Origin of the sequence: Burkholderia sp. R-40, assembly GCF_049942845.1 — a bacterium.
Lineage (GTDB): Bacteria > Pseudomonadota > Gammaproteobacteria > Burkholderiales > Burkholderiaceae > Burkholderia > Burkholderia ambifaria.
On the sequence record NZ_CP187969.1, the window covers coordinates 802,123 to 917,465 of the forward strand.

94 protein-coding genes and 4 pseudogenes (2 of these 98 only partly in view) are annotated in these 115,343 nt (G+C 66.4%); 63 read left to right on the plus strand and 35 right to left on the minus strand.

The annotated features are described in order from the left end of the window. A protein-coding gene (uvrA, locus tag ACP26O_RS32375; RefSeq protein WP_175665798.1) for an excinuclease ABC subunit UvrA crosses the window boundary here: on the plus strand, positions 1–4,772 show its 3' portion. It extends 1,132 nt beyond the left edge of the window; only the last 4,772 of its 5,904 coding nucleotides appear in the window; its start codon lies off the left edge, out of view; its stop codon occupies positions 4,770–4,772. A gap of 80 nt (positions 4,773–4,852) precedes the next feature. Here uvrA and ACP26O_RS32380 read toward each other — a convergent pair whose 3' ends face one another. Continuing rightward, positions 4,853–5,794, minus strand: a complete 942-nt coding sequence (locus ACP26O_RS32380) for an amino acid ABC transporter substrate-binding protein (protein WP_175665797.1) — start codon at positions 5,792–5,794, stop codon at positions 4,853–4,855. 13 nt (positions 5,795–5,807) lie between these two features. Continuing rightward, on the minus strand, positions 5,808–7,115 hold the full coding sequence (locus ACP26O_RS32385; RefSeq protein WP_426356419.1) for a dicarboxylate/amino acid:cation symporter: 1,308 nt from the start codon (positions 7,113–7,115) through the stop codon (positions 5,808–5,810). A gap of 296 nt (positions 7,116–7,411) precedes the next feature. Here ACP26O_RS32385 and ACP26O_RS32390 point away from each other — a divergent pair, with 296 nt between their 5' ends. From ACP26O_RS32390 to ACP26O_RS32400, 3 genes and pseudogenes are all read left to right on the plus strand, one after another. Continuing rightward, positions 7,412–7,666, plus strand: coding sequence for a hypothetical protein (locus ACP26O_RS32390; protein WP_175665795.1), 255 nt, complete (start codon positions 7,412–7,414; stop codon positions 7,664–7,666). A gap of 216 nt (positions 7,667–7,882) precedes the next feature. Next, a pseudogene (locus tag ACP26O_RS32395) lies at positions 7,883–8,050 on the plus strand (electron transfer flavoprotein subunit alpha/FixB family protein); the annotation flags it as partial. Continuing rightward, positions 8,040–8,915 (plus strand): HpcH/HpaI aldolase/citrate lyase family protein, encoded by an 876-nt coding sequence (locus tag ACP26O_RS32400; RefSeq protein WP_175665794.1) that lies wholly within the window; start codon positions 8,040–8,042, stop codon positions 8,913–8,915. The pseudogene ACP26O_RS32395 and the gene ACP26O_RS32400, both read left to right, overlap by 11 nt. 64 nt (positions 8,916–8,979) lie before the next feature. On the opposite strand, the gene ACP26O_RS32405 is transcribed toward ACP26O_RS32400, so the two are convergent. Next, a complete protein-coding gene (locus tag ACP26O_RS32405) occupies positions 8,980–9,897 on the minus strand; it encodes a LysR family transcriptional regulator (RefSeq protein WP_175665793.1) in 918 nt (305 codons plus the stop codon). Positions 9,898–10,023: 126 nt separating this feature from the next. On the opposite strand from ACP26O_RS32405, the gene ACP26O_RS32410 reads away from it, so the two are divergent. Continuing rightward, positions 10,024–10,422 carry a RidA family protein gene (locus ACP26O_RS32410; RefSeq protein WP_166724516.1) on the plus strand — a complete coding sequence of 133 codons (399 nt, stop codon included), beginning with the start codon at positions 10,024–10,026 and terminating at the stop codon, positions 10,420–10,422. A gap of 59 nt (positions 10,423–10,481) precedes the next feature. Next, positions 10,482–11,429: a GlxA family transcriptional regulator gene (locus tag ACP26O_RS32415; RefSeq protein WP_175665792.1), complete on the plus strand. Its 948-nt coding sequence runs from the start codon at positions 10,482–10,484 to the stop codon at positions 11,427–11,429. Positions 11,430–11,495: 66 nt separating this feature from the next. On the opposite strand, the gene ACP26O_RS32420 is transcribed toward ACP26O_RS32415, so the two are convergent. From ACP26O_RS32420 to ACP26O_RS32430, 3 genes are all read right to left on the minus strand, one after another. After that, on the minus strand, positions 11,496–11,978 hold the full coding sequence (locus ACP26O_RS32420; RefSeq protein WP_175665791.1) for a YybH family protein: 483 nt from the start codon (positions 11,976–11,978) through the stop codon (positions 11,496–11,498). A gap of 121 nt (positions 11,979–12,099) precedes the next feature. Further along, complete coding sequence (locus tag ACP26O_RS32425) at positions 12,100–12,954, minus strand: DJ-1/PfpI family protein (protein ID WP_175665790.1); 855 nt, start codon at positions 12,952–12,954, stop codon at positions 12,100–12,102. Between the two features lie 102 nt (positions 12,955–13,056). Beyond that, positions 13,057–13,803 carry an SDR family oxidoreductase gene (locus tag ACP26O_RS32430; RefSeq protein WP_175665789.1) on the minus strand — a complete coding sequence of 249 codons (747 nt, stop codon included), beginning with the start codon at positions 13,801–13,803 and terminating at the stop codon, positions 13,057–13,059. Between the two features lie 391 nt (positions 13,804–14,194). On the opposite strand from ACP26O_RS32430, the gene ACP26O_RS32435 reads away from it, so the two are divergent. Further along, on the plus strand, positions 14,195–15,235 hold the full coding sequence (locus ACP26O_RS32435) for a lipase family protein (RefSeq protein ID WP_175665788.1): 1,041 nt from the start codon (positions 14,195–14,197) through the stop codon (positions 15,233–15,235). Positions 15,236–15,708: 473 nt separating this feature from the next. Continuing rightward, complete coding sequence (locus tag ACP26O_RS32440) at positions 15,709–16,764, plus strand: aldo/keto reductase (protein WP_175665787.1); 1,056 nt, start codon at positions 15,709–15,711, stop codon at positions 16,762–16,764. Between the two features lie 30 nt (positions 16,765–16,794). Here the strand turns inward: ACP26O_RS32440 and ACP26O_RS32445 are convergent, their stop codons facing one another. Further along, complete coding sequence (locus ACP26O_RS32445) at positions 16,795–16,920, minus strand: hypothetical protein (RefSeq protein WP_267478964.1); 126 nt, start codon at positions 16,918–16,920, stop codon at positions 16,795–16,797. On the opposite strand from ACP26O_RS32445, the gene ACP26O_RS32450 reads away from it, so the two are divergent. Next, the gene (locus tag ACP26O_RS32450) at positions 16,919–18,352 is read left to right on the plus strand and encodes a DEAD/DEAH box helicase (protein WP_175665786.1); all 1,434 of its coding nucleotides are present in this window, start codon (positions 16,919–16,921) and stop codon (positions 18,350–18,352) included. The genes ACP26O_RS32445 and ACP26O_RS32450 overlap by 2 nt on opposite strands. 250 nt (positions 18,353–18,602) lie before the next feature. Here the strand turns inward: ACP26O_RS32450 and ACP26O_RS32455 are convergent, their stop codons facing one another. Then, positions 18,603–20,699 carry a hypothetical protein gene (locus tag ACP26O_RS32455; protein WP_175665785.1) on the minus strand — a complete coding sequence of 699 codons (2,097 nt, stop codon included), beginning with the start codon at positions 20,697–20,699 and terminating at the stop codon, positions 18,603–18,605. Positions 20,700–21,329: 630 nt separating this feature from the next. On the opposite strand from ACP26O_RS32455, the gene ACP26O_RS32460 reads away from it, so the two are divergent. The 3 genes from ACP26O_RS32460 to ACP26O_RS32470 all read left to right on the plus strand — a co-directional run bounded on the left by ACP26O_RS32460 (position 21,330) and on the right by ACP26O_RS32470 (position 24,843). Then, positions 21,330–22,724 (plus strand): hypothetical protein, encoded by a 1,395-nt coding sequence (locus ACP26O_RS32460; RefSeq protein ID WP_175665784.1) that lies wholly within the window; start codon positions 21,330–21,332, stop codon positions 22,722–22,724. Positions 22,725–22,907: 183 nt separating this feature from the next. Further along, positions 22,908–23,978, plus strand: a complete 1,071-nt coding sequence (locus tag ACP26O_RS32465) for a S66 peptidase family protein (RefSeq protein ID WP_244099040.1) — start codon at positions 22,908–22,910, stop codon at positions 23,976–23,978. Positions 23,979–24,588: 610 nt separating this feature from the next. Then, positions 24,589–24,843, plus strand: a complete 255-nt coding sequence (locus ACP26O_RS32470; protein WP_175665783.1) for a hypothetical protein — start codon at positions 24,589–24,591, stop codon at positions 24,841–24,843. A gap of 245 nt (positions 24,844–25,088) precedes the next feature. Here the strand turns inward: ACP26O_RS32470 and ACP26O_RS32475 are convergent, their stop codons facing one another. The 6 genes from ACP26O_RS32475 to ACP26O_RS32500 form a co-directional block, all read right to left on the minus strand. Beyond that, complete coding sequence (locus tag ACP26O_RS32475; protein ID WP_175665782.1) at positions 25,089–25,352, minus strand: hypothetical protein; 264 nt, start codon at positions 25,350–25,352, stop codon at positions 25,089–25,091. Between the two features lie 260 nt (positions 25,353–25,612). Continuing rightward, a complete protein-coding gene (locus ACP26O_RS32480) occupies positions 25,613–26,545 on the minus strand; it encodes a hypothetical protein (RefSeq protein ID WP_175665781.1) in 933 nt (310 codons plus the stop codon). Positions 26,546–26,784: 239 nt separating this feature from the next. Beyond that, complete coding sequence (locus ACP26O_RS32485; protein WP_175665780.1) at positions 26,785–28,173, minus strand: MFS transporter; 1,389 nt, start codon at positions 28,171–28,173, stop codon at positions 26,785–26,787. Between the two features lie 100 nt (positions 28,174–28,273). Continuing rightward, on the minus strand, positions 28,274–29,452 hold the full coding sequence (locus ACP26O_RS32490) for a CaiB/BaiF CoA transferase family protein (RefSeq protein WP_175665779.1): 1,179 nt from the start codon (positions 29,450–29,452) through the stop codon (positions 28,274–28,276). Positions 29,453–29,466: 14 nt separating this feature from the next. Next, positions 29,467–30,624: an acyl-CoA dehydrogenase family protein gene (locus ACP26O_RS32495; protein ID WP_175665778.1), complete on the minus strand. Its 1,158-nt coding sequence runs from the start codon at positions 30,622–30,624 to the stop codon at positions 29,467–29,469. A 30-nt stretch (positions 30,625–30,654) separates the two neighbouring features. Further along, a complete protein-coding gene (locus ACP26O_RS32500; RefSeq protein WP_175665777.1) occupies positions 30,655–31,512 on the minus strand; it encodes an FAS1-like dehydratase domain-containing protein in 858 nt (285 codons plus the stop codon). Positions 31,513–31,651: 139 nt separating this feature from the next. Between ACP26O_RS32500 and ACP26O_RS32505 the strand changes: the two genes are divergently transcribed. The 15 genes from ACP26O_RS32505 to ACP26O_RS32575 all read left to right on the plus strand — a co-directional run bounded on the left by ACP26O_RS32505 (position 31,652) and on the right by ACP26O_RS32575 (position 50,560). Then, positions 31,652–32,602: a LysR substrate-binding domain-containing protein gene (locus ACP26O_RS32505; protein ID WP_175665776.1), complete on the plus strand. Its 951-nt coding sequence runs from the start codon at positions 31,652–31,654 to the stop codon at positions 32,600–32,602. 453 nt (positions 32,603–33,055) lie between these two features. After that, complete coding sequence (locus ACP26O_RS32510; RefSeq protein WP_175661647.1) at positions 33,056–34,018, plus strand: sigma-54 interaction domain-containing protein; 963 nt, start codon at positions 33,056–33,058, stop codon at positions 34,016–34,018. A 161-nt stretch (positions 34,019–34,179) separates the two neighbouring features. Continuing rightward, the gene (locus ACP26O_RS32515; protein ID WP_006753386.1) at positions 34,180–34,578 is read left to right on the plus strand and encodes a DUF3467 domain-containing protein; all 399 of its coding nucleotides are present in this window, start codon (positions 34,180–34,182) and stop codon (positions 34,576–34,578) included. A 9-nt stretch (positions 34,579–34,587) separates the two neighbouring features. Then, positions 34,588–38,364, plus strand: coding sequence for an N-acetylmuramoyl-L-alanine amidase (locus ACP26O_RS32520; protein WP_244099039.1), 3,777 nt, complete (start codon positions 34,588–34,590; stop codon positions 38,362–38,364). A gap of 18 nt (positions 38,365–38,382) precedes the next feature. Beyond that, entirely contained in the window at positions 38,383–39,513 is a 1,131-nt protein-coding gene (locus ACP26O_RS32525) for a hypothetical protein (RefSeq protein WP_175665775.1), read from the plus strand. Beyond that, the gene (locus ACP26O_RS32530; RefSeq protein WP_175665774.1) at positions 39,510–39,773 is read left to right on the plus strand and encodes a hypothetical protein; all 264 of its coding nucleotides are present in this window, start codon (positions 39,510–39,512) and stop codon (positions 39,771–39,773) included. Before ACP26O_RS32525 ends, ACP26O_RS32530 begins: the two co-directional genes overlap by 4 nt. Continuing rightward, complete coding sequence (locus tag ACP26O_RS32535; RefSeq protein ID WP_175665773.1) at positions 39,770–40,591, plus strand: hypothetical protein; 822 nt, start codon at positions 39,770–39,772, stop codon at positions 40,589–40,591. Before ACP26O_RS32530 ends, ACP26O_RS32535 begins: the two co-directional genes overlap by 4 nt. Further along, positions 40,588–42,060, plus strand: a complete 1,473-nt coding sequence (locus ACP26O_RS32540) for a S8 family peptidase (RefSeq protein ID WP_175665772.1) — start codon at positions 40,588–40,590, stop codon at positions 42,058–42,060. The genes ACP26O_RS32535 and ACP26O_RS32540 overlap by 4 nt, the downstream gene beginning before the upstream one ends. A 57-nt stretch (positions 42,061–42,117) precedes the next feature. Then, complete coding sequence (locus tag ACP26O_RS32545; RefSeq protein ID WP_175665771.1) at positions 42,118–43,911, plus strand: hypothetical protein; 1,794 nt, start codon at positions 42,118–42,120, stop codon at positions 43,909–43,911. Between the two features lie 50 nt (positions 43,912–43,961). Then, positions 43,962–45,014, plus strand: a complete 1,053-nt coding sequence (locus ACP26O_RS32550; RefSeq protein ID WP_006755477.1) for a hypothetical protein — start codon at positions 43,962–43,964, stop codon at positions 45,012–45,014. Positions 45,015–45,047: 33 nt separating this feature from the next. Then, a complete protein-coding gene (locus tag ACP26O_RS32555; RefSeq protein ID WP_244099038.1) occupies positions 45,048–46,430 on the plus strand; it encodes a hypothetical protein in 1,383 nt (460 codons plus the stop codon). A gap of 3 nt (positions 46,431–46,433) precedes the next feature. Continuing rightward, on the plus strand, positions 46,434–47,735 hold the full coding sequence (locus ACP26O_RS32560; protein ID WP_175661640.1) for a hypothetical protein: 1,302 nt from the start codon (positions 46,434–46,436) through the stop codon (positions 47,733–47,735). A 3-nt stretch (positions 47,736–47,738) separates the two neighbouring features. Next, a complete protein-coding gene (locus tag ACP26O_RS32565; RefSeq protein ID WP_175661639.1) occupies positions 47,739–48,734 on the plus strand; it encodes a hypothetical protein in 996 nt (331 codons plus the stop codon). A gap of 134 nt (positions 48,735–48,868) precedes the next feature. Beyond that, a complete protein-coding gene (locus tag ACP26O_RS32570) occupies positions 48,869–50,329 on the plus strand; it encodes a hypothetical protein (protein ID WP_175665770.1) in 1,461 nt (486 codons plus the stop codon). Between the two features lie 96 nt (positions 50,330–50,425). Then, the gene (locus ACP26O_RS32575) at positions 50,426–50,560 is read left to right on the plus strand and encodes a helix-turn-helix domain-containing protein (RefSeq protein WP_208446600.1); all 135 of its coding nucleotides are present in this window, start codon (positions 50,426–50,428) and stop codon (positions 50,558–50,560) included. Between the two features lie 67 nt (positions 50,561–50,627). On the opposite strand, the gene ACP26O_RS32580 is transcribed toward ACP26O_RS32575, so the two are convergent. Next, complete coding sequence (locus ACP26O_RS32580; protein WP_175665769.1) at positions 50,628–51,362, minus strand: ABC transporter substrate-binding protein; 735 nt, start codon at positions 51,360–51,362, stop codon at positions 50,628–50,630. A 103-nt stretch (positions 51,363–51,465) separates the two neighbouring features. Continuing rightward, positions 51,466–51,759: an antibiotic biosynthesis monooxygenase family protein gene (locus ACP26O_RS32585; RefSeq protein WP_006753336.1), complete on the minus strand. Its 294-nt coding sequence runs from the start codon at positions 51,757–51,759 to the stop codon at positions 51,466–51,468. Positions 51,760–51,921: 162 nt separating this feature from the next. Here ACP26O_RS32585 and ACP26O_RS32590 point away from each other — a divergent pair, with 162 nt between their 5' ends. The 3 genes from ACP26O_RS32590 to ACP26O_RS32600 all read left to right on the plus strand — a co-directional run bounded on the left by ACP26O_RS32590 (position 51,922) and on the right by ACP26O_RS32600 (position 55,914). Further along, positions 51,922–52,530 (plus strand): tetratricopeptide repeat protein, encoded by a 609-nt coding sequence (locus ACP26O_RS32590; RefSeq protein ID WP_244099037.1) that lies wholly within the window; start codon positions 51,922–51,924, stop codon positions 52,528–52,530. 105 nt (positions 52,531–52,635) lie between these two features. Beyond that, positions 52,636–54,045 carry an HD domain-containing phosphohydrolase gene (locus ACP26O_RS32595; RefSeq protein ID WP_175665768.1) on the plus strand — a complete coding sequence of 470 codons (1,410 nt, stop codon included), beginning with the start codon at positions 52,636–52,638 and terminating at the stop codon, positions 54,043–54,045. A 78-nt stretch (positions 54,046–54,123) separates the two neighbouring features. Then, positions 54,124–55,914: a histidine kinase gene (locus ACP26O_RS32600; protein ID WP_175665767.1), complete on the plus strand. Its 1,791-nt coding sequence runs from the start codon at positions 54,124–54,126 to the stop codon at positions 55,912–55,914. A gap of 24 nt (positions 55,915–55,938) precedes the next feature. Here the strand turns inward: ACP26O_RS32600 and ACP26O_RS32605 are convergent, their stop codons facing one another. Together ACP26O_RS32605 and ACP26O_RS32610 are read right to left on the minus strand one after the other, a co-directional pair. Further along, positions 55,939–57,015: an extracellular catalytic domain type 1 short-chain-length polyhydroxyalkanoate depolymerase gene (locus tag ACP26O_RS32605; RefSeq protein WP_175665766.1), complete on the minus strand. Its 1,077-nt coding sequence runs from the start codon at positions 57,013–57,015 to the stop codon at positions 55,939–55,941. Positions 57,016–57,365: 350 nt separating this feature from the next. Further along, positions 57,366–58,274 carry a LysR family transcriptional regulator gene (locus tag ACP26O_RS32610; RefSeq protein ID WP_175665765.1) on the minus strand — a complete coding sequence of 303 codons (909 nt, stop codon included), beginning with the start codon at positions 58,272–58,274 and terminating at the stop codon, positions 57,366–57,368. 282 nt (positions 58,275–58,556) lie between these two features. Between ACP26O_RS32610 and ACP26O_RS32615 the strand changes: the two genes are divergently transcribed. From ACP26O_RS32615 to ACP26O_RS32625, 3 genes are all read left to right on the plus strand, one after another. Then, the gene (locus tag ACP26O_RS32615; protein WP_175665764.1) at positions 58,557–59,498 is read left to right on the plus strand and encodes a hydroxymethylglutaryl-CoA lyase; all 942 of its coding nucleotides are present in this window, start codon (positions 58,557–58,559) and stop codon (positions 59,496–59,498) included. A gap of 7 nt (positions 59,499–59,505) precedes the next feature. Beyond that, positions 59,506–60,657 (plus strand): CaiB/BaiF CoA transferase family protein, encoded by a 1,152-nt coding sequence (locus tag ACP26O_RS32620; protein WP_175665763.1) that lies wholly within the window; start codon positions 59,506–59,508, stop codon positions 60,655–60,657. 159 nt (positions 60,658–60,816) lie between these two features. Then, positions 60,817–62,256 carry an MFS transporter gene (locus ACP26O_RS32625; RefSeq protein WP_175661628.1) on the plus strand — a complete coding sequence of 480 codons (1,440 nt, stop codon included), beginning with the start codon at positions 60,817–60,819 and terminating at the stop codon, positions 62,254–62,256. Between the two features lie 43 nt (positions 62,257–62,299). Here ACP26O_RS32625 and ACP26O_RS32630 read toward each other — a convergent pair whose 3' ends face one another. Genes ACP26O_RS32630 through ACP26O_RS32645 form a run of 4 tightly spaced genes read right to left on the minus strand, consistent with a single transcriptional unit; the run spans position 62,300 to position 66,380 of the window. Beyond that, positions 62,300–62,683 carry a GtrA family protein gene (locus ACP26O_RS32630; protein WP_175665762.1) on the minus strand — a complete coding sequence of 128 codons (384 nt, stop codon included), beginning with the start codon at positions 62,681–62,683 and terminating at the stop codon, positions 62,300–62,302. Between the two features lie 15 nt (positions 62,684–62,698). After that, positions 62,699–63,742, minus strand: coding sequence for a glycosyltransferase family 2 protein (locus tag ACP26O_RS32635; protein WP_012372329.1), 1,044 nt, complete (start codon positions 63,740–63,742; stop codon positions 62,699–62,701). Between the two features lie 23 nt (positions 63,743–63,765). After that, positions 63,766–65,145 (minus strand): glycosyltransferase family 87 protein, encoded by a 1,380-nt coding sequence (locus tag ACP26O_RS32640; protein ID WP_175665761.1) that lies wholly within the window; start codon positions 65,143–65,145, stop codon positions 63,766–63,768. Next, a complete protein-coding gene (locus ACP26O_RS32645) occupies positions 65,142–66,380 on the minus strand; it encodes a glycosyltransferase family 87 protein (protein ID WP_175665833.1) in 1,239 nt (412 codons plus the stop codon). The genes ACP26O_RS32640 and ACP26O_RS32645 overlap by 4 nt, the downstream gene beginning before the upstream one ends. A 1,033-nt stretch (positions 66,381–67,413) precedes the next feature. Here ACP26O_RS32645 and ACP26O_RS32650 point away from each other — a divergent pair. The 17 genes from ACP26O_RS32650 to ACP26O_RS32730 all read left to right on the plus strand — a co-directional run bounded on the left by ACP26O_RS32650 (position 67,414) and on the right by ACP26O_RS32730 (position 85,155). After that, positions 67,414–67,596, plus strand: a complete 183-nt coding sequence (locus tag ACP26O_RS32650) for a Flp family type IVb pilin (protein WP_175665760.1) — start codon at positions 67,414–67,416, stop codon at positions 67,594–67,596. Positions 67,597–67,763: 167 nt separating this feature from the next. Beyond that, positions 67,764–67,970 (plus strand): Flp family type IVb pilin, encoded by a 207-nt coding sequence (locus ACP26O_RS32655; RefSeq protein ID WP_175665759.1) that lies wholly within the window; start codon positions 67,764–67,766, stop codon positions 67,968–67,970. A gap of 34 nt (positions 67,971–68,004) precedes the next feature. Further along, complete coding sequence (locus tag ACP26O_RS32660; protein ID WP_175665832.1) at positions 68,005–68,544, plus strand: A24 family peptidase; 540 nt, start codon at positions 68,005–68,007, stop codon at positions 68,542–68,544. 32 nt (positions 68,545–68,576) lie between these two features. Next, positions 68,577–69,977: an ATP-binding protein gene (locus ACP26O_RS32665; protein WP_175665758.1), complete on the plus strand. Its 1,401-nt coding sequence runs from the start codon at positions 68,577–68,579 to the stop codon at positions 69,975–69,977. 35 nt (positions 69,978–70,012) lie between these two features. Continuing rightward, positions 70,013–70,858 (plus strand): Flp pilus assembly protein CpaB, encoded by an 846-nt coding sequence (gene cpaB / locus ACP26O_RS32670; RefSeq protein WP_175665757.1) that lies wholly within the window; start codon positions 70,013–70,015, stop codon positions 70,856–70,858. 113 nt (positions 70,859–70,971) lie between these two features. Then, entirely contained in the window at positions 70,972–72,942 is a 1,971-nt protein-coding gene (locus ACP26O_RS32675) for a type II and III secretion system protein family protein (protein ID WP_175665756.1), read from the plus strand. A 20-nt stretch (positions 72,943–72,962) separates the two neighbouring features. Next, the gene (locus tag ACP26O_RS32680) at positions 72,963–73,259 is read left to right on the plus strand and encodes a hypothetical protein (RefSeq protein ID WP_105788361.1); all 297 of its coding nucleotides are present in this window, start codon (positions 72,963–72,965) and stop codon (positions 73,257–73,259) included. Positions 73,260–73,284: 25 nt separating this feature from the next. Then, entirely contained in the window at positions 73,285–74,556 is a 1,272-nt protein-coding gene (locus ACP26O_RS32685) for a pilus assembly protein TadG-related protein (RefSeq protein WP_175665755.1), read from the plus strand. Positions 74,557–74,569: 13 nt separating this feature from the next. Beyond that, entirely contained in the window at positions 74,570–75,103 is a 534-nt protein-coding gene (locus tag ACP26O_RS32690) for a TadE/TadG family type IV pilus assembly protein (RefSeq protein WP_011661168.1), read from the plus strand. Next, complete coding sequence (locus ACP26O_RS32695) at positions 75,100–75,543, plus strand: TadE/TadG family type IV pilus assembly protein (RefSeq protein ID WP_175665754.1); 444 nt, start codon at positions 75,100–75,102, stop codon at positions 75,541–75,543. Before ACP26O_RS32690 ends, ACP26O_RS32695 begins: the two co-directional genes overlap by 4 nt. A 20-nt stretch (positions 75,544–75,563) precedes the next feature. After that, entirely contained in the window at positions 75,564–76,772 is a 1,209-nt protein-coding gene (locus tag ACP26O_RS32700) for an AAA family ATPase (RefSeq protein ID WP_426356420.1), read from the plus strand. A 19-nt stretch (positions 76,773–76,791) separates the two neighbouring features. Continuing rightward, positions 76,792–78,159 (plus strand): CpaF family protein, encoded by a 1,368-nt coding sequence (locus ACP26O_RS32705; RefSeq protein WP_426356421.1) that lies wholly within the window; start codon positions 76,792–76,794, stop codon positions 78,157–78,159. Between the two features lie 33 nt (positions 78,160–78,192). Next, on the plus strand, positions 78,193–79,170 hold the full coding sequence (locus ACP26O_RS32710) for a type II secretion system F family protein (protein WP_175665753.1): 978 nt from the start codon (positions 78,193–78,195) through the stop codon (positions 79,168–79,170). 38 nt (positions 79,171–79,208) lie between these two features. Further along, a complete protein-coding gene (locus tag ACP26O_RS32715; RefSeq protein WP_175665752.1) occupies positions 79,209–80,183 on the plus strand; it encodes a type II secretion system F family protein in 975 nt (324 codons plus the stop codon). 735 nt (positions 80,184–80,918) lie between these two features. Next, a complete protein-coding gene (locus ACP26O_RS32720) occupies positions 80,919–83,651 on the plus strand; it encodes a xanthine dehydrogenase family protein molybdopterin-binding subunit (protein WP_175665751.1) in 2,733 nt (910 codons plus the stop codon). Then, entirely contained in the window at positions 83,648–84,166 is a 519-nt protein-coding gene (locus ACP26O_RS32725; RefSeq protein ID WP_175665750.1) for a (2Fe-2S)-binding protein, read from the plus strand. Before ACP26O_RS32720 ends, ACP26O_RS32725 begins: the two co-directional genes overlap by 4 nt. Beyond that, complete coding sequence (locus tag ACP26O_RS32730; protein ID WP_175665749.1) at positions 84,163–85,155, plus strand: hypothetical protein; 993 nt, start codon at positions 84,163–84,165, stop codon at positions 85,153–85,155. The genes ACP26O_RS32725 and ACP26O_RS32730 overlap by 4 nt, the downstream gene beginning before the upstream one ends. 28 nt (positions 85,156–85,183) lie before the next feature. Here the strand turns inward: ACP26O_RS32730 and ACP26O_RS32735 are convergent, their stop codons facing one another. The 6 genes from ACP26O_RS32735 to ACP26O_RS32760 form a co-directional block, all read right to left on the minus strand. Further along, positions 85,184–86,446 carry a serine hydrolase domain-containing protein gene (locus tag ACP26O_RS32735; RefSeq protein ID WP_175665748.1) on the minus strand — a complete coding sequence of 421 codons (1,263 nt, stop codon included), beginning with the start codon at positions 86,444–86,446 and terminating at the stop codon, positions 85,184–85,186. Between the two features lie 139 nt (positions 86,447–86,585). After that, positions 86,586–87,545, minus strand: coding sequence for a SphA family protein (locus tag ACP26O_RS32740; RefSeq protein ID WP_175665747.1), 960 nt, complete (start codon positions 87,543–87,545; stop codon positions 86,586–86,588). A gap of 33 nt (positions 87,546–87,578) precedes the next feature. Further along, complete coding sequence (locus ACP26O_RS32745; protein ID WP_175665746.1) at positions 87,579–88,106, minus strand: flavin reductase family protein; 528 nt, start codon at positions 88,104–88,106, stop codon at positions 87,579–87,581. Between the two features lie 5 nt (positions 88,107–88,111). Next, positions 88,112–89,350, minus strand: a complete 1,239-nt coding sequence (locus ACP26O_RS32750; protein ID WP_175665745.1) for a styrene monooxygenase/indole monooxygenase family protein — start codon at positions 89,348–89,350, stop codon at positions 88,112–88,114. Between the two features lie 63 nt (positions 89,351–89,413). Beyond that, positions 89,414–90,202 (minus strand): SDR family oxidoreductase, encoded by a 789-nt coding sequence (locus ACP26O_RS32755; RefSeq protein WP_105788373.1) that lies wholly within the window; start codon positions 90,200–90,202, stop codon positions 89,414–89,416. A gap of 79 nt (positions 90,203–90,281) precedes the next feature. Further along, positions 90,282–91,511, minus strand: a complete 1,230-nt coding sequence (locus tag ACP26O_RS32760) for a dienelactone hydrolase family protein (protein WP_175665744.1) — start codon at positions 91,509–91,511, stop codon at positions 90,282–90,284. A 352-nt stretch (positions 91,512–91,863) separates the two neighbouring features. On the opposite strand from ACP26O_RS32760, the gene ACP26O_RS32765 reads away from it, so the two are divergent. Further along, on the plus strand, positions 91,864–92,889 hold the full coding sequence (locus ACP26O_RS32765) for an AraC family transcriptional regulator (protein ID WP_175665743.1): 1,026 nt from the start codon (positions 91,864–91,866) through the stop codon (positions 92,887–92,889). Positions 92,890–93,100: 211 nt separating this feature from the next. On the opposite strand, the gene ACP26O_RS32770 is transcribed toward ACP26O_RS32765, so the two are convergent. The 3 genes from ACP26O_RS32770 to ACP26O_RS32780 all read right to left on the minus strand — a co-directional run bounded on the left by ACP26O_RS32770 (position 93,101) and on the right by ACP26O_RS32780 (position 95,603). After that, positions 93,101–94,210, minus strand: a complete 1,110-nt coding sequence (locus ACP26O_RS32770; RefSeq protein WP_006753041.1) for an S-(hydroxymethyl)glutathione dehydrogenase/class III alcohol dehydrogenase — start codon at positions 94,208–94,210, stop codon at positions 93,101–93,103. 56 nt (positions 94,211–94,266) lie between these two features. After that, positions 94,267–94,542 carry a formaldehyde-responsive transcriptional repressor FrmR gene (frmR, locus tag ACP26O_RS32775; protein ID WP_006753040.1) on the minus strand — a complete coding sequence of 92 codons (276 nt, stop codon included), beginning with the start codon at positions 94,540–94,542 and terminating at the stop codon, positions 94,267–94,269. A 98-nt stretch (positions 94,543–94,640) separates the two neighbouring features. After that, positions 94,641–95,603 carry a LysR substrate-binding domain-containing protein gene (locus tag ACP26O_RS32780; protein ID WP_175665742.1) on the minus strand — a complete coding sequence of 321 codons (963 nt, stop codon included), beginning with the start codon at positions 95,601–95,603 and terminating at the stop codon, positions 94,641–94,643. 154 nt (positions 95,604–95,757) lie between these two features. Between ACP26O_RS32780 and ACP26O_RS32785 the strand changes: the two genes are divergently transcribed. From ACP26O_RS32785 to ACP26O_RS32805, 5 genes are all read left to right on the plus strand, one after another. Further along, a complete protein-coding gene (locus ACP26O_RS32785; protein ID WP_175665741.1) occupies positions 95,758–96,927 on the plus strand; it encodes a M20 aminoacylase family protein in 1,170 nt (389 codons plus the stop codon). 53 nt (positions 96,928–96,980) lie between these two features. Then, positions 96,981–97,775: an ABC transporter substrate-binding protein gene (locus ACP26O_RS32790; RefSeq protein WP_175665740.1), complete on the plus strand. Its 795-nt coding sequence runs from the start codon at positions 96,981–96,983 to the stop codon at positions 97,773–97,775. A gap of 55 nt (positions 97,776–97,830) precedes the next feature. Beyond that, on the plus strand, positions 97,831–99,015 hold the full coding sequence (locus ACP26O_RS32795) for a porin (protein ID WP_011661193.1): 1,185 nt from the start codon (positions 97,831–97,833) through the stop codon (positions 99,013–99,015). Between the two features lie 634 nt (positions 99,016–99,649). Continuing rightward, positions 99,650–99,907 carry a hypothetical protein gene (locus ACP26O_RS32800; protein WP_175665701.1) on the plus strand — a complete coding sequence of 86 codons (258 nt, stop codon included), beginning with the start codon at positions 99,650–99,652 and terminating at the stop codon, positions 99,905–99,907. Positions 99,908–99,992: 85 nt separating this feature from the next. Beyond that, a complete protein-coding gene (locus tag ACP26O_RS32805; protein ID WP_175665700.1) occupies positions 99,993–100,274 on the plus strand; it encodes a hypothetical protein in 282 nt (93 codons plus the stop codon). A gap of 889 nt (positions 100,275–101,163) precedes the next feature. On the opposite strand, the gene ACP26O_RS32810 is transcribed toward ACP26O_RS32805, so the two are convergent. Then, the gene (locus tag ACP26O_RS32810; RefSeq protein ID WP_175665739.1) at positions 101,164–102,177 is read right to left on the minus strand and encodes a LacI family DNA-binding transcriptional regulator; all 1,014 of its coding nucleotides are present in this window, start codon (positions 102,175–102,177) and stop codon (positions 101,164–101,166) included. Positions 102,178–102,411: 234 nt separating this feature from the next. Here ACP26O_RS32810 and ACP26O_RS32815 point away from each other — a divergent pair, with 234 nt between their 5' ends. The 6 genes and pseudogenes from ACP26O_RS32815 (at position 102,412) to ACP26O_RS32840 (ending at position 110,087) form a co-directional block, all read left to right on the plus strand. Then, positions 102,412–103,566 (plus strand): ABC transporter ATP-binding protein, encoded by a 1,155-nt coding sequence (locus ACP26O_RS32815; protein ID WP_426356422.1) that lies wholly within the window; start codon positions 102,412–102,414, stop codon positions 103,564–103,566. Positions 103,567–103,632: 66 nt separating this feature from the next. After that, a pseudogene (locus ACP26O_RS32820) lies at positions 103,633–104,889 on the plus strand (ABC transporter substrate-binding protein). 99 nt (positions 104,890–104,988) lie between these two features. Further along, a pseudogene (locus ACP26O_RS32825) lies at positions 104,989–105,923 on the plus strand (carbohydrate ABC transporter permease). 21 nt (positions 105,924–105,944) lie between these two features. Beyond that, positions 105,945–106,797 (plus strand): annotated as a pseudogene (locus tag ACP26O_RS32830) (carbohydrate ABC transporter permease). A gap of 37 nt (positions 106,798–106,834) precedes the next feature. Further along, positions 106,835–108,805, plus strand: a complete 1,971-nt coding sequence (locus ACP26O_RS32835) for a beta-galactosidase (RefSeq protein ID WP_175665736.1) — start codon at positions 106,835–106,837, stop codon at positions 108,803–108,805. Positions 108,806–108,809: 4 nt separating this feature from the next. Beyond that, positions 108,810–110,087, plus strand: coding sequence for a sugar efflux transporter (locus ACP26O_RS32840; RefSeq protein WP_175665735.1), 1,278 nt, complete (start codon positions 108,810–108,812; stop codon positions 110,085–110,087). A 50-nt stretch (positions 110,088–110,137) separates the two neighbouring features. On the opposite strand, the gene ACP26O_RS32845 is transcribed toward ACP26O_RS32840, so the two are convergent. The 3 genes from ACP26O_RS32845 to ACP26O_RS32855 all read right to left on the minus strand — a co-directional run bounded on the left by ACP26O_RS32845 (position 110,138) and on the right by ACP26O_RS32855 (position 113,775). Further along, complete coding sequence (locus ACP26O_RS32845) at positions 110,138–111,298, minus strand: glycoside hydrolase family 53 protein (protein WP_175665734.1); 1,161 nt, start codon at positions 111,296–111,298, stop codon at positions 110,138–110,140. 167 nt (positions 111,299–111,465) lie between these two features. Further along, entirely contained in the window at positions 111,466–112,554 is a 1,089-nt protein-coding gene (locus ACP26O_RS32850) for an aldose epimerase family protein (protein ID WP_175665733.1), read from the minus strand. Positions 112,555–112,581: 27 nt separating this feature from the next. Then, positions 112,582–113,775: a XylR family transcriptional regulator gene (locus tag ACP26O_RS32855; RefSeq protein WP_105788575.1), complete on the minus strand. Its 1,194-nt coding sequence runs from the start codon at positions 113,773–113,775 to the stop codon at positions 112,582–112,584. 265 nt (positions 113,776–114,040) lie between these two features. Between ACP26O_RS32855 and xylA the strand changes: the two genes are divergently transcribed. After that, positions 114,041–115,343 carry the 5' portion of a xylose isomerase gene (gene xylA / locus ACP26O_RS32860; protein WP_175665732.1) on the plus strand. The gene runs 20 nt beyond the window's last position, so only the first 1,303 of its 1,323 coding nucleotides appear in the window; its start codon is at positions 114,041–114,043; its stop codon lies beyond the right edge, outside the window.

Below are 115,343 nucleotides of genomic sequence, written 5' to 3' on the forward strand. Positions count from 1 at the left end.
GCTATCTCGAATCGAAGGCGTACAAGATGCATATCCGCGTGCTGCTGTCGAAGTACCGCAGCTACACGCCGTGCGACGTGTGCGGCGGCGCGCGCCTGAAGACGGAATCGCTGCAGTGGCGGCTCGGCTCGAAGGCGAACGCCGACGCGGTGCTCGCGCCCGCCAATCGCTTCCTGCCGCGCGGGGTCGACTGGACGCGCGCGCAGCTCGAGGCGCTGCCGGGCCTGACGGTGCACGACCTGATGCTGCTGCCGATCGAGCGCATCCGTCGCTTCTTCGACGACGTGAGCCTGCCGAGCGCGCTGCTCGACGACGCGCTGAAGCTGCTGCTCGCCGAAGTGCGCACGCGCCTGAAATACCTGTGCGACGTGGGCCTCGGCTACCTGACGCTCGACCGGCAGAGCCGCACGCTGTCCGGCGGTGAGGTCCAGCGGATCAACCTGACCACGGCGCTCGGCACGTCGCTCACCAAAACGCTGTTCGTGCTCGACGAGCCGAGCATCGGGCTGCACCCGCGCGACCTCACGCGTATCGTCGAGGCGATGCAGCGGCTGCGCGACGCGGGCAATACGCTGGTCGTCGTCGAGCACGATCCGTCGGTGATGCTCGCGGCCGACCGGCTGATCGACATGGGCCCGGGGCCCGGCGAGCGCGGCGGCACGATCGTCTACGACGGCACGCCGGGCGACATCCGTTCCGCGCACACGCTGACGGGCGAGTATCTCGGCGGCCGCAAGCACGTCGCGCATGCGTCGAACTGGGCGCGCCGTCCGGTGGACGCGAGCACGCCGCGCATCGTGCTCGCAGGCGCGACCGAGCACAACCTGCGCGACGTGACGGTCGAGATTCCGCTGCAGCGGCTCGTGTGCGTGACGGGGGTATCGGGTTCGGGCAAGTCGACGCTGCTGCAGGACGTGCTTTATCCGGCGATGGCGCGCCACCACGGCAAGGCGACCGAGTCGCCGGGCGCGTTCCGCGAGCTCACGGGCGCCGACCAGGTCGGCGACGTCGTGTTCGTCGATCAGTCGCCGATCGGCAAGACCACGCGGTCGAATCCGGCCAGCTATGTCGGCGCGTTCGACGAGATCCGCAAGCTGTTCGCGAAGGCGCCGCTCGCGCTGCAACGCGGCTACGGCGCCGGCACGTTCAGCTTCAACTCGGGCGACGGCCGTTGCCCGACGTGCGGCGGCTCGGGCTTCGAGCACATCGAGATGCAGTTCCTGAGCGACGTCTACCTGCGTTGTCCGGACTGCGACGGCAGCCGCTACCGCGCCGAGATTCTCGAAGTGCGCATCGAGCGCGACGGCCGTGCGCTGAACATCGCCGACGTGCTCGACCTGACCGTCAGCGAGGCAACCGCGTTCTTCGCGACCGACGCCGAGGTGCTGCGCGTGCTGCAGCCGATCGTCGACGTCGGTCTCGAATACGTGAAGCTCGGCCAGCCGGTGCCGACGTTGTCCGGCGGCGAGGCGCAGCGGCTGAAGCTGGCCGGCTTCCTCGCCGAATCGGCGGCAGCCGCTGGCGGGCGCCGCGTCGCCAGCGAGGAGGCGCGCGTCGCGCGGGCGAAGCTGTTCATGTTCGACGAGCCGACCACCGGGCTGCACTTCGACGACATCGCGAAGCTGATGCAGGCGTTCGGCAAGCTGCTCGCGGCCGGCCATTCGCTGATCGTGATCGAGCACAACCTCGACGTGATCCGCGCGGCCGACTGGCTGATCGATCTCGGCCCGGAAGGCGGCGACGGCGGCGGCCGCGTGCTGTGCGCGGGCACGCCCGACGACGTGAAGGCCTGCGCGGAATCGCATACCGGCGTCGCGCTGCTGCAGTACGACCGCGCGATGGATGGCGAAACGGCGCTGGCCGACGAAGGCGTGCCGCTGCAGGCCGTGCTGAACGCCGCACGCGAGCGGCGCGCGATCGAGGGCGAGGACGTCGTACGGATCGTCAATGCACGCGAGCACAACCTGAAGGCGCTCGACGTCGACATCCCCCACGGCAAGTTCAACGTGATCACCGGCGTGTCGGGCTCCGGCAAGTCGACGCTCGCGTTCGACATCCTGTTCCACGAAGGCCAGCGCCGCTACCTCGAATCGCTGAACGCGTATGCGCGCTCGATCGTGCAGCCGGCCGGGCGGCCGGAAGTCGACGCGGTGTACGGCATTCCGCCGACGGTGGCGATCGAGCAGCGCCTGTCGCGCGGCGGCCGCAAGAGCACGGTCGCGACCACGTCCGAAGTGTGGCACTTCCTGCGGCTGCTGTATGTGAAGCTCGGCCTCCAGCATTGCATCCACGACGGCACGCCGGTCACGTCGCAAACCGTCGAGTCGATCGCCGCGCAGCTGCTGCGCGATCATCGCGGCGAGCACGTCGGCTTGCTCGCGCCGCTCGTCGTCAATCGCAAGGGCGTGTATACCGATCTCGCGAAGTGGGCGAAGGCGCGCGGCAGCACGCATCTGCGCGTGGACGGCGAGTTCGTGCCGGTCGACCCGTGGCCGAAGCTCGACCGCTTCCGCGAGCACACGATCGAGCTGCCGGTGGCCGATATCGTCGTGTCGCCGGACGACGAAGCCGGATTGCGGCGGGTGCTCGACGAGACGCTCGAACTCGGCAAGGGCGTGATGCACCTGCTCGCGCCGCTCGACGGGCTGCACCACGCGGTGCAGAACGGTCATTCGACCGCGCGCGTCGGCGAGGTCAAGGTGCTGTCGGTCAAGCGCGCGTGCCCGGTGTGCGGCACGAGCTATCCGGAACTCGATCCGCGGATGTTCTCGTACAACAGCAAGCATGGCTGGTGCACGACCTGCGTCGGCACGGGCGTCACGCTCACGCGCGAACAGCGCGCGGCGTACGACGACACCGTGCGCGCCGGGGACGATCGCGGCCGCGAGCAGACGCTGCCGTCGGACGAGCAGGAACCGGAAGGTGTCGGCAACGAGCCGTGCCCCGATTGCGGCGGCACGCGCCTGAACCCGTCCGCACGCGCGGTCACGTTCGACGCGCATCCGATCGTCGAGGTCGCGCAGTGGACGGTGTCCGATACGCGCCGCTGGATCGACGCGCTGGAACTGACCGGCCGCGACGCGCAGATCGCGCGCGACATCGTCAGCGAGATCGGCAGCCGCCTCGCGTTTCTCGAGGAGGTCGGGCTCGGCTACCTGAGCCTCGATCGCGCGGCGCCGAGCCTGTCGGGCGGCGAAGCCCAGCGCATCCGGCTCGCCGCGCAGCTCGGCAGCAACCTGCAGGGCGTGTGCTACGTGCTCGACGAGCCGACGATCGGCCTGCATCCGCGCGACAACCGGATCCTGCTGGACGCGCTGCGCAAGCTCGGCGACAAGGGCAACACGCTCGTCGTCGTCGAGCATGACGAGGACACGATTCGCCGCGCCGATCACATCATCGACGTCGGCCCGGGCGCCGGCAAGCGCGGCGGCACGCTGGTCGCCGAGGGGGCGGTCGCCGATCTGGCCGCGCAGCCGGATTCGGTGACGGGGCGCCTGCTCGCGCAGCCGATGACGCACCCCCTGCAGCCGCGTCGCGCGGTGAGCCTGGCGGGCAAGAAGGGCGCACCGGCGGTGCCGGAGGCCTGGCTGACCGTGCACGGCGCGACGCTGCACAACCTGCGCGACGTCACCGTCGGCATTCCGCTCGCGCGGCTCGTCGCGGTGACGGGCGTGAGCGGCTCGGGCAAGTCGACGCTCGCGCGCGACGTGCTGATGACGAACCTGCTCGACGCGGTCGGGCGCTCGGTGCTGTCGTCGCCGGCCACGCGGCGCGCGCGCAAGGCCGCGCAGCAGGACGCGCCGGCCGCCAACCGCCGCTCGAGCGTGCTCGCGCGCAGCGCGCCGCGGCCGTCGCTGAACGTCACGCATGCGTGGCAGGGCTGCGCGTCGCTGAGCGGCTGGGAGCGCATCGACCGCGTGCTCGAGGTCGACCAGACGCCGATCGGCAAGACGCCGCGCTCGTGTCCGGCCACCTACATCGGCGTATGGGACACGATCCGCAAGCTGTTCGCCGATACGCTGGAAGCGCGTGCGCGCGGCTACACGGCGTCGCGTTTCTCGTTCAACACCGGCGACGGGCGCTGCCCGGCCTGCGAAGGGCAAGGCGTGCGCACGATCGGGATGAGCTTCCTGCCCGACGTGAAGGTGCCGTGCGACGTGTGCCACGGGCAGCGCTTCAATCCGGAGACGCTCGCGGTCACGTGGCGCGGCCGGAACATCGGCGACGTGCTGACGATGGAAATCGACGAAGCGGTGGAGTTCTTCGCACCGATTTCGAACATCGCGCATCCGCTGCAGCTGATGAAGGACGTCGGCCTCGGCTATCTGACGCTCGGCCAGCCGTCGCCAACCTTGTCCGGCGGCGAGGCGCAGCGCATCAAGCTCGTCACCGAGCTCACGAAGGTGCGCGACGACATCACGCGACGCGGCCAGAAGGCGCCGCACACGCTGTACGTGCTCGACGAGCCGACGGTCGGCCTGCACATGGCCGACGTCGCGAAGCTGATCCGCGTGCTGCACCGGCTGGTCGACGGCGGGCATAGCGTCGTCGTGATCGAGCACGATCTCGACGTGATCGCGGAAGCCGACTGGATCATCGATCTCGGTCCGGAAGGCGGCGTGGGCGGTGGCACGATCGTCGCGGCGGCGCCGCCGGAAGGGCTCGTGCAGGTGAGCGCGAGCCACACGGGGCAGGCATTGAAGCCCGTGCTGGCGCGAGCGGCCGCGGATGGCGGTGAAGCCGAGCGGCAGGACGAAGCGCGGGTCGGTTAAGCGCGGTGCTTGCGGCGAGCGGCCCCGGTGTCTGGAAAGACACCGGGGCCGTTGTCATTTCGACATTCGAGCCGCCGCGCTCAATCGCTCTTGACGCCGATCGCGTCGATGATGGTCTGCAGTTGCTGGCTCATCGGCAGGTTCAGACTCACGCCCGACGGAAGCGGGCGCAGGAACCAGCGCTTGTACTGACGCGTGATCTCGCCGTCGACGGCCAACTCCTCGAACGTGCTCTTCACGACCTGCGCGAGTTGCGGATCGTCCTTGCGGAACATGATGCCGTACGGGTCGTATGACAGGTAATCGCCCACCACGTCGTACTGGCCGCCCTTGCCCGCATTCTCGGCGATCAGGCCGTACAGCAGCACGTCGTCCGTCGCGAACGCATCGGCGCGGCCGCTCGCGACGAGCGCGAAGCCCTGCGCATGATCCGGCACCACCTGCAACTGGATCCCGAGCTTGAACCGCGCGTCCAGGTCGCGCAGCGCCTTCTCGTTGGTCGTGCCGGCCGTCACCGCGACCTTCTTGCCCGCGAGATCGCGGAACGAGCGGATCGGCGAGCCTCGCTTCACCATCACCTTCGTGCCGGCCACGAAGATGATCGGCGAGAACGCCACGCGCTGCTGGCGCTCCAGGTTGCTCGTCGTCGAGCCGCACTCCAGATCGACGTTGCCGCTGACCACCGCATCGATGCGGTTGTCGGACGTGACCGGCACCCAGCGAATCGTCAGGCTCTTGTTGACCGCATCCTCGATCGACGACACGAGCGCCTTGCAGAGCTCGATCGAATAGCCGATCGGCTGGTTGCGCGCATTCAGGTACGAGAACGGTATCGACGCGTCGCGATAGCCGAGCGCGATCGTGCCGCTGCTGCGCACCTTCGCGAGCGTGCCGGTCAGTTGGGCCGGCGCGAGCGGCTCGGCGCGCGGCGGCGGGGCGGGCGCATCGTCCGCGCGCGCGGTTGCGCCCGCGGCAAGCAGGCCTGCGAGCGCGAGCGCGCGCCAGAATCGCTGCATCTTCATCGCCGGGCCTCCGTCAGACGTCCGCCGGATGCGCGATCGTGCCTTCCTGCTCCGCCTCGATGCGCGCCAGGTTGGCCTCGGCTTCCGCCTCCGACATGAGCTGGCCTTCCCATTTCGCGACCACGGCGCTCGCGATCGAGTTGCCCACCGCGTTGGTGGCCGAGCGGCCCATGTCGAGGAACGTGTCGACGCCGAGGATCAGCAGCAGCCCGGCCTCCGGCAGCCCGAACTGGTGCAGCGTCGCCGCGATCACGACGAGCGATGCGCGCGGCACGCCGGCCATCCCCTTCGACGTCAGCATCAGCACCAGCAGCATCGTGATCTGCGTGCCGAGCGACAGATGGATGTTGTACGCCTGCGCGATGAACAGCGACGCGAACGTGCAGTACATCATCGAGCCGTCGAGGTTGAACGAATAGCCCATCGGCAGCACGAAGCTCGAGATCTTGCGCCGCACGCCGAACCGGTCGAGCGCGTCGAGGATCTTCGGGTACGCGGCTTCGGAGCTCGCGGTCGCGAACGACAGCATGAACGCTTCCTTGATCAGCGCCAGCAGCTTGAACACGCGCCGCCCGAGGAACGCCATCCCCGCACAGACGAGCAGCGCCCACAGCAGGAACAGGCTGAGGTAGAAGTCGCCCATGAAGACCGCGAACTTCAGCAACACCGACAGCCCGTTGACCGCGACGGTCGCGGCCATCGCGGCCAGCACCGCGAGCGGCGCGAGCTTCATCACGTAGCCGGTGATCTTGAGCATCACGTGCGACAGCTGGTCGATCGCGGCGACGAGGATCTTGCCGCGCTCGCCGAGCGCGGACAGCGCGACGCCGAAGAACATCGAGAACACGACGATCTGCAGGATCTCGTTGTTCGCCATCGCCTCGGCGATCGACTTCGGCACCATGTGGCCGACGAAATCCTTCAGCGTGAACTTGGAGGTCGCGAGGTTCGCGGAGGCGCCGATGTCCGGCAGCGGCAAGCCGAGGTTGTCGCCGGGGCGGAGCAGGTTCGCCATGAACAGGCCGAGCAGCAGCGAGATCAGCGACGCGGTGACGAACCAGCCGAACGCCTTCACGAACACGCGCCCGACCGATGCCGCGTCGCCCATGTGCGCGATGCCGACGACCAGCGTCGAGAACACCAGCGGCCCGATCACCATCTTGATCAGGCGCAGGAACACGTCGGACACGAGCGAGATGTAACCGGCGATTTCGGTGGTGGCTTTCTTGTCGGGAAAGCTCGTGTAGATCATGTAGCCGATCACGATGCCCGCCACCATCGCGACCAGGATCCAGACGGCTGCAGCATTCTTTTTCTGCATCGTGAGCCTCCCATGCACCGGTTCGGCAACCGGGGATGGAAGGACAATACAGGACACAAAAGGCGATGAACAGTGCAACCGGGGTCGGGGTTTGCGCTAGCGCCGGGTCGCGACGGATTGCCCCGGCGGGGATTGCGCCGGTGGCGCCGTCGATGCGCGGAGGCGGTGCAACCGGGGCTCTATTTGTGCGACGCAGCACTGCGCCTGTTCGACCGCGCCACGGTTCCCGTGGGCGTATGCCTGACCCTCCCCATGAAGTCGCACGTCAGGCGTGCACGCATCACGTGAAGCCTCACATGTTCATCATCGGCGATGCACTCGGGCATGAACGCATCGCGTCGAGCCTGTATTCGGGCCGGTTGTTGAGATCGTTTCCGCTCGGCGGCGCGGTGCGGCACGGATCTCGCCGCTCCGTTGTCATGCGTCATGCGCTGGACGATATCCAGCGATTCCGGGCGATTACAGGGACGCTGGCGGCGAACGGCCCGGCGCTTCCGGGCCGTGTCGCATCCGGCGCCGGAAAACGGCCGTGCAATAGGTTCGGGCTATGACCGGCAGAGCGAATCGATAGTTGTGGCCGTGCGGGATTGCGCGTGTAATGGCTCGCGATACCGGATGACGCCAGTGACCCGACGGAGGAGCAGCGCGTGAAGATCGTAGTAGCGATGAAGCGGGTGGTCGATTGCAACGTGAAGGTCCGCGTGAAGTCGGACAACACGGGCGTCGACATCGCGAACATGAAGATGTCGATGAATCCGTTCGACGAAATCGCAGTCGGCATCTCGGGTGCGATCCAGCATCTGGCCGGCATGAAGGATTCGAAGAAGATCGTCGCGATCAACAAGGATTCCGAAGCACCGATCTTCAGCGTGGCCGACGACGGCCTGGTCGGCGATTTGTTCGAGCGGATGCCGGAGGTGATCGATGCCGTCTGATGCCGCGGTGCGCGCGAGCGTCGGACGCTCGGCACCTGCCCAGTCATACCTGTTCGTGCCGGGCAACAAGCCCGAGCGGTTCGACAAGGCGCTCGCAAGCGGCGCCGACGCGGTCATCATCGATCTCGAAGATGCCGTCGAACCGGACGCAAAGGCGGCGGCGCGCGACGCGATCGCGCAGTGGGTTTCGCCCGAGCATCCGGTGCTCGTGCGGATCAATGCGCGGAACACGCCGTGGTTCGAGGCCGACGCCGCGCTTGGCGCGTTGAAGGGCGTCGCGGGTATCGTGCTGCCGAAGGCCGCGCGTGCGGACGATGTGTGCGCGGCCGTCGCGCTTGCGCGCCGGCGTGTGCCCATCTATCCGTTGATCGAAAGCGCGCACGGCATGTGGAACGCGCTCGACGTCGCGAAAGCGCCGTACGTCGCGCGGCTGATGTTCGGCACGCTCGATTTCATCGCGGACATGGGCATGTCGGACGATGGCGTTTCGCTCAATCACTTTCGGTCGCAACTGACGTTGATTTCGCGGGTGGCCGGAATCGAGTCGCCGGTCGACGGCGTAACGCCGGACATTCACGACGGGGAACGGATCGCGCGCGACGCGCTCAACGGGAAGCAATTGGGATTCGGCGCGAAGCTCTGCATTCACCCGAAACAGATCGCATTCGTGCACAAGTGCTTTCGGCCGAGCGACGATGAGGTGCGCTGGGCGCGACAGGTGCTCGATGCGATGCGCGAGTCGAATGGCGGCGTGGTGACGGTCGACGGGAAGATGGTCGATCGGCCCGTGTTGCTGCGTGCGATGCGGATCGACGAGCTGGCCGCATCCGCCGGAGCGGCAGCGGAAGGGGCGGCTCGCGCATGATCCGACGCGGATGCCGCCGCCACCCGGACGAAGGGCGCGGTCGCGCATGACGCACGTAACGTGCTCATTGCGGCTCCACGGCAGCAGGGGCGTTCATCAGCTCGACGACCCAGTCGATGAACGCACGCAGCTTGGCGCTGACGTGGCGGTTCGGCGGATACGCGATGTATAGCGGCATGGGAGCGAGTTGCCAGTCTTCGAACAGCGTGACGAGCTCGCCGCGCTCCAGATGCGCTTTCGCCATATAGTGCGGCAGCCACATGATGCCGAGGCCGGCCACGCCGGCCGCGAGATAGGCATTGCCGTCATCGACGGCGAGCGCGTAACGGCCTTGCACAGAGATGGTCTCGCCGCTGCGATGCATGACGAGCGGATAGAGTCTGCCCGCGCGTCCCCACGAGAACCCGACGATGCGGTGATGCGAGTTTTCGAGTTCCGCCGGATGCGAAGGCGTGCCTGCGAGTGCGAGATAGCCGGGCGATGCAACGATGCCGAGCGACAGGTTCGCCACGCGCCGGGCGACCATCGACTGATCGTTCGGCTCGCCGCCGCGCACGACGCAATCCACGTTTTCGCCCATGATGTCCACGGTGCGGTCGCTCACGCCCATGTCGAGCTGAATGTCCGGATAGCGGGCGAGGAAGGCCGGCAGCGCGGGGATCAGGATCAGTCGCGCGAACGGACTGGGCACGTCCACGCGCAGCCGGCCGCGTGGCAGCGTCGAGGCGCTCGACAGGCTCGTTTCGGCGTCGTCCATGTCGGCAAGCAGCCGGGTCACGCGCTCGTAGTACGCGATGCCGTCCGGCGTGACGTTGATCCTGCGTGTCGTCCGGTTCAGCAGCCGGACCCGCAAGCGCGCCTCGAGCTGCTGGACCAGCTGCGTGACCGTGGTCTTGCTCATATGCAGCGTCTCGGCGGCCTTCGTGAAGCTGCCCGCCTCGACGACCCGGACGAAAGCGCGCATCGCATCGAAGCGATCCATGAGTGTGTGCCTCGCATTTGAATTGTTTGCATTTTACAAACGGTCATGGACAGCGATGGTTGTTTATCGCGCGGGCGTCGGTCGGTACAGTGTGCCGATCGAAACCAGTGATCCATGGAGGTGAAGGTGGGCAAGCGCGATGTGGTGTTTGCGCCGGGACGTCGGGCGCTGTACGAGCGCAACCGATACTCGCCGGCCGTACGGGCGGGCGGGTTGCTGTTCGTCTCCGGTCAGGTCGGCAGTCGCGAGGACGGCACGCCCGAGCCGGATCTGCAGGAACAGGTGCGGCTCGCGTTTCGAAACCTGAATGCGATCCTGCACGCGGCCGGCTGCACGTTCGACGATGTGGTCGACGTCACGGTGTTCATGGTCGATCCACAATCGACGTTCGAGCGCGTCTGGCAGGTCGTGCCGGAGTTCTGGGGCGACGCGCCGCATCCGGCGCTCACCGCGGTCGGCGTGACCTGGCTTTACGGCTTCGACTTCGAGATCAAGGTCGTGGCGAAGCTTCCGGTCGCCGAATGACGCGATTCGAGGGTTCCCGGTAAAATTGGCCTCTTCTGATTTTTCGGTAACCGCTCGTCATGCATCGAATCGGATTCTTCGTTTGCCGCGGCTACGATGCGCTCGATCTGGGCGGGCCACTGGCGGCCTTCAATCAGGTGGCCACGGCCGCGGGCCATACGCCGTACGATCTTCATGTCATCTCGCAATCCGGCGGCCCGGTTCATGGCAATACGGGCCTATCGATCGAGACGAAGCCCGCCGCACGGCGCACGTTCGACACCGTCGTGTTCGTGGGCGGCGATATCGATCCGATGCAGACGCCGGAGAATATCGCCGCCGCCAGAAAACTGGCGGCCAGGGCATCGCGGGTCGCGAGCGTCTGTACGGGCGCGTTTCTGCTCGCGGAAACGGGCTTGCTCGACGGCTTGAGAGCCGCGACGCACTGGCGATACGCGGCGCTATTGCAGGCGCGCTTTCCTCGCACCCGGGTCGACGGCGACAGCATCTACGTGGTGGACGGGCACGTGTGGACGTCGGCGGGCATCGCGTCCGGCATAGACCTCGCGCTCGGCATGATTGAACGAGACATGAGCGCGGAGACCGCGCGCGCTGTCTCGAGGCTGTTGGTCGTTCCGTATCGTCGACCGGGCGGGCAGTCGCAATTCTCGGCCATGTCGCAGATGGAGCCGGAATCGGATCGCATCCGCATCGCGCTGAATTTTGCCAGGGAGCATCTGGCTGAAGCGTTGCCTGTCGAACGGCTTGCCGAAGCCGCGAGATTGAGTGTGCGACAGTTCGGCCGCGCGTTTCGCCGGGAAACCGGAGAAACACCGGCCAAGGCGGTCGAGCGTTTGCGCGTCGAAGCTGCGCGGCTGCGCCTGCAGAGCGGCAGCGAACCGATCGAACAGATCGCGTTGGCGGTTGGGTTCACCGATCCGGAGCGGATGCGGCGGGCCTTCATCAAACTGCACGGGCATCCACCGCAAGCGATTCGACGCGAGAGCAGATCGAACGGCGCGCGCTGATCGATCGCCGGCCGATCAGCGCGCTGCGTGGTCAACGCCCGTCTGACGGGCTATTTCGCCGGCCGCTCAATGGTCGGCGGTTTTGACCGGAGGGTAGTCGTTCCACATGTCGCGATGCAGCTTCCACTCGCCGGCCTGCTTCACAAACACGAGGATCTGCTTGCCGCGGATCTGGAGCTTTCCATCGTGATCGTGCACCTCCGCATCCGACACCTCCGTCACCATCCGGTCGTCACCGTAGAACTCGTAATGGCTGAACGATACGGTGCCCGGTTTCGTTCCGGCATAGCCCTTGGTCAAGTACTCGGCGATCGCGCGGCCCCCGGTGACTTTGTCGCCTCCGGGCGGCAGGAGGGTGCCGTCGTCGGTGTAGAGGCGGCCGATCGCCTCATAGTCCCCTCGCGCAAAAGCATTCGCCCATCGGGCGTTTTCGGCCTTGATGGCCGCTTCGGGCGGACGTTGCGCGCCGCCGGCCGTGGCGGGCGTCGTGAATGCGAAAAAGGAGACGCAGGCTGCAAGAGCAGCGGTACAAAGACGGATCTGTTGCATCGTGTGATTCCCGAACGGACTTGAATTGAAAGGACGGCGCCAAATGGGCCGGTGGAGCGGGCACGTGGCCGCGGCCTTCATCGAGGCCGGCCGCGGGCTGCAGCTGTTGCAGACAAGCGTTTCAGCGAACGCCGGGGATGCGTGCGAGCCCCCTCGATGCGCCGGGCAGCTTCTTGTCGACCATCGCGATGACTTCCGGCCGTGCGTCCCTCGGATGACCGGAGTGGAACGGCGGCGCGGGATCGTATTCGATCGCGAGCTGCGTGAATTCGGCGGCCTGTCGACCGCGCAGTTTCGCTGCGACGCGAAGGGCGAAGTCGATGCCCGCCGTCACGCCGCCGCCGCTCATGAACCGGCCGTTGTCGTCTTCGACGAAGCGCTCGGGAACGGGAATCGCGCCATATTCGGACAGCTTGTTGACGAAGGCCCAATGACAGGCGCTTCGCTTGCCGTTGAGTACGCCGGTTGCGGCGAGCACGAGCGATCCGTTGCATACCGACGTAACGTGCTTGGCGCTCTCCGCCAGACGCCGGATCTGCGCCTGATACGCCGGTCGCATCGGCGCCGACAAATCGGAACCGCCGGGGACGAGGATCACATCGGTCTGCTCGATATCGGCCAGTCGTTCTGTGTTGCCATACACGACGCCGAATTCGAGCGTTACGTTGCCTCCATCGAGGCTCGCGTAGCGAACGTTCGTATTGGGTAGCCGGTGGAAAATCTCGCTGGGGCCGGCGAAGTCGAGAAGCGTACCGCCGTCGTAATTGACGATCAAAATGTTGAGCGGGGCATTCGGGGGAAGTAACCCCTCGCTGCCTGTCTGTGCGCTCACCGGTGTGGCATGCGCGAGCAACGCGCCGCCGCCCAGGACGGCGCCGAGCGTGGCGGCGCTTCCGAGCTTGAGCACATCGCGGCGCGAGCGACCTGCTCGGGTGAGTGGTTTTACGGAAGCGTGGTTATCGCTACTGTCGGTCAAGATGATTTCTCCTTGCACTTCGGCCGCTCGGCGAGTGCCACCGGGCTGGGCCGGATTGAATCACCGCCACGACGAACCGCGTGGCGGCCATGAACCGCAGGCTCAAAGCTGCGACGCACCGCCATCGACGACCAGTTCGGTGCCGACGACGTAGGCGGATTCGTCGCTGGCGAGATAGAGTGCGGCGTAGGCAATGTCCTCGGCCTTGCCCAGGTGGCCCACCGGAATCGCTGCGGCGAACTCGGCCCGACGGTCGCGAACCCATTCGTCGGACATGCCCCACCGGGTGATCAACGGCGTGTTCATCACGCCGGGCGCGATCGCGTTGAAGCGGATTTTCCGGTCGAGAAACTCGTAGGACCAGCTGCGGGCGAGCGATCGCACGGCGGCCTTCGCAGCGGCGGTCAACGAGATGCCGTGCTTGCCGGTCTGCGCAACGAACGATGTGTTGAGGATCACTGATGAACCTTCACGCAAGTACGGAAGCGCCGCTTGAAGCGTGAACACCACACCTTTGACGTTGACGTCCATGATCTCGTCGTAGAGTTTGTCGTCGATATCGTCGACCGCGGACGGGAAAGCCCAGCCGGCGTTGGCGAACACGACATCCAGGCCGCCGAATTGCTCGTTTACGTCGGCTGCAATCGAGCGCATGTCCTGGATCGAACGCACGTCGCCCTTCAGAACGAGCGCATGCTCGCCAAGCTCGGCCTTTACGCGCTCGAATACTGAATCGTCGCGACCCGTAACGGCTACTCGCGCGCCTTCCGCAATGAACAGCTTCGCGGTTGCAAGACCGATGCCGCTGGTTCCGCCCGTGATCAACGCGGACTTGTTCTTGAGCCTCATCTTCCATTCCTTTCCATGTCGTGATTGATCCGGGCGAACGCTCGAAACGCAATCGCGTTCGTGCGCCTTTCCCGGCGTGATCTTTCGATGTGAAGTATGGAATGTGATGCGAATGGCGCAAAGGTCGTATAACCCTCAAAAAGCGCCATGCAAGCCGCGCGTCGGCCGGAAGCACGAGTCGCCCCGCGCGGCCGTGACAGGCCGACGGTACCTGCCAATCTCGACAGGTTGTTCCGCCGTACCGCGCGCGCGATGATTTGCGTGCTCATTGCGAGCCTGCCCCGCTTGCGTTCCGTGCAATCAAGCCCCATTCCGATCCGCTGCGGCGCAACAGGGGGGGATCGGCTGGTTCGCAATGACCCCCTTCCGCAGCGCGACGACGAGGCGAACCATGACATCCAGCAGACTCGAGCAAATGCAGGCCAATCTCACGTTGGCCTATGTTCTTAACAACGCAGCAGTCGACGGAGTCGGGAGGGAACTCAATCATCCGACTGCGTCGCAGGTCAAAAAGATCATCGTGGATCGCCTGAACCGATCGAAGATGACTCGGAACGATCGATTCGAAATCGCCTGGGGGCCGGCAATCGTATTGGATCCGAATGGCGAAGCTGCCAATGTCACCGTCGTCTTGCAATTGGCCGGTAGCGGCGAATATACAGTGGTGACGAGCGGCACCAATTTCACGTCCCCGCTTGATGTTCTGAGCGATTTTTCCTATGACACCCTCGAGCCATTCAGCGCGTATGTGCCGAACTGTCCGTCGGACGCACGCATATCGGCGGGTACGAACGGAGCGCTGTACCACGTACTGAAGACGCCCGATGAAAGTCATCAGACGCTCGTCCAATTCCTGAGCACCGTGCCACCGTCATCGATAGTCAACGTTGTCGGGCATAGCCTCGGCGGAGCGTTGGCGTCCGCGATCGTGTTGTACCTGAAGAATCAGAGCGGCTTGCAATCTCTGACGTACCACTGCCAGACGTTTGCCGCGCCGACGGCAGGCAACAAGGTGTTCGCCGACTATTTCGACGAGCAGATGCGAGGCAATGCGGTACGCATATTCACGACGAGGGATATCGTGCCGATGGCATGGAATGCGGACAGCCTCCAGAAGGTGAAACACGTCTACAGCGACGTTCCTTACCATGACACCCCTGACAACGTGAAAATTGCTGTCGATATGGTCAGCATTGCGACAAATTCGCTGAAGTACACCCAATGGGGAACGTCTGAACCATCAGGGCCCGTGGCGACGGCGATGGAGTATCAGCTGAAGGCGGACGTCAATGTAGCCATTCTGGATTTCCAGGCGCAGGTTGGCTTTCAGCATATCGACGGATACATTGCCTGCCTGGGTATGGCCCGCAGTGACATTGATCTCCCCCCGCTGCCACAGGTCAACCCCAAGGTAGGTAAAACGCCAGTGTGAAGCAGTGCGAAGCAAAACCCATAAGAATACTGGCACGCAGTGAGAAAACCCGCTTCGGCGGGTTTTTTCATGGCCGGTTTTATGCCGGGCCGCAATGGCCTGGGTTGCCGCCGCCGATATGTCGTGGGATCGACGCTTGGCAAAGATCAAGCGCACGTCGCGGTTTTGCATTGTTCACTCTGGAAGTAACAGAACGTTCAATCGGCCGTCATTTATCACCCGCTTGCGACTCAGTAGAGTGTTTTCCCATGTCGACGCCCGGCGACAACCTGAATGAAAGGAAGCCAGGCATGACGCAACACACTTTGTCGCACGGGCATCTCGAGACGGCACGCCGGTATGGCGCACGTGTCGCAACGAGTGCCGGCCCATTTCGGGCAGCACACGCTCGAATCCGCTGAAATCCAGGTGTGCGGTGCGTGCCGGACCGGACACCGCCGCATTCTTTCCAGCCGATCCAGAAGGAAACGACGATGCAATACAAGCAACTGGGCCGCACGGGCCTGTATGTCTCCGAGCTGTGTCTCGGCACGATGACGCTGGGCGGCAATGCCGATGCCGGCATGTGGGCGGCGATCGGCGCGGTCGGCCGGGACGACGCGACCCGATTGATCGCCCGCGCACTGGCCGCCGGCATCAACTTCATCGATACCGCCGATATTTACTCCTTTGGCCACGCCGAACGCCTCGTCGGACAAGCGCTCCGGGACCTCGGCGTTCCGCGCGGCGAGATCGTGCTGGCGACCAAGGCAGCCGGCGTGATGGGCTCGAAGCCCAACGATCAGGGCGCGTCGCGCGGCCACATCATGGATTCGGTGCAGCGAAGCCTGGAACGGTTGCAGGTCGATCATATCGACCTTTACCAGATCCACGCGAACGATTCCGTCACGCCGATCGAAGAGACGCTGCGGGCGCTCGACGATCTGACGCGCCAGGGGCTGGTGCGCTATGTCGGTGTCTCGAACTGGCGCGCAGGCAAGATCGGCAAGGCGCTCGGACTCAGCGAAGCGCTCCGCGCGACGCGCTTCGAGACGCTCCAGGCCTACTATTCGATCGCCGGGCGTGACGTCGAGCGCGAACTCGTGCCGCTCGCGATCGAGGAGCGGATGGGGCTGCTTGTCTGGTCGCCGCTCGCCGGCGGTTTGCTGTCGGGGAAGTTTGGTCCGGGGGCGCCAACAGAAGAAGGTGCGCGGCGCAGCCATTTCGATTTTCCGCCGGTCGATCTTGACCGGGCGTGGTCGTGCGTCGCAGCGATGCGCTCTATCGCCGACGCGCGAGATGTGTCGGTCGCCCGGATCGCGCTCGCATGGTTACTCGCCAAGCCGCATGTCACGAGCGTCATCATCGGTGCCAAGCGGGTCGAACAGCTCGAAGACAATCTCGGCGCGGTCGATGTCGTCCTGACCGACGATGAATTGGCGCGTCTCGACGCCGTGAGTGCTTTGCCTCCGTGTTACCCGGGCTGGATGATCGATCGTCAGGAGTCGGGCAGACGGCCGAAGCCGTTCGCGCGCGTCGCATCGAACTAGGATCGGCGACGCCAACACCATCCGCTCGCGTTAAAGCGACGCGCCACCACACATGACGATCTGCTGCCCCGTGATCGCGCTCGCATCCGCGCTCAACAGGAAGCCGGTCAGCGCGCCAACCGCTAGAATTGCGGTTTTAGCCCGGAACACGTCCATGTCTTTTGCCTCGCTCGGCCTGATCGACCCCTTGCTGCGTAATCTGCAGGACCTCAATTACCAGACACCTACGCCGGTGCAGGTCAAGGCGATTCCCGCGGTGCTCGGCGGCAAGGACGTGATGGCTGGCGCGCAGACCGGCACGGGCAAGACCGCGGGTTTCGCGCTGCCGCTGTTGCAGCGGCTCGTGCAGCAGGGCCCGGCGGTTTCCAGCAACCGCGCGCGGGTGCTGGTGCTGGTGCCGACGCGTGAGCTGGCCGAGCAGGTGCTGCAAAGCTTCGTCGCGTACGGCAAGGGCCTCGACTTGCGATTTCTGGCCGCCTACGGCGGCGTGAGCATCAACCCGCAGATGATGAAGTTGCGCAAAGGCGTCGACGTGCTCGTTGCGACGCCGGGCCGTCTGCTGGATCTCAACCGCCAGAATGCCGTGCAGTTCGATCAGGTCGAAACGCTGGTGCTGGACGAGGCCGACCGCATGCTCGATCTGGGCTTCGCGCGCGAGCTCAATGCCGTCTTTGCCGCGCTGCCCGTTCAGCGCCAGACCCTGTTGTTCTCCGCGACGTTTACCGACGATATCCGCGCGATGGCGGCGAGCATTCTGCGCAGCCCGGTCAATATCAGCGTCAGCCCGCCCAATGTCACGGCGAGCAAGATCAAGCAGTGGGTGGTGACGGTCGACAAGCGCAACAAGCCGGACCTCTTCATGCACCTGGTGGCCGAGAACAACTGGGATCACGCGCTGGTGTTCGTCAAGACGCGCAATGGCGTCGAGTATCTGGCGTCCATGCTGGACGAGGCAGGCTATGCGGTCGACACGATCCACGGCGACAAACCGCAACCCGCGCGGCTGCGTGCGCTCGAGCGCTTCAAGACGGGCGAAGTGCAGATGCTGGTCGCCACCGATGTGGCGGCGCGCGGGCTGGATATCGATGACTTGCCGCTCGTCATCAACGTCGATCTGCCGATCGTCGCGCAGGATTACGTGCACCGGATCGGGCGTACCGGGCGCGCGGGCGCGAGCGGCGTGGCCGTGTCTCTCGTGTGTGCGGATGAAGCCCCGCAACTGGCCGCGATCGAGGCGCTGATCGGGCAGACGCTGCGCCGCGAAGAAGAGCCGGGGTTTGAAGCGGAACACCGCGTGCCGGAAACCAGCTCGACGGGGCAGATCATCAAGAAGCCTAAAAAGCCGAAGAAGCCCAAAGTGCCGCAAGGCGGGGCGGCGGCGATGCCGGTGGCCGGAAAAAAGCCGCGGCCGCAAGGCGGTGAGGGCAAGCGCAAGGGTGGCGGAGCCGCGGGCAAGGGCGCAAGCGTGTTGAACGGTAGCCCGTTCAGCGTGCAAAAACCGCGCGGCAAAGGCAAACCCGCTGCGAAGGCGGGTGGGGGAGCGCGTAAGCCGGCTGGGAAGCCTGCGGGTGGTCGCGGTAAACACTAACGCTGATTCGTTGGGTGGCTGAGGCCGGCCATTGAAAGACGGGCGATTGGAGGCCCGCAGGGGGGGGCGCGGCTTTGCCGCACATCGGGTTGGCCGGCAAGGGCGCACTGAAACCAGGGACGCTCGCCTCGCCGTGTTGCTCGGCAAGTCATCGGCCAAACCGGTCATCAAGAACTTGGACAACCAAGGCCGCTTTACACCGTTTTCTGGACGTGCTCAACTTCGTTCCCGATCTCGGCCAATGCCGACGTTAAGAAGACTGATCTTGGCTGCGCATCTTCTGTTGATGGAAGTGCTCCAGTAGCACATTGAGGGTCGAGAACGTCATGGGAGTGGATAGCCTATTCCTCACTTCGGTCAGCGATTGCACGCTTTCCAACAGGATGTCGAGCTGGGCCACGCTCGCGGAAGCGGCGTTGAGCGGATGGGCGTTGATGTGTTGGCCTGCCGCCGCAAGCAGGCGTGTCTCTTCCTGAAACAAGCGCAGATGCGTGTTGAAGTCCTTAACTTGCTTTTTTTTCGTATAGCCGGGATCGCAGGTGAATTGGGCCGACAACAAAGCGTTATAGACGTTCCTAAGCATCCACCGATCCTGGAGCGCGCCGTGGTCCAACAGGGTCACGGTGAGGCGCGTGATGTGCCGGCCTCGAAGCTCCAGCCTCGTCCCGTCGAGGAAATGTATCGCGCCCATACTTCGCAAAATACGCTCATGCCTGAGAGCCTGAGCTTGAGACGCAAACAAGCCACCCGCAAAATCAAGTAGCGCATCGCCCTGCATGCCGGTCATGGCGCCCCGGGTTAGCGCCTTCGCTTTGCATTCGACAAGGATGATATTTTCCTCATCCTCGAAAACGAGATCGCACTCGCCGGCACCTTGCCCACCCAAATCATAGATCGCGTTCTCGAAGCTCGGTTGAAAGTCACGCTTGCCGAATATGTATTTCGTTAGCCTCTCTGCCGCATCGCCTCTCAGACAGGCGATTTCCTGATCGGTCTTATTGGTTCTCCAGGCTGCGAACGTGGCTTCGAACAGGGCTGGGCCCAGTACCGAGGCCGCCGGCAGAACGACGCTGTTTCCCTTGAGCAGAATGAGCGGCTTGAAGATTACGTCCGGACCCGCGGCCCCGAAGGGGGAGCGATAGTGTTTGTTGGCCTCTCCCTCTCTATGCGCAAAGAACGGCAACATGGATTGAAAGAGCTCCGGGTCGAAGCCGGTTTCAACCAACCTGGGGATCGGTACGACCTGAGTGCCAGGTCTGGCATGCTCTTTCAGAACTTGAGCCAGCTGTATCGCATCCGCAACGTTCCAGCCGATCCGCTGCTTCATATCGGCATCGAGGCCTTCGCGGAAAAAAATGGCGAGAAACTGAGGCGTGAAGCTGAGATGCCACTGACGAAGAGAGAAGCAGTGGTCGTAGTGAGCGACCTCTCGCAGTCCGTCCTCCAAGGCTTCGGCATTCAATCCTAGAAAAGCAAATTGTGAGTAGGGTTCGAGATCAAGCATCGCCACGAGATCGCGCGCTAGGCAGACGGCCTTGTCCCAGAAGGACTTGGCATTTCGTTCGTTGGATCCTTGCGCCGGCAGCTTGACGGCAATGTTATAAAGCAGCCCGATCGGCAACCCCGGGGGCCGATAGCCAAGACCGCCGGCATATTTCCTGCCGAATAAAATTTGCTCGTAGGCGTAGTCTTGGGTCTGCAAGGCCACCCGCATGATATTCGAGAGCGCATTGAGACAGCCTAGACGCTGGAGGCATTTCCAAATTTCGCCGACGATGTTTTCGATACCTTCAGGCCTGATCTGATATCGGTCTGAGCGGATCGAAAAGGCGTAGCCGAGCCGCCTGATCCGAGTCGCTGCGTCGGCAACCGCTTTCGTGCGAGCGTTCGAAAATGGAAATCGCTTGAGGACCGCGAAGGCGCGGCCTATGAGCATTGCTTCCAGCCAAGCCGACTCGTGGTCGAGTGCTCTCACGAAGGCAGTGACTTGCGGAGGAGGAGAAGCGCCTGGTTGAACGGGCCCGGATGGAATCCTCTTTCCGTTGGGCTTGGCGATTCCAGGCAGGCAAGCCGCAATGTTATTCAGCGCCTCGGCGATTGGTTCGCTCACCTTATCCAGCACATTAGCCAAAAAGAAATGATTGGCTAGAGAGCGCACGGTGCCAACCGTTTGTCCCGTATTCTCCAAGACGATCAATAAATCGAAGAGCCGGTCCGATGCATGTTGAAGGCTCTGATAGGCTTCCAACGCCTCATTGGCGGCAGCTTCATCTGTCATCGGCACGGCTGTGGCGGAATCCAGAAAAATCGCTCTTAGTTTTTGCGCCTGATCGTCCAGGTTCTGCATCCGGGTCTCCTTAACGCGGGATGTGTCATGATCAGCGGTGCTGCAAATTTAAACGGGCATCGCACATTGGCTGTAGCAGGGCATATTGACCCAGTTACTCAACAATGCGGCTTTCCGGCAGCCTACTATATATAGCGGTCAGCCTGTCACGATGACAAAATTGACTGCTTTGGCCGATGAAGAAGCGCTCGTCTTAGATAATTGGATGACAGGTTACGGGGTGGAGCTGACGCCTGAGTGTCCAACGGGCGACGCATGTGAACGGTAGGTCGTGGCCGAACCCGGCCCGACGACGACGGTCGCGCCGCATCGTTGGGGGACCGCGGACGCCGACGGCAGATGCCGACCCGGAGCGGACGGCAGAGTTACCTCCGTCGAATCAGCAGGCTCCACCGGACAACGGTCATTCGTTCCTGCGAGTCCCTTGGCGCGTCGATCAGCCTTTGCGGACGGCGGTAACTGCAGGGTATTGACGATGAATGCCCCCTTTCAATCGTCGGAAAACACTGTAAAGACCAAAGGTCGGTATGGTGGGATTTGGCTTGACCACGTGCCGCCCCAAAAACGTGACTACACACCGTGAAAGTGATACTTTACAGGCGACCAATCCGCATATCGCCGCGACAAGCCATGACCATCCTGGACGAAAACAAAAAATCGCGCGCACTTCGAGAGCTTGAACGCTTTCGATCCGCCGCCGCCAACCCAGAGACAGGCAAGACGCCTGTTCAAGAATGTCTTATTTTGGATCAAAATCGAAAGCAGGTCATCGACCAGCGATTGTTGCCAGTGCTCGGTCAATTTCTCGGCGGATCTACGGATCTTGGCACTTTTAAGACAGAAGTCGACCGTATCAACAAGCGCAACGAATTGTGGGGCTTTAAGGGCATAAAAGGGCAGATGTTTTTCAATCTGCTTTACAACACATGTGCTGATGTCGATGAGCTAACTGCTGAACTTAAATCGGCTATAGAGTTACCTTCTGACGATGTTGTAGCAAGGAGTCGAATTCGGAATTTCGTGAGCTACGTTCGGCGGTCTGGCGAAGAACACGTTGCAAACGGAGGAGGTAAGCATTCGCGGCCAAAGCCCTCAAGTATCCCCTTCTTTCTTAGCTACTTTTGGCAGATTCAAGCCCCTGACCAGTGGCCCGTGTATTACACGAACAGCGTACAAGTACTATCCGACCTGAACCTTTACCAACCGACGGAAGACCTGGCCGACGCCTATATAGGTTACGTTCATCTTGACACTGAAATTCGCGACCTGTTTCGGCAGAAACTTGGGCAACCTGTCACGCTCTACGACGTGGAACATGTGTGGTGGTACGCGAAAAAGCCCGCTGTGGTGTCGGTCGCTGCCGCAACGATCACAGGTGTCACGAAACAAGAACCGGAACCGAAGCTCGTCGTTGATGGAATAGCTTCGCCGTTGCAGCTACCCGACAGCTATGTCCCCCCGATTATCAGCATCATTCCCTTGCTAGCCAACAATGACCCGTCATTAGAAGCTTTGGCAAAGGCCGCTGGTACCAGTATTTCTCGTGCGTTCGAGAAAAGTGTCCATGCGGCTTTCACCATTCTCGGTTATGACACGCAGCTTCAAGGGCAGGGACAAGGTCGCATTCAGGACGGTCTGGCAATCTCGGCAGACCACTCGTACGCGATTCTTTGGGATGCGAAGGCAAGGCAGAATGGCTACAAGATGGGCACAGACGATCGGACTATCCGTGAATACATAACGACGCAAAGCAGAGAGTTGAAAAGGCGTCGACATCTGCGAAATCTTTACTATGTTTTGGTATCCAGTTCTTTCCAGGATGACTTCGATGATCTGATCCGCAGTCTCAAGATGGAGACTGACATCAGTGAAGTCTGTCTTGTTGAAGCCGATGCGTTTGTCACCATGATCGATGCGAAACTACGTGATCCCAATCTTTTGACCTTGGGGCCCGACGGGATGCAGCGATTATTTTGCAAAAGTGGTCTGCTTACCAGTGAGGACGTCAGAGAAGAGCTCGGCTAGACTGACCTTCCGATTCTGATCAGAAGGCTGGCAAACGGGACGTTTGTGATCGAATTGATGGAGTACGGCGAACGACAGGAAAGACCGACGACACGGCGACGAGGAAAGTGGATTGAACGTTCCTAAACTAAGGCGGAGCGGCCGTTTGAATGTCCGCCGCGGTATGCAATCGACCGGCAGTTCATGGCCGAACGCGGCCGGCCGCCGCCCTGCAACGCGCGACCGGCGCCGATCGACCCTCAGCAGCCGTTCGGGCTCCTTCTACCGCAACGACCGCTTCCAAGCAGCATCCCCGCGCGCACGACGCTGCGTTACAAGGCTGAGCCGTTAGCAAGCGGTGTCGGATATATTCAGCAGGTTCTCCAACATCAAGGTAGCCATTCAATGGAATCACGACGCAAGGCAGTGGGCGTGGTCGCGCCTGCGGGTGTGCCCGATCCGGAAGGCATCGCGCGTGGCATTGCGCTCGTCGAAAGTTGGGGTTTCGAGGTCAGGGCGGGCGCGCATCTCGGTAGCCGGTACCGCTATTTCGCCGGTACCGCCGAGGAGCGCGCGGAAGACCTGCGGCGCACCCTGATGGATCCGTCGATCGAGATCGTGTGGCTCGCGCGGGGGGGATTCGGTTGCGCGCATTTGCTTGAGCACTTGCCCGACGAGATCGCAACGCCAAAGACAATCATCGGCTTTTCCGACGCAACGTCACTGTTCTGCGCACTCGCGGATCGGCACGGCGTGCGTTTGCTGCATGGCCCGACATTTCACAGTCTGGCGACCAAGGTCGACGACGCGACGCGCGCCGACATTCGCGCTGTGCTGACCGGCGACGAACGCGCCGCGCTGAGTCTGCGGCAATTGTCCGGCGCCCCTGATGCAGTGCGGGGACGTCTGTGCGGCGGCAACGTGACGGTACTCGCGAGCGTCGCGGGTACGCGCTGGTCGCTTCGCTCACGCGACGCGATCGTACTGCTGGAGGACGTGACGGAGTTCGGCTACCGGCTCGACCGCAGCCTGACGCAACTGCGTCTGAGCGGCGCGTTCGACGGAGCTCGTGCGTTCGTGCTCGGGCAATTCACGCGCTGCCCGATCCCGGACGGCGCGGATTTCACGCTCGAGCAGATGCTTGTCGACGTGCTAGGCGGCTTTGGTCTGCCGATCTACTCGGGTCTGCCGATCGGACATGAACACCGCAACATCACCTGGCAATACGGCGGCCAGGCTGCCATCGAGAACGGCTCGATCCGGTTCGGCGCGTAGCGTCGAATCTGGAAGGACAGGAACGCGTATTCAAAGCCGGCTGTCCCGGGCACAGGCACAAGGGCCTGCGCCCGGTCGCGCTTCGGCTCGCTAGCAGTTTTGCTTAAGCATGGCTTGTAGAAGGCGGCACAAGCAACCGTCGAAGTGTGAGAGGTATGCCTGCATATCAGTCTCCATCCAAAGCGACAGGCGCGTCGGACGCCGCAGGCAATCGCACTCAGACGGCGTGGCCGGAGTGGGTCAACATGAACACTAGCTACGATGTGCTGAATGGACCGAGCGTGATTAAGGGAAACGTCGCTTGATGGCCGACTTCCGCCCGACGTAGGAGGCCGCACCCGACCCGGAGCGGTCCCCCGCAGCATAGGGGAGCGGACGGCAGCTATCGAGTGCTGAACGGTCACCCGTTGGCTGATCCCGGTCGACGGGCTAACATCGCGGTCAACCAGCGATCCAATATATCTGCGAACGGTCGTTCGAAATGGGGCGTCATTGATGCTTCATCAACCATACCGGCCGAAGGCTGATCCGGTTGAGGCGTTTGCGCGCCCCATGATTGCGAAAATTATTGAAGATTTGACCAGTAACGCCGGATAGAGGACACAAGAAAATGCCCTGTAGCACGCCGAACCCATCAAAGTTTGCTGAAGTGATTTTCGGTGGCTTGGCGAAAGGAACACTAGTAGTAGCTGCCATCATCGTCGCCATACTTGCGGTGCTAAGCGGCGATGCTAGTGGTCTGACGGATTTGCCGACTACGCGAAAGCAATGGCTCTATTTCTTGCTTGTCGTTCTGCTCGTGCTGATGGGCTTCATCTGCTTCATTGCGGTCAAGCGTTTCGGGGCAACCGGCCGCCTCTACTGACGATCGCATGGCCGTTTTCGGATGCGTCGATGACGCTCGAATGTCGCGGCCGACATCCCGGTGGATGACCCATGTTGGCCGAACGCGGCCTGCCGCCGCGCAGTGGCGCGCGACCGGCGCAGATAGATCCTGAGCGGTCCTTCAGAATTCCCAAGAGCTGTCGTTGAATCAGGAAACTTCGCGACTCGATAGGAGTGTCGAACGTCCCATGTTCGTCAGCGAAGGACGATGCGTCGCGGATTCCCTTATTTCATCTTTCGAAACAAATAGAAAACACCTGTTATCGATGCGATTATGACCAGCAAAAAAACGGGGGCGAGTGCCAACAATACAAAACCTCCGGCAAGGTCGGTGTCTTCTGTTGAGGGAGCCGTGAAGCGGTGATAAAGAATCAGATTGAGAGCGGTAATGCAGATGATCGCCGCAACTGTGATCCCAGTTACGACAGCCAGTACGCCAATACAGAACTTCTCTATCGACGTAACCGTTTGTTGTTCTTTCTCAGCCACCATCGCCTCCCATCGTGCGTCCTTCGCCGATGCGTCGATTTTCGTCGATCTGTGCGGCTATGTCTAACGACCGCTTCTGGCCGAACCGAGTCAGACGAACTGACGCTACCTGTTCGGTCTAGTCCACCCTTATACATTTAAACCATGCGTCGCGAGCGTCGGATCTCGGGCGTCATGGCGATGCGTCCGCTTTTCACAGCGGCTCGGCGCGAACATTCCGGTGCTGTCCGCCGGCGCTTCGTCGCCTGCTACTCCGCCCGCTACTCCGTCTGCTGGCGCCGGTATTCGTCCTGTTTCATCCGCAAGTACTGCTGCCGGTCGATTTCGTGCAGCTGCCGCGCATATTGCTCGCTGGAATTGAACCACGTGCTCAGGCGTTGCTCGAGCTGCTTGTCGGGCGGGCTCGATAGCGCGGCAAGATAGGCATCGATGGCGAGGTAGTAGCGCATGGTGTTGCGCTCCACGAGGCCTCGTATGCCGTCGACGTATTCCGCTTGTGCCGCGGACGGACCTGCGACGTTTGTGAAGCCGATCTTGCCGCGGTCAAACGTTGCCAGAAAGCTTTTCATCGCAAGACGCCCGACCAGGCCATAGCTGAATGCATAGGTCAGATGCAGGAACGTGCGGTTGCTACCGAGCTGCACCGCTTCCAGGACAATCTGATAATCCCGGGTGTTCAAGGGTCCGCTGTCGGCGTGGAGTTTGACCTTGAAGTATCCCGGGGCCCGGGCCGCCGCGTCGTAACGGAAATACAGGCGGTAAGTGGCCGGGAGCTCCGCGGCGGCTTCCCGTTTGCTGATATTCAGGGCCAGCATGTTGTCGCTATTCGTGCCGGGCGCACGGCAGTACTTGATGTTCGGATGCAGGATCAACAGCTCGCACCAGTTCGCGAGGCCCTGCGACTGGTAATCCAGGACGTTGCTGACGGTCGCGAACGGGTAGTCCACTTCTGCGTAGACTTCGCCGGTGACCGTGGAGAACGACTCCTGCGAATCCAGATACAGCCGCCGATGAAACGCGTTGTTATCGAGCTGCGGTTTCAGATTCTGGTATAGCGCGCGCAAACGGGTGGCGTCGTCGGAGGTTCCAGCCCACAACCCCACGCACGGCAGCCAACAGGCCGCCAGAACGATCAACATCCACGCCTTCCTGCGTAGCGCGGCGCTCGCTGGGTTTCGGTCACGCTTGCTCATCAACGTGCTCCGGCTGACGACTCCGATGGGCGGCCCCATCGCACCTGTACACCTCGATCGCGGTCGCGGCTTGCGCGCGCGGCGCGCATGCGGCTATCCCGACGCCGATCGATTCCTGCTAATACTATGGCGCGCGTCGCGGAGATGACATTAGGATTTCAGCCGATCATTCAGCGGCCGGTCACGCGTGGGCAGTCGGGTGACGCGCGTCGGCCGGTACGCCGATACATCTTCGCCGATCAAACTTGGGTCACCCGCGGCGCGACGGCCGCGCCATCCGCGTCGCTCGTCCCCGGTGCGACTTCCTCCAGCGCCTGTCGCCCCGTTTCGACCCGCAGCAACCCGATCGCGACGCACAGCACGCCGAGTGTCGCGCTGACCATTGCGATCACGCCCGACACGCCGAACGCCTGATAAAGCGCGAGTGCCAGCGCGGGCGTCCCGATCGACGACATCCGCCCGCACATCCCCGCGACGCCCGTGCCACGCAGCCGCACCTCGGTCGGAAACAGCTCCGGGATATACCCAAACAGCCCGAGCGTCGTGATCGTATAGATCGCACTGACGAGACAGAACCCGACCAGAATGATCGCCGTGGTATCGCGCAGCGACACATACAGCCAGCCGAGCGCGATGCTCAGAATCGAAGCGATCACGATTCCCCTCGCACGGCCGATCCGGTCCGCGATCAGATACCCGATCAACCCGCCGACCGGCGACCCGATCGACATCAGGAACACGAAGCCGAGCGACTTGACGACCGACAACCCCTGCGTGACGAAAAACGTCGGCAGCCACGCGATGAAGCCATAGAGCCCGACGTTTACGCCGATCGCCGTCAACGCGGCAACCGCCATCCGCCCACGCATCCCTTTCGAAAACAGCACCGCGAGCGGCACCTTCCCGACATGCAGATCAATGGTGCGCCGCACCGGCGGCAGCGCGCCGACCTGCTTGCTCACGTCCTGCTCGATCGCGGCCAGCGTCGCCTCCGCCTCGTCGAGCCGCCCGACGGATTCGAGCCAGCGCGGCGATTCCGGCATCCGCTTGCGCATGAACCACACGACCAGCGCACCGATACCGGCCAGCGCGAACATATAGCGCCAGCCGAGATTCGGAATGATCCAGTACCCGGCGGCCAGCGCGGCGAACAGCCCGCTGTTGGTAATGATCGCGAGCAGCGACACCCACTTCCCGCGCGTGTCGGGCGGCACGAATTCGGCGAGCGTCCCGGCCGCGACGACCAGTTCCGCCCCGAGCCCGATCCCCATGATGAACCGCAGCACGATCAACCACTCGATGTCGGGCGCAAAACACGCGGCGATCGACGCGAGCCCGAACACCGCGAGATTGAGCTGATACGAATACCGCCGCCCGAGCCTATCACCGACATACCCCGCGACGAACGCGCCGATCATCATCCCGACGAACGTCGACGACACGAACATCGCGCCATGCCGCAGATCGGTGAAGCCGTCCTTGACCATCGACGCGACCGAGCCGTTGGCGAGATAGATGTCGAACGCGTCGAGGAACGCGCCGCCGGCGATCAATCCAAGTATCTTCCAGTGGAACCTTGAAACGGGCAGCCGGTCGAGCCGGCCGGCGGCATTGACGGTGTTCGCCATGATGTCTCCAGATGTGGCGCTCTCGCGTCTGCTGACCAGACGCGGAGACGCTTCGATAGTGTGATGAGGGGCGCGCTGCGATCAGCGCGGAAAGGCCCGGTCAGACCGCGCCGGACGCATGCAACGCGTGAATCTGTTCATCGGCATACCCAAGCTCGCGCAGCACCGCGTCGGTATGCTGCCCGAGCGCCGGCACGGGATCCATGCGCGGCTCGTCGCTCGGTGCGATGCCGGGCGGCAGCAGCGCGGGGATCTCGCCGGCGGGCGTATCGACCCGCGTCCAGCGGTGCCGGGCGGCGAGCTGTTCATGCGTCCACACGCCATGCATGTCGTTCATCCGCGCGTTCGCGATGCCGGCCTGCTCGAGTCGGTCGATCACGTCGGCGGCCGTGAGCGTCGAGAACGCGCGGACGATGACGGATGCCAGCTCGTCGCGATTCGCGACGCGTCGGCTGTTCGACCCGAAGCGCTCGTCGGCCGCGAGCTCGGGCATGCGGAGCACGGTCTCGCAGAAGCTTTTCCATTCGCGCTCGTTCTGCAGGCCCAGCATCACGGTGTGGCCGTCACCGGCCTTGAACGGACCGTACGGAAAGATCGTCGCGTGCGACGCGCCGGCTTGCCGCGGCGGCGGCTGGCCATCGATCGCGTAATAGAGCGGATAGCTCATCCACTCGACCATGCTTTCGAGCATCGATACGTCGATGTGCCGGCCGCGTCCGGTGCGGCCGCGCTCGATCAGCGCGGCGAGGATGTTCGAATACGCGTACATGCCCGCCGCGATATCGGCGATCGAGCAGCCGGCCTTGGCCGGCTCGCCGTCGGAACCGGTAATGCTCAGGAATCCGGATTCACTCTGGATCAGCAGGTCGTATGCCTTCTTGTCGCGAAACGGCCCGTCGAGCCCATAGCCGGAAATGTCGCAGACGATCAGCCGCGGATAGCGCGCGCGCAGCGCGTCGTAGTCGAGCCCCAGGCGTTGCGTCGCGCCGGGTGCGAGGTTTTGCACGAATACGTCGGCATCCGCGAGCAGCTTGTGCACGACGTCCAGCGCCGCGGGCTGCTTGACGTCAAGCGTGATGCTTTCCTTCGAGCGGTTGGTCCACACGAAGTGCGACGCGAGTCCCGACACGCGCTCGTCGTAGCCTCGCGCGAAATCGCCGACGCCCGGTCGTTCGACCTTGATCACGCGCGCGCCGAGATCCGCGAGCTGACGCGTGCAGAACGGCGCGGCGATCGCATGCTCGAACGTGACGACCTTGATGCCTTCCAGTGGACGCATGCTCGTCACTCCCGTCAGAACGACCGCGGCAGGCCGAGGATGTGCTCCGCGACATACGACAGGATCAGGTTCGTCGAGATCGGCGCGACCTGGTACAGGCGCGTTTCGCGGAACTTGCGCTCGACGTCGTATTCGCACGCGAAGCCGAAGCCGCCATGGAACTGCAGGCACGCGTTCGCGGCTTCCCACGACGCGTCGGCCGCGAGCAGCTTCGCCATGTTTGCCTGCGCGCCGCACGGTTCGTGCGCGTCGAACCGGCGCGCGGCCTCGAAGCGCATCAGGCTCGCGGCCTCGACGTTGATGAACGCGCGGGCGATCGGAAACTGCACGCCCTGGTTCTGGCCGATCGGACGGCCGAACACGACGCGATCCTTCACGTACTGCGACACCTTGTCGACGAACCAGTAGCCGTCGCCGATGCATTCGGCGGCGATCAGCGTGCGCTCGGCATTGAGCCCGTCGAGGATGTACCTGAAGCCCTGACCTTCGTCGCCGATCAGGTTCTCGGCGGGGATTTCAAGGTTGTCGAAGAACAGCTCGTTCGTCTCGTGGTTGACCATGTTCGGAATCGGGCGCACGGTCATCCCGTTGCCGATCGCGTGATGCAGATCGACGATGAAGATCGACATCCCCTCCGACTTCTTCTGCACGTCCGACAGCGGCGTCGTGCGCGCGAGCAGGATCATCAGGTCGGAGTGCTGCACGCGCGAGATCCACACCTTCTGGCCGTTGATCACATAGCGGTCGCCCTTGCGCACGGCGGTCGTCTTGATCTTGGTGGTGTCGGTGCCGGTGGTCGGCTCGGTCACGCCCATCGACTGCAGGCGCAGCTCGCCGCTCGCGATCTTCGGCAGATAGCGCTGCTTCTGTTCGGCCGAGCCGTGGCGCAGCAGCGTGCCCATGTTGTACATCTGGCCGTGGCACGCGCCGGAGTTGCCGCCCGCGCGGTTGATTTCCTCCATGATCACCGACGCCTCGGTCAGGCCGAGGCCGGAGCCGCCGTATTCCTGCGGAATCAGCGCGGCGAGCCAGCCGGCTTTCGTCAGCGCGTCGACGAACGCTTCGGGATAGCCGCGCGCTTCGTCGATCCCGCGGAAATAGTCGGCGGGAAACTCGCCGCACAGGTCGCGAACGGCTTCGCGAATGTCTTGGTACGCGTCGGTAGGGTTCATGCGTCTTATCAGGGAAAGCGTCGGAATGGGTCAGGCGAGGGTCGCGCTCGCGGACATGGTCAGCCAGCCGTCGTGGTCGTTCGCCCAGAGCTCGACGGTCTTGCCGTCGTCGGCGAGGCGGCCGCACACGCTGAAGGGGTGGCCGAGAAAGGTCGGCCGCACCGCGCGATACGCGTATTCGCCGATCGTCGCGCCGGGCAGCGAGCGCGTGACGAGGTCGAGCAGCAGCGTCGAGATCAGCGGCCCGTGCACGACGAGATCCGGATAGCCTTCGACGTCGCGCACGTAGCTGCGGTCGTAATGAATCCGATGGCCGTTGAAGGTCAGCGCGGAATAGCGGAACAGCATCACTTCGTCCGGCGTGATGTCGCGCCGCCATTGCGCATGCTCGGGCGCGGCCTTCGGCGGGGGCGCGACGGCGCCGAAGGCCGCGCCGGGCGCCGCCGCGCCGCGATAGACGATGTCGTGTTCCTCGCGGATCGCGACTTCGCCTTCGGCTTCGATCACGTGCTCGACGGTCACGAAGCCGAGCGTGCCGCTGCGGCCTTCCTTGCGCTCGACCGACAGCACGCGCGACGTGCGCGTTGCGATCGCGCCGATCGGCAGCGGCCGTTCGAACGTCAGCCGGCCGCCGGCCCACATGCGGCGCGGCAGCCCGAGGTCCGGCAGGAAGCCGCCCGTGCGCGGATGGCCGTCGGGGCCGAGTTCGGCCTGCTGCGCGATCGACCAGAAATACAGCCAGTGCCACGCGGGCGGCAACGCATCGCCGGCGGCGGGAACGGTCGGATGGTCGAGCGTGGCCGCGAGTGCGACCGCACGGTCGGCGCTGATCAGGTCGGTCGCGACCTGCTGCACATCGTCACTGGCATTCGACCGGGAAGCATTCACTGTCACCTCCATCGCCGGGCGGCCGGCGCTTCTGACTGGGCATGAAGTGACTGTAGGTGAAGCGCGGGCGCGGCGGAAATACCGTTTGAATGTACCCGTCATAGGGGTACCCTATGGCTTTCGCTTCGATCGAACCGCCATGGACATCCGTCAGCTCCGCTACTTCGTCAGCATCGTGGAATACGGGAGCCTCGGGAAAGCGGCCGAAAAACTCTTCGTCGCGCAGCCGTCGCTGAGCCAGCAGATCGCGAAGCTCGAAGGCGACCTCGGCGTCGCGCTGCTGGTGCGCAGCCCGCAGGGCGTGAAGCCGACGGCGGCCGGCCAGGCGCTGTACCGCCATGCGCGGCTCGTGCTGCGGCAAATGGAGCAACTGCGCCAGGAAGTGCGGGAAGGCGCGGGCAGCGAGTCGGGCACGGTCGCGGTGGGTTTTCCGACCACGATGACGTCGATCCTCGCGGTGCCGCTGTTCGAACGAATCCGGGCGCGTTATCCGGGCATCCGGCTGCAGTACATCGAGACCATGAGCGGCTTCATCAACGAGCTGCTGGCGAACGGGCGGCTCGACCTCGCGATCCTGTTCCGCGAATCGAACACCACCGGCATTACCGCGATGCCGCTGTTCGACGAGGTGCTGTATCTGCTCGGCGAGCCGGGCGGCGCGGTGCCGTCGCGCGCGCGAACCTGTTCCCTCGCGTCGCTCGCCGGCGTGCCGTTCGTCGCACCGGGCGTGCAGAACGGGCTGCGCCTGTTGCTCGAGCGCACGTTCGCGCGCGAAGAGGTGCCGCTGAACATCGTCGCGGATATCGATTCGCTGCCGACGATGATATCGCTCGCGCAGGCGGGCCTTGCGTGCACGATCCTGCCCGCGTCCGCGCTGGCGTCGCGCGAGCCGTCCAGCCGGCCGAAGATGCGCCGGATCGTCGAGCCTGAGATTCGCCGGCCCGCGAGCCTGTGCTGGTCGAACACGTCCCCCGTCAATTCCGCCGCGCTGGCCGTGCGGCAAACGATCGTCGAGCTGATCGGCGAACTGGCCGCAAGCGGCGTGTGGACGGGCATCACGCTGCGCGCGGGTGATGCCACGCCGTCGTGACGGGTGGGATGCGCGGCATGCGCGGGATGAGTCGGCGAGCCAGTGTGCGGACGGTCAGGACCCGCATTCACCGGATGCCGCGATCGGTGTTCCGTTCGTCGTGCTGATTGCGCACGGATTGATGAACATGCGTGACATGACACATTCGCGATCGCGTCCGCGCATGTCCGAGTCGACTGGCTCACAGTCGCACCGGCGAGCCGGCATGCCATGCGCAAGCGTCGCCTCTCGGAAGGTTGTACGAACCTCGATATTGACACTACACTGATTATCGGCCGGCGTCGTGACACGCGGCTATCCATTCAACACGCATTCCAGTACTAATTAAACGCGTGCCAACAATCGCCATCGAGGATGGTTGCCTTGTTCCTCAACATCCAGCGGGGGGAAGTGGCGATGAAATTCGGGGCTGCGCAACATCCGTCAACGGTTTGCTAGCCGTACGGCGCGCGCATGAGCACGATCGGAGGCATTTGCGCGACGTCACTCGGGCTGCATGGCTCGAGTCCGGCGATGATCGATCTGCGTCGCTATCTGGCGAAGGTCGCGCAAACCGATACGACGGTGCTCGTGACCGGTGAAACCGGCACCGGCAAAGAGCGCGTCGCGACCGCCGTCCATCACCTCAGCACCCGCACCGACAAGCCGTTCATCGCGGTGAACTGCGCCGCCGTGCCCGACAGCCTGTTCGAATCCGAGATGTTCGGCCACGAGCGCGGCGCCTTCACCAGCGCCCAGCACGCGTTTCCCGGCCGCTTCGTCGAGGCCGACGGCGGCACGCTGTTCCTCGACGAAGTCAGCGAGATGCCGCCCGCTGTCCAGGCGAAGCTGCTGCGCCTGCTCGAAGACCGTACGGTGATGCCGGTCGGCTCGCTGCGCCGGCGCCCTGTCGATGTCCGGATCGTGGCCGCCAGCAACGAAAGACTGGAGGACCTGGTCGCGGAGCGCCGTTTCCGCGCCGACCTGTTCTATCGCCTGAACGTCGCGCGCATCGAGATTCCGCCGCTGCGGGAACGGCCGGAGGACATCGCGTCGATCGTCGATCACTTCGTCGCCGAACACAACCAGCGGCGGGCGATGCGGGTGGGGCGGCCCGATCCGGCATTGCTCGAGTACATGCGGCACTACCCGTGGCCGGGCAACGTACGTGAGCTGCGCAACCTGGTCGAGGCGTTGTTCATCGATGCGCCGGAAGGGCGCCCGTTCGGGCTGGGCGACCTTCCGCCGGCGTTTCGCCGCCTGTTCCTGCAGGACTTTTCCGCCGGCGAACAGGAGCGCGAACGACTGGTCTCGGTCCTGCGCCAGACCAACTGGAACAAGATGGAAGCGGCGCGCCAGATGAACTGGTCGCGCATGACGCTGTACCGCAAGCTGGCCAAGTACAACCTGGACGCCGGCAACACTGCATCGGTGTGACAGCCCGGCTGTCACATGGTACAGCCCGGCAGCGTTCGCGAATTCCACTCCAGTCGGAAAATTCCACGGCTAATCATGCGCTTGCGTCAGCGCGCGCGCGTTGGCCCGCTCCTTGCGAAGAAGAACGGACAGACCGACCGTCGCCATGCAAGGAGGCCGTCGTGCACGTCATCGAGCCACTCCAGGACGCCCCGCCGGATCCGGCTCAGCCCGCCGGCCCGCCACGGCCGCTGCTCGCCAGTTATGCGAACTATTTCGAGGTCGGGCATAACGCGTTCGAGTTCCTGATCGATGCCGGGCAGGTCGAGCCGCAGTCCGGCAACGTCCAGTTGATGAGCCGCGTCGCGGTCAGCCCGGTTCACGCCAAGCTGCTGGCGCAGTTGCTGGCGCGCGCGATCGCCCAGTTCGAGGCGACGCACCACGAAATCCCCGACATCGGCGACCCGGAACCGGATCTGGCGATTCTTCCCCCGCAGGAATTCGAACGGCGCGCGATCGATGCGCGCAGCAAGCCGATGCTCGGCGGCCGTCGCGACGAGCCCGATCAAAACCAGAGCTGAGGACACGACATGGCAGCGCAACTCCATCCCAACCGCATGGTCCTGACCGACCGTTTCCCGATGCTGGGCTTCACGATTCGCGTCGGCCACGCGCCGTGCGTCGCGGAACTGGTGATCGCCACCGATCCCGCGCTGTTCATGCGCAAGGAAGGGCGCACGTCGTCGACGTTCTATACCAGTCGCGAGGACGGTCTGCTGGCGATCCCGCGCGGCGAAGCGGTGTTCATGGTGCCGCCGGCGGTGCTGGCGCGCTTCGCAGGCGCGAGCCGTCTGTGGTTCGGTCTCGCCACCGCGGCGTCGCCCGATGCCGATGCGTGGACGGTCGACGTGCTGCCGAATGCCGACAGTCCCTACGTGTCGCTGTCGGGGCTCAGCGATCGGGGATTGCGCAGGGTCCGCGTGTTCCCGACGCGCGGCCCCGCCGCCGTCAGGAGTCCGCTGCTGAACTGGGCGGGCGACGGCACCCGGCCGGGCGCTACCGCCGTGCCGGCGCCTGCCGCACCGGGCGCCGTGTCCGTCCCGCCGCAGCCGGCCGTCGAGCCCGCCGCGCCGCGCCACGACGTCCATTACGACGACGGGTTCGGTCCGCTTCCGCCGCTCCATGCCGCCACGCCTGTCGCCGCGACGCCCGTCGCTCCGGCGCCGGCCGCGCGCCCGGCGCCTGCTGTCGCACCGGCGCCCGTCTCGCAGGGGATGAGCGGCGATGCCGAGTTCCGCCTTGCCGGCGAGCGCCGCGGCTTTACCTGGCCGCGACCGCGAAAGCTGTCGAGCGTCGAGCGGGCCGCGCTGCGCGCGATGCTGAGCGCGAATCCGGCCACCGCGTCGCTGCTGTTGCTGCTGCCGGTCGCGATGCGCAACGGCCTGTCGGTCTCGATCGGCGCGGGCGCGGGGGCCGGGCTGGAAACTGGGGGCGCCGGCGCGGTCGGCCTCATCTTCGACGCCAACGGCGACGACATCGGCGTGTTCGTGTCGGGCGAGCTCGACTTCGGCTACATCGTGTCGGCGAGCCTCACCGGCCAGATCAGCTTGCTGCGCGGCCATATCGACGATTTCTCGGGCACCGGTACGACGGTGGGCGTCATGGTCGGCGAAAGCCCGGCCGGCGGCATCTCGGCGCTGTTCAACGCGCGCAACGAATTCGTCGGCGTCACGCTGGCGGCCGGCGTGAGCGTCGGCAGCCCGGTGAGCATCTTCGTCGGCGTCTCGCGCGCCGCGTCGGGCACGATCGCCACCGCGTCGGCGCTCGCATGGTCGCGCGGCCTGAGCGACGACCCCGAGGCGTACGGCATCGATACGCCGCCGTACAGCGACGACGATGCGGTCGGCGAGCCACCCGCCACGGCCAGCGCGCTGGCGCTGGGCGCGCGCGAGAACAGTCTCGTCACGCGCACCGCGGCCAGCCCGAATTTCGACGAGGGGCGCGGCAGCAAGACGATCGACCGGATCATCATCCACATCGCCGATGTACCCACGGTCCAGCAGGTGGTGAATACCTTCACCAATGCCGCATCCAAGGTGAGTTCGCATTACCTGGTCGGGCAGGCGGGCGAAGTGGTCCAGTTCGTGTCCGAGGCCGACACGGCGTGGCACTGCAAGGGCTCGAACCAGCGCAGCATCGGCATCGAACATATTGCGGTGAAGCGCGGCGGCGCCGACTACCCGCGTCGCAGCGGCACCGTCCAGCATTTCGACGCGCTGGCGCCGACCCAGCTCCAGTACGAAACCTCGGCGGCGCTGGTCGCGTCGCTGTGCGACAAGTATCAGTTGCCGATCAATCGCACGACGATCATGGGCCATCGCGAGGCCGACACGTCGACCGGCCATACCGCGTGCCCCGACGGCAACTGGGATTGGGACTACTTCATGCGGCTGGTCAACAGCCGCACCTGCCAGCCGCAGGCAGCCGGCCAGGCGCTCGGGTTCGCCGCGCGCGGCCTCGGCGATGACATTCCGCTCGATCCCGGCGTCGGCGGCCTGTCGATCGGCACCGACGCGCTGGAGATCGGCGACATTATTCTCAGCACCACCGGCAATTCCGGCTCCGGCGTCATTCGCGCCGGCTCAGGCGCCGAGGTCAGCCACGCGATGCTCTATGTCGGCCAGGGCGGGCAGGTGATCGAGGCGATTCCCGGCGGGGTCCAGCTGCGCCCGCTCGCGGATGCGCTGGCCGACGCGCGCCTCGCGGTCGCGTTTCGGGTGCCGGGCCTGACCGATACGCAGCAGCGGCAGGTCGCCGATGCCGCCGCGCGCTACCTCGATCGTGGCTTCAACTATGTCGGGTTGGTGCGCTGCGGCGGCTACCTGATCGATCGCCGCGCGTGCGACCTGCTGTCGGGCGACGCGGCGCAGCGCTGTCGCCGTTTCGTCGGCCGCATCGAGCTCGGCGAGGGCGCCGACACCGACAACTTCTTCTGTTCGCAACTGGTCGCGCAGTCGTTTCAGGACGCAGGCAAGCCGATCGTCAGCGTGCCGCCGCACTGGGTGCCGCCGGGCGATCTCGCCAGCTTGTCGACCGGCACGATGGCCGCGGGAACGCTCGCGTATGTCGGCCATCTGAAGGCGCCGATCCCGAGCCGCGGCTTCTTCGGCATGAGCCAGGCGCTGTCGGTCGCGCCGGGCGCCGCGCGCGCGTTGGGCGCCGACGACTGGACGGTGAACTGGGACGAGGTGCAGATGGTCCCGCAACCCACCGACATGGGCTGCTGGGCGACGGCCGCGTCGATGGTGCTCGGCTGGCGCGACAACCAGAGCGTCGATCCGGCGCTGCTCGCGCGCTGCATCAGTCTCGAGCGCCAGATGCGGGACGGCCTGGCGCCGGCCGAGGTGGCGGGGTTCGCCGGTGCGTCGACGCTCACGGTCGAACCCAATGCGTGCTTCGCGCCCGAAGGCTTTCGGCGGCTGCTGGAAGCGAACGGGCCGATCTGGGTCGCCGAAGTCGTGCGCGCGCCGGTCAACTTCTTCCATGCGGTGGTGGTGACGGGCATGTATCGCAGCGGCGACGCGTATTTCGTGCGGATCACCGATCCGCTGGACCGGGTGGTCGGCACGCCGGGCCGTCCCGGCGCGCGTACGCTGCCGCCGACCCATACGACCGGCAGCCGCTACATCATGACCTACGAGGATTTCGTGTCGGAGTACGAGGCGGCGGCCGGCATCGGCGTGATCCAGCTGATGCATTCGGGCGGCACGTTCGGTCACCTGATCAATCGCGGCAGCGCGGCGGGCGCGGGCTACGCGCTCGGCGTCGCGCCGCCGGCCGCGGGCGGCGAATTCGGCTTCGGCGCGAGCCTGACCCGGCGCACCGAGCGCCGCGACGGGCGCAGCTACGACCTTGCGCAACTGGCCGGGCTGGTCCAGCCCGCCAATGCGCTGGCGGGCGGCGCCGGGCAGCCACGCATGGCCGGTCAGCACATCACGCTCGACGACTGGCCGTACATCGACGGGCCGAGCGGCCGCACGTCGGCGCCGGTATCGATCGACTGGGCGTGGCAGGGCGGCGCGGTTGGCGACGTGACGATCGCCGCGGGCGACGGACAGATGCTCGACGGCTGGAGTGCATTCGTCCGCGCGGATATCGGCCGCGGTGCCGGCACGCCCGAACGGGCGAGTGTCACGCTGCGCATCACCACCACGTTCCGGCATGCGGGCGAGGAGGATCAGGTTGGCGTGACCGAGGTGACGCTGAACGGCGACGGCCGCTTCCAGACCGTGCATGGCGCCGACGGCGCGCCGCCGCTGCCGTCGAGCGGCTCGCAGCCGGCGGCGCGCGAACTGCAACCTGCCTGACCCCGAGGGACACGCGCGATGGCTCGCCACATTCCCCCTCCGCCACCCCGCGGCGCGATCACGCCCGCGGTGGCACTTGCTCGCGACGCGTTCGGCCGCGAGATCGTCGACGGCTCCGGGTCGGCTGACCCGGCCAGGCAGGACGGCGCGTTGCCGCCAGCGGCGCCGGCCGGCGGCCCGGGCGCTTCGGCGCCCCCCAAGGAGAAGGCGACGGACGCCATCGGCCGGCGTGCGGCGGCGCTGGCCGACGCGATCGACTTCCCCACCTTCGTCGCGAGCCTCGTGCATGGCACGTACGACGCGATCGTCGACAGCTCGATCAAGCAGGTGGAGAGTTTCGCCGACCTGGTCGGCGCGGTGGCCAAGCCGCTGGACCAGTTCGCGCAGGAGAACGTGACCGACGGGCAGGCGCGGGCGTGGCTGGTCGAGCAGTATCCGCACGACGTGACGCTGATACAGGACGGCGGTGAATACCGCCTTGCGCCGGCGGTCCGGGCAAGCGACGACGACGCGGCGCCTGCGCCCGCGTGGCTCGCCGATTTCGGCGCCGCCGATGGCGCGTTCGACTCTCAGACGCTCGAATCGGTGGTGCTGCCCCGCGCCCGCGAGCGCGTCGCGCAGCATCGCTTGTCGACGCTGTCGACGATGGTGCTGCTGGGCATGCAGCGGGTCGTGGTCAAGGACGGCACGATCGCCGCCAGCCTCAATTTCCAGGCCAAGGCGCGCGACCGGGCCGCCGTGCAGTATGCGACGTCGAACGACCCGTCGTCGGGACAGACGACCTGGGGCGGACGGGGGACGTCGGGCGACGTGGTCACCACGGTCTCCACCGTTGCGGTCAATGCGCAAACCGACACCGATCTCAAGGCGACGCTGACCGGGAAGGTGAGCATCAATTTCGCGTCGGAGACGCTGCCGCTCGACCGTTTCGTCGACGAGGCGTCGCGCAATCTGCTGGAGCGGCACAGCCGGCCGGCGGCGCGGATCGCGCCACCGGCGGCGATGGCCGCCCAGCCTGCGGCGCCCGTTGCGGCGTCGGCTCCCGCCGCGCCGCCTGCGCCCGCCGCTGCGCCCGCCACCGTGCCTGCTGCCTCGGCCGCACCCGCTGCACCGCTCGCACCCGCACCCACCCGAGGAGAACCGGCATGATTTCGCCGCGGCCGCTGGGCGAGACGCTGGGCGCGTTCGCCGATGTCGCCGAACAGCTGACCGCGGGTGCGGCGCAGGGGCTGCGGGTGCGCTCGGTGGTCATGGAGCTGCCGCTCGACCTGCGCATCGCGCGCGGCGCCGACGGCATCGAACTGGTCGGCGATCTGCCGCAGTTCCTGACCCGCACGGCCTTCGATCCGGAGCCGGCACGGCTCGCGATCGTCCTCGAAGCCGTGCCGATCGATGGAGCGGGGCAATGAACAGCAACGCCAGCCTGCGCCTCGAGGATTTCATCCAGGCCGTCCAGAGCCAGCTCGACAACGCGCAGGCGGCGATGGCGATCAAGGCGCGCAACCTCAACCTGCCGCTGACCTTCGCGATCAAGGACGTCAACCTCGATCTGCGCGCCCATGTGGAATTCGTCGAAAGCGAGGTCTGGATTCGCCCGGCCGGCCCGGCCGACACCGACAGCAGCACCTTCCATCTCGTCTTCACGACCATCACGCGTCCGGCGATCGAGGAGAACGCGATCGCGCTGTCCGAGGACGGCAAGGACCAGCCGCTCGACGCGCTGGGCGACGAACTCTCGGCCGAGGACCGCAAGCGGCTGGAATGGGCCGGCGTACGCACGGTCAGGCAATTTCAGCAGGCCGAGCAGCGTGACATGGTGCATGCGATCGGCCGCGTCACCAATCTGTCCGTGGACCGGCTGCGCCGGGCGCTCGATCGGGCGTCCGCGCCGAGCGTCGAGCGGGTCGAGCCCGTGGCGCCCGCCAACGACGCGCAGCCCGATGCGTCGCCGCTGCTGCGCGTGATCGGGCGCAATCTGGTCAACGGCACGCATGCGCCGCTGGTGCGGATCGGCAATCGCCCGGTCGCCGTGTTGCAATCGGCGGACGACGAGTTGCTGCTCGCGCCCGGTCGCGACCAGTGGGCCGGCGAACTTGCCGTGTCGCCGACGAGCCGGCATGCGGCCGCCATGGCGTTCGACCTGAGCGCATTCGCGCCGCCGGCGGCACCCGCGGCCAGGCCGATGACTCTGGCCGCCATCCCCGGTCAGGAGGAGGCGCGGCCATGACGATCTGCGCACTCGGCACGCCGTGGGCCTCGCCCGGCGAGCGGCAGTTCAGCCTGCCGACCAGCCTGCTCGTCAAGCTGGCGCTCGGCGAAGCGCCCGAGGACGTGCCGTCGATTCGCGACGTGACGCGCGGCGCGCTGGCTGCCGCGCAACGCATCGACGGCGGTCCGGTCGACCGTATCGTGGTTGCGTTCGCCGGCCGCTTTCTGGCGGTGCGCCCGTTCAGCGCGGCGGCCGGGCGCTGGGTGCCCGGGCACGCGCACCGCGGATACGACGCGATCGAGCAAGCGACGGGCATGGCCCGCACGCTGCTGCTGCGCGTGCCGGCCGGCACGGCAATCGGCGAGCTGTGCGACGCGCTCGGCCAGCTGTCGACCGTGGAAAGCGTGACGCCCAACTACGTGGCGATGGTTCCGATGGACGTGCCGGGCCGGCTGGCGCCCGTGCCGCCGGTCGCGCGGTTCGCGCGGGACGCGCGCGCGCTGGTGCGCATGGCCGACGCGCATGCGATCGAGCGGGGCGACAGCGGCGTCACGATCGGTCTCATCGACAGCGGCATCGCCCGCCGGCATCCCGAATTCGCCCATGCGTTCCGCACGGGCGCCGACACGGTGCGGCTGGAGCCCGGCGACTTGTCGCCCGGCGTGCAATTGCTGAGCGGGCATGGCCATCGCGGCGATTTTCCCGAGGACCGCTTCGTCGGTCACGGCATGGGCTGCGCGGGCATCATCGCCGCGGAGGGCGTGGCGATGCCGCGCGGGCTCGGCGGCGACTGCCGCATCCTGCCGATGCGCGCGCTGGCGGCCGCCCGTCTGCCGGGCAACGCGCATGCGGTCGGGCTCGGCGCGATCGCCGATCTCGATCGCGCGCTCAAGCTCGCGGTCGACCTCGGCGCCAAGGTCATCAACATGAGCTTCGGCACCGACGACGCGACGATCGCCGCCAACCGGCCGAAACCGCATGCCGACACGATCGCGTATGCCGCCGCGCGCGGCTGCATCCTCGTTGCCGCGAGCGGCAACAACGGCAGCGTGACCCGCTACTGGCCCGCTGCCTACCCGCAGGTGATCGCGGTCGGCGCCGTGGGCGACGACGGACGGCCGACCCGGTTCTCGACGCGCGGCCCGCACGTCGCGCTGTGCGCACCGGGCGAACGGGTGCTGACGAGTGCGATCGAGGCCTATCAGCTGGCGACCGGCACCAGTTTCGCCGCGCCGTTCGTCGCGGGCGCCGCGGCGCTGCTCGTCGCGTACGCGCAGCGCCGCGCGTATCCGCTCGACGGCGCGACGGTGCGCGAGCTGCTCGTCGCCACCGCCCGCCCGTTCGCGCCCGGCGCGGCCGACGGCTGCGGCGCCGGCATTCTCGACGCGGCGGCGGCGCTGCGGGCGCTGTCCGGCCGCATCGACGCGTACGAAGCGGCGGGCGACGACGGTTGCACGGGCAAGGAAGGCACGGCCGACGACGGCTGACTTGCGCGCCGGATCCCGTTCACTCCCCGAACCGACCGGATTTCAAGGAGAAGTTAAATGTTTCAAGTCAATCATCAAGTCCGCTTCCTCGACCTCGTCGACCTCGAGACCCGGGCCCGCGACGGGCTGGTCGATATCGTCAACCGGCTCGAGTCACTGAAGCGGCCACCGGTCGCTGCCGAGCGGGAGCAGCTCGCGCTGTGCAAGGCCATCCTCGCGGCCGTGTACGACACGAAGTCGTCCGACGGCGTGGCGGAGGTATGCGATCCGCTGTTCGTCGCCACCCGCGAGCTGCTCGCCCGCAAGTCGCTGATCAACCCGCCGCTGCTTTCCGAGCTGAACGGCCAACTGGTGTTCGGCGCGGGCGACGCGGGCGACGCCAATGGCGCGAACGGCTCGGATACCGAGCCCGCGTCGATCACGCTCGTCGCGCTGGTGCTGGGCATCCTCGCGGTGGACGGGGCCACGCCGCCCCCCGTGAAGGTCGTGGACGGCAGGACCGTGCCGGACGACGCCAGCGGGTTGATGAACACGTTTACCCGCCAGTTCTTCGCGGCGGTGGGCGAAGCCAATTCGTACGGGGCGCTCGCGCAGCGGGTGCTGGCGCTGCTGTGCATCGAGGGCGATCCCGACGGCCGCGGCGGCGAGAAGCCGGGCGTGGTCACCACCGAATTCGCGCGCGTGATGCGCGGCCTGCAGGCCCGCAAGATCCAGGCCGACGAGCCGCAATTGCGCCGCCGCATCAACGAGGAGCTGAACACGGTCCAGAACATCGGCGGCGAGAACGCGATCGCCGATCTCGGCATCGACCTTCCGAACCTCGAGGATCTGGAGGACGCGAATATCGTCGCCGACAACGTGCGCGTGATGGGCCCGATGATCGTCGCCGCGATGTTCGACGAGCTCAAGGTGTTCCAGGTCGTCGACCGTATCGTCGAGCAGTTCCAGCACGGCACGCTGCCGATCGGCCCGGGCAACGCCGGCAAGCTGCTCTATCGCTACTGGCGCGAAACGCCGAACCGCATCTCCGAGCAGGAGCGCAAGAACTTCGCGGCCATCACGCTCGGCGTGCCGGGCGGCGATCCGAACACCGCGGGCAACCGCGAGTTCAACGACCTGTGGATCCGCTTCGTGTCGTCGGTTTCGTCGTTCGTGCGCCAGACCGAAGTCGACTCGTTGCTGCGCGCGAGCGTGCCGAACCCGATCAACCACCAGCAAGTGCGCAAGGCCGCCCGGGATCTCGCCGGCAACCTTTCGCTGCACGGCTACGGCATGGCGCATTACGCCGCGCGCGAGATCCAGTCGCAGGTCAAGTTCATGATCGATCTGCTGCAGGATCCCGAGATCCGCGGCTGCTACGGCGCCAAGGACATGTGGCAGGTGATCGACCAGGTCGCGACCTACGATCTCGGCGGCGCGCGCACCAGCTCGCGCTATCGCACGCTGGCGACCTGCGGCACGATCATCACCGCGTGGCTGGCCAACAACGTGGATCGCGTCAACAAGGCGACCGGCCCGCTGCTCAGCATCGACCAGATCGCCAATCCCGACGTCTCGTCGAACCACAAGTCGACCGTCGACCCCACCGACTATGACCTGGTCAACGCGTGCGAGCTGTGGCTGGCGGATACCGCGACCACCGATACGCAGATCGAGCAGTTCTCGCAGCCGCGCGAGGCGCCGCAGATGACGTCGAAGCCGGTGCCGATCCCGGCGATGGCGCGCGAGATGCTGGATGGCGTCGGCGATATCGGCGCCGGCATCGGCCTCGGCGCGGGCGTACCGGTGAAGGCGGGTTACGGCGTCGGCGCGCACAACGGCGCGAGCTACTACTCGAACCGCCCGAACTGAACCGGCGTTGCGTGCGCTGCGCCATTCCCGAACCCTGCCGGAGCCGAGCCATGCCCCTGACCTCATTCCGCGAGCCGGTCGTCGCCCGGGTCGAACGCCGCCTGAAAAGCGCCGCGCGAAGCCTCGGCACCGCCGATCCCTTCGCGCCGTCGCGCGACCTGTTCCTGCGTACCTTCGGCGACGGCGCCGACGATCTGCGGTTCCGCGACAACGCGCTGATGCCGATGGCGGTACCGTTCGAACCCAGCTTCTCGGAAAGCCAGCCGGGCAAGCTGCGCTTCACGATCGAGCCGTTGCCGCCGGAGGCGTCCGCGATCGACCGGCGCGACGAGTCGACGCGCGAAATGCGCAAGCTCATCCGCGACTTCATCGGCCGCGAAGCGCTGCACTGGTTCGACCAGGCGAGCGAGCCGTTCCGGGGCTTCGCCCGGCCGGGCGGCAACCTCGACTATGGCGCGTTCTTCGGCTCCAGCTATGATCGCGACGGGCTCTACGCGTCCAAGGTGTACTACGAGCTGCCCGGCGACGCCGGCACGATCGAGAACCTGCCCCGCGACCTGGCCGGCGTCGTCCAGGCCGCGCTGCGGATGGTGCCCGGGCTCAAGCCGCTCTTCACCACGATGGCTGCCCAGCGCGACCTCGGCGGCCAGCGGCTCACGTTCGCGTGCACCCAGGCACTGCGGCTCGCCGATCTGCAGCCGGTCATGGATGTGCTTGGCATCGGTCATCGCCTGCCCGGCATCATGCAGCTCGTGGGGCTGGTGCTCGGCGGGCGGTTCGATCTGCCGCCGCACGGTGCGCTGCTCGCGTTCGGGCTCGGACCGGACGGGCCGGATCTCGAACTCTACGTGCTGCTGTCGGCGATCCCCGACGTGCCGCCGGCGTTCCTCAGCCTGCTGACGATGGGGCTCGCCGAGCGGCCACGCGGGCTGCACGCGCTCGAGCGATGGATGGGCGCGTTCACGCCGGAGGACGCGCACTGGCCGGGCCGCTTCTCGATCGTCAGCCTGCGCACGGACGCGGCCAGCCCGGCGCGGGTGAGTCTTTACCTGCGCCCCATCGAGTTCGAACTGCCGGTGGACGTGCCTGCCCAGGCCCACTGAATCGCTTCGTCACGCGTTTCCCGCGAGGTCGCCATGTTCCCGCAAGCTGCCCGTCACACGCCGATCGCGCCGCCGCCGCGCGCCGCCGCGGCCGCCCCGCGTCACACGCCGCCGGTGCCGGCCGACGCAGTGCGCCACGGCGTCGCGCAGATGCTGACCCGATCGCAGGCCTTCAACGCGATGCCCGACGCCGATCGCCGCGACATCGCCCGCAACACCGCGCTGATCGCCGACTATCTGGCGCGACCGGAGGGGTTCGCCGGTCACGAACTTCCGGGCGGCCTGGCCACCGCGCCGGCGCGCGCGCTGGACGACACCGATCATGCGGCGCACGAGGCGGATTTCAACACGCACAAACAGGCCGTCGACAGCATCGGCAAGTCCAAATTCAACGCGGCGGCCGCGCACGAGGGCGCCGCGGTCGCGGGCGAATTGCTGAACCAGGTCAAGTTTCCGACCTTCGTTGCCAGCCTGATCAGCGGCGTGTTCCAGTCGATCACGCACAGCTCGATCGAGCAGATGAAGGCGTATCAGGAAATGATCGCGCAGGTCGCGAAATCGCTCGGCCAGTTCGCCGACGAACACGTGACGGAGAACCAGGCGCGCGATCATATGGTCGGCCAGTTTCCCGACCTGTTCGAGATCGGCATGGACGACAGCGGCGATGCGCCGAGCCCGCGCGTGCAGGTGCGCGACGGGGTCGATCCGGACGAAGCGTCGAAGACCGTGCGCGCCCGCTTGCAGATGGGCGACGGCGACACCTTCGACCTGTCGGACGAGGCGTCCGAACTGGCCGTCGTCAACCGCTTCAAGATGCAGCTCGCCAAGCAGCGCCAGCAGATGCTGGCCTCGATCGTGCTGATGGGCATCAACCGCATCGTCGTCACCGACGGCAAGATCTCCGCGAAGATCATCTACGACGTGCGCGCGCAGGACACGCTTTCCAAGCAGCGCAGCGCCACCGCGGTCGACCTCGCCCGCGACAAGGACGGCAACGTGCAGACGACCTACGCCGGCAAGGGCACCTACGATCGCGGCGGCAAGTACGACTCCAGCAACGACAAGGACAACGGCCGCCAGTACAGCGCCGACTACTACGCGAAGGGCGACTACGAGTACGAGAACAAGCCGATCATCACCGCGTCGACTGCCGCGTCCGAAACCAGCAACTCGGCGATGCAGACCAAGATCCAGCTGTCCGGCGCGGTCGACGTCAACTTCAAGAGCGACTACCTGCCGCTCGACAAGATGGCGACGCCGCAGATGATCGCCACCATCACCGGCAACGCGACGCCGGCCGATCCCAACGTGCTGCCCAGTCCGAAAACGCCGCCGGCCGCCGTACCCGTCGCAGTGCCGGCTTCGGCTTCGGCTTCGGCCCCGGCCGCCGCGTCGGCTCCGGCCAAGGGAAACTGAGCCATGCGCCTGTCCGCTCCCCCCGACGCGCTTCACCCGCTACGGCCGCCCACGAGCGCCGCCGCGTTCGACGCGACGCGGCCCGAAGTGCGCCGCCTGCTGACCGCGATTCCGTCGTTCCTCGACCTGCCCGACGACGAGCGCCGCCGCATCGCCGCCGATACGGTGCGGGTGCTCGCCTATCTGGCCGATCCGAACGGCGTGCATGCCGAGATCGCCGAGCGCGAGGCGAACGGCGAACTGCCGCCCACGGGCCTCGCGCGCCCGATCGCATCGCCGCATCCGGTGCCGGCCGCGACGGCGCTGGCCGACGATCCGGTCACCGCGACCAAGCGCCAGCTCGCGCAGGACCCCGGCTTCGCCGGCAAGGACTTCCAGGCCGGCGCGGTCAAGCAGGGCGTCGAGCAGTTCGGCCAGATGGTGCAGAAGGTCGATTTCCCGAAATTCGTCGGCGGCCTCATCAAGAACGTGTTCCAGGCGATCGTCGAAAGCTCGATCGAGCAGATGCGTGCCTATGGCGAGCTGATCGCCAATGTCGCCAAGACCACCGGCCAGTTCATGAGCGACAACATCAGCGAGGGGGCCGGCCGCGACTATCTCGCCGATTCGTTCCCGGACGTGCTGTCGGTGCAGGCGCAGGACGGCGCCGGCGCGTTCGACGCGGACAGCGCCGGCGCGGCCGCCGCCGCGGCCCCGTCGCGGCTGGTGGCGCAGGGCGACGACGCGCAGCAGCGGCTGGCGGAGATCAGCCGGAACTACAACCTCGAACCGCCCGTGACCGACCTGTCCGACGACAAGTCCGAGCTGCGCCTCGTCACCGCGGCGCGCCTGCAGATGGCGAAGCAGCGCCAGCAGCTGCTGTCGTCGATGGTCATGCTCGGCATCAATCGCATCGTCGTCACCGACGGGTCGATCAACGCCAAGGTGGTGTTCGACATGCGCGCCAGCGACACCGCGAAACGCACCTATACCGCGTCGATGCACGACCGCGAGAGCCAGAAGTACAAGGAATCGCTCAGCGCCCATTACGGCAGCTGGTACACGCCGTATTCGGCCGACGCCGCCTTCGAGGGACAGCAGGAACACGTGGCCACCGTCGGGTCGGCACTCGACGACACCAGCGAATCCAGGGCCGAGGTGAAAGCGAAACTGTCGGGCGAGGTCCGCGTCAACTTCAAGAGCGACTACCTGCCGCTCGACAAGATGGCGACGCCCGAGATGATGTCGGTGATCCAGGGCAACTCGACGCCGTACAACCCCAACAAGCCGGCGCCCGCCGCCGGTTTGCCGGCCGGGCAGCACTGAATCATGGCGCGCATGCTCATCGCTCCGCTCGCGGATGCCGGGCTCGCGGCCGCCATCCGGTCGGGGGCGCGGCTCGTCGAGCGCGCGACTGCGCACGGCCTCGCGTTCGCGCTCGACGAGCTCGGCGACATCGCGATCCCCGATCCCGTCGCCGCACACGTCGACAAGGCGCAGCTGCGGGCGCTTGCGTCGCTCTATCTGGCGGGCGACCTCGAGTCCGCGGGCGTGATCCCCGCGGTCGAGACGCTCGCCGGCCTGTCCGCGAGCGGCGCCGTCGGCGTCGATCTCGGCGGCGCGCAGCCGCTCGTCGCCAACTGGTGGCGCCACCGCGCCGAGAAGCTGGCGGCCGGCGAGCGCGCGGCGTTCTATTCGCGGTTGTTCGGCACTGCGTACGGCCCCGCGGCGGCGGATGCCGAGCGCAACGTCCAGTTCGAGGAATGCATGCTCGTGCTTTGCGAGGCGCTCTACAAGCTCGACGAGGCGCCCGGTGCCGATCCGAGCGGAGAGCTCGGCCACCAGGCGCGAGTCCGCAACGCCGCGCGCGCGCTCGCGCAGAATCTCGGCGCCGCCTGTACCGGGGTGACCGCGTTCATGGCCGGCGAGATCGTCGGCATGCTCAGGGACGCGTTCGCGATCCTCGGCCATGCCGACCTGCGTCAAGGCTTCGCCGCGCGCGACATCTGGGGCGTGGTCGCCGGCATCGGCAGACTCTCGCGGCAGCCGCCGCGCCAGCCCGCCGCCTATGTCCGGCGCGGCAAAGCCGGGATGACCGTGATCGCGTGGCTGGCGGACGTCGCGGATGCGCTGGGCGGCCCGTCGCCGCTGGTGGCCCTCGACAACCCCGTGATCGCCTCCGCCGCCGACTGGATCGAGGCCACGCTCAGCCTCGGCGAGAAACCCGATGGCCAGGCGCCTTCCGTACCGGACGACGGTCGCGTCGTGCCGTCGGCTGCGCGTCCGGCCGTGCCGGCGAACGCGTGGGCCGCACTCGGACACTGACGTGAAGCCGCGTCGCTCAGGCCCTCGCGATGCGGGCGGCACAACCGGGGTGGCGAGGGCGGCGCATGCGCCGTCGCCCTCCCGGCAGCACGTCACGCGTCGCGGGACGCGCCCCGCGCGGCGGAGTCGCTGAGATGGCGGCTACCGCTTACCTCGCGCGTTCGCCGGTGCCGCGGCCCGACGTTCGTCACCGTGTCCGCGAACTGCTGTCCGGGCAGCAGGGCTTCGACGCGCTCGATCCGGCCACGCGCCGCGATCTCGCGTCCGGACTGGTACGGATCGGCTCGCTCGCGCTCGACCACGACGAGCTCGCGGCGCAACCTCGCACGCCGCTGGCCGTCGCGCAGAACGCGGGCTCGGATTATTCGGGCACCGCCATCGACCGGATGGCCGGCACCACCCGGGCGGTGCTCGACGCGGTGTCGTTTCCGCGCTTCGTGACCGAGCTGATCACGGGTGTCTTCAAGGCGATGAACGATTCGAACCAACAGCAGTTGACCGCGTTCGTCGACCTGATCCGCAATGTCGCGCAGACTACCGAAGGCTTCGCGGACAGCAATGTCGGCATCGCCGGCGCGCGGCAGTGGCTGGCCGAGCATTTCCCCACTGCCTACCAGGTCACCGGCGACGACGCGGCCGCGGACGACGCCGACGAACTCGCGGGCCTGCCGCCGGACGAGCGCCGCCAGCGCCAGCAGGAACTGCAGGCGGAGCGCGATGCCGCGACCCGGCTGGTGTTGCGCCCGGGCGCGACGCCGCCGGCCGAAGCGGCGCTGCGCAGTGCGCTGGGATTGGGGCCTGGCGATGGGGTTCCGGCATCCGATCCCGAGCGCCTGGTGCCGCTGGCGCAACAGGTGCTGGCCCGCAACCGCCAGCAGTTGCTCGCGACGATGGTGCAGATGGGATTGCAGCGCATCGTCATCGAGAGCGGGCGGCTCAACGCCGCGATGAATTTCCATATCGATGCGAGCAGCGCCGCCGCCAACGACCGCGGCTCGCAATTCGACACGCGCAACACGGTGGGCGTGAGCGGGGGAGCACGCTTCGGTCCTTGGGGCGCGGAGGCCAATGTGCAGAGCACGATCGGCTACGTGTCGACCGACCGCACCCAGACCACCGAGCGCTCGCACGCCGACGTCAACCTGAGCAGTGGCGTCGAACTGGTATTTCGTACGGATTACGTACCATTGAACCGGCTGGCGGGCGTGGGCGACATCGAACGCATCCGCGTCAACACGATCAATCCGGATGCCGAAGCAGCGCGCCTGTCCGCCGATCGCACCGCCCAGCGCGGCGCCGAGCAGGCCGACATGGCCGCTCGGCGGACCTCGCTGGACGGCGGGCTGCGCGCGCCGCCTGTCGCCGGTCCCGCGGCTTCGGGGTCCGCGGCTGCGGGTTCCGCGGCTTCGGGCGCGGCAGGTGGCGCTCACGCGAGCCAACCGGCATCGCCGCAGCCGAATCCGTTGCCCACACCCACGCCGCAGCCGCCGTCCGGGTCAGGCGCCGCGGCGTCTGCATCGCCCGCGCATGCCGTGACGACCGCACCGCGATCGCCTGCCGGCGCAACGTTGGCGGGGCACCGGCCGGCATCATGAACGCATGCGCCGGCGGGTGGTTTGCGGGTCCGGACATCGCGACCGCACCGTACGCGGCAGAGCCCGCGCGCGGTCGCCGCCGCGATGATCTCCCGCTTGCTGGATAGCCGCGCACCGATCGCCGATATCGCGAACCGCGTCGGCTATACGTCCGAGGCGGCGTTCAGCCGCGCGTTTCGCGGACGGTACGAGATGTCGCCGATGCAGTGGCGGCGAGCCAATACCGAATAGGTCCGCGTGATGCTTGGGGTGGGCGGCACCGATGCACGGTGAGACATCGGCGCCGTGGTTGCGTCCATCACGCCAGCGACGCGACCGACGCGCCCGTGATCCCGTGGCGCTTCAACGCATCCGCGACGAATCCCGACGCCTTCATCTCCTCGACGAACGCGCCGAGCAACGCGGCCGCAGCTTCGCCGCGGCTCTTCGGTACCCCCATCGCCTGGCGGATCACCATGAAGCGCTCGTCGAGCAGGCGCAGGCCCGGCGTCTTCGCGGCATCGGCTTCGAGTTGCTGCTTCACGCCCGCCGCCACTTCGAGCTGCTGTTCGACGAACGTCTGCACGACGGCCTGCGACGTCGGCGCGCGCACGATCTGCGCGGCTTTCAGCTCGCGCGTGAGGAACAGGTCGTACGCGCTGCCCTTGCCGACCGTCACGCGGTTGTGCGGCTGGTCGACGTCCGCATTGCCGCGGATCGGCGAATCGTCGCGCACGAGATAGAAGCCCTCGATCAGCACGTAGGGCGCGGTGAACGCGACCGTTTCGCCGCGCAGCGGATCGACCGCGAAGAAGCCGAAATCGGCGCGTTCTTCGGTCAGCGCCTGCACCGACTTGCCGGCGGTGTCGAACACCACGAGCTCGAGCTCGGCCGACAGCCGCTCGGCGAACGCGCGCGCGAGGTCGATCGATACGCCAAACGGCTCGCCGGTGGCCGGGTCGCGGTTCGCGAGGATCGGGTTGCCGAGATTGATCGACGCGCGCAACTTGCCGGTCGGCGTGAACGCGCTGAGGACGGAAGGGTCGATGGTCATGAAAGCCTCGCGGGGAATCGGTGCGCCGGTCGCACGGGCGCTCGGGGTTTCAGAATGGCACCGATGCGCGACAGCGCATCGAGCGTATGCGGCAGATGTGCGATTACTTGACCGCCACTTCCGTATGCACGACTTGCGGCGGGCTCTTGAAGAACGGCCCGGCCAACTGCCGCCATGCCTGGAAGTCGTCAGATTGCCGGAAATGCACCATGTGATCGTCCACGGTGTCCCACTTGACGACGAGCAGGTAACCGCCGCTGCGCTCGATCACGCGATGCAGCTCGGCGCCGCCGCAGCCGCGCGCCCGCGCGAACAGCGGGAGTGCCTGGCGAACCGCCGCCTCGAACGGCTCGGCCTGCGACGGGTCGATTTCGAGCGATGCCATTTCCAGAATCATGAATGCTCCATACAGGTTGAAAGATGCGAACGGATCGGGATGCAACGCGCGCCGCGCACGGCGCATCCGGCAACGATACCGTAATTCGGCATCCCGCTCGGCCGAGCCGCCTGATGGCGTACCGCAAGGCCGTCGCTCGCGACGAGGCGTTGCCGCGAGCACTTGACGCCGATCGGCCTGCTGCTTGCCGATCCGCACGAGGCGGCGGCTGACTTCATGAAGCTTCGCGTGCACAATGCGGTGCGGGGGAAGACGGGCGATTGCCGTGCGCGGTCCGGCATCGCGACCGCCCGCTTGCCACGCTGCATTCAATTCCGGAGAGAGGAGCTCGACATGGCAGAACTGGACGACGTGCTTTACGAGCAGATCGGCGCGCTGAGCGAGGCGGGCGATGCGTTGGTCGAAGACGGCGACTACGCAGGCGCGCTGGAAAAATACTGGCAAGCGTTCGACCTGCTTCCCGAACCCAGGACCAACTGGGAAGCCGGAACCTGGTTGATGGCAGCCATCGGCGACACGAATTTCCATCAAGCCGACTACGAGGCCGGACGCGACAATCTCGGCCATGCGATGCATTTCCCCGACGCGATCGGCAACCCGTTTCTGCATCTGAGGCTCGGCCAGTGCCAGTTCGAGCTCGGTAATCTCGACCGTGCGGCGGACGAATTGATGCGCGCCTACATGGGTGGCGGCCCGGAGCTGTTCGAGGACGAGGACGACAAATACCTGCGGTTCCTGGCCACGCGGGCGGAAGGGATCAAGGCGCCCTGACACGAACGTTCGCTCCGCGCACGGATCAGCGTTTTCCCGGATGTGGAAGCGGCGGCACAGGCCGATGTCACAGAGGTAGTGAAGACAATTGATCCGAGGCCAATTATGACGACATCCGCGATGAACGGAGCGAACGATGCACTACCTGAAACGATCGCCGAAGGCGCATCCGGCGACACCGCCGCTGCCGCGTCGATCCTGCTGGTCGACGATGAACCGAGCGTGCTGTCCGCGCTCAAGCGCGTGTTGCGGCCCGCGCGCTACGGCGTCCTGACCGCCGACAGCGGCGAAGCGGCGCTCGAGATCCTGGCGTCGACCGAAGTCGACCTGATCGTGTCCGACATGCGGATGCCGAACATGAGCGGCGCGGCGTTTCTGTCGCGCGCCCGCTCGCTGTACCCGGACACGATGCGCATCCTGCTGACCGGCTATTCCGACATCGCGTCGATCGTGGAGGCCGTCAACGAAGGCGGCGTGTACCGCTACCTGAACAAGCCGTGGGACGACCACGACCTGCTGATGACGATCGAGCAGGCGCTCGAGCAGCGGCGCTTGCGCGCCGAAGCCGCGCGGCTTGCCGCATTGACCGAAGCGCAAAACGAAACGCTGCGCCGCTTCAATACGGATCTCGAAACACAGGTGCGCGCGCGCACCGAGGAGCTCGCGCAGACCGTGCTGTTCCTCGAAGCGGCGCAGGCCGACCTGAAAAGCAGTTTCACCGCGATGGTCCAGGTGTGCGCAAGCATGATCGAGCTGCGCTGCGGGACCGCCGGCGGGCATGCGATGCGCGTCGGCGAAATCGCGCGGCATCTCGCGCTATCGGCCGGAATGAGCAATCTGCACGCGCAGGACGTCTATTTCGCGGGGCTGCTGCACGGCATCGGCAAGCTGTCGCTGCCCGACGAACTGCTGCACAAGCCGCTCGTGAAGATGACGACGGACGAGCACAGCCTGTTCCAGCAGCACCCGCTGCGCGCGCAGATGGTGCTCACGCCGGTCGCGCAGTTGCACAAGGTCGCGTCGATCGTGCTGCACCAGTACGAGCGATACAACGGGCGCGGCACACCGGACGGCCTGACGGGCGATGCGATTCCGCTCGGTTCGCGGATCGTCGCGATCGCGCGCGACTTCGAAGGGCTGCGCAACGGCGAGATCGGTGCGCCGCATTCGGTCGAGCAGGCGATCGACGTGCTGCACTCGCAGGCCGGCGTGCGTTACGACCCGCTGCTCGTCGCGCGCTTCATCGAACTGATGCGGCATCCGGCGAGCCTCGGCATCGCGACATCCGTCGCGGAGGTTCAGTCCGCGCAGCTGCGCGAAGGGATGCAACTCGCCGACGATCTGCGCACGCATCGCGGCGTGCTGCTGATGACGAAGGGCAGCGTGATGTCGGCGCACCAGATCGAGCTCGTGCGTCGCTTCGAGGCGCGCGAAGGGACATCGTTCGACATTCTGGTGCTGACCGGTGCCGCCGCGTCGAAGCAGGCGCCGACCGACGCCGCGCCGCCGGCCTGACGTCGCGTACCGCACGGCCGCGGCGCGCGATCGTCCGTGCGCCGCGGTAACGCGTTCCTCTCGACCGAGGGTTCGATCATGCATGGCAACTACGATCCGCTGCTTGTCCTGCTGTCGCTCGTCATCGCGACGCTGGCGTCCTATACGGCGCTCGACCTGGCCGCGTTCATTTCGCTGCTCGACAACCCGAAGCTCAAGCGCGCATGGCTGGGCGGCGGCGCGGCCGCGATGGGCACCGGCATCTGGTCGATGCATTTCGTCGGCATGCTGGCGCTGTCGCTGCCGATCCCGCTCGGCTATGCGTTGCCGGATACCGTCGCGTCGCTCGTCATCGCGGTGCTCGTGTCGTATTTCGCGCTGAACATCGTCACGCGTGCGCGGTTGAGCCGCCGGCGCCTGCTCGCGGGCGGCGCGCTGATGGGCGCCGGGATCGTCGGGATGCATTACACGGGGATGGCCGCGATGCGCATGGCGCCCGGCATTCGCTACGATTCCGTGCTGTTCGCGGCGTCGATCGGCATCGCGGTGATCGCGTCGACCGCCGCGCTCTGGATGGCGCAGGCGCTGCGCGTGCAACAGGCGCGCCATGCGACCGCGCTGCGCATCGGGGCGGCGCTGATCATGGGCATCGCCATCACGGGCATGCACTACACGGCGATGGCGGCCGCGCATTTCGCGCCGGATGCGCGATGCGGCGCGGCGAACGGGATCGATGGGCCGTGGCTTGCGACGACGATCGCGCTGTTCACGATGGCGACGCTGATCGTCACGCTGCTGGTGTCCCGTTTCGATGCGCGAACAACCTTTCTGCGCGGGATGACGGATACGCTCGAGCGGCTGGTGCGATTGCGGACCGCGGAACTCGAAACGGCGTTGCGACGCTACGAGCAGACGACCGCGATGCTGCAGCGCACCCGCGAAAACATGGCGACCGAGATCGACGAGCGCAAGGCGGCGCAGATCCGGCTCGAGCAGGAGAAGGACGAACAGCGGCGCCTGCTGCGGGCACTCGAGGAAACGCACGTGCAGCTGCTGCAATCGGAAAAACTCGCATCGATCGGCCAGCTCGCGGCCGGCGTCGCGCACGAGATCAACAATCCGGTCGGCTTCATCAGCGCGAACCTCAACACGCTGAAGACGTGGGTGCGCAGCCTGCTCGACGTGATCGCCGCGCACGAGGCCGCGCTGCCGCAGCTGGAACCCGCCCAACGCGACGCGCTGGCCGCGATGGGGCGCGCCACCGATCTGGACTACGTGCGCGACGAGATCGCGACGCTGATCGACGAGTCGATCGATGGCGCGCTGCGGGTGCGGCGGATCGTGCAGGACTTGCGCGATTTCTCGCGGCCGGGCAGCGGCGAATGGTGCGTGGGCGATATCCATGCGGGCCTCGAGAGCACGCTCAACGTCGTCCACAACGAACTGAAGTACAAGGCCGACATCGTGCGCGAGTATGGCGACGTGCCGCCCGTCGAATGCCTGCCGTCGCAATTGAACCAGGTGTTCATGAACCTGCTCGTCAACGCGGCGCATGCGATTCCCGAGCGCGGCGTGATCACGATCCGTACGTCGAGCGATGACGAACAGGTGTCGATCGCGATCAGCGACACCGGCACCGGCATGACGCCCGATATCGTGCGGCGGATCTTCGATCCGTTCTTCACGACGAAGCCGGTCGGGCAGGGCACGGGGCTCGGCTTGTCGGTGTCGCACGGCATCGTCGAGCGCCACCGCGGCACAATCGACGTGACGAGCGAGCCGGGGCGCGGCACGACCTTCCGCATTCGGTTGCCGATTCGGCGCGCAGAGGCGAGCGAGAGCGAGACCGTGAGCGTGAGCGAGACGGCGGCAGTCGGGCAGCGCGCGTGAGCGCGAGGCGGCGCAGCGTCGCCGTTACCGCTTGCGCCGCCGCCTTCGAAAGAAATTCCAGAACATCGCGGTCGCGTCCGGCCCCGTCGCGGAGTGGAAGGCTTCGCGCGGATCGCCGCCGCTCCACGCGTGCGCGAGGCGGCGAACGATGCAGACGCGGACGATCACCCGGCCGCCGCGCAGATAATCCGTGTAATCCGTGTCGTCATGCACGTAGGTGTGCCGCTCGCCGACGCGCAATTCACCGTGTTCGTCGACGAGTCGATTGATCCGCGCGAACGCGACGCCGAGCTGCAGCGCGTTTTGCTCGGCGACGACCGTGTCGAGTCCGCCATGCATGACGAGCGCGGGCATGCCCGGATACGCGCGCACGTCGACGCATGCGTCGACCACGTGTATCGGGTCGTCGCGCAGCCCGCGGCGCATCAGGCTCATCGCGGCCATCGTCGACAACGGCGGCGCGATGGCCGGGCCGGAATGCAGACCGACGGCCGCAAACAGCTCGGGATACGCGAGCGCCAGCTGCGCGGCCAGCCCGGCGCCGGCCGACATGCCGGCCAGATAGATCCGGTCGCGGTCGAACCCGCGCTCCCGCACGATCGCGTCGATCAGCGACGCGACCGCCGGAAGCTCCGATTGCGACGCATCGCCATGCCAGTTCCAGCAGCGATGCGCGTGCGCGGTCTTCGCCTGTTCGGGGAACAGCACGGCAAACCCGGCACGCTCCGCGACGCGGCATATGCGCGTGCCCGCTGCGAACGACTCGGCAGTCTGCTTGCAGCCGTGCAGCATGACGACGATCGGCATGCCGGCGGTCGTCACCGGGGCGGCGGGCAAGTACAGCGCGTAGGCAAGATGGTTGACGAGGCGACCGGCGGTCGGGCGCGCGGAATGAAACGAACGCAGCCAGGTGCCCGGTGCGTGGCGCGGCGACGGGTGGGCGGCCGGCGCCGGGGTGCGGGTGCGACGCGGGGTCCGTACCGTGGCAGGGCGCTTGACCGACGCCGCCGGTTTGGCTGTCTTGCGTTTCGGTCGCGTGCTCGTCGCGGCGGAAAACAGGTCGAATGGCCGTAGCCAGAGGCTGATTTTTTTCCTGGGCATGGACGAATCTCGTGCCGGCGGCGCGCGCCACAGCTTGCGGCGCAGCCGGCCGTCGGATGGAAGTCGAATGCGGGCAGAGCACGATTCGTGCTTGCGGGAAGCGGCCGCGTCGCAGCGGTCGCGCAGGGCCGAACACGAACGCGGGTGGCGAAGTAAATGCCATGCCACGCGACATCTTTACAGCCGGGGCGCGATTCGGACGGGCCACCCGGCATGCTAGCAGGCGTCGCCCGTATCGGGTGCGATGGTTTCATGACGGATCGGTGAATGCTTCGACCCTGTCGTTGGGGCTGGGCGTTGGTGCCGCTGCGCTGCGCGAGCCGATTGCCGACACGGCGCGGCGCGATACGTTACCGGCCGCCGACGGCGCGGTTCGCGAGATGGTCGACCATCCGCTGGGCGGCGGGCTGCAGCGTATCGAAGCGCTGGAAACACACGATGAAGCGACGCTTCGCCCATGAGTCGGTGAGCGGAATCATGTGCACGCCGAGCGACTGCCGGTAAGCCGCCGCGACTTCGACCGGAATGACGCTGATGCCCAGGCCCGCGGCCACGACGCGAAACGCCGCGTCGAAACTCGACACGATCACGCGATACGACACGGTCCGGCCGCGGTCCGCGGCGGCCCGCTTGAGCATCGTATGAACAGCGGTGGCCGGCGGCAAGCCGACGTGCTCGAATTCGAGCGTGTCGTCGAAGCCGATCAACCGACGGCCGGCGAGCGGATGCTCGGGATGCACGGCGAGCGCCAGCTGGTCGTGGCGATAGGACCGCTCCTGCAGCCCTTGCAGATCGACGTTGTCCCAGCACACGCCGAGCGCGGCAGCCCCTTCGCGCACCTGCCGGACAAGATCGCGCGACAGCCGCTCTTCCACGTCGACCTTGATGTTCCGGTTGGCGGGGTCTCGCATGAACGACGCGATGTCGTCCAGCAAGACTTCCGCGATCGCCGATGCCGACGCGCAGATGCTCACGCGCCCCTGCAACCCGTCGCCGATCGCGGTGACGTCGGCTGCGATCCGCTCCATCGTGAACAACATGCTGCGCGCATGCTCGAGCAGCGCGATGCCGGCCGGCGTGGGCGCGACGCCGCGTCGTGACCGCGTGAGCGCCGGCACGCCGAGATCGCTTTCGAGCTGCGCGATGCGCTTGCTGATCGCCGAAGGCTCGATGTGCGCTTCTTGCGCGGCACGCGCGATATTGCCGTGATCGCACACCGCCACGAACAGGCGCAGGGTCTTGAGGTCGATGTCGCGCATCGGTGCAGTCTCCGCGTGTCGAAACGTTCCGGGCCGGAATTTTTCCGGTCGATTCCGCCGGTTTCCGGGTTCTCCGGGAATGCCAGAAATTACCACGGCGACGCCGACGCGTCGCGCCGCCGGTATTGCTTTCGAAATGCCTTCATGGCGTGACGTGCAGGGATTCCGTTTCGGAACGATGTCGGTTCCAAACCGATGCTTTACGTTTTTTCGGGAATCTCTAAAGTGGGGCTATCGCCGGCGTGTAACGACCGGCCACCGATTGCGGAGACAGCCCACGCCATGCCTTCTTTTCCCACCCACGTCGTGATTCGCGAGGTCGGATTGCGCGACGGCCTGCAAAGCATCCAGGCCGTTCTGCCGACCGCGCGCAAGCTCGAATGGATCGCCGGCGCCTACGCGGCCGGCCAGCGCGAGATCGAAGTCGGCTCGTTCGTGCCGGCGCGGCTGCTGCCGCAACTGGCCGATACCGCCGAACTCGTCGCATACGCGAAAACGCTGCCGGGCCTCGCTGTGTCGGTGCTGGTGCCGAACCTGAAAGGCGCGCAGCGCGCGCTCGAAACCGGCGCCGACCTGCTGCTCGTGCCGTTGTCCGCGAGCCGCGAACATAGCCTCGCGAACCTGCGCAAGACGCCCGATGAAGTCGTCGCCGAAGTCGCGCGCATCCGCGCCGAGCGCGATGCCGCCGGGTCGACGACGCTGATCGAAGGCGGCATCGGCACGGCATTCGGCTGCACGATCCAGGGGCGCGTCGCACCGGACGAGGTCCTGCGCTGCATGCAGGCGCTGCTCGATGCGGGCGCGGATCGCGTCAGCATCGCCGATACGGTCGGCTACGCGGGGCCGGCCGCCGTGCGCGCGCTGTTCGAGCGGGCGCGTCGCGTCGCCGGCGAGCGCTTCTTTTGCGGTCACTTTCACGATACGCGCGGCCTCGCGCTTGCGAACGTCTATGCCGCGCTCGAAACCGGCGTCGCGCGTTTCGACGCGACACTCGCCGGCATCGGCGGCTGCCCGCACGCGCCGGGCGCAAGCGGCAATGCGGCGAGCGAAGACCTGGCGTTCATGCTCGCCGACATGGGTATCGATACCGGCATCGACCTGCCGGCGCTGCTGGCGCTGCGCGCCAAGGTCGCGCGCTGGCTCGACGGCGAATCGCTGCACGGCGCGCTGTGGCGGGCCGGCCTGCCGAAAACCCATCGCGCGTCGATCGCGCTCAATGCCTGAGGACTTCATGGAAACCAACGCAAGACTGCCGCTCGACGGCGTGCGCGTGATCGAATTCACGCACATGGTCATGGGGCCGACGTGCGGGATGATTCTCGCGGATCTCGGCGCGGAGGTCATCAAGATCGAGCCGCCCGGCGGCGACAAGACCCGCACGCTGCCGGGCCTCGGCATCGGCTTCTTCCGCACCTTCAACCGCAACAAGAAGAGCGTCGTCCTCGACATCAACACGCCGGAAGGCAAGGACGCGGCGGTCGAACTGATCGGCACCTGCGACGTGATGCTCGAGAATTTTCGTCCGGGCCTGATGACGAAACTTGGTCTGGACTACGATACGTTGTCGAAGGCATTCCCGCGGCTCGTCTATGTGTCGCACAAGGGCTTCCTGCCAGGGCCGTACGAGAAGCGGCTCGCGCTCGACGAAGTCGTGCAGATGATGGGCGGGCTGTCATACATGACGGGGCCGGTGGGCCGGCCGTTGCGCGCGGGAACGTCCGTCAACGACATCATGGGCGGCATGTTCGGTGCGATCGGCGTGCTCGCCGCGCTGCGCGAACGGGACGTCACCGGGCGCGGCCAGGAAGTGCAAAGCGCACTGTTCGAGAACTGCGTGTTCCTCTGCGCGCAGCACATGCAGCAGTATGCGATGACGCATGAAGCGCCGCCGCCGATGCCCGCGCGCGTGTCCGCCTGGAGCGTGTACGACGTGTTCACGCTTGCCGACGACGAGCAGCTATTCATCGGCGCCGTCAGCGACAAGCAGTTCATCACGCTGTGCGACGTGCTGGGCCGGCCGGATCTGCCCGCCGAGCCGCGCTTTGCCAGCAACGCGCTGCGGGTGGCGGTCCGGCCGGCGTTGCTCGATGTTCTTGGCGACATCCTGAAGGGGCACCGGATCGACGAACTGACGCCGAAGCTCGAAGCCGCGGGCATTCCGTATGCACCGATCGTGCGACCGGAGCAATTGCTCGACGATCCGCATCTGAAGGCGAGCGGCGGCCTCGTGCCGATGGAGGCCGACGACGGCACGATGACCGACGTCGTGCTGCTGCCGCTGACGATGGGCGGCCGCCGGCCGGGCGTCCGGCAGGCGCTGGCCCGGGTCGGCGAACACACGCACGAGATTCTTTCGCGGCTGACCGGACGCGCGGCCGCATGACCCGCTACCGCCTCGGCAGCGATCCGATCCGTCGAGGTGTCGCAGCACGAAACCGATGAGAACCATGCGCCGCGCATGACGTGCGCGGCGCGCAACACCGGCAGACGGACCACGATCGAACAACAAGGCCGTCGACAATCGCCGTATCAGGAGACAGACATGCAGCCCACCGTCACCGCGGATTCGCGTCCGCACGATTCGCCCTTCATCGATGTCGACGCCATGCCGGGCGCAGCGATCGCCGCGCGCATGGATCGGCTGCCGATCACCCGCCATCTGTGGATGCTGGTGCTGCTGATTTCACTGGGCGGCTTTTTCGAAGTCTACGACCTGATCTTCACCGGCTATATCGCGCCGGGCATGGCGAAGAGCGGCGTGCTGCAAACCACCACGCACGCATTTTTCGGCTTCACCGGAATCGCCGGCTTCATCGCCGCGACGTTCGCCGGCCTGTTCGTCGGTACGTTCGGGCTCGGCTGGATGCCCGATCGCTACGGCCGGCGCGCGGTGTTCACGGTGTCGCTGCTCTGGTATTCGATCGGCTCGGTGATCATGGCATTTCAGACGACCGCCGAAGGCATGATTCTCTGGCGCTTCATCACGGGAATCGGTGTCGGGGTCGAGATCATCACGATCGACAGCTACGTGACGGAACTCGTCCCGCAGCAGATGCGCGGTCGCGCGATGGCGTTCAACCAGAGCGTGATGTTCGCGGCGGCGCCGGTCGCCGCGATCCTGTCGTACTGGCTGGTGCCGACCACGATGTTCGGCATCGACGGATGGCGCGTCGTGGTGCTCGCGGGCGCGCTCGGCGCGTTGCTGGTGTGGTTCATCCGGCGCGGCGTGCCGGAGAGTCCACGGTGGCTCGCGATGCACGGACAGGTCGCGAGGAGCGACGCGATCGTGCGGCACATCGAGGCGATCGTCGAACGTCAGTCGGGGCAGCCGCTGCCGGCGCCGTCACCGATCGTCGAACAGCCGCGGCATCGACGCGCATCGCTCGCGGAGTTGTGGCAGCCGCCGTATCGCTCGCGCCTCGTGATGCTGATCGTCTTCAACTTCTGCCAGGCGATCGGCTATTACGGTTTCGCGAACTGGGTGCCGACGCTGTTGATCAGCCAGGGCATCACGGTCACGAAAAGCCTGCTCTATTCGTTCATCATCGCGTTCGCGTTGCCGGTCGGGCCGCTGCTGGCGATGGCCGTCGCCGACCGGATCCAGCGCAAATACCTGATCGTCGGCGGCGCGCTGGTCGTGATCGTCTGCGGGACAGCGTTCGCGCAGGTCAGGGCCGTGGTGCCGCTCATCCTGCTCGGCGTATTGATCAGCTTCGCCGGCCAGATCATCTCGGTGTGCTACCACGCTTACCAGGCCGAGTTGTTCCCGACGGCCGTGCGGTGCCGCGCCAATGGCATCGTGTACTCGGCCAGCCGGGTCGGCGCGATGATGTCGGGTTTTGCGATCGCATTCCTGCTTCGCGATTTCGGGTTGCCCGGCGTATTCGCCGGCATCACGGCGTGCATGCTGGCGGTCGCGGTATCGATCGGATTCTTTGGCCCGAAGACCAACGGCCTGCGCCTTGAGGAGCTGAACCGTTGACGGGCCGTTGTGCGGGTGGCGGCGCGCTCGCCACCGTAAAGCTTTACCGATACGTCCACACCCGATGCATCACGAACATCGTCGGCGGGATCAGCAGCGCGATCGCGACGATGGCCCAGCCGCGCGGCACGTCGAGCAGTTCGGCGGCGCGCGCGAGCAGCATCGTTTCTACGAAGCCGGCCAGCGCGACCGTCAGATAGCGCACCAGATTGCGCGACTGCACCGTCGACGAGAAGCTCCACAGCGTATTCGCGAGATACGAGAACGCCGTCGCGCACACGAACGCGACGGCGTTCGCGAGCACCTGCGTCGCATCGAACAGCGCATACATCGCGGATGCGACCAGCACGTGCAGCGCGGTCGAGCAAAGCCCGGACAGGCCGAAGCGCGCGAGCCGCACGCGCTCCGCGCAGAGCAGTTCGAACATCGCGATCTCCGCCGGTCAGCGCGAGCCGACCCGCACGCGGGCCGGCTGGACGCGGCGGCGTGCGGCCGTGCGCCGCGCGTCGCGCGCGACCGGCAGCTCGATCACCTTGGCGTGCGCCTCGTAGCGGCGGCGAATCAGATAGACGGGGCGTTGCTTCGACTCGTCGTAGATGCGCCCGATGTACTCGCCGACCACGCCGATGCCGATGAGCTCGATCCCGCCGATGAACAGCGTGACCGACAGCAGCGACGCATAGCCGAGCACCGGGTTGCCGAACAGCAGCGTACGGCCCACGATGAACGCGCCGTACAGGAAGGAGAGCGCGGCGATGCCCAGGCCGATGTAGGTCCAGCTGCGCAGCGGCACGGTGCTGAAGCTCGTGATCCCTTCGAGCGCGAAGTTCCACAGCTTCCATCCGGAGAACTTCGAGTGCCCGGCGCTGCGCGCTTCGCGCTGGTATTCAATGATCACGGTCCGGTAGCCGACCCATGCGAACAGCCCTTTCATGAAACGATGCCGCTCCGGCAGGCTGCGTAGCGCGTTCACGACCTTGCGATCCATCAGCCGGAAGTCGCCGACGTTCTCCGGCAGCTTCACGTCCGACAGCAGGTTGTGGACGCGGTAGTAGATCGAGGCGGCGGTGCGCTTCGCGAACGAATCGCAGGCGCGGTTGCTGCGCTTCGCGGCGACGACTTCAACACCGTCGCGCCAGTGCTCGAGCATCACCGGAATCAGGCTCGGCGGATCCTGCAGGTCGGCGTCGAGCGGGATCACGGCGTCCCCGGCCGCTTCGTCGAGGCCGGCCGTCAGCGCCGCTTCCTTGCCGAAGTTGCGCGTGAGATCGATGACACGCACGCGGCGGTCGCTCATGCTGATCCGGATCAGGCGTTCGAGCGTGTCGTCGCGGCTGCCGTCGTTGACGCAGACGATTTCGAAACGGATCGCGTCGAGGCCGGCCATCAACGGAATCACGACGTCGAAGAAGCGTTCGACGGCTTCGCCTTCGTTGTAGAACGGCACGACCAGCGAGACGAGTGGCGTGTAGAGTGATTCGCGCATGATGGTTCCCCTGTGATCGCGTGTCAGCGGCCGATGCCGAAGGTCGGGCGGCCGGTGCGGCGCAGTCCGTGCGCCGGGCGGTGATGTGAGCGCAACGGATGCGTGAAGCCGGTTTCGGTCGTGCTGTCGCTTGCGTCGGGCATCGACGGCACGTCGTGCCTTTCCCGTGCGATCCGGCTGACGAGCAGCGCCAGCGACGCCAGCGTGACGAGCGGCATGAACTGGAACGACAGGTGCGGGACCAGCACGAGGCCGGCGAGCGGCATCACCCACAGCAGCAGCAGCCATTCGCGATCGAAGCGCCGCCAGCCGTGCGTCCATGCATAGCGTGCGTACCACGCGATCACGAGGCCGTACCAGGTCAGGTCGTAGTCGTACAGATAAGGGCTGACGATCAGGCACGCGCACGCGAGGGTCGCCGCGCGCAGCGCGTACGAACACGCGCCGCGCCACGCGTACACGACGGCGATCGCGGCGGTCGCGGCCGACAGCAGCTGCAGCACGCGCGCGACCGCGGCGGGCCAGCCGGCCATCGTGGCGAGCGCGAACACGGTCGGCATGCGTGCGAGCTTGGCGTGGCCGGCGCCGACGATCTGGTATGCGGCGTGCAAGCCGTGCGCGAATGCGACCCAGGCGTCGAAGCCGAACATCAGCGTCGACAGCGCGAAGCCGCTGGCGATCGTCGCGACCCATGCGGCCAGCGCACGCCATTGTCCGGCGCACAGCAGCGCGAGCGGAAACAGCACCGCCATCTGCGGCTTCATCGTCAGCAACCCGAAGCAGATGCCGGCGATGACGGGGCGGCGGTTCAGCGTCAGCAGCCCGACGCCGGCGAGCGTCGCGGTCAGCAGGCTTGTCTGCCCGACGATCACTGCGAGAAACGCGCCAGGGAACGCGAGCGCGCAGAGCAGCGCGCCCTCGCGCTGTACGGTTGCGCGGATCGTCGTCACGAACAGCGCGTAGGTGGCGCCCAGCCACAGCACCACCGCGAACATGTACGGCAGCCAGCCGAGCGGCAGCACGAACATCAGCATCGTGGGCGGGTAGAGCCACGGCAGCGAGCCGCTCCCGGCGTTCATCAGCGGGAGCGCGACCTTCTCGACCTCGAACAGCGACGGCAGGTTCCACGCGTTGATCCCGAGGCCGTGAGCGGCGAGCCTCGCGGCGCCCCAGATCGGCGCGACATCCTGTGCCAGGGGTTCAGGCAGGGATGTTTGCGACCAATGTACGCGCGCGAGATACACGAACATGAACAGCAGTTCGGCAAACAATACCGCTGCCGCATAGAGGCGCACCCGATCGCGATTGAGCCAATGCGGGAAACGGCGCGGGCCGGCGATCGGCAGCTCCGGATGGGCGTCCATTGCCGAATCCGCGTGCAGGAGGGAGAGTGGCGATTTCATTGCGCGCTCCGCGGTGCAAGGCTTGCGCGACGCACGACGACGAACAGGACGGCGAGCAGCACGATCGGGCCGATCTGCGGCAGCTTCATTATCCGGTTGAACACCTCGAATATCGGCAGCAGCCACGCGAGCACGATCACGATCTGATCTCCCGGCAGCCAGCCATCTTCCAGGCCGTGAGCGATCACGCAGAACACCGCGATGCCGAGCCACGCCAGTTCGTAACTCCACAGATAGGGTGTCGTCACCAGCGCGGCGACCGCCAGCGCCGCGCCGCGCAACCGCATGTCGGCCGTGCGGCGCCAGACATGGACGGCTGCTGCGATGGCGAGCAGTCCGACGGCGGCTTGCGCGGCGAGCGCGATCGGAATCGATGCACCCGCGAGCCGCAGCGCCGCGAACGTCGTCGGTGAAACGAACCAGTAGGCAGGCAGGGTGAAATGCATGCCGCGCACGATCGACATCGCGTGGGCCAGGCCGGTCAGCGAGCTGGTGCCGGTCAGCGCGATGCCGGCCACCACGAACAGCGTGGTCGCGAGCGCCGCCGCCGCGAAGGTGCGCCACGCACGCGCCGCGATCAGCACGAACGGAAACACCATCGCCATCTGCGGCTTGATGGCGAGCAGCCCGATCAGCACGCCGGCGACGATCGGGCGTCGGCCGAGGAAATGCAGCGCGAGCGCGGCGATGCCGGCGGTCAGGATGCTGTTCTGCCCGTACAGGACGGACGCGAACACGCCGGAATAGGCGAGCACGACGAGCGCGGCGGCGCGTGGAACGGGCAGGTGCGCACGCAGGCCCGACAGTCGAAGAACGGCGTACGCATAGCATAAAAGACTGCCCGCAAAAAAGAGGAAATACGCGGGCAGGAAAGGCACGAGGGCAATCGGCGCGACGAACAGCAGCATCGTCGGCGGATAGAGCCAGGGCAGCGATTGGTGACCCAAATAGCCACCGAACTGCGCTACCTCGGCATGGGAGAAGAAGACCGGATCGTAGATCGCCGCGGCATGGCCTTGCAGCACGAGTTGCGATGCGGTCCAGAAGACGGCGAAGTCGACGCCCGGCCGGGCGGTGGTTTGCGACGTGAAGGTATTCGTGACGGCGCCCCAGGTGATCAGGAATCCAACGCAGAGCATCAGCATGATGCAGCTGTACGGAATGATCCGGTCCGCTGTCAGCCATTGAGTACAGCGTTTGGCGCGATAGTCCACTCCACGATTGGCTGTGTACATGATGCCCCGTTTGCAGTGAAGGCCGCATGGTGTGCCGCAGCCTTTTTGTGTTGTCGTGTATCCGGAGCGAATCGCATTCGATGGCGCTGTCCGGTGAATGCATTGTTGGAGAAAAAATCGCGTGACGCAAACCGCGGGCTGAATCGTGAAATATCGATTTGGCGGCGACAGGGCTGAAAACCGCGTTTTGACGTCTGAAAAAACCGCGCCGGCGCAAATGATGTTTCTCGCTTGAAACATTCCGGGTTTTTGGCCGGTCCGGCACGTCGTGGAACCGGCGTCGGGGGAGCGGCCTCGAGGATTCGGGAAAGTCCCGAGAAAATTTTTTGATGCCTTGCACAGCGCGGCGGCGCTCACGCCGGCACGTCACGGCGACCGGCACGCGTATATCAAATCTGAAACATTTCGCGCATCGGGCCGAAGCCCCACTGGTGGGCGAATCGCCCGAACCCTTGCTGCGCCTGGCTTTCTTTGCGGCTGGCCTGCTCTTTGCGTCAAGGTCCGCACGACAGTCGAGGATGTGACGAATGACCGGTTCAAGCAACGGACTCACCGAACCGGACTGAATCACCTGCGGAAAGCAACGGATCGAGGGCGCATCGGGGAATACGCCGCCCAGGCCTTGAAAACCGCCGGAATCGTCGACCGAGCGATACGCGACGGCATCGTCCGCGCAACAAGAATCACATGACAGCATTTGGGGAATAAAAATGAAAGACCGGAGCACGCCGCGGCTTGCACGCCGCGCAGAAGATCTGCAGCAGCATCGACGCGTTGGCGTCATCCGCTCAATCCGTATTCATGCCCGGAACGGTCTCGCCGTTCTGCTCGATCGCGCGTTCCGCCCGATCGCAGCCTGCATGCATATCGCACGCATCAGCTCACCGACGATCGTTCGCCAGGCCAGGCTCGTACCCTGCCGTGTGCGTCGCTGAGCGCTACATCCGCATTCTTTTGTTGTGCCGGTGGTACCCGCTCCCCGCGTCGATCCCCGACAACGGGAATTTCATAGTAGTGCGAAAGGAGAATAGCCATGTCCACATTCGTTCAGAAGGTCCGCGGTTTCTTTCAAGACGAGCAAGGCGTGACGGCCATCGAATACGGCCTGATCGCCGCGCTGATCGCAGTCACCCTCGTTGCAGCACTGACGTTGGTCGGCAAAGACCTCAACGACGTCTTCAACTTGATTGCAGACGACCTCAACTCGGCGCTCTGAATGACGGGGCGGCGAACGGTGGGTCCGGCCCGTTCGTCGCCAATCCGTCGCGCGCGCAGGGCCGGACGCAACACCCACGGATGCAGGATGGAATGAACGGCGGATGGCTCGGCCGGTGCAGTGCTCGAGCCTTCCCCGCTCCTTGATCGACCGAATCGGAGGCCGCCATGCGGGCCAGGGAACGAGCGGTATCGGTATTGCGATGGATCGGCGACGACCAGGGCGTGACGTCGATCGAGTATGCGTTGATCGGTGCGCTGGTCGCCACCGTCGTCATGGCAAGCGTGATGACGCTGGGAGGCTCGCTTGACGACACGTACAACATGATCGCGTCGGTCGTGACCGATGCAGTGAATACCGCACTGGGTCAGTGATCCCTGACATTACGTTCAATCGAGGTCCGCCATGTTGTTGCCTGCCGCGCTGCCTTACCCGGTTCCGTTGTGCGTGACGCTGCTCGCGATCGTCGCGGCCAGCACCGACATCACGAGCCGACGCATTCCGAACCGGCTCGTCGCGCTCGGTCTGGTCGGCGCGCTGATCGCACAGTGCGCGCTGCACGGGATCCAGGCAGGTGCGCTTGCATGGCTGGCGGGCGCGGCGACCGGCTTCGGCCTGCTGCTGCCGTTCTATCTGCTGCGCGGAATGGCTGCAGGCGACGTGAAGCTGATGCTCGCGATCGGCGCATGGGTCGGCGCGCAGATGACGTTCTACATCGTGCTGGCCACCTTTCTGGTCGGCGGGATCGGCGCGATCGGCTTTGCACTGCTGCGCGGACGCATGCGCCAGATGTGCGCGAACGTCTGGACGCTGATCGCGCGCCGCTCGACCGGCGCGTATGCAGGGGCAACCGACGGCCCCGTGGAATTCGCGTCGGTTGGCGCGTTGCCGTATGGCGTGGCGATAGCCGCCGGCACGCTGGGCATGCTGTTCGTTTCGTCTGTATAGCGTGACGAACCCGCAACGAGGATGAAACGCACATGAACACGATCCCCACCGAACCGAAACGCGACGCGCAGGTTGCACACCTGCCGTATCCGCCGCCGTCGCGGGAGGTGCATGCGAAACCGGGCGCGCTGCTGCCGCCGGCGCCGCGCTCGCTCGAGGAAACCGGCTTGACCCAGGCGTTCGTCGCAGGGCTCGTGCTGAAGTCGACGCTGGTGCTCGGTCGCCCGTCATACGGTGTCCTGATCGAGCGCCACTGCCTGCCGCTCGCGGTGCTCGATGATGTCTTCGCGTTCCTGGTGCGCGAGCATCTGGTCGAACTGACCCATCGCGGCAAGACCGACCTCGACGTGACGTTCCGCCTGACCGACGCGGGCCGCGTGCTCGCGCTCGAAGAGCGTGCGCGCAGCAGCTACAGCGGCCCCGCGCCGGTGACGCTCGACGCGTATCTCGACTGCGTGTCCGACCATTCGGTGCGCAAGCTGCGCGTGTCCCAGAACGACGTATGGGCCGTATTCGAAGGCGTCGTCATGGACACCGCGGTCCTCGATTCGGCGGCCGCGGCGCTCAACGCCGGCCGTCCGCTGCTGATCCACGGCCCCGCCGGCAGCGGCAAGACCTTCCTCGCGGAGCGCCTTGGCGCGCTGATGGGCGGCCACGTGCCGGTGCCGCACGCCATTTACGCCGCCGGCGAAGTGATCCAGATCTACGACCCGATCGTGCATGTCGACGCGGCGTCGCAAGCCGACGGCCAATCGGCCGATCGCCGCTGGCGCCTGTGCGAGCGGCCCGTCGTGATGTCGGGCGGCGAGCTGACGCTCGACGAGCTCGACCTGCGCCGCGACGAGGGGGCAGGCTTCTATCAGGCGCCGCCGCACATGAAGGCGAACATGGGCATGTACATCGTCGACGATCTCGGCCGCCAGCGCGTCGAGCCGCGCGACCTGCTCAACCGCTGGCTGCGCCCGCTCGACCGCGGCGTCGATTTCCTGACGCTCGAGTCCGGCAATCGTCTCGTGCTGCCGTTCGATGTCTGGCCGGTGTTCTCGAGCAACCTGGCACCGGAGCAGTTCGCCGACGACGCATTCTTGCGCCGGCTCGGCTCCAAGCTTCACGTCGGCGCGATGTCGATCGACCACTACCGCGCGGTGTTCGATGCCGCATGCGTGTCGCTCGGGCTGGTGCCGGCACAGGACGCATTCGACTATCTGCTGCACCGGCTGCACCTGCCGAGCGGCAAGGCCTATCTCGCATGCTTCCCGATGGATCTGCTGCGCCTCGTCGCCGCCGGCGCGCGGTATCGCGGCGATCCGCCCGAAGTGACGCACGACGCGCTGTACGACGCATGGGCCAGCTATTTCGGCTCGGCGCCGGCGCGCGACGGCGGGCATCCGCCGCCTGTCGATCACGGCGGGCGCACGTACATAACCGGTTGAGCCGTTTCTTTCACGATTCGTTGAGGAGCATTGCCATGAAAAACAGTCGAGCGCTCATGATGCTGATCATCGCGATGGTCGCGGGGCTAGCCGCGGTCGTGTTCGCATCCCGCTGGTTGATGCATACATCCAGCAGCTCGGTCACGTCGGTCGCGGTCGCGACCACCGACCTGAACCTGGGCGAGCCGCTCGGGCCGAACCAGATCCACATGGTGAGCTGGCCGTCGGGCAGCGTGCCGACCGGCGCGTTCGCCGACACGAAGGAGCTCGAAGGGCGCGTCGTGCGCACGAGCCTCGCCCGCGGCGAGCCGGTGATCGAGTCCAAGCTCGCGCCAGTCGGCACGAAGGGCGGGTTGTCAGCGGTAATCGCCGACGGCAGCCGCGCGATCACCGTGCGGGTGAACGACGTGGTCGGCGTCGCGGGCTTCGCGCTGCCGGGCAACTACGTCGACGTGATCGTCAACACGCAGGAACAGCAGGGCAAGGCCGACGGGCAGAGCATCTCGAAGATCGTGCTCGAGCACATCCTCGTGCTCGCCGTCGCGCAGCAGGTCAGCCGCGACGACACCGCACCGAAGGTCGTCAACGCGGTGACGCTCGAAGTCACGCCCGATCAGGCCGAACGCCTCGACCTCGCGCGCAGCGTCGGCACGCTGTCGCTCGTGCTGCGCAACCAGGTCGACCAGAAGACGCGGACCACCGACGGCGCAACCAAGCTGACGTTGCTTGGCAAGGCCCCGGTACCCGACACGACGCCCGCACCGGCACCCGCGCACGTACGGACCGTGCGCGTGCATGTCGCGTCGCACGCCGCACCGGAAGCGCGCCGCGATTGCGTCGGTGTACTGACCGGTGTGCACGGCAGCGTCGAATGTTTCTGAACACGCAGCACACATCCAGATAACCAGATTAACCAGATCGGCCGCCGTCAAGGCACGGCGGCCTTGCAAGGCAAAAACCGGCGTCTCGCCGGTCACTCGGGGGATCAGACGAAATGAAGATCAATCCGCAATATTCAGGTACCGGCCCGGTGCGTACGCGCATCGCCCGGGGCGCGATGATGGCCGCGATCCTCTGTGCAGGAACGTTGACCGTGTACAGCGCACTGGCCCAGGAAGGCGCCGAATCGGCCGCGCTGATGAAGGGCGGTGCCAGCGCGCCGGCCGCCGTCGCGAAGGGGCCGATGCAGATGACGATCAGCATGGCGCCGGCGCCGGCCACCGCGGCCGCCGCATCGGCGGCGCCGATGCGCGGACCGAACTGCGTGGGCGCGGTGCGTGATGCGACCAGCGTCACCGTGCCGCTCGGCAAGTCGCTGCTCGTGCCGATGCCGGAGCCGGTGCGCAACCGCACCATCGGCAATCCGGCCGTCGCGCAGGCGACGATGGTGTCGCCGCAGACGCTGTACATCCTCGGGCTGTCGGTCGGCACGACCAACATGATCGTGCAGGGCAGGAGCGGCGCATGCCGCGTGATCGACGTGGCGGTCGGCGCGGACGCCGGCGGCCTGCAGTCGTCGCTGCAGCAGCTGATGCCGGGCGAGCGCGACATTCACGTGTCGACCGCCGCCGGCACGATCGTGCTGGCCGGCACCGTGTCGAACTCGCAGGCCGCGCAGCAGGCCGTGCAGATCGCCCATGCGTACAGCGACAGCGCCGGGGACGGCGGCGGGGCCGGCAAGGGCGCCGGCGTGCTGAACATGCTGGCCGTCACGTCGCCGCAGCAGGTGATGCTCGAGGTGAAGGTCGCCGAAGTGTCGAAGACGCTGATCAACCAGATGGGCAGCGCATTCAACATCCAGGGCGGCTTCGGTTCGTGGAGCGGTGCGTTGGTCAGCAACCTGCTCGCGGGCGTTGCCAGCGCCGGGATCTTCAACAAGGCGAACAACAAGCCGTTCAGCGTCGCGGCCGATGCACAGAACACCGACAACCTCGTCAAGATCCTCGCGGAGCCCAACCTCGTGACGATCAGCGGCCAGGAAGCGACGTTCCTTGCCGGCGGCAAGATATTCATCCCGATCCCGCAGAGCAGCGGCAACGGCACGTCGTCGATCACGCTGCAGGAGGAGGAGTTCGGCGTCGCGCTGAAGTTCACGCCGACGGTGCTCGCGAACGGCCGCATCAGCCTGAAGGTCGCGCCGGAAGTGTCGGAGCTGTCGCAGACGGGTGTCACGCTGAGCGCGACGAACATCGGCGGCACGTCGATCCTGCCGCTGATCACGACCCGGCGTGCGTCGACGACGGTCCAGATGAGCGACGGCGAATCGTTCGCGATCGGCGGGCTGATCAAGGACAACGCGACCGGCGCGCTGAAGGCGATCCCGGGCGTCGGCGAGGTGCCCGTGCTCGGCGCGCTGTTCCGCAGCACGTCGTTCCAGCAGGACCGCACCGAACTGATCTTCCTGATCACGCCGCACCTGGTGAGGCCGCTGCAGACCGCCGACGTGCCGTTGCCGACCGACAGCTTCTCGAAGCCGAACGAAGTCGACGTGTACGCGACCGGCAACATGGAAGGCCGCAAGGGTGTCCGCAAGGCGACCATGCAACCGTCGAACGGCGCGGCACCGCAGACGCCGGCTCCGGCACCGGCTCCCGCACCGCAATCGGCCGCGCCGGTCGCACCTGCCGCCGCACTGCCCGCACCGCGTGCGCCGCAGCCCGCCCAGGCACCGGCGCCGGTGCCGGCCCAGCCGGAGAAGGCCGGCGCTGCCACGGCCGAGGCCGTGGGGGCGGTGAACGCCGAGCCGGCGCCTGCCGCGCGGCCGCAGCCGCAAGCGCCCGCGCAACCGCAGGCCGATGCGGCCGGTGCGGCGCGGATCGCGCGCATCGAAGCCGCAGCCGCGCGCCTCGCGGCGGCCGGCTCCGCCACGCCGGCGAAACCTGCGCCGCGTCCGACGCCCAGTGTGCCGGCCGCCCATGCGCAGATCGCGCGGGCGAGCGCGGCACCCCAGTCCACCGATCGTTGAAGCTATCCAAGGGGAAGCTCATGAAATCCGCCTACCTCGTATTCGTGCGCCGCGCGGCGCTTGCCGTCCCGCTCGCGTTCGCACTCGCCGGCTGCATGTCGTCGAGCCCGGTGTGGGACAGCCGCTTCGGCGACTCGGTCCGCGCCGTCACGCAGGCCCAGATCATCGATCCGCATGCCGGGGAACACGCGGCAACGCACCCGGGGGTCGATGGCCGCGCCGCCGCGTCCGCGCTCGACAGCTACGACAAGTCGTTCAAGCAGCCCGAGCCGAAAGCCAATGCATTCGTGATCGGCATCGGCAAGTCGGCGCAATAAAACAGGCACGCTCAGGGAGAACGCCATGTCCAGCGCAGCTCGTCATCCGAAGCTCACGCGTCGCGGTCTGCATCGTCAGCAAGGCGCCGTCGCGATCATCGTCGGTCTCGCACTGGCGGTGATGATCGGGTTCGTCGGTCTCGCGCTGGACCTCGGCAAGCTGTACGTCACGCGCAGCGAACTGCAGAACAGCGCCGATGCGTGCGCGCTGTCCGCTGCGCGCGACCTGACGTCGGCCATCAGCCTGCAGGTCGCGGAAGCCGACGGCATCGCCGCCGGCCACGCGAATTTCGCGTTCTTTCAGCAGAACGCGGTACAGATGCAGACGGATTCGAACGTCACGTTCAGCGATTCGCTGACCAATCCGTTTCTGACCAAGACGGCGGTCGCCACGCCGGCGAACGTCAAATACGTGAAGTGCACCACGCAGTTGAGCAACATCGCGCACTGGTTCATCGAGGTGCTCAACACGATTCCCGGCCTGCAGGTCGCGAATGCGGCGCAGGTCGCGGCCAGCGCGATCGCGACGGTCGGGGCCGGGCAGACCACCTGTGCGATTCCGGTGTTCGTGTGCAAGCCGGCGTCCTCCGCGCCGTACAAGGTCGGCGACTGGATCTCGTCGCCGTCCGGCTCGTCGACGACGTACGGGCCCGGCAACTTCGGCTGGGCGGCGCTCGACGGCTCGACGAACGAGCCGACCATCGCCAGCGAACTGTCCGGCAACACCTGCAACATCACGTCGCCGCCGGACCTCGGCTCGACGGGCCTGAAGTCCGCGTCGCTGCGTGCCTGGAACACCCGCTTCGGCATCTACACGAACGGCGCCAACGGCTCGAGCGGCCAGCCTGACTTCACCGGCTACGCGTATGTCGGCCCGAAATACGGGCCGCCGGGAACCCCGGGCATCGTCGGCGACGCGTACACGCAGTTCGTGCTCGATCGCGCGAGCTTCAAGGCCTACCAGGGCGACGGCACGCCGCCGACCGGCAGCGGCATCTCGACCAACGGGACCGTCTCGGCCAGCAACTACCAGACGTATGGCGGCGACCGCCGGGTCGCGCTGGCTCCCGAGGGCGACTGCTCGACGCTGTCGGGAGCCAGCGGCAAGGTGCACGTCACGCAGTGGGACTGCGTGCTGATGCTCGATCCGCTGCCGTTCAGCCCGGGAGCCGGCGGGGTCGTGGCGCACCTCGAATACCTCGGCTCCACGGCCTCCGGCACCACGCCGTGCGCGACGCACGGCCTGCCCGGCAGCGGCAGCTCGGTCGGTATCAAGGTACCGATGCTCGTTCAATAGAGGAGACACGATCATGAAAAGGCTCCCGATTCGCCGGTCACGCATGCGCGGTGTCGCCGCGGTCGAATTCGCGCTCGTGCTGATGCCGATGATCGTGCTCGCGACCGGCGTGGCCGAGTTCGGCCGCGCGATCTACCAGTACGAGACGCTCACGAAGGCGACGCGCAACGCGGCGCGCTACCTGTCGGTGTTTTTGCCGAACGACAGCGCGTATCCGCTCGCGGCGGCGCAGTGCCTCGTCGTGTACGGCAGCACCACGTGCGGCTCCGCCGGCACCGAGCTGGTGCCGGGGCTGACCACGTCGATGGTGATCGTGTGCGATGCCACGCATTCGACCGATTGCGGCGACGCGTCCGACCCGTCGCAGTTCGCGAACCTGCCGACCTACGACTCGACCAACAACGCGCCAAGCGGCACGGCGACCGGCAGCATCAACCTCGTCGAAGTGAAGGTGAAGGGCTATCAGTACCAGCCGATTCCGGCCTACCCGGGGCTGTCGTCGATCACCTTCGGCAACATCGTCACCGTGATGAGGCAAGTGTCATGAACCCGCGTCCCACTCCGCCGTCGCGCCGTCGCGCCCAACGCGGCTCCACGATCGTCGAATTCGCGCTGATCGCGTCGATCCTGATCATGCTGCTGATCGGCATCTTCGAATTCGGGCGCGTGCTGTTTTACTGGAACACGGCGAGCGAGGCCATCCGGCTCGGCGCACGCACGGCGATCGTCTGCGACGTGAACGCGGCCGGCGTCGTGAAGCGCGTGCGGTCGCTCATGCCGATCCTGGCCGACTCGAACGTGTCGGTGAGCTACTCGCCGTCAGGCTGCGACGTGAGCTCCTGCTCGTTCGTGACCGTCAGCATCAGCAATGTCACTGTCAACACGATGATCCCGATCGCGAACGTTGCGATCACGATGCCGTCGTTCACCACGACGCTGTCGCGGGAAAGCCTGAACTCCTCGACGGGCGGCAGCGCCTGTCAATAACGAACCGACGAGGCACAGTCATGATCAATATCCTCGTAGCCGCCGACGATACCGCCCGGCTCATGCAGATCGCGCGTCTGGTCACGGACAGCGGACACTATCGCGTGACACGCGCGCACGGTCGGCCGTCCCAGATCGAGCATCGCACCGATGGACTCGATTCATTCGATATCCTGCTGATCGACGGCGCATTGACCGATGCGGCCGAGCTGTCGGCGATCGAGCGGATCTGCCGGCTGCACCCGTGCCTGATCGGCATCCTGGTGACCGCGGATGCGGCGCCCCATGTGCTGCTGGACGCGATGCGCGCCGGCGCGCGCGACGTGCTGCAGTGGCCGATCGATCCGGCCGCGCTCGCCCACGCGCTCGAACGCGCCGCCGCGCAAAGCACGCGGCGCGACGGCGGCGACACGCGCTTCGTGTCGTTCATGTCGTGCAAGGGCGGCGCGGGCACGAGCTTCGCCGCGAGCAACGTCGCGTACGAGATCGCCGAAGCCCACAAGCGCCGCGTGCTGCTGGTCGATCTGAACCAGCAGTTCGCGGATGCCGCGTTCCTCGTCAGCGACGAGACGCCGCCGTCGACGCTGCCGCAGCTCTGCGCGCAGATCGAGCGGCTCGACGGCGCGTTTCTCGACGCGAGCGTCGCGCACGTGACGCCGACCTTTCACGTGCTGGCGGGCGCGGGCGACCCGGTCAAGGCCGCCGAGATGCGCGAGGATGCGCTCGAATGGATCCTCGGCGTCGCGGCGCCGCGCTACGACTTCGTGATCTTCGACATCGGCGTGAGCATCAATCCACTGTCGATGATCGCGCTGGATCGCAGCGACCAGATCCAGCTCGTGCTGCAGCCCGCGATGCCGCACGTGCGCGCGGGGCGCCGGCTGCTGGAGATTCTCGTGTCGCTCGGCTACCCGCTCGACCAGTTGCGGCTGGTGGTGAACCGGATGACGCGCGCGGGCGACCGGTCCCGCGCCGCGCTCGAGGAAGTGCTCGGCCTGCATGCCAGCTGCACGATACCCGACGACGTCGACACGGTGCGCGAAGCGCTCGACCTCGGGCATCCGGCCTCGCGCGTCGCACGTAGCGCCGCAGTGACGCGGGCATTGCAGGCCTGCGCGAAGCAGATCGTCGAAGGGGACGTGCGCACGCGGCACGGCACGTCCAGCAGCGAACCGTTGATGTCCCGGCTGTTCGGCCGCAAGGCCACGCCGAAGCTCAAATCCATGTGAATCTTTCGGGGAAACCATCATGTCATTGCGCGAACAGATGTCCTTGTACCGGACGCAGCCGCAGGCGGCGGGCACCGAACCGGCAGGTGCGGCGCATTCGTCGGTACGCGATGCGTACCAGAAGCTGCGCCGTGAAATTCACCTGACGGTGCTCGACCGCGTCGAGCTCGAGCGCCTGTCACGCCTGCCGCAGGAACAGGTCCGGCAGGAAATCTCGTCGCTGATCTCGCGCATTCTCGACGAGGAGCGGCTGCTCGCGAACGACATCGAGCGGCGCCAGCTCGCGATCGACGTGTACGACGAAATGTTCGGTTTCGGCCCGCTCGAGTCGCTGCTGCGCGACCCCGGCATCTCCGACATCCTCGTGAACACGTACCGGCAGGTCTACGTCGAACGCAGCGGCCAGCTCGAGCTGACCGACGTGACGTTCTACGACGACGCGCACCTGATGAAGGTGATCGAGAAGATCGTGTCGCGGGTCGGGCGGCGCATCGACGAGTCGACCCCGATGGTCGATGCGCGTCTGCCGGACGGCTCGCGCGTGAACGCGATCATTCCGCCGTCGGCGATCGACGGGCCGCTGATGTCGATCCGGCGCTTCGCGGTCAACCCGCTGAAGATGGACGACCTCGTGAGCTACCAGAGCCTCACGCCGCCGATGGCGGAACTGCTCGACGCGCTGGCCCACGCGAAAGTGAACGTGCTCGTGTCGGGCGGCACCGGCAGCGGCAAGACGACGCTGCTCAACATCCTGTCGCAGCACATCGAGGAGCACGAGCGGATCGTGACGATCGAGGATGCGGCCGAGCTGCAACTGCTGCAGCCGCATGTCGTGAGCCTCGAGACGCGGCCGGAGAATACCGAGGGGCTCGGCGGAATCTCGCAGCGCGACCTCGTGCGCAATGCGCTGCGGATGCGGCCCGATCGCATCATCCTCGGCGAAATCCGCGGCGCGGAGGCATTCGACGTGCTGCAGGCGATGAACACCGGCCACGAAGGCTCGCTTGCGACGATCCACGCGAACACGCCGCGCGATGCGCTCACGCGGCTCGAGAACATGATCAGCGTCGGCGGCCTGACGCTGCCGCCGAAGACGATGCGCCAGCAGATCGCGTCGGCGATCTCGGTGGTGGTCCAGGCGACGCGGCTCACCGACGGCAAGCGCAAGATCGTCAGCATCCAGGAGCTGACCGGGATGGAAGGCGACATCATCAACATGCAGGAGATCTTCACGTTCAAGCGCACCGGCATGGATCGCGACGGTACGGTGCGCGGACACTTCTGCGCGACCGGCGTGCGGCCGAAGTTCGCCGAGCGTCTGCAGGCGTTCGGCATCAACCTGCCGGATTCGCTGTACGACCCGGCGCAGCGTTACGAGACGAAGTGACGACGCGCCATCGTCTGATTCCGGGGAGGCCTCATGGACTCGATCTATTACGGTTTTGTGATTCTCACCTTCGTCGCGGTCGTGCTCGCGATCGAGGGCGTCTATCAATGGTGGAACGCGCGTCATGGTGCCGCGGCACGCCGGATCGAGTCGCGCCTGCGCGCGATGTCGGCCGGCGGCAGCGTGCAGCAGGAGCGACTGTCGATTCTCAAGAAGCGGATGCTCGACGAGTCGAAGCCGTTCGACCGGCTGCTGATGCGGGTGCCGCGTATTCAGGCGCTGGACCTGGTGCTGCAGCAGTCGGGGCTCGACTGGACGGTCGCAAAGCTGGTCACGATCAGCGCCGTATTGCCGGTCACGGCGGCGCTCGCCCTGGCCGTCACCCCGTTGCCGCTGATCGTCGTGCTGCCGATCGCGCTGCTGACCGCATGCCTGCCCGCCATGTACGTGATGCGGCATCGCAACCGGCGGATGGTCAAGCTCGAGCGCCAGCTGCCGGACATCTGCGACATGATCGCGCGCGCGTTGCGCTCCGGCCATTCGTTCTCGAGCGCGCTCGGGATGGTCGGCGAGGAGTTTCCCGATCCGATGGGCGGTGAATTCCGGATCACGTTCGACGAGATCAACTACGGCGTGTCGCTGCACGATGCGCTGGTGAACCTCGCGACGCGCGTGCCGGCCCACGACCTGCGCTACTTCGTGATCGCGGTGCTGATCCAGCGCGAGACCGGCGGCAACCTGGCCGAGCTGCTCGACAGCATCGCGTCGCTGGTGCGCGAGCGCTTCAAGCTGTTCGACAAGGTCCGCGTGCTGTCGGCGGAAGGGCGGCTGTCGGCCTGGATCCTCGGGCTGCTGCCGTTCGGCACCGCGGCCATGATGGCAATGTTGAACCGCGAGTTTCTGTCGGTGCTCTGGCAGGATCCGGCCGGCATCAAGATGGTCGGCGCGATGCTGGGGTCGATGGCACTCGGCCTGCTGTGGATTCGCCGCATCATCCGGATTCGCGTCTGACGCGTGTCTCAGGCTTCACGAACCGATTCGAGGCTGTCATGCAAAACCTGAGCGTAATACATACCGTGATGCTGGCCGGCTTGTTCATCTTCGTCGCCGGCGGCGTGCTGGTCGCGATGCTGCTGTTTGCGCCGCGCAACATCGAGCGCCGGATTCAACAGGCGAGCGGAGCAAGCGTGGGCATCGGCGGCGGTGCGGACGGCGGCGACGGGCAAACGTCGCGCTGGATCGCGAAATTCGTCGAGCTGTCGCAACCGATCTCCCGGTTGTCGGTGCCGCAAGAGGGGTGGGAGAATTCTCCGCTGCGGATTCGGCTGATGAATGCCGGCTGGCGCAATCCGAGCGCGGGCGCGCTTTACTTCGCAGCGAAGACGGTGCTCGCGCTGGTGCTGCCGGGCGCGGCGCTGCTGGCGCTCGCCACGACGCGGCTTGCGGATCAGCGCATGCTGCTGTCGTTCATTCTCGTCGCGCTCGCCGGGATCGGCTACTACGTGCCGAATGTGATCCTCTCGCGGCGGATCGCGACGCGTCAGCGGGTGATCTTCGAGGATTTCCCGGATGCGCTCGACTTGCTGACCGTCTGCGTCGAAGCGGGGCTCGGGCTCGATGCGGCGTTGATGCGGGTGACCGACGAGCTGCGCTTTCGCAGCGAAGTGGTCGCGGGCGAGCTCGACTTGCTGCTGCTCGAGATGCGTTCCGGGTTCACGAAGGAAACCGCGCTGCGCAATTTCGCGCTGCGCACCGGCGTCGAGGATATCGAATCATTCTGCGCGATGCTGATCCAGGCCGACCGCTTCGGCACGAGCATCGCCGAATCGCTGCGCGTGCTGTCCGACATGCTGCGCACGCGGCGGCGGATGCGCGCCGAGGAACGCGCCGCGAAGATCGCGCTGAAGCTGCTGTTCCCGCTGATCTTCAACATCTTCCCGGCGCTCATGTGCGTGTTGCTCGGGCCGGCGATGATTCACGTGTATCGCGTGCTGCTGCCGTCCCTCGCCAGCATCGGACACTGAGCAGCGGCGCGGGTGGCCGCGCGAAACGAATTGGCGTGCCGGCCCGGCCGCACCGGTCGGCCGGCACGGTAGGTCTTCATGGGAGGCTCCTCCTCCCCCCGGGCGGCGCCGCGAGACAGGTCGATCATAGCGGCGTCAACGCAACCCGGACCCCTGGTCGACCCTGGACACAGCCGTAGTCCACTGCCCGTGCGGGTGGGCCCCCTGCGGCTAGTCGCGAACGCAGCCGCGGCAGCGCGCCAGCCGGCCTGGAAGTCGGGCCTGGCAAGACCGGTGCGCACCGCGCGTGCCGCTCCAAAATCCCCTTGAAATTCCCGTTTCGAATTCCTACGATTATTCAAAATCAGGCTCGAACGACGGTGCGCACGGGCGATTGACCTGCGTGCCCGATATATCGAACACGACAACTGAAAATCGAGCGTCTGCCCGACGATACGGAAAACAGGCCAGTCGTCCACGATCAAGGCCGGGGGAACCATGAACGAACACACAGCGCGACGCACGCGGTCCGACGCTTCATCGAGCAGGCGCCCATCCGCGTGGCGTGAACCCGCGAACCCGCCGGGCATCGTCGCGCATCCTCTGCGTCCCGACTCCTGAGCACCGGCGCCCGCAACCGCGCCCGGTACACCATCTTCTCATCGACACCTGCGCATCGGCGCCCACGCGGCCGGCGTGGCGACGCGCGTCGCGCAGTCGACGGACCGACATAACAATTCGAACGAGGGACGCAGCATGGCCATCCATGTGCCTGTGACACGCCGGACGTTTCTGAAGCTCGCCGGTAGCGGCGCCGTCGTCGCCGTGTCGGTCACCCATTTGCCGGCCGTCGTGCTCGCCGCGGGCGACGCAGCGCAGGCCGACGCGAACGGCCCGAACTGGGCGCCGGTGCCCGGCAAGGCGCGCTGGCGCATCGACGGCATGCCGAAGGTCACGGGCCAGAAGATCTATGCGCGCGACTTCAAGGCCCGCGACTTCGTCGGCTGGCCGCAGCAGGAAAACTGGCTCTATGCGTTGCGCTGCGACCGCGTCGACGCCGTGTACCAGGGCTACGATCTCAGCGTGCTGCCGCCCGAGCTGCGACCGATCGCGATCGTCGACAGCGCGTTGCTGAGCGCGCGCCGGATTCCGCTTGCGCCTGAACCCGATCCGATCGCGAACCAGGACATCTACTGGCTCGCGCGGCCCGGTCATCCGGCGGACTGCTACGGGCAACCGGCCGCGCTGCTGATCTTCGAGAACTTCGACGTCTATCGCCACGCGAAGAAGCTGCTCGACTTCAATCGCAGCGTGATCCGCTACGGCGCATCGACCGGCGCGGGCCCGGCCGCACCGGTCGTGCCGTATTTGCCCGTGACCGTCTACGTGCGCGACGACGAACGACGGTTCAACTACGTCGACAACTACCAGACCGACAGCAACGGCAAGCCGAGCGCGAAGTACCTGGAGGAACGCGAGGCGGCAGTCGCCAACATCGACGCGACGATTGCTCGCCAGGCGGCCGCCGGCGCGTGGATCGGCGTTCGCGCGACCGGCGACAACGGCTTCCAGACGCCGGCGATCGACCCGATGTTCATGGAGCCCGAGTCGGGACTCGCGTGGTACGACACGTCCGCCGCGAAAATGAGCCTCGTGCTCGGCACGCAGTCGGCGAACGACGATGCGACCGGCGCGTGCGCGCTGTTCGACGGCAGCGACATCGCGGTCAAGGAGGCGCATGTGATCGCGTGCTATCCGGGCGGCGGTTTCGGCGGACGCGACAAGTCCTATTTCCCGCTGTATCTGGCGCTGGCGGCGCCGTTCGCGAAGGGCGCGCTGCGCTGGCAGCAGTCGCGCTATGAACAATTCCAGGTCGGCCTGAAACGCTGCGAGACGCAGTTTTCCGAATCGCTGTGGTTCGACCGTCGCGGCAAGCTCGAAGCGATCACCTGCGATTTCCTGTTGAACGGCGGCGGCAAGAAGAACCTGTCGCCGTACGTCGCGCAGCTTGCCGCGTTGAGCGCGATGAGCTGCTACGAGATCCCGCGCGCACGCGCGCAGGCCGCGTCCACCTATACGCGGGAAGTGTTCGGTGGGTCGCAGCGCGGCTTCGGCGGCCCGCAGGCGTTCATGGCGATCGAGACGCTGATGGACGAGGCCGCGCGCCAGCTCGGGCTGTCGCCGTTCGAGATCCGGCGCGCCAATCTGCTCGGCAAGGCGCCCGGTCCCGGCAAGGGCCGCGCGATCACCGGTGCGCCGATCCTGTTCGACCTGCAGCTCGACGCGCTGCTCGACCGGCTCGAGCGTCACCCGCTATGGCTCGAGCGCGAGCACACGCGTGCCGAGCGCAACACGCGCAATCTCCGGTATGGCGTGGGTCTCGCGATGGCGAACGAGGCGTACGGCACGTCCGGCGACGGGATGTTCGGGATGGTGCAGATCCTGCCCGACGGCAACCTGCGCGTGATCACGCCGTACACCGACATGGGCAACGGCGCGGCCACGACGCTGGGTCTCGCACCGTCTGAATTTCTCGGGCAGAACGCGCAAACGATTGCGATGAGCGAGATCGCGCCGTTCAACGCGCTCGGGCTCACTCCTAAAGGCCCGTCGAGCGCGCCGAATTGGGTGCGCTACTACTACGGTTCGTCGAGCGCGTGCCTCGGCGCGTTCCATCAATTCCACGCGGTGAAGGGGGCCGCGCAGGCGCTGTTTCTGCAAAGCGTGCTGCCGGCCGCGCGCGCACGGTGGGGCGTGAACGTGCGCGCCGCGGACGTGCGCTGGGTCGATCGCACGCTCGTCGCGAACGGCCTCGCGCCGATTTCGTGGCCCGCGCTGCTCGGCACGATCGGGAAGCTGGGCCTGCAGACCGTGGCGGCCGTGCACGCGAGCTATGCCGGGTACTTCTGGAAGGGCACCTATCCGTTCGCGTCCGGCAGTGCGCAGATCGACTACGACTACGTGGCGGTCGGCCTCGACCCGTATCGTCTCGCGCCGCTGCAGCGCGTGCTGCAGCCGCCACCGGTCAATACGTCACTCTACGGGCGGACGACCTATGCGCCGTCGGCGACGCTCGTCGCGGTGGCGGTCGATCCGGCGACCGGGCGCGTGAAGGTCGAACACGTGGTGACGGCCGTGAGCGTCGGCCGGCAGTTGTCGCCGGAACTCGTCGAAGGGCAGTCGCAGGGCGCGGTCGCGATGGGGATCGGCAACGTGCTGACCGAAACCTGCCCGCTGGGGCCGGACGGGCCGGGCGGCGGCCGCTGGAATCTCGATCGCTACGAGGTCACGCGGCTGCCGGACATTCCCGTGCAGGAGCTGATCGCATTGCCGCCGCCGGCCGGCGATCCGGCCAACGCGCGCGGCATCGCGGAAGCGGTGATGTGTCCGATCGCACCGGCGCTGCTCAACGCGCTCGCGATGGCGACGGGGCGGCGGTTCCGGGTGACGCCCGTGACGCCGGAGAAGATTCGGGAGGCACTGCAATGAGCAATCCGGTCCGGATGACCATCAACGGCAAGCCCGTCGAAGCAGACGCCGCCGACGGCGACATGAACCTCATCGACTTCCTGCACGAGCGGCGGGATCTGACGGGCACGAAGCTGTGCTGCGGCATCGGCGTGTGCCGCGCATGCACGGTCGGCGTGCGCAACACGCCCGATGCGCCGATGGAAAAGACGCTGTCGTGCTCGACGCCGGTCAGCGCGATGGCGGACATGCACGTGTACACGATCGAAGGGCTCGCGCAGGGCGGCGCGCTGTCGCCGCTGCAGCAGAGCTTTCTCGAGTCGTTCGCGTTCCAGTGCGGCTACTGCGCGTCGGGCTTCCTGATGGCCGCGACCGCGATGCTCGACCATCTGCGCGCGCAGCCGGTGCACGAGCGCGATCTGGACGCGATGATCGAAACCTGGGTCGGCGGCAACATCTGCCGTTGCACCGGCTACGTCAAGTACATCGAGGCCATTCGCAAGGTGGCGCTGCGCTACACGAAGGGGGCGGCATGACGACGAGAACCCGCGTCGCCGCGCTGGCGATGCTGCTGGCCGTGCAGGCGGCGCCCGGCGCGTCGGGCGCGCTCGCGGCGGACAACGCCGATGCGTCGCTGCATGCGTATGCGCAGCAGTGCACCGACGAAATCGGCGAGATTCCCGCGTTCGACTGCAACGCCGGCACCGATGTGCCGATCACCGTCAACGGCCGCGTGCCCGCGCGCTATGCGGCGCACATGACGTGCGATCGCCCGGCGCTGCTGCCGTACGACGCGCCGACGTCCGGGCAGTGCACGCCTTATTCGAAGATCCTCGACCTGTCCCACGGCGACACGCAGATCTCGGCGTTTTGCCGTCGCAAGCAGATCCGCGCGAACCGCAGCCCGTATTACGACGAAGTCGACATCGTGCTGCACCATGCGGGCAACGGCAAGACCTGTTGGTTTCATGCAGAGAAGGGCGGCACGGCCGGCATGAACGCCGCGCGCGTGCCGCCGCCGAACGAGACGACGCCGCCGCCCGGCCATCCGTCCGCGGCCGAGTTCTGGTGGAAGCCGGCTGCGACCGCGACCAAGCGCTGCGTGTCGTGTCACGACGCGAGCCCGGTCATGTACAGCCCGTGGATCGGGCAGGTATGGAACAAGGTGCCGACCGACCCGTGGGGCAAGTATGTGAATCTCGGCGCCGACTTCGCGTCGTGGACCTCGCATGCGATCAGCACGCCCGGCAACACGTGCATCGGCTGTCACCGTATCGGCGACCAGAACAGCTGCAAGATTTACGTGCCGCTCGCCGCCGGAATGCTGCCGCCGCCGAAGGGCAGCAACGCGCGCGCGAGCCGGTATCCGCTGACGCACTGGATGCCGATCGACAACAACAAGAGCCTCTACGAATGGAATGCGGCGAACGCGAAGTCAGTGAGCGACCTGCTCGAATGCTGTTCGGCGCGGGGCAAGAGCGATCCGAAGTGCAGCTTCACGCCGGCGGCGCAGGCAGTGAAATAGGGCGGCCACGATTGCCGGCGCCGGTGTGTCACGGCCGCCCCTCGCTCGGCACGTCCGACGCCTTGCTGAGCTCGGCCATTATGATTCGCGCGATCTCGTTGGCCGGTGCGCGTCCGTCGGGGCCGGCGCCCGTGTTCGCCCACGTGACGATCGTCGTTTTCGTCGCCGGGTCGTAGCCGGCGAACGTATTGAAGCCCGGTATTTCACCGGTGTGTCCGTAGAACGTACCGAACTTCGCGAGCCCCATGCAGTAGCTGGCCGATGCGGGATTCGACGGATCGATCGGCGTGCAGCTCGCGAGCCGTTGCGCCTGCAGGTCGGCGTTCAGGTAGCCGCCGCCGACCATGCGCTGCACGTATGCACCCAGTTCGGTCGCGGTCGAGATGCCGGAGCCGGCCGTCCATGCCCACGACGTATTGACGGTCGTCACGTTGGCGGGCTGCAGCGTGCCGTTTTTCGCGGCCGCCTGGCGTGCCGGGGACAGCGCGTCGCTGTCGATCGTTTCGGTATTGGTGCCCCACTGATAGCCCTGCGCCGACGGCGCCCGCAGCGCCGTGTTGTCCTGCGGCGGCAGGGCGGTTTCGGTCAGGCCGAGCGGCGCGAACAACCGCGTCCGGATCGCATCGGCGGCGCTCATGCCGGTGAGCTGCTGGATGATCAGGCCGAGCAGCACGGTGTTCGTGTTCGAGTAGCGGAAATCCGCGCCCGGCGCGAAATAGACGGGCTGGCTCTCCGCGATGCCCAACAGCTCATCGGTGGTCCACACCTTGTTCGGCTGCGCATCCAGCGTCTGGTTGAACGCGAGATTCGTCGAGTAGTTGTAGAGGCCGCTGCGCATGGTCAGCAACTGCTCGATCGTGATCGAGTCGCCGTTCGGCACGTTGGCGACGTACTGGCTGACGTGATCGGTCAGGTGCAGCCTGCCTTCCTGCACGAGTTGCAGGATCACCGTGCCCGTCCACGTCTTCGTCACGCTGCCGACGCGGAAGTGCGCGTTGGTCGGGATCGGCGTGTTCGTGCCGCGCACGGCCGTGCCGAACGACGCGAGCCAGTTACCGTGTGGCGATTGCACATAGACGACGGCGCCGGGCGTCATCGTATCCGCGAGCAATGCGTCGATCTGCGGGCGCGCCTCGGTCGCGAAGGCCGGTTCGCCAGAGCTCACCGAGCTGTCGCCGCCGCAGGAGGAAATCGCGACGCCGACGGCCAACGCCGGTGCAGCCGCCGCCACACGACGCATCAGCCGCTTGGCGGCGCGCGGAAAATGCCGGGGAGGAGCAGAAGTCGCCATCGCGTGTTCCCTTCCTGTTCGTGATGTCTTGGTGTCTCCTTACCATCCCCAGAACTATAGGACACACTTTCACGCGCCGAAGGTGTACGTTGAAATCGTCATACGATACTGACCCGACGCCCGCGCCCCGGCCTGCGCGCTACTGAAAGTGATGCACATACCGCAACACCATCCGCGTGCCCTGCGGCCGGTTGCGCGCATAGACCTCGAAATACGCGTTGAACATGAGGTGATCCTGCGGCGAGAAGCTGACCATCGCGCCCGGCCCGATCGCCAGCACGGCTTCCCGCGTGCCGGCAACATCCTGGCCGTTCGCCTTCATGTCGGTGGTCTGGCGCAGCCAGTACCCGTTGAGCCCCAGCCGCAGCCCCGGCCGCACTTCATACTCCGTCGCGAAGTTCGCATGAACGGCCTGACCGGCCTGCGTCGACGTCACGTCAGGCCCGAGCGCGGCGGCCGGTTCGTGATTGGTCGCATTCCACAAATAGTGCAGCCGCCATGACACGGTCCACTTCGGCGTGACCCAGAACGTCGCGGCCCAGTACGGATCGAACGACCAGAAATGGCTACCCGGATTGATCGCACGCGCCGGATCGTAGGCACCGGTCGGCGCGATGAACTGGAATTCCACCCGCTGCGCGAAGCGCGGGCCGTGCGCGCCCATCACAGGGTCGAACTGGATGAACGGGCCGACCACCAGGTCGCCGAACCCGGCACGGGAATTCAGCGCGACGTTGCCGATCCCGTCGTTGGTATGCACGGATGCCACCCATGGCAGGATCACGTCGAGCCCCGGATGCATGCCGCCGAACGTCAGCGGCGACTGGTAGACGAGCTGGCTCAGCCCCGCGAACAGGTCGATATCCTGCTTCGGCAGCCCGACCTTGTTGCCGGCATTGTCGTTGATGCGGCCGGCCGTGTAGTACTCGAGATACTGCGTGCCGTACCAGCCGGAGCCGGCGGGCGGCATCCCGTCGAGGAAGCTGGTCATCCCGAGGTTGACCGCCGGCAGGTCGGTCGCATGGGCCGGCGCGGGTCCGCTCAGGCCGGCGAACACGAGGCCTGCGATCGCAAGCAGGCGAGAGCCGCATTTCATCATCACCATCTCCTGGATATTTGTTTGTATTACTGATCAAATGGCGCGAGAAAAATCGGGATGAGCCGAGATCGCGCGATACTGGCCCGCGTGGAACACGAGCGGCGCATGGCCGTTCGTATCGAATGCCTCGATCTGGCCGATGAACAGCAGGTGGTCGCCACCTTCGTAATGGCCGACGTTGCGGCACACGAAGCGCGCGCTCGTGCCGTCGAGGCAGGGCACGCCGCCCGCATCGGCGTCCACGTGCGGCACGCCGTCGAACTTGTCGGCGCTCGGCGTCGCGAAACGGCGCGACAGTTCGATCTGGTCGTGCGCGAGGATGTTGATCGCGAAGTGCGTGGCCGCGACGAAATCGGGGCGGCTCGGCGCCACCTTGCGCAGGCTCCACAGCACGAGCGGCGGGTCGAGCGACAGCGACGAGAATGAATTCGCGGTGAGGCCGACCTTGCGCCCGTCCGGCGCGCGCGTGGTGATCACGGTGACGCCGGTCGGAAACTGGCCGAATGCGGCGCGCAGTTGCAGCGGGTCAATGGCCGGATCGCAGGAAGTGGTGGTGTCCATGTCGCTTACTCCGAACGCTCGGCGTGTGCGCGGATCAGCGCCGCACAGGCGGACGGCTCGAACCACCACGGCCAGAACTGGCGCGGATCGTCGAAGCCGTTGACGATCGTCGCGGCCAGCGTCGGCAACTGGCCGGCCGCGCCGAGCAGTTCGAGAATGTGCGGCGGCGGCGGGGTGAGCAGCGAGTTGGTCCAGCGCACGACGTGCTGCGCATATGCCCAGTAGCGTTCGAACGTTTCGTGCATCCAGCCTTCGTCGAACGGCGCGGCTTCGCGCGCGAGGATCGCGTCGCCGTACACCTTCGCGCATTTCGCCGCATTGTTCGAACCCTGGCCGGTGATCGGATCGTTGACGACCACCGCATCGGCCATGCCGAACACGGTGCGGCCCGACGGCAGGCGGAAGAACGGCTTGCGCACGGTCGGCGTGAAGCGCCCGGACAGCGTGCCGTTCGCATCGGTGAGTTCGACGTCGCGGCAGCGTTCGAATTCCCACGGCACGTACTGCTGCAGGAACGACAGGCTGCGGTCGAGATGCTGCTCGGGTGTCTTCACGTCGGCCCAGCAGTCGAGCGGGCCGCCGGGAATGCCTTCGAACACCATGATTTCGCACGGGCCCGTCGTGGTCAGCGCAGGAAACACGAAGTATTCGCCGATGCCGGGCAGCAGGTTGAAGCGCACCCGCGAATACGGCTGGCTCGGCGTCATCCCCTTCACGTAGGTGAGGGCCAGCGCGCGTTGCGGACGCTCGAACGCGCTGCGCGCGTCGTCGCGGCCCAGCAGGTTGACGATTTCACCCTTGCCGGCCGCGAGCAGCACGAGATCGTGGCTGCGCGCGAGATCCTCGAGTTCCGGCACGCCGACGTCGCAGATGCGCACGTCGGCGCCGCGGCGCGCGATCGCGTCGAGCCAGTCGGCCATCTTCACGCGCTGGTCGACCGATTGCGCGTAGCGGGTCAGCCGCGACGACCAGTCGATCGCCTTGCGGCCGTTGCCTTCCGGATGCGGCACCGCGATGCCGATGCCGTCGACGGACGGGCACGCTTCTTCCCAGCTGTTCAGGCCGAGATCGCGCTCGATCTGCAGCGCGGTATGGAACATGCACTGGCTCGACATGACCTTGCCGGAGCGGATCTGTTGCGCGTCGCGGTTGGTCGCGAGCGTGACGTGATAGCCCTGGTCGAGCAGCGTGAAGGCGAGTTGCAGGCCGGACTGTCCGGCGCCGACGATAGCGATGCGTTTCATGACGAAATCCTTTGTAGAACGAATGACTTGGGTCGGAATGCGGGCGGTGGAAGCGCTTTGCGGTTACTCCGCGAGGCGCGGAATCGCCGGCACCGCCTGCTCGGGGCCCATCGCGGAATAGCCGCCGTCCACCGCGTAGTCGGCGCCCGTCACGAAGCTCGCGGCGTCGCTGCACAGGAACGTGACAACCTGCGCGACTTCCGACGGATCGCCGACACGGCCGAGCAGATGAAACGGCGCGGCCACGCGATCGGTCTTCGCGCGGTCGCCGTGCGTCAGCTCGTCCATCACGCGCGACCAGGTCCAGCCGGGCGACACCGAGTTGACGCGAATCCGGTCGGCGGCGAGATCCATCGCCATGCTGCGCGTGAGCTGGCGCATCGCGGCCTTCGAGGTCGGGTAGAGCCAGCGGCCGGTCTGCGCGCATTGCGCGGAGATCGAACTGAAGTTCACGATCGCGCCGCCGCCGCGCCGCGTCAGGTGCGGATGAACGGCCTTGACCAGCATCGCGGCCGACACGACGTTGACGTCCATCGCCGCGAGCCAGTCGCGGCGCGACGCCTGGATGCCGTTGTCGACGTAGCTGCAGGCGAGGTTGATTAGCAGGTCGATCGCGCCGAAGCGTTCGGCGACGGCCGATACCGCGTGTTCGATCGCGCGGTCGTCGGTGATGTCGGTCGCGATGAACATCCCGCGTTCGCCGAGCGTATCGGCCACGCGCGCGCCGTTTTCCGCATCGAGATCGAGGATCGCGACGCATGCGCCGGCGCGGCTCAGGTCCTGCGCCACGGCGGCGCCGATCAGCGTGGCGCCGCCGGTGACGAGCGCGACTTTGCCAGCAAGGGCAGTCATGGGGTGTCTCCTGGAATGATTGAATCAAGGCGGCGCGCGTTCGGCGCACCGCCTGCGCCTCCTGCCTGTCCGCTCGCGTTCACGCGCTGTCGTGCCAGCGCCGCATCAGACCGTTCGACGGCACGGTTTCGTCGAGCAGCTTGCGCGCCGTTTCGACACCGGCGACGGGCAGCCCGGCCGCGTCGAGCAGGCCGATCTGCACGAGCACGCTCGCCTGGTCCCAATAGATGTGTTCGTGATACAGCTTGTCGCCGCGGAACTTGACGATCGCGACGAGCGGAATCTCGACGCGCTTGCCGGTCGGCGCGACGCCGGGCAGCATCCAGTCGATCTCGGTCGTGTGCGTGAAGCAGAACAGCAGCTCGTCGACGATCTGGCTCGCGCCGATCGTGCGCGAGATCGGCGTGATCGTCGTGTCCGGCGGGTTCGCATGCACGAAGTGATGCGTGTAGAAGCGCTTGAGCTCGTGGTGGCCGACGCCGCCCGTCAGCGTCGGGATATGGTTCACGTAAGGCTGCGCGACCATCGTTGCCATCGTCGCGTCGACGTTGCGCGTGTCGAACTCGTGCCGAAGATGTTCTTCCCACAGGGTGGACAGGTCGTAGTGCGGGCCGAGCGCCGCGCGGAACGCGGCAATCGCGCGCTGGTGCGCCATGACCGCGGCCGCCTTGTCGAAATGATCGCCGCCGATGCGCGCGAACGCATGATCGACGCCCGGGTATACGTATACCTCGACGCCATCGCGCCCCGTCAGCGCGGCGGCGATGCGCTGCTGCGCGTCGGGCGGGCAGAAGCGGTCCTGCGCGGGAATCTGCAGCACGAGGCGGCCGCGCAGGTGAGCGGCTTCGTCGAGCGCGTGCTCGATCCCCACGCCGTAATAGCAGACGGCGGCCGCCACGTCCGGCAGCCGGCACGCGGCGAGATACGCGAGCTTGCCGCCCAGGCAGTAGCCGAGCACGCCGGCCCGCCCCGTGCATTCCGGCCGTTGCGTCAGCACGGCCAGCGCGGCGGCGACGTCCTCGACGCCCTTGTTTTCGTCGTACTCGCGGTACAGCGCCATTGCGCGCTCGGCGTCGGCCGCGGTGTAACCGAGTTCGATGCCGGGCGCCTGGCGCCAGAACAGGTCGGGCACGAGCACCGTGTAGCCTTCCTCGGCGTAATAGTCGGCCACGTCGCGCATCGTCGCGTTCGCGCCGAAGATCTCGTGACACAGCACGATGCCCGGCCCCGTGCCGCCGGCCGGCCTGCTCAGGTACGCGCGAAACGCCCCGCCGTCCGGCGACGGGATCTCGATGTGTCGTCCTTTCATGTGTCCCTCCAATTCGTTCGTGATTTTCCTGAGCCCAGTATTGGCGGACGAAACGCGCGCTTCTATCCGCTTTCTTCGGCCGGTATCCGCGAATTGCGGAAACCTGTGGATCGGCCCGCCGCGCCGGGCCGGCACGCGGTGCACTGCGGGTATGTGCGGATGCGGAAGGCGCGCACAGTTTTCTACGATGCGCGAACGGCCCGCTTCTTGCGTCATGGGCGCAGCGCTTGCGTAGTGTAACGACGCTAACTGTCCGGATACGCCGACGCTATCCGGCTCGTGCAGCCGGATTCCCCGGAATCGGGAGTCCGTGCACGGCGCAAGTGCGATCGGGCACGACGGGAGAACTTCGATGGGGCAATTTGCCGGAACGGGCTGGCTGGGCGACGCCGCCTGTTTCAATCACGACACGCTGCTGCTGCAGTCGAACGATCTCGACGAAGTGCGGGCGCGCGTGGCGGACGTGTTCAAGCCGCATCGGCTTACGTTGACGGGCCACTCGTGCGCGCTGCACAGCCGCATGCACCATGCGCGCTGGGGCAACCTGTCGCTGAATCTGCTCGATTACGGCGGCGAGGTGTCGATCGAACCCGGGCCGCTCGAGCACTTCTATCTGTTGCAGATTCCGCTGCGCGGCGACGCCGAGATCGAATGCGGCACGACGCGTTTCGTGTCGTCACCCGACACCGCGTCGCTGCTGTCGCCGACGCTGCCGCTCAGGATGCGGTGGGGCGACGCGTGCCCGCAAGTGATCCTGCGCATCGAGCGCGAGGTGATGGAGCGGCATGCGCAGCGGCATTTCGGCGACGACCGGCGCGCGCCGGTGGAGTTCGAACCGGAATTCAGGCTGTCGTCGCCGCAGGGCGCGTGCCTCGCGCAGATGCTGCCGATGCTCGCCGATGCGATCGCGACGGACGGGCATCCACTGCGCCATCCGCTCGCGTTCGAGCAGCTCGAATCGACGCTGCTCAACCTGTTGCTGTACGGCCAGCCGAACAGCGCACGCAATGGCGCACGCGTCGCGCCGGCGCCGCTCGCGCCGTTCTATGTGAGGCGCGTCGAGGAATACATCCGCACGCATGTCGACGAGCCGCTGACGATCGAACGGCTCGCCGAACTCGCGGGCGTGAGCCCGAGCACGCTGTTCGCGGGATTCCGCAATCGCCACGGCATCACGCCGATGGCATTCGTGCGTCAGTTGCGTCTGCAACATGTGCGCGACGAACTGCTCGACGATGCGACACCGGGGCTCGCGTCGGTGACGGACGTTGCGCTGAAATGGGGCTTCGCGCATCTCGGGCGATTCGCGATCGACTACAAGCGTGCGTTCGGGGAATCGCCGTCGGCAACGCTCCGGATGCGGCGCGTGCGCGGTTGATGGTCGCAACGGCGGCGGGATCATCGCGTTCGGTCATACGGAGCGAATGCTCGTCGCGGGCCTGTGGGAGCAGCGGTGTGACTGGCTGGCGATCGTTGCCGGTCTGACAGCGGAGGGTGCGGAGAATGCATCGCGCCGGCAAGCCTCGCGGCTTGCCGGCGACATCGCGCGAGCAGCCCGCTTGCTGCAGCGGGCCTCCTCGCGCGTGGGTTCAGAAATGCACGACGGTCCGGATGGACTTGCCTTCGTGCATCAGGTCGAACGCTTCGTTGATGCCGGTGAGCGGCTTCGTGTGCGTGACGAACGGTGCGAGCTGGATCGTGCCGGCCATCGCTTCCTCGACCATGCCCGGCAGTTCGGAGCGGCCCTTCACGCCGCCGAATGCCGTGCCCAGCCAGCGGCGACCGGTGACGAGCTGGAACGGGCGCGTCGAGATTTCCTGGCCGGCGCCCGCGACGCCGATGACGACCGACTGGCCCCAGCCGCGGTGCGCGCATTCGAGCGCCGCGCGCATCACGTTGACGTTGCCGATGCACTCGAAGCTGTGGTCGACGCCCCAGCCGGTCATCCCGACGATCACCTGCTGGATCGGCTCCTGGTAGTCCTTCGGGTTCACGCAGTCGGTGGCGCCGAACACGCGGGCGAGGTCGAACTTGCCGGGGTTGGTGTCGATCGCGATGATGCGGCCGGCCTTCGCGAGCTTGGCCCCCTGGATCACCGCGAGACCGATGCCGCCGAGGCCGAACACGGCCACCGTATCGCCCGGCTGTACCTTCGCGGTGTTCTTCACCGCGCCGAGGCCGGTCGTGACGCCGCAACCCAGCAGGCAGACCTGCTCGGGGTTCGCCTGAGGGTTGATCTTCGCGAGCGAGACTTCGGCGACGACGGTGTATTCGCTGAACGTCGAGCAGCCCATGTAGTGATAGATCGGCTGGCCGTTGTAGCTGAAACGCGTGGTGCCGTCGGGCATCACGCCCTTGCCCTGCGTGGCGCGCACCGACACGCACAGATTGGTCTTGCCGCTCTTGCAGAACAGGCACTCGCCGCATTCGGCGGTGTAGAGCGGAATCACGTGGTCGCCGGGCTTGACGCTCGTCACGCCTTCACCGACTTCCACCACGATGCCGGCGCCTTCATGGCCCAGCACGGCGGGAAAGAGGCCTTCCGGATCGTCGCCCGACAGCGTGAAGGCGTCGGTGTGACAGACGCCCGTGTGAGTGATCTTGACGAGCACTTCGCCCTTGCGGGGCGGTTCGACGTCGATTTCGACGATCTGCAGCGGCTTACCCGCCTCAAACGCAACAGCGGCACGTGATTTCATGGCAATCCTGTTAAAAAAATCATCGAATGGCTCGGAGGTCGACGCTCCCCGGTCGGTCAGCGCAGGTAGGACCGAACGAGGGTCACGATATCGTCGATCGATCCGGACGAGGGCCGCGGGGCGTCCGCGAGCTGGGTGAATTCCTCGCGCAAATGGCTTTCGAGCACGCCGGCCATCACGCCGTTGATCGCGCCGCGGATGGCAGCCAGTTGCTGGAGTATCGGACCACAGTCCGCTCCCTCCTCGAGCGCCTGCTCGAGCGCGTTCAGTTGCCCGCGCACACGGCGCACGCGGGTCAGCACGCGTTTCTTTTCTTCGGGGGAATGCGGCATGGGATCGTGGTTTCCGGATACTGGGGGGCAGTATAGAACATTGCCGCGCGCAGAGGAATACGGAATCGCTCGATGTTGGCAGCCGCAGCCCTACACCGTCAGATCAACAGCGTCAGCGTGCGGAACAGCGCGAGATCCTCCTTCCGCGCCGAGCGCGCATGCCGCCGGATCGTCTGCAGCAGGCAGTCGATGAAGCAGCGCGCGGCGTCGCTCAGCGTGCTGCTGCGACGCGTGACGATGCCGAGTTCGCTCGGCTCGAAGGTTTCCTTCAGCGACAGCACGCGCATCCGCTCGCCGAACGGCGGCACCGCCGCGAGGATGGTCGGGCACCAGGTGCACATGCCGGCCTGTTCGAGCATCGTCTGCAGCATCGCGACCGACTGCGCGCGCACGATGCGCCGTTCGTCGATCTGCGCGCCGTGCCGCGTGAACAGATAGTCAACGAGCGCGGCCTGCCCGTCGGGCGACGAATTCAGCACCCAGTCGCAATCGAGCAGGTCGTGCACCGACTTCGCGCGCTCGCGCGGATGGCCGGCGCGCACCATCACCGACGTGTCGTAGCGCAGCAGCGGCTGGAATGCGAATTCCTGCGCGCCGCTGCCGGGCTGCACGTGGCCGAGCGCGAAATCCATGCTGCCGTCGCGCAGCAGCGGTTGCGCGACGGCCATCAGCGCTTCGTATAGCTCGAGCCGCACGTCGGGCATCCGTTCGCGAAACCGCAGCACGGTTTCGGCGAGGAACGTCATCGTCAGCCACGGCGTCACGCCGACGCTCAGCCGCCCCTCGACGCGCCCGCGCATCCGCTCGAGATCGCTCTGCGCGTGCTCCAGTTGCTTGAGCACGAGCTTCGCGTGCGTGAGCAGGGTCTTCCCGTACTCGGTGAAGCCGATGCCTTCCGGCGCGCGCACGAGCAACGGCAGGCGCTCGCTGGCCTCCAGCTCGCGCAGCGCGCGCGTGACGGCCGCCTGTGACAGCCCGAGCGTGCGCGCCGCGCCGCGGATGCTGCCGGCCTCCGCGCTCGCGACGAGCGCCTGCAACTGATGCAGCTTGATCGTGCTCATGGTTTTGATGGAGCTGAGGGTGCGATACCCGACAACGAAAGGTTGTCATCATAACGAAACTGCGGCTGTTCGCCGGTTTTTTCGCTGCCTACGATTTCGCCACGATCTGCCATTCCGGCGATCGGCAACCGGCACGCATCGAGGAGTATCAGGGTTGGATCGAGAACGCATTCCGCCTGAAATGGCGGCCATCGAGACCGAGATGATCGCGCTGCGCCACCGGCTGCACGCGCATCCGGAGCTCGGTTTCGAAGAAGAGGCGACGAGCGCACTCGTCGCCGACTGCCTGACAACATGGGGTTATCGGGTCGCGCGCGGCCTCGGCGGCACCGGCGTGGTCGGCACGCTCACGCGCGGCGCCGGGAAGCGGCTCGGCCTGCGCGCGGACATGGACGCGCTGCCGATCCGCGAGACGACCGGGCTTCCGCATGCGAGCCGCCGCGACGGTGTGATGCACGCGTGCGGCCACGACGGCCACACGGCGATGCTGCTCGCGGCGGCCCGGTGTCTGGCCGAGCGCGGACGCTTCAGCGGCACGCTGCACCTGATTTTCCAGCCGGCGGAGGAAGGGCTCGGCGGCGCGAAGCGGATGCTCGACGACGGGCTGTTCACGCAGTTCCCGTGCGATGCCGTATTCGCGATGCACAACGTGCCGGGGCTGCCGGCCGGCGTGCTCGGCTTCTGCGACGGCCCGGCGATGGCGTCGGCCGACGAGGTGCGCGTGCGGGTGATCGGGCGCGGCGGCCATGGCGCGGCGCCGCACACGACGATCGATCCGGTGGTGGTCTGCGCGTCGATCGTGATGGCGCTGCAGACGGTCGTGTCACGCAACGTGAATCCGCAGGAACTGGCGATCGTGTCGACCGGCTCGATCCACGCGGGCACCGCATCGAACGTGATTCCGCCGCATGCGGATCTCGAACTGAGCGTGCGTGCGCTGTCACCGGACGTGCGCGCGCTGCTGGAGCGGCGCATTCGCGCGATCGTGCAAGGTCAGGCCGACAGCTATGGCGCGACGGCCGAGATCGACTATCGACACGGCTATCCGGTGCTCGTCAATCACGCGGCAGAAACGGCGTTCGCCCGTGACGTGGCGCGCGAATGGGGTGGCGACGACGCGCTGATTCCGCATCTGCGGCCGATCGCGGCGAGCGAGGATTTCGCGTTCATGCTCGACGCGTGCCCGGGCAGCTACCTGTCGATCGGCAACGGCGACGGCGCGGCCGGCTGCGGGCTGCACAATCCGGGCTACGACTTCAACGACGCGTGCCTCGCGACCGGCGCGAGCTACTGGATCGCGCTCGCCGAGCGCTATCTCGCGTGACGCGAACACACGGATTCGATTCACCTTCAACAACGGAAGCAAGGAGACGGGCAATGAAACAGTGGAAGGCGGCGCTCGCGGTGGCGCTGACGGCGACGACGATTACGGGGGCCGCGCAGGCGGGCGACTGGACCGGCAAGGAGATCCGCCTCGCGGTCGATCCGACCTACCCGCCGCTCGAATACAAGCTGCCCGACGGCACGCTGACCGGCTTCGGGATCGACATCACGAACGCGTTGTGCGCGGAGCTGCGTGCACGCTGCGTGTGGGTCGAGTCGAGTTTCGACGGGATGATTCCGGGGCTGCTCGCGCGCAAGTTCGACGTGATTGCGTCGTCGATGACGATCACGCCGAAACGGATGCAGCAGATCGCGTTCACGAACCGGATCTCGAACGCGCCGGCGCGGCTGATCGCGCGCAAGGGTTCGCCGCTGCTGCCGACGGCCGCGTCGCTGAAGGGCAAGCGGGTCGGCGTCGAGCAGGGCTCCGCGCAGGCCGACTATGCGATCGCGAACTGGCAGCCGGCCGGCGTGCAGATCGAGTCGTACCAGAACCAGGACCAGGTGTACGCCGATCTCGTGACGGGGCGGCTCGACGCGGCGTTCCAGGCATCGATCGCGGCCAGCGACGGCTTCCTGAAGAAGCCGCAGGGCAAGGACTTCATGTTCGTCGGTGCAGCGATCGACGACGCGAAGTACTTCGGGCAGGGCGACGGCCTCGGGCTGCGCAAGCAGGACACCGACCTGCGCGACGCGTTCAACCGCGCGCTCGCGGCGATCCTCGCGAACGGTACGTATCAGAAGATCAACAAGAAGTATTTCGACTTCGACATCTACGGTACGAAGTAAGCCTGGCCGCACCTCGACGTGCGGCCTGGAATCAACATATCAATAAGGAAAACGAATGAACTGGAGATTGATTTTCGTCGCGATGCCGGCGCTCTGTGCGGCGCCGGCCTTTGCACAAGGCAGCGTCACGCTGTACGGGCTGGTCGATGCCGGCATCGACTATACGAACAATGTAGGCGGCCACAGTGCGTGGCAGATGGCGAGCGGCTTCGCGCAGGGTAGCCGCTGGGGGCTGAAGGGCACCGAGGATCTCGGCGGCGGCTACAGCGCGCTGTTCCAGATCGAGAACGGCTTCAACGTGAACAGCGGCACGCTCGCGCAGGGCGGCCGCATGTTCGGGCGGCAGGCTTACGTCGGGCTCGGCAACACGCGCTTCGGCACGCTGACGCTCGGTCGTCAATACGACTCGGTCGTCGACTATCTCGCGCCGACGACCGCGAACGGCAGCTGGGGCGTCTACCCGTTCTCGCATCCGCTCGACAACGACAACACCGGTAACACGTTCCGCGTGAACAACACGGTCAAGTACGCGAGCCCGGATTTTGCCGGTTTCTCGTTCGGCGGCACGTACAGCTTCAGCAACGACACCGGGTTCGCGAACAACCGGCAGTGGAGCGTCGGTGCGCAGTACGAGCAGGGCGGCCTGCTGGTCGGCGCGGCATTCCTGAATGCGGACAACCCGGGCGCGACGGCCGGCGGCGCGATCGCGGGCTCGGGGTCGGTCGGGGCGGATGCGAACTTCGCGTCCGCGCGGCTGCGGATCTTCGGCGCCGGCATCAACTACACGGCCGGGCCCGCGACGCTCGGGTTCGCGTACACGAACAGCAACGTCACGCGGCCGACCGCGAACGTCGGCTACCTGTTCGGCGACGAGACGATCGAACCCGTCGCGGGGCCGCTCGCGGGCGGCACGGTCACGGCGATCAAGTACCAGAACTTCGAAGTGAACGGCAAGTATCAGTTCACGCCGGCGTTCTTCGTGGGCGCGCAGTATGTGTATACGACCGTGCGCTACGACGCGACCACGGGCAGCGCGAAACCGAAGATCCATTCGATCGGGCTGATGGCCGACTACAACCTGTCGAAGCGCACCGACGTGTACCTGATGGGTGCGTACCAACGGGTTGCCGGCGACGCGACCGGCTCGTCGCTCGATCAGGCGGTTATCCCCGGGGCGGCCGATCTGTCGTCGACGTCGAAGCAAGTGATGGTGCACGCGGGGATCCGTCACAAGTTCTGAGCGGATCGGGCGGGAAGGGCTGCGGCGGGCCGGCGGCGCCGCCTGCGAAACCGGTGATACCGGCGAAGCGCGGACGGACCTGCTGCGCCTCTGTGCGCATGGCAGCTTCAGCGACCATGCGCTGTACGGCAATCTGTCGTGAAAGTTCGGAAGCGGGGCCGGCCGTTCGCGAGGTGTTTTTGCGAGGGGCCGGTTCCATTGGCGCGCACATATGACGTGTGCCCAAGAGACTGACCTGGTTCACCATCCGCATGCGTTGGGAACTTGACGAGATATGTCCGAATGCATGTCAATCAGACGTGTCTGGAATTCGAATTTTGTGGTTTTCCTTCAATGGCTTGGCAATTTTTGACAGTCATTTTTTGATGTTTCGGTAAGCTCGCGCTCGATAACCAACGATTGGGCGCGGGGCCGCGCCGATCATCGTCAAACAGGTCAACAGTCCGAACCCGTCTCAAATCCGCGGCATAGTCGAGATAGCGGGCGCCCCTGCGGAACTGATCGTGGCTACCCCGTCAGCAACTTTGTCGACGGCCAGAGCTTTCTCAATACCAGTCGCACGACCCTAAACCGGCGTGCCGCTTTATGGCGCCGATGGGGTGCAGGTGAACGCGGCCGCAGGAGGTAAAAAACGATGCCGAAGTGGCTGTTGAAGGACGGAAATTTCACTACATGGGTTCAGGGGGTATTAACGATTGGCGGTGCTGTAATTGCATTCGCTGGGTTGAAGTATGATAAATCTATGTGGGTTGCTATGTTGGGGTTGTTGACAGCAGCTATTGGCGGGATATCAAGTAGGGCGCAGATGCTTAAAATTAAACCTTTTGATAGAAGTCATGGGAGAGCAAGGGATAGCTACAAATCAAAGGGTGACGAAGATGGGCGGCAATGAGATAGCGAATTGGCCCACATTGCTATCATGAATTGATTTTAGGTCGCCCAATGCCGTGGAAAGATTTTTTTGGAAATGACGGAAAGTGTGGAAAAATAAACTGATCGAAGACGGTAATTTCGCGGCGTGGCTGAGAGTTATACTTTTTCTGGTTGGTTTGGTTTTGACCTTTGCAGGACTTGGGCTTGACCAAATGCCCCGTTGGCTCAGAGCGTTGGCCTTCTTGTCTGGCTTCGGAACGATGGCACTTGGAGGAATTTCCAGTCGAGCTCATATGTTAAAAATCAAACCATTTGACAACAGCTACCAGAAGGCACGCGATAGCTACAAGACAAGCGGTAGCGATGATCAGGATAAACCAAGATGAAGCTGTTCAACGGCCTCGTAAATGCCCGTTCTCTTGCAGCCCTGAGCTAGGAACCCAGTTCCCGGTCTTGTTAATTTTGGCAGGCCGCATCGCGGCAAGGGTGGCATCAGGTACTAGGTAAGCCAGCGAAAAAATGAAGCGATCGCGAATTGATCAATTGATATCGGACGAAGGTTGGAAAGGGTCTTGTGTCCGGGTTGTTGGAATGATCATTGTCTATTTTGGAATAAAGTACCTTCCGGCGGCGATAAATTGGGGTGCAGTGCATGGGGTTATATCTCCCCTTTCTCCGAAGCAGGGGGCAAATCATGGCGCTGTCTTGACGGTATTCGGCTGGGCATTTTGTGTTGCAATTTCTATTGAGATTATTAGGTGGGTGATTGTGGCATTTAGGCGATTCCGATAATAATCGTAGCGTGCGATTACATGACTGGAAAAATGAGAGCTATTCGCCGGGGAATTCTGCAGCAGCACTGCCGTTTATCGCGGCCAGTGTGTTGGCGCAAGAAGTCCCGAGCTTTGATCGTTCCTGGCTACGATCCGTAACACCGACAGCAGGAGGAAGCGCATGAGCGCGAACGCTCCGTCGCCGCGCCTGGGTGCGTTCGGGCGTGTCGGGAAGTGCCCGTATCCGACGCCACCGTCGCAGTCGCCCCGCTTTCGCATCGCGTGACTCGTGACTCTCACTGCCCGATGCACTGCCCGCGTCCGTAAAATCGTAAGGCGCCTCCGCTTTGCCGTTGGATCGTTTCTGAGTCGACACCCCGCAGCGCGAAAAACACCCCAAAATCTACATCCGTCCGCATCCCTGCTTGCTCAGCGGATCTCTCCGACAGAAGTATTCCAATCGCCAGGAGCCAAGGATTCGCCCTGTCTCAACGTCGACTCGTCACCCCCTCACCACCCCCGTCGACTCCCGCACCACTAGCTCCGGCGCACCGATCGTATGCACGGCCGCGGCCGGCTCGATCCCGTCGATCATGTCGAGCGTCAGCGCGATCGCCCGCGCGGCGATCTGCGACGTCGGGAACCGCACCGTCGTCAACGCAGGGCGGAACTGATGAGCGAGCTGGATATCGGTCATGCCGACCACCGACAGATCGGCCGGCACGCGCAGGCCGAGATCGGCGGCCGCCTGCATCGCGCCGATCGCCATCAGGTCGTTGGTCGCGAACAATGCGGTGAGGCCGGGCTTCTCGCGCAGCAGCGCGGCGGCCGCTTCGTAGCCGCCTTCGATCGAATCGTGCGCCGACACGGTCGTCAGCGCATCCGCCGGATGGCCGCGTGCCGCGAGTTCGTCGGCGAAACCGCGCAGCCGCACCGACTGCGGGCCGCCCGAGCCCTTGCCGACGAGCGCGCCGAACGCGCGATGCCGCAACCCGGAAAGATGCGCGGCCGCCAGCGCACCCGCCGCCGCGAAATCGACGGTCACGCACGGCAGCGTGCGCGATGCATGCACGTGCTCCCACATGCACAGCACGATCGATGCGCCGTGACGCGCGATGTCGGCGAGTTCGGCTTCGGCGAGATCGGTGTTCATCACGATCGCGCCGGCCGCGAGCGTTCCCGCGATCCGCTCGAGGTAGTTGCGCGTGATCGCCGGATCGTCGTCGGTATTGGACACGAGCAGGTAATGGCCGCGCTTGCGCGCCTCGCGCTCGGCAGCCAGCACGAACTCCGGGTAGAACGGGTTCGTGATGTTCGACAGCATCAGCGCGAGCGTCGACGTGCGGCCTTCGGCGAGCGCCCGCGCGGTGAGATTCGGCCGATAGCCGAGTTCGCGGATCGCCGCCATCACGCGTTCGACGGTCGCCGGCTTCACCTTCTGCGGATTGCGCAACACGTTCGAGACGGTCGCCGCGGTGACGTTCGCGCGCCGCGCGACTTGCGCGAGCGTCACCATGCGCGACCTGCGGCCGGTCGGGCAACGCTACGCGACGGAAATGGAGCGGGGGAGTGTCTGCTCATATTCTGGGAGCGCGTCCCACAAGTTGCACAGGGACAGGCGATACGCTAATTTCTCGACACAACAGATGAAGGAGACGACATGGTACGGCCAACCGCGAGAACTGCGCCACCGAAATTTAAGCGGTTAAATTTTTCGATCCGCAGCGCCTGACTGGGAGAGGAGAGCGCGATGACCGCCATTTCATTGAAGGATGTCTCGAAGCGCTACGGCGACCATGCGCCGGTGCTGCGCGACGTGAACCTCGAGATTGCCTCGCACGAGTTCTGCGTGTTTCTCGGTCCGTCGGGCTGCGGCAAATCCACGTTGTTGCGGATGATCGCCGGGCTCGAGGACGTGACCGAAGGCGAGCTGCGGATCGGCGGCGCGCGCATGAACGACACGCCGCCTGCCGAGCGCGGTGTCGCGATGGTGTTCCAGAGCTATGCGCTGTTTCCGCACATGACGGTGTTCGAGAACATCGGTTTCGGGCTGCGCATCGCCGGCACGCCGAAGGACGAGATCCGCCGGCGCGTGACCGAGGCCGCGAAGATCCTGGAACTCGACACGCTGCTCGATCGCAAGCCGAAGGCGCTGTCGGGCGGGCAGCGACAGCGCGTTGCGATCGGCCGCGCGATCGTGCGCGAGCCGCGCGTGTTCCTGTTTGACGAGCCGCTGTCGAATCTCGATGCGACGCTGCGCGGCCAGACACGCGTCGAGATCGCCCGCCTGCACGCGCGCTTCGCTCAATCGAGCTCCGTCTACGTGACGCACGACCAGATCGAGGCGATGACGCTGGCCGACCGGATCGTGCTGCTGCACGCGGGCGACGACGTCGCGCGCTTCGGCAGCATCGCGCAGGCCGGCGCGCCGCTCGAGTTGTATCACCGGCCGGCCAACCGCTTCGTCGCGGGCTTCATCGGCTCGCCGCGGATGAACTTCCTGCCGGCGGTGGTCGAAGCGAGCGATGCGCACGGCTGCCGGCTGCGCCTGGACGGCACCGGCGAAACGCTGATTCTGCGCGATCGCCCGTTGCCGCGCCACGTCGGTAGCGGCGCGCGCGTGACGCTCGGGATTCGTCCCGAGCATCTGACGGTCGCGGGGTCCGGCGAGGCCGACCTGCCGGCGATCGTGCGCGACGTCGCGCTCGTCGAGCAACTGGGCGAAGCCGCATACGTGCATCTCGATCAGCCCGGCGGCGTGCCGCTGCTCGCGAAACTGCCGGGCCAGGCTGCGTTGCGGCGCGGCGAGCGTCATGCGTTCAGCGTGCCGCCGTCGTGCTGCCACCTGTTCGACGAAGCCGGCATCGCATTGCCGGCCATTCACGCCGAAGCGGCATTCGCATAGCGGCGCGGCGCCGATCCGCCGCGCGACGCGGCACCCATCACATCACACCAATACCAGGAGACAACGATGAGACTTCGTGCGAGCCGACTGCTGCTTGCCCTGACGACTGCCGCGGCGTTCGCCGCGGGGACGGCCGATGCGGGCACGCTGACGATCAACGTCGCGTTCACGGGCGCCAGCCAGCGCGCGATCTGGCAGTCGATGATCGAGCCATTCCACAAGGCGCATCCCGACATCGACGTGAAGGCCACCTACGTCGACGAGGAAGCGTACAAGGTGCAGCTCCCTGCGTGGCTCACGACCGTTGCGCCCGACGTGGTCAACTGGCATGCGGGCGAGCGCATGGCGTACTACGCGAAGCGCGGGCTGTTCGAGGACCTGAGCGGCGACTGGGCGAAGAACGGCTGGGACGCGATGTACGCGTCGACGCGCAGCGCAGTCGTCGACCTACGGCGGCAAGCTCTACAGTTTGCCGCTCGGCTATGACGCGTATGGTCTCTTCTATCGCAAGGACCTGTTCGGCAAGGTCGGCATTGCCGACGAGCCGAAGACCTGGACGCAGTTTCTCGATGCGTGCCGCAAGCTGAAGGCAGCCGGCATCGCGCCGATCGCGGTGGCGGCGCGCGACGCGTGGACGCTCGCCGGCTGGTTCGACTATCTCGACCTGCGCCTGAACGGCAACGCGTTCCACCAGCAGCTGATGGCCGGCGACGTGCCGTACACCGACCCGCGCGTGAAGAAGGTCTACACGACATGGAAGTCGCTGATCGACTCGGGCTACTTCATCGACAACGCGCTGTCCTACGACGTCGATTCGCTGAGCCCGCTGATCGTCAACGGCCAGGCCGCGATGACGCTGATGGGCACCTGGTCATCGCGGCGGGCTTTCCGCTGAACGTGAAGCAGGAACCCGATCGGGTTATTACCGCTTCCCGATCATCGACGCGACGGTGCCGACCGCGGAGGACGGCCCGGTCGAATCGCTGCAGATCGTGCCGACGAAGGCGAACAACAAGGCCGACGCGCGTCGCTTGCTCGCGTTCATCGGGCAAACGCCCGTCAGGGGCGAAGTTCGCGAAGGGGCTCGGCTAGCTGTCGGCCAACAGCAAGTCGCCGGAGCCGGCCGATCCGATCTCGAAGATCGGCTTCCGCACGCTCGCGTCGACGCCCGGCGGCATCGCGCAGTTCTACGACCGCGACATGACGAAGGAAATGGCGGACGAGGGGATGAAGGCGATGCAGCAGTTCCTGTCCGACCCGACGCAGCTCGACGCGATCCTGCAACGCCTCGAGCAGACCCGCAAGCGCATCTACCGGAAGTAACGCGACACGCGGGCGGGCCGGCCATGCTGGTCCGGCGCCGCGTCGTTGCCGTCACGCCCGGTTCGTCCGTTTCGTCTCGTTTCGTCGAAGGTCACCTCAATGTCAACCAGCCTGTCCGAAAGCGCCGCGCCGCCGCGTGGTGCAGCCGCCGCCACGCGCGTTGCGCGTGCGCGCGCGTCGCTCGCGCGCTGGCGCAACCGCGCGGCGCTGCTGTTCGTGCTGCCGGGATTCGCGCTGGTTGCCGTCTATGTGATGTGGCCGATCCTGTCAGACGCATGTGGCTGAGCTTCTGCATCACTGGGACGGGATGAGCCGAGCGCACGTTCGTCGGTCTCGCGAACTACGTCGAGCTGCTGCACGCGCCGACCTTCTACACCGCGCTGCGCAACAACGTGCTGTGGCTCGCGCTGTTCCTCGCCGCGCCGCCGCTCGGCCTCGCGCTCGCGCTGTACCTGAACCAGAACGTCTACGGGATCCGGCTCGTGAAGTCGCTGTTCTTCGCGCCGTTCGTGCTGTCCGGCGTGGTGGTCGGGCTGATCTTCTCGTGGTTCTACGATCCGACCTTCGGGCTGCTCGCGCTGATCGTCGGGCACGGGATCCCGGTGCTCGGCGATCCGCGCTATGCGACCTACGGCGTGATCGTCGCCGCGCTGTGGCCGCAGATTCCGTTCTGCATGATCCTGTACCTGACCGGGCTCACGTCGGTCAATCCGGAGCAGATCGAAGCGGCGCGGATGGAAGGCGCGCGCGGCTTCGCGCTGCTGTGGCACGTCGTGCTGCCGCAGTTGCGCCCGACCACGTTCATGGCGATCGTCGTCACGGTGATCGGCGCGCTGCGCAGCTTCGACCTGATTTCGGTGATGACAGGCGGCGGCCCGTTCGAGAGCTCGACCGTGCTCGCGTATTACATGTACGACCAGGCGATCAAGTACTACCGGCTCGGCTATTCCGCGTCGATCGCGGTCGTGCTGTTCGCGATCATGCTCGTCTACATCGTGTTCCAGTTGCGCCGCATGCTGCGCAACGAGCAGTGACCTACCGGGAGTGCATTCCTCATGTTTCCGACACCCGTTGCCCACTGGAAGCCCGTCTCGCGCCGTGCTGTACAAGCTGTCGCTGCCCGTCGCGCTCGTGATCTGGCTGCTGCCGATGATCGCTGTGTTCGTCACGTCGGTGCGCTCGACCGAGGAGCTGGTCGAAGGTCACTACTGGGGCTGGCCGCGGCACTTCTCGATGATCAGCAACTATCGCGACGCGCTGACCACGTCGCCGATGCTGCATTACTTCTGGAACAGCGTGCAGATCACGGTGCCGTCGGTGATCGGGTCGATCGCGCTGGCGGCGATGGCGGGCTTTGCACTCGCGACCTACAAGTTTCGCGGGAGTACCGCGCTGTTCGGGACGTTCGTCGCGGGGAATTTCGTGCCGGTGCAGGTGTTGATGATTCCGGTGCGGGATCTTTCGCTGCGGCTCGGTGTGTTCAATACCGTCGAGGCGCTGATCCTGTTTCATGTCGCGTTTCAGACGGGGTTCTGCACGCTGTTCCTGCGTAACTTCATCAAGCAGTTGCCGTTCGAATTGATCGAGGCGGCGCGGATTGAAGGGGCGGGCGAATGGACGGTGTTCTGGCGGATCGTGTTGCCGCTGATCCGGCCTGCGTTGGCCGCGCTCGCGATTCTCGTGTTCACGTTCGTGTGGAACGACTACTTCTGGGCGCTGTGCCTCACGCAAGGCGATGAGGCCGCGCCGATTACGGCGGGCGTCGCGGCGTTGAAGGGGCAATGGACGACGTCGTGGAATCTCGTGTCGGCCGGGTCGATTCTTGCCGCGTTGCCGTCGGTGCTGATGTTCTTCGCGATGCAGAAGCACTTCGTCGCGGGGCTCACGTTCGGCGCGACGAAAGGCTGATGGCCCCCACCTTCCACTCTCCAGCAAGGAATCCACGATGCACCTCGGCGTTTGCTACTACCCCGAACACTGGCCGCGCGAACAATGGGCGCGCGATGCGCGGCGCATGGCGGAACTGGGCCTGACCCACGTGCGGATCGCCGAATTCGCGTGGAGCCGGATGGAGCCGGAGCCCGGCCGCTACGACTGGGCATGGCTCGACGAAGCGATCGACACGCTCGCAAGCCGCCAGTTGAAGGTCATACTCGGCACGCCGACCGCGTCGCCGCCGAAATGGCTCGTCGATCGCCATCCGGAGATCCTGCCGGTCGGCGCGGACGGCGCGGTATGGCAATTCGGCTCGCGTCGCCATTACGACATCGCGAGCCCCGTGTATCGCGAGCACTGCGTGCGTATCGCGGACGCGATGGCGCGGCGCTACGGCGCGCATCCGGCGGTGATCGCCTGGCAGACCGACAACGAGCTCGGCTGTCACAACACGCTGCCGAGCTATACGCGTGCGGCGCTCGAAGGCTTTCGCGCGTGGCTCGCCGTGCGCTACGGCGATATCGGCGCGCTGAACCGCGCGTGGGGCAACGTGTTCTGGAGCATGGAATATCGCGGCTTCGACGAGATCGAGCTGCCGCGCCATACGCCGACCGACGCGAACCCCGCGCATCTGCTCGACTTCCGGCGCTATCAGTCGGACGAGGTCGCGCGGTTCCATGCGGCGCAGGTCGATGCGATCCGTCCGCACGCGCCGGGCCGCGACGTGCTGCACAACTTCATGGGATTTTTCACCGAGTTCGATCACTACGCGTTCGCGCGCGGCGGCCTCGATGTCGCCGCGTGGGACAGCTACCCGGTGCCGCGCACCGAAGTGCTGCCGCTCGACGAAGCCGACAAGCGGCGCTGGGCGCGCACCGGCCATCCCGACGTGTCGGCGTTCTCGCACGACCTGTATCGCGGTGTCGGCAACGGCCGGATGTGGGTGATGGAGCAACAGGCGGGGCCCGTCAACTGGGGGCCGTACAACCCGGTGCCGCACGCCGGCGCGGTGCGGCTGTGGACGTGGGAAGCATTCGCGCACGGCGCGGAGCTCGTGTCGTATTTCCGCTGGCGGCAGTATCCGCATGCGCAGGAGCAGCTGCACTCGGGGCTCAACGCACCGGACGACCAGCTGTCGCCGGGCGGCCGTGAAGTGGCGCGTGTCGCACGCGAGCTGGCCGTGCTGGATCCCGCACTCGTCGCCGGCGCGCGCGAGCCGGCCCGCGTCGCGCTGCTGTTCGATTACACGGCCGACTGGATGATCCGGATCCAGCCGCACGGCGCCGGTTTCGACTATCAGCAGCACGCGTTCGACTGGTATCGCGCGCTGCGCGAACTGGGGCTCGACGTCGATATCGTCGCGGCCGATGCCGACGTGTCGCGTTATGCGCTCGTCGTCGCGCCGACACTGCCGGTCGTGCCGGATCGCGTCGTCGAGCAGGCCGCGCGCGGGAATGCGCACTGGTTGTTCGGGCCGCGCACCGGGTCGCGCACCGTCGACTTCGCGATCGTGCCGGGCCTCGCGCCGGGCAAGCTGCGCGACGTGCTGCCGGTGCGGATCGCGCAGGTCGAGTCGCTGCGGCCGTCGCTCGCGCCGCGCGTCGCGTTCGACGGTGTCGACGGCCATGCGCTGAAATGGCGCGATCACATCGACCTCGACGCGAGCACCCCCATCGACGTGCTCGCTGTCTGCGACGACGGCGTGCCCGCGCTCGTGCGGCACGGTCAGGTGACGATGGCGACTGCGTGCTTCGATCCCGCGCTGTTGCGCGCAATCGTCGGCCGCTGCGCGCGCGATGCCGGACTGCCGGTGCGCGAACTGCCTGACGGCGTGCGCTTGTGCCGGCGCGGGCGCGTCGTGTTCGCGTTCAACTACGGCGACACACCGTGCATGCTGCCCGCGCCGGACGGTGCGGGCTTCGTGCTCGGCGGCCCCGAACTCGGCGCGGTCGACGTCGCCGCATGGGTCGAGCCGGACTGACGCGATGCAGTCGTTGCCGTCGCCGCGGTTGCATGTCGCGCGCCTCGCGCGGATCGCGCATTTCGTGCCGCTGTCCGCGGCGGCGCTGATGCTCGGCGTCGCGATGTCGTTTACCGCGCCGTACCTGTCGCTGTTCGGCGTGGAGGCGGCCGGGATGTCGCCGTTGCTCGCGGGTGTCTTCATGACGCTGATCGCGGCGAGCGGTGTAGTCGCCAGCACGTGGGCCGGACGGTGGTCGGATCGCCGCGACCGCCACCGGCCGCTGCTCATCGTATCGCTCGCTGCCGCCGCGCTCGGCTTCGCGCTGCTGTGCGTGCTGCGCGCGCACGGGCCGGTGATCGCGGCCGGCACGATCCTGCTTGGCGCGGGCGCCGTGTCGCTGTCGCAGATCTTTTCGTTCGCGCGCGCGGTGCTGCCGGTCGACGACGATGCGCAGCGCGAACTCGCGTCGGCCGCGCTGCGCACGATGCTGTCGGTCGCGTGGGTGTTCGGTCCCGCGCTCGGCGCGCTGATCCTCGCGCAGACGGGCTTTACCGGGCTCTTTCTCGCGGCCGCCGCGGGCTTTGTCGCGTGCGCGGCGATCGTCGCGCGGATTCCGGAGCCCGCGCGGCGGCCGGCAGCCGTTCACGTGCGCGCGGTCGGCGACGACGCAAAGACGCCCGTCGATTCGACGGCTATCGTCGGCGCGCCGCGCGCGAGCGTGCTGCGGACCCTCGTCGCGCTCACGCTGATCGGGCTCGCGGCGAACGCGACGATGATCGTGCTGCCGCTGTACATCGTGCGTGGACTCGCCGGCACGCCCACGAACGTGTCGGCCGCGCTGGGTCTCGCCGCATTGCTCGAGATCCCGATGATGTTGTGGCTCGGCGTCCGGTCGACGCGGCTCGACAAGGCACGCTGGCTGACCGCGTGCGCGGCCGTGCACGCCGCGTATTTCGTCGGGCTCGCGGCGGTGACGCGGGTCGACATGATCCTGCCGCTGCAACTGCTGAGCGCGTGCGTGGTCGCGATCACGTCCTGCCTCGGGATGACGCGCGTGTGCGATCTGATGCCCACGCGCCCCGGCACCGCGACCGCGATGTTCTTCAGCACCGCGCGGGTCGGCTCGATCGCGTCGGGCGTGCTGTCGGGCGCGTGTGTCGACCTGTTCGGCTATCGCGCGACGTTCGCGGGGTGCTGCGGGCTCGCGCTCGTCGCATTTGCGCTGCTCGCTCGGGATGCGCGCGGTGAGCAGGGGGGCACGGCGGCGCCTGCGCGGCGCCGCTTCGATGCACCGCACTGACGCGCAAGGCGCCCGTGCGGTGATGCCGTGATGTCGTCAGACGGGATCGATCAGCGCCGGCGGAGCGCGTCGAGCGACGACAGCGCGTTGCCGTGGAAGTCGAACCACGTGTTGTTGTCCCATTGATCGCCCGCGCCGACCTTCCAGCCGACGCCCGGTGTCGGGATCCATTCCGGCTCCCACCAGAACACGCCCTTGCCGCGATTGCCCGGCACGCCCTTCACGATATCGACGACCGCCGCGAGGAATTGCGCCTGGCCCGCCGGTGACGGCGGGAACGCGGTCGAGCCCGTGTTCGTCATCGCGTTCGGTTCCGAGTCGCCGTCGCTGGTGGTCCACGGATACGCGGTTTCCACGACGATCAGCTCCTTGTCGTAGCGCACCGCGAGGTCGTTCGCGTTGTTGCGCAGGTCGTCGAGCGAGCCTTGCCACTGCGGGTAATACGACAGGCCGATCACGTCGAACGTCACGCCGCGCTGCGTCGCGCTGTCGAACCACCAGCGGCTTTTCGCGTTGTCGCCGCCGCTGTCGATGTGCAGCATCACCTTGATGCGCGGATCGACGGCCTTCACCGCATCGCGGCCCGTCTTCAGCAGCTGCGCGAGGTTGTCCCACTGGTCGTAGCGGCCGAGCGGCCACAGCATGCCACCGGTGATCTCGTTGCCGATCTGCACCCACTCGGGCCGCACGCCGGCGCGCTGCAACTGGCGCAGCACGTCGGTCGTATAGGCCGACAGCAGCGCGCGTGTCTCGGCGAGATTCTTGCCGGCCCACGCATGCGGCGGATATTGCTTGCCGGGGTCGGCCCACCAGTCGCTGTAGTGGAAGTCGATCAGGATCCGCATCCCGAGCGCGGCCGCACGTTTCGCGAGCGCCACGACGTGTGCGGCATTGTTGTACCCGGCCGCATCGCTCTGGTTCGCGGGGAAGAAGTCCGGGTTGCCGGGATCGTTCCAGACCTTGATGCGGATCGAATCGACGCCATGCGCGTGCAGGATCTTCAGGCAGTCGCGCGGGTGCCCGCGGTCGAAGTATTGCGCGCCGTGCGCCTCGAGCTCCGGCAGCGTCGACACGTCCGCACCCATCGCGAACGGGACGCCGCCCGCGCCGCGCGCAACGCCTTGCGCGACGGCCGGCAACGCGCCGGCCAGGTCGACGTAGGCGAGTGCGGCGGTCGAGACACTCCAGCGCAACATCGATCTTCTATTCATTGTCATCCTCCAGTGTTTGGCCCGGTCGGTCGATTGCCTGATCGCGGGCATCGGCGGTTTAAGCGCTTAAATTTCAGCCTCGATACGAGACGACACGAGGCGAAAACGAGCGTAGCGCAGCCGCCGATGCCGATGCAAAGAACGCGTGCGTTGCCTACTATCTGGCGCTACGCGCGCACGCCGACCCGATACCGCGTCGTCTGGCGATAGGTGTCGCCCGGCTGAAGGATGGTTTCGTCGCGCAACGCGTTCATGTTCACCTGGTTCGGAAAGAACCCGGCTTCGACGCACAGCGCCGCATGCTGCACGCACGACACACCGCCGCTTGCGCGCACGCCGTCCAGATAGTTGCCCGTATAGAGTTGCAGCCCGCGCTGATCCGTCGACACGGCGAGCTCCCGGCCGCTTTCCGGATCGTAGATCGCCGCGACGGGCCGCACGCCGCGCCCAGGCTCGCGCAGCACATAGCAATGATCGAAGCCGCGCCCGCGGGCGAGCTGCGCATGCGGCCAGTCGAGGCGCGCGCCGATCGGCGCGCTCTGCCGGAAATCGAACGCGCTGCCCGTCACGTCGGCCGTGCCGGTGGGGATCAGCGCGTCGTCCACTTCGACGAACGCATCGGCGTCGATCTGCAGCAGATGCCCGCGCACGTCGCTGCCCGCGCGTCCGCTCAGGTTGAAGTAGCTGTGATTCGTCAGGTTCAACGGCGTGGGCGCATCGGTCACGCCCGTATAGTCGATCGTCAGCGTGCCGTCGTCGTCGAGCGTATAGCGCACCTGCACGCGCACGTTGCCGGGGAACCCCGCATCGCCTTCCGGCGAATCGAGCCGCAGCGTCAACCCGCCGTGGTCGTCGATCACGTCCCAGCGCGCGCGATGAAAGCCGCTCGCGCCGCCGTGCAGGAGGTTGCCGTTCTCGTTGCGGTCGAGCGTGTAGTCGACGCCGTCGAGCGTGAAGCGCGCAGCCGCGATCCGGTTCGCCCAGCGGCCGACCGTCGCGCCGAGGTACGCGCCCGATTCGACGTAGTCGGCCGGCGTGTCATGGGCCAGCACGATATCGGCGAAGCGCCCGGTGCGGTCGGGGGCGAGCCACGACACGACGGTCGCGCCGAGATCGCTGATGACGACGCGCATGCCGTGCGCGTTGCGCAGCGTATAGCGCCGCACCGGATCGCCGCCGGGCGGCGTGCCCCACGGCTCGGACGGAATGCGGCCGAGGTCGGCTGCCGGGCGGGAAGTGGCGGTATCGATGTGCATGAGTGGGTTCGCTCGTGGGCGGTGAATTCAGTGGGCAGGCGCGGTGCGTTCCTGGTATTCGCGCGGCGTGCAGCCGAGTTCGCGGCGGAACACCGCATACATGTATTGCAGCGACGTGAAGCCGCAGCGGATCGCGACTTCCGCGCTCGACGCATTGCGGGCCGCGAGCAGCGCCTGGGCGGCCTCGAGCTTGTGACGCAGGATTTCCTGATGCACGGTGCGCTGCAGTTCGCGCCGGAAGTGCTCTTCGAGCAGCGAGCGCGACACACCGACATAGTCGGCGACCTGTTCGGTCTTGATCCCCTGGCATGCGTACTGGCGGATGAAATGCCGTGCGCGCATCACGTGTGGGCTCGCGAGAGGCTGGTGGCGCGTCGATTCGAGCACGTTGATGCCGACCGGCGGCACGAGGATGCGCTGGCCGGGAAAACGCGCGCCGCGCAGCATCCGGTGCAGCAGGTGTGCGGCGGTGCGGCCCATTTCCTCGGTGCCCTGGATCACCGACGACAACGGAATGCGCGTCAGCGTGCGGGTGAGTGGATCGTTGTCGATGCCGATGATCGCGACCTGTTCCGGCACCGCGATGCCGGCGATCAGGCACGCCTGCAGCAGGTGCCGCGCGCGCGCATCGGTGACCGCGATCACGCCGACGGGTTTCGGCAGCGCATGCAGCCAGCCGATCAATTGCTCGATCGCGTGATCCCAGCCCGACGCGCTCGTCGACACGCCGCGGTAGATCGGCGCGTCGAGCCCGTCCGCCCGCGCGAGCCGGTCGAACGCGAGCTCGCGCTGCTGCGCCCAGCGATTCTCCTGCGCGGCCGGCAGGCTGTACATCGCGAAATGCGCGAGCCCCGCGCCGATCAGGTGCGTATAGGCGAGCGACACGAGCTTGGGGTTGTCGGTCGCAATATATGGGACGCCGTCCGGATACTGCGTCGGATCCTCGTATGACGAGCCGACCGCGACGATCGGCAGCGGCGAACCGGCGAGCGCGTCGGCGACGGCCGGATCGTCGAAGTCCGCGATGATGCCGTCGCCGTCGAAGCGCTCGATGCCGGCGAGCCGGCAGCGGAAGTCGTCTTCGAGGAACAGGTCCCACACGACGCGCGTCGTGTGCAGGTACTGGCCGATGCCGCTGATGATCTCGCGGTCGTAGACCTTGTTCGCGTTGAACAGCAGCGCGATGCGGTGCGGTGTCTGGGCGGAAGGGGCGCGGTTCATCTGGTGTCGGGGCACGCGCGCCGGGCGCGTCGTGCCGTTGTCTCCGGGGCGCGCCCGGGGCGGCGGCGCGCGGTGTTCTGGTGTCCGGCGATTGTAGGACGGAACGCGTGCCGCGCGCAGCAACTGGCAAGAAACGTTAAGCATGCTGCGCAATTTCGCAATTGCCGGCCGGCAGGCGCACGGGCACGATCCAGTCAACCGAATTCGGCCGCGTGCGTCGTCGCGACGCGCGTTGCGCTGCAACAAGAGCCTGCACGGAGACACCATGTCGTATTTCGAACACATTCCCGCGATTCGTTACGAAGGTCCGCAGTCGGACAACCCGCTGGCCTACCACCATTACGACGCCGAGAAGCGTGTGCTCGGCAAGACGATGGCCGAGCATCTGCGGATCGCCGTGTGCTACTGGCACACGTTCGTATGGCCGGGGCACGACATCTTCGGGCAGGGCGCATTCCAGCGGCCCTGGCAGCAACCCGGCGACGCACTCGAGCGGGCGCGGCTGAAGGCCGATGCGGCATTCGAATTCTTCACGAAGCTCGGTACGCCGTTCTATACGTTCCATGACACGGACGTCGCGCCGGAGGGCGACAGCCTGCGCGAGTACGCGGCCAATTTCGCGCGGATGGTCGACTATCTCGGCGAGCGCCAGCAGGCGAGCGGCGTGCGGCTGCTGTGGGGCACCGCGAACCTGTTCTCGCACCCGCGCTTCGCGGCGGGCGCGGCGACGAACCCGAACCCCGATGTATTCGCGTGGGCCGCGGCCCAGGTGTGCCACGCGCTCGACGCGACGCACCGGCTCGGCGGCGAGAACTACGTGCTGTGGGGCGGCCGCGAAGGGTACGAGACGCTGCTCAATACCGACCTGAAGCGCGAGCGCGACCAGTTCGCGCGCTTCCTGTCGATGGTCGTCGAGCACAAGCACCGGATCGGCTTCAAGGGCGCGTTGCTGATCGAGCCGAAGCCGCAGGAGCCGACCAAGCACCAGTACGACTACGACGTCGCGACCGTGCACGGCTTCCTCGTGCAGTACGGACTGCAGAACGAGATCCGCGTGAACATCGAGGCGAACCACGCGACGCTCGCCGGTCATTCGTTCCATCATGAGATCGCGAATGCATTCGCGCTCGGCGTGTTCGGCAGCGTCGACGCGAACCGCGGCGACCCGCAGAACGGCTGGGACACCGACCAGTTTCCGAACAGTGTCGAGGAACTGACGCTCGCGTTCTACGAGATCCTGCGCCACGGCGGCTTTACCACCGGCGGGATGAATTTCGACGCGAAGGTGCGCCGCCAGAGCGTCGATCCGGAAGACCTGTTCTACGGCCATGTCGGCGCGATCGACGTGCTTGCGCTCGCGCTCGAACGCGCGGCGGTGCTGGTCGAGAACGACCGGCTCGACGCGCTGCGCCGGCAGCGCTACGCGCAGTGGGACGGTGCGTTCGGCCAGAAGATCCTGTCGGGCGGCTATACGCTGCAGTCGCTCGCCGACGACGCGCTCGCGCGCGGCGTGGACCCGCGGCATGCGAGCGGCGCGCAGGAGCGGCTCGAGAACATCGTGAATCAGG

What these genes read in the sequence shown, in the direction of transcription:
- ACP26O_RS32610 (WP_175665765.1), bottom strand. Translation starts at nt 58,274, where the DNA reads ATGCGCGACATCGACCTCAAGACCCTGCGCCTGTTCGTGGCGGTGTGC.
- ACP26O_RS32415 (WP_175665792.1), top strand. Translation starts at nt 10,482, where the DNA reads ATGCATCGAATCGGATTCTTCGTTTGCCGCGGCTACGATGCGCTCGAT.
- ACP26O_RS32465 (WP_244099040.1), top strand. Translation starts at nt 22,908, where the DNA reads ATGGCCGAACGCGGCCGGCCGCCGCCCTGCAACGCGCGACCGGCGCCG.
- ACP26O_RS32845 (WP_175665734.1), bottom strand. Translation starts at nt 111,298, where the DNA reads ATGAATAGAAGATCGATGTTGCGCTGGAGTGTCTCGACCGCCGCACTC.
- ACP26O_RS32460 (WP_175665784.1), top strand. Translation starts at nt 21,330, where the DNA reads ATGACCATCCTGGACGAAAACAAAAAATCGCGCGCACTTCGAGAGCTT.
- ACP26O_RS32795 (WP_011661193.1), top strand. Translation starts at nt 97,831, where the DNA reads ATGAACTGGAGATTGATTTTCGTCGCGATGCCGGCGCTCTGTGCGGCG.
- ACP26O_RS32770 (WP_006753041.1), bottom strand. Translation starts at nt 94,210, where the DNA reads ATGAAATCACGTGCCGCTGTTGCGTTTGAGGCGGGTAAGCCGCTGCAG.
- ACP26O_RS32405 (WP_175665793.1), bottom strand. Translation starts at nt 9,897, where the DNA reads ATGGATCGCTTCGATGCGATGCGCGCTTTCGTCCGGGTCGTCGAGGCG.
- ACP26O_RS32505 (WP_175665776.1), top strand. Translation starts at nt 31,652, where the DNA reads ATGGACATCCGTCAGCTCCGCTACTTCGTCAGCATCGTGGAATACGGG.
- ACP26O_RS32390 (WP_175665795.1), top strand. Translation starts at nt 7,412, where the DNA reads ATGTTCATCATCGGCGATGCACTCGGGCATGAACGCATCGCGTCGAGC.
- ACP26O_RS32430 (WP_175665789.1), bottom strand. Translation starts at nt 13,803, where the DNA reads ATGAGGCTCAAGAACAAGTCCGCGTTGATCACGGGCGGAACCAGCGGC.
- ACP26O_RS32560 (WP_175661640.1), top strand. Translation starts at nt 46,434, where the DNA reads ATGCGCCTGTCCGCTCCCCCCGACGCGCTTCACCCGCTACGGCCGCCC.
- ACP26O_RS32620 (WP_175665763.1), top strand. Translation starts at nt 59,506, where the DNA reads ATGGAAACCAACGCAAGACTGCCGCTCGACGGCGTGCGCGTGATCGAA.
- ACP26O_RS32455 (WP_175665785.1), bottom strand. Translation starts at nt 20,699, where the DNA reads ATGCAGAACCTGGACGATCAGGCGCAAAAACTAAGAGCGATTTTTCTG.
- ACP26O_RS32640 (WP_175665761.1), bottom strand. Translation starts at nt 65,145, where the DNA reads ATGAAATCGCCACTCTCCCTCCTGCACGCGGATTCGGCAATGGACGCC.
- ACP26O_RS32695 (WP_175665754.1), top strand. Translation starts at nt 75,100, where the DNA reads ATGAACCCGCGTCCCACTCCGCCGTCGCGCCGTCGCGCCCAACGCGGC.
- ACP26O_RS32665 (WP_175665758.1), top strand. Translation starts at nt 68,577, where the DNA reads ATGAACACGATCCCCACCGAACCGAAACGCGACGCGCAGGTTGCACAC.
- ACP26O_RS32740 (WP_175665747.1), bottom strand. Translation starts at nt 87,545, where the DNA reads ATGATGAAATGCGGCTCTCGCCTGCTTGCGATCGCAGGCCTCGTGTTC.
- ACP26O_RS32565 (WP_175661639.1), top strand. Translation starts at nt 47,739, where the DNA reads ATGGCGCGCATGCTCATCGCTCCGCTCGCGGATGCCGGGCTCGCGGCC.
- ACP26O_RS32675 (WP_175665756.1), top strand. Translation starts at nt 70,972, where the DNA reads ATGAAGATCAATCCGCAATATTCAGGTACCGGCCCGGTGCGTACGCGC.
- ACP26O_RS32700 (WP_426356420.1), top strand. Translation starts at nt 75,564, where the DNA reads ATGATCAATATCCTCGTAGCCGCCGACGATACCGCCCGGCTCATGCAG.
- ACP26O_RS32760 (WP_175665744.1), bottom strand. Translation starts at nt 91,511, where the DNA reads ATGAAAGGACGACACATCGAGATCCCGTCGCCGGACGGCGGGGCGTTT.
- ACP26O_RS32495 (WP_175665778.1), bottom strand. Translation starts at nt 30,624, where the DNA reads ATGAACCCTACCGACGCGTACCAAGACATTCGCGAAGCCGTTCGCGAC.
- ACP26O_RS32755 (WP_105788373.1), bottom strand. Translation starts at nt 90,202, where the DNA reads ATGACTGCCCTTGCTGGCAAAGTCGCGCTCGTCACCGGCGGCGCCACG.
- ACP26O_RS32705 (WP_426356421.1), top strand. Translation starts at nt 76,792, where the DNA reads ATGTCATTGCGCGAACAGATGTCCTTGTACCGGACGCAGCCGCAGGCG.
- ACP26O_RS32690 (WP_011661168.1), top strand. Translation starts at nt 74,570, where the DNA reads ATGAAAAGGCTCCCGATTCGCCGGTCACGCATGCGCGGTGTCGCCGCG.
- ACP26O_RS32545 (WP_175665771.1), top strand. Translation starts at nt 42,118, where the DNA reads ATGTTTCAAGTCAATCATCAAGTCCGCTTCCTCGACCTCGTCGACCTC.
- ACP26O_RS32645 (WP_175665833.1), bottom strand. Translation starts at nt 66,380, where the DNA reads ATGTACACAGCCAATCGTGGAGTGGACTATCGCGCCAAACGCTGTACT.
- ACP26O_RS32445 (WP_267478964.1), bottom strand. Translation starts at nt 16,920, where the DNA reads ATGGACGTGTTCCGGGCTAAAACCGCAATTCTAGCGGTTGGCGCGCTG.
- ACP26O_RS32580 (WP_175665769.1), bottom strand. Translation starts at nt 51,362, where the DNA reads ATGACCATCGACCCTTCCGTCCTCAGCGCGTTCACGCCGACCGGCAAG.
- ACP26O_RS32530 (WP_175665774.1), top strand. Translation starts at nt 39,510, where the DNA reads ATGATTTCGCCGCGGCCGCTGGGCGAGACGCTGGGCGCGTTCGCCGAT.
- ACP26O_RS32850 (WP_175665733.1), bottom strand. Translation starts at nt 112,554, where the DNA reads ATGCACATCGATACCGCCACTTCCCGCCCGGCAGCCGACCTCGGCCGC.
- frmR (WP_006753040.1), bottom strand. Translation starts at nt 94,542, where the DNA reads ATGCCGCATTCCCCCGAAGAAAAGAAACGCGTGCTGACCCGCGTGCGC.
- ACP26O_RS32765 (WP_175665743.1), top strand. Translation starts at nt 91,864, where the DNA reads ATGGGGCAATTTGCCGGAACGGGCTGGCTGGGCGACGCCGCCTGTTTC.
- ACP26O_RS32385 (WP_426356419.1), bottom strand. Translation starts at nt 7,115, where the DNA reads ATGCAGAAAAAGAATGCTGCAGCCGTCTGGATCCTGGTCGCGATGGTG.
- ACP26O_RS32680 (WP_105788361.1), top strand. Translation starts at nt 72,963, where the DNA reads ATGAAATCCGCCTACCTCGTATTCGTGCGCCGCGCGGCGCTTGCCGTC.
- ACP26O_RS32735 (WP_175665748.1), bottom strand. Translation starts at nt 86,446, where the DNA reads ATGGCGACTTCTGCTCCTCCCCGGCATTTTCCGCGCGCCGCCAAGCGG.
- ACP26O_RS32630 (WP_175665762.1), bottom strand. Translation starts at nt 62,683, where the DNA reads ATGTTCGAACTGCTCTGCGCGGAGCGCGTGCGGCTCGCGCGCTTCGGC.
- ACP26O_RS32480 (WP_175665781.1), bottom strand. Translation starts at nt 26,545, where the DNA reads ATGAGCAAGCGTGACCGAAACCCAGCGAGCGCCGCGCTACGCAGGAAG.
- ACP26O_RS32550 (WP_006755477.1), top strand. Translation starts at nt 43,962, where the DNA reads ATGCCCCTGACCTCATTCCGCGAGCCGGTCGTCGCCCGGGTCGAACGC.
- ACP26O_RS32685 (WP_175665755.1), top strand. Translation starts at nt 73,285, where the DNA reads ATGTCCAGCGCAGCTCGTCATCCGAAGCTCACGCGTCGCGGTCTGCAT.
- ACP26O_RS32745 (WP_175665746.1), bottom strand. Translation starts at nt 88,106, where the DNA reads ATGGACACCACCACTTCCTGCGATCCGGCCATTGACCCGCTGCAACTG.
- ACP26O_RS32600 (WP_175665767.1), top strand. Translation starts at nt 54,124, where the DNA reads ATGCATGGCAACTACGATCCGCTGCTTGTCCTGCTGTCGCTCGTCATC.
- ACP26O_RS32510 (WP_175661647.1), top strand. Translation starts at nt 33,056, where the DNA reads ATGAGCACGATCGGAGGCATTTGCGCGACGTCACTCGGGCTGCATGGC.
- ACP26O_RS32585 (WP_006753336.1), bottom strand. Translation starts at nt 51,759, where the DNA reads ATGATTCTGGAAATGGCATCGCTCGAAATCGACCCGTCGCAGGCCGAG.
- ACP26O_RS32720 (WP_175665751.1), top strand. Translation starts at nt 80,919, where the DNA reads ATGGCCATCCATGTGCCTGTGACACGCCGGACGTTTCTGAAGCTCGCC.
- ACP26O_RS32605 (WP_175665766.1), bottom strand. Translation starts at nt 57,015, where the DNA reads ATGCCCAGGAAAAAAATCAGCCTCTGGCTACGGCCATTCGACCTGTTT.
- ACP26O_RS32715 (WP_175665752.1), top strand. Translation starts at nt 79,209, where the DNA reads ATGCAAAACCTGAGCGTAATACATACCGTGATGCTGGCCGGCTTGTTC.
- ACP26O_RS32790 (WP_175665740.1), top strand. Translation starts at nt 96,981, where the DNA reads ATGAAACAGTGGAAGGCGGCGCTCGCGGTGGCGCTGACGGCGACGACG.
- ACP26O_RS32380 (WP_175665797.1), bottom strand. Translation starts at nt 5,794, where the DNA reads ATGAAGATGCAGCGATTCTGGCGCGCGCTCGCGCTCGCAGGCCTGCTT.
- ACP26O_RS32485 (WP_175665780.1), bottom strand. Translation starts at nt 28,173, where the DNA reads ATGGCGAACACCGTCAATGCCGCCGGCCGGCTCGACCGGCTGCCCGTT.
- ACP26O_RS32810 (WP_175665739.1), bottom strand. Translation starts at nt 102,177, where the DNA reads ATGGTGACGCTCGCGCAAGTCGCGCGGCGCGCGAACGTCACCGCGGCG.
- ACP26O_RS32520 (WP_244099039.1), top strand. Translation starts at nt 34,588, where the DNA reads ATGGCAGCGCAACTCCATCCCAACCGCATGGTCCTGACCGACCGTTTC.
- ACP26O_RS32815 (WP_426356422.1), top strand. Translation starts at nt 102,412, where the DNA reads ATGACCGCCATTTCATTGAAGGATGTCTCGAAGCGCTACGGCGACCAT.
- ACP26O_RS32780 (WP_175665742.1), bottom strand. Translation starts at nt 95,603, where the DNA reads ATGAGCACGATCAAGCTGCATCAGTTGCAGGCGCTCGTCGCGAGCGCG.
- ACP26O_RS32440 (WP_175665787.1), top strand. Translation starts at nt 15,709, where the DNA reads ATGCAATACAAGCAACTGGGCCGCACGGGCCTGTATGTCTCCGAGCTG.
- ACP26O_RS32525 (WP_175665775.1), top strand. Translation starts at nt 38,383, where the DNA reads ATGGCTCGCCACATTCCCCCTCCGCCACCCCGCGGCGCGATCACGCCC.
- ACP26O_RS32635 (WP_012372329.1), bottom strand. Translation starts at nt 63,742, where the DNA reads ATGCGCGAATCACTCTACACGCCACTCGTCTCGCTGGTCGTGCCGTTC.
- ACP26O_RS32595 (WP_175665768.1), top strand. Translation starts at nt 52,636, where the DNA reads ATGACGACATCCGCGATGAACGGAGCGAACGATGCACTACCTGAAACG.
- ACP26O_RS32450 (WP_175665786.1), top strand. Translation starts at nt 16,919, where the DNA reads ATGTCTTTTGCCTCGCTCGGCCTGATCGACCCCTTGCTGCGTAATCTG.
- ACP26O_RS32540 (WP_175665772.1), top strand. Translation starts at nt 40,588, where the DNA reads ATGACGATCTGCGCACTCGGCACGCCGTGGGCCTCGCCCGGCGAGCGG.
- ACP26O_RS32655 (WP_175665759.1), top strand. Translation starts at nt 67,764, where the DNA reads ATGCGGGCCAGGGAACGAGCGGTATCGGTATTGCGATGGATCGGCGAC.
- ACP26O_RS32725 (WP_175665750.1), top strand. Translation starts at nt 83,648, where the DNA reads ATGAGCAATCCGGTCCGGATGACCATCAACGGCAAGCCCGTCGAAGCA.
- ACP26O_RS32800 (WP_175665701.1), top strand. Translation starts at nt 99,650, where the DNA reads ATGCCGAAGTGGCTGTTGAAGGACGGAAATTTCACTACATGGGTTCAG.
- ACP26O_RS32570 (WP_175665770.1), top strand. Translation starts at nt 48,869, where the DNA reads ATGGCGGCTACCGCTTACCTCGCGCGTTCGCCGGTGCCGCGGCCCGAC.
- ACP26O_RS32400 (WP_175665794.1), top strand. Translation starts at nt 8,040, where the DNA reads ATGCCGTCTGATGCCGCGGTGCGCGCGAGCGTCGGACGCTCGGCACCT.
- ACP26O_RS32835 (WP_175665736.1), top strand. Translation starts at nt 106,835, where the DNA reads ATGCACCTCGGCGTTTGCTACTACCCCGAACACTGGCCGCGCGAACAA.
- ACP26O_RS32420 (WP_175665791.1), bottom strand. Translation starts at nt 11,978, where the DNA reads ATGCAACAGATCCGTCTTTGTACCGCTGCTCTTGCAGCCTGCGTCTCC.
- cpaB (WP_175665757.1), top strand. Translation starts at nt 70,013, where the DNA reads ATGAAAAACAGTCGAGCGCTCATGATGCTGATCATCGCGATGGTCGCG.
- ACP26O_RS32555 (WP_244099038.1), top strand. Translation starts at nt 45,048, where the DNA reads ATGTTCCCGCAAGCTGCCCGTCACACGCCGATCGCGCCGCCGCCGCGC.
- ACP26O_RS32750 (WP_175665745.1), bottom strand. Translation starts at nt 89,350, where the DNA reads ATGAAACGCATCGCTATCGTCGGCGCCGGACAGTCCGGCCTGCAACTC.
- ACP26O_RS32435 (WP_175665788.1), top strand. Translation starts at nt 14,195, where the DNA reads ATGACATCCAGCAGACTCGAGCAAATGCAGGCCAATCTCACGTTGGCC.
- ACP26O_RS32840 (WP_175665735.1), top strand. Translation starts at nt 108,810, where the DNA reads ATGCAGTCGTTGCCGTCGCCGCGGTTGCATGTCGCGCGCCTCGCGCGG.
- ACP26O_RS32615 (WP_175665764.1), top strand. Translation starts at nt 58,557, where the DNA reads ATGCCTTCTTTTCCCACCCACGTCGTGATTCGCGAGGTCGGATTGCGC.
- ACP26O_RS32625 (WP_175661628.1), top strand. Translation starts at nt 60,817, where the DNA reads ATGCAGCCCACCGTCACCGCGGATTCGCGTCCGCACGATTCGCCCTTC.
- ACP26O_RS32470 (WP_175665783.1), top strand. Translation starts at nt 24,589, where the DNA reads ATGCCCTGTAGCACGCCGAACCCATCAAAGTTTGCTGAAGTGATTTTC.
- ACP26O_RS32710 (WP_175665753.1), top strand. Translation starts at nt 78,193, where the DNA reads ATGGACTCGATCTATTACGGTTTTGTGATTCTCACCTTCGTCGCGGTC.
- ACP26O_RS32855 (WP_105788575.1), bottom strand. Translation starts at nt 113,775, where the DNA reads ATGAACCGCGCCCCTTCCGCCCAGACACCGCACCGCATCGCGCTGCTG.
- ACP26O_RS32535 (WP_175665773.1), top strand. Translation starts at nt 39,770, where the DNA reads ATGAACAGCAACGCCAGCCTGCGCCTCGAGGATTTCATCCAGGCCGTC.
- ACP26O_RS32730 (WP_175665749.1), top strand. Translation starts at nt 84,163, where the DNA reads ATGACGACGAGAACCCGCGTCGCCGCGCTGGCGATGCTGCTGGCCGTG.
- ACP26O_RS32650 (WP_175665760.1), top strand. Translation starts at nt 67,414, where the DNA reads ATGTCCACATTCGTTCAGAAGGTCCGCGGTTTCTTTCAAGACGAGCAA.
- ACP26O_RS32490 (WP_175665779.1), bottom strand. Translation starts at nt 29,452, where the DNA reads ATGCGTCCACTGGAAGGCATCAAGGTCGTCACGTTCGAGCATGCGATC.